The 102,600-nt window shown below is 45.4% G+C and carries 132 protein-coding genes, 1 tRNA gene, 3 rRNA genes, 1 pseudogene and 1 other annotated feature (1 of these 138 only partly in view); of the genes and pseudogenes, 8 read left to right on the top strand and 129 right to left on the bottom strand.

Features of this window, described 5'->3' with window-relative positions; all coding sequences use genetic code 11:
• Window positions 1-200: 200 nt before the first annotated feature.
• Window positions 201-431: a hypothetical protein gene (locus MHB46_RS18030; protein WP_013312131.1), complete on the bottom strand. Its 231-nt coding sequence runs from the start codon at window positions 429-431 to the stop codon at window positions 201-203.
• 192 nt (window positions 432-623) lie between these two features.
• The gene (locus MHB46_RS18025; RefSeq protein ID WP_165179907.1) at window positions 624-1,238 is read right to left on the bottom strand and encodes a stage II sporulation protein M; all 615 of its coding nucleotides are present in this window, start codon (window positions 1,236-1,238) and stop codon (window positions 624-626) included.
• Window positions 1,239-1,336: 98 nt separating this feature from the next.
• Between MHB46_RS18025 and pdaB the strand changes: the two genes are divergently transcribed.
• Both pdaB and gerD read left to right on the top strand, forming a co-directional pair.
• Window positions 1,337-2,116, top strand: a complete 780-nt coding sequence (gene pdaB, locus MHB46_RS18020; RefSeq protein ID WP_061831406.1) for a polysaccharide deacetylase family sporulation protein PdaB — start codon at window positions 1,337-1,339, stop codon at window positions 2,114-2,116.
• Window positions 2,117-2,222: 106 nt separating this feature from the next.
• A complete protein-coding gene (gene gerD, locus MHB46_RS18015; RefSeq protein WP_254327565.1) occupies window positions 2,223-2,969 on the top strand; it encodes a spore germination lipoprotein GerD in 747 nt (248 codons plus the stop codon).
• Between the two features lie 35 nt (window positions 2,970-3,004).
• Here gerD and MHB46_RS18010 read toward each other — a convergent pair whose 3' ends face one another.
• The 9 genes from MHB46_RS18010 to MHB46_RS17975 all read right to left on the bottom strand — a co-directional run bounded on the left by MHB46_RS18010 (window position 3,005) and on the right by MHB46_RS17975 (window position 10,811).
• Window positions 3,005-4,111 carry an Mrp/NBP35 family ATP-binding protein gene (locus MHB46_RS18010; RefSeq protein WP_341163020.1) on the bottom strand — a complete coding sequence of 369 codons (1,107 nt, stop codon included), beginning with the start codon at window positions 4,109-4,111 and terminating at the stop codon, window positions 3,005-3,007.
• Between the two features lie 68 nt (window positions 4,112-4,179).
• Complete coding sequence (gene cwlD / locus MHB46_RS18005) at window positions 4,180-4,947, bottom strand: N-acetylmuramoyl-L-alanine amidase CwlD (RefSeq protein WP_341163019.1); 768 nt, start codon at window positions 4,945-4,947, stop codon at window positions 4,180-4,182.
• A 68-nt stretch (window positions 4,948-5,015) separates the two neighbouring features.
• Window positions 5,016-6,185 carry a sulfate adenylyltransferase gene (gene sat, locus MHB46_RS18000; protein ID WP_341163018.1) on the bottom strand — a complete coding sequence of 390 codons (1,170 nt, stop codon included), beginning with the start codon at window positions 6,183-6,185 and terminating at the stop codon, window positions 5,016-5,018.
• Window positions 6,186-6,238: 53 nt separating this feature from the next.
• Window positions 6,239-6,931, bottom strand: coding sequence for a phosphoadenylyl-sulfate reductase (locus tag MHB46_RS17995; protein ID WP_013312138.1), 693 nt, complete (start codon window positions 6,929-6,931; stop codon window positions 6,239-6,241).
• A gap of 1,183 nt (window positions 6,932-8,114) precedes the next feature.
• A complete protein-coding gene (rpsI, locus tag MHB46_RS26250) occupies window positions 8,115-8,180 on the bottom strand; it encodes a 30S ribosomal protein S9 (protein WP_397376032.1) in 66 nt (21 codons plus the stop codon).
• 161 nt (window positions 8,181-8,341) lie between these two features.
• Window positions 8,342-9,043 (bottom strand): RES family NAD+ phosphorylase, encoded by a 702-nt coding sequence (locus tag MHB46_RS17990; RefSeq protein WP_341163017.1) that lies wholly within the window; start codon window positions 9,041-9,043, stop codon window positions 8,342-8,344.
• 118 nt (window positions 9,044-9,161) lie between these two features.
• Window positions 9,162-9,503, bottom strand: a complete 342-nt coding sequence (locus MHB46_RS17985; protein ID WP_341163016.1) for a phage holin — start codon at window positions 9,501-9,503, stop codon at window positions 9,162-9,164.
• Between the two features lie 2 nt (window positions 9,504-9,505).
• Window positions 9,506-10,336, bottom strand: coding sequence for a glycoside hydrolase family 25 protein (locus MHB46_RS17980; RefSeq protein WP_341163015.1), 831 nt, complete (start codon window positions 10,334-10,336; stop codon window positions 9,506-9,508).
• Window positions 10,337-10,349: 13 nt separating this feature from the next.
• A complete protein-coding gene (locus MHB46_RS17975; protein ID WP_341163014.1) occupies window positions 10,350-10,811 on the bottom strand; it encodes a phage holin family protein in 462 nt (153 codons plus the stop codon).
• A 250-nt stretch (window positions 10,812-11,061) separates the two neighbouring features.
• On the opposite strand from MHB46_RS17975, the gene MHB46_RS17970 reads away from it, so the two are divergent.
• On the top strand, window positions 11,062-11,598 hold the full coding sequence (locus tag MHB46_RS17970; protein WP_341163766.1) for a stalk domain-containing protein: 537 nt from the start codon (window positions 11,062-11,064) through the stop codon (window positions 11,596-11,598).
• Here the strand turns inward: MHB46_RS17970 and MHB46_RS17965 are convergent.
• The 22 genes from MHB46_RS17965 to MHB46_RS17860 form a co-directional block, all read right to left on the bottom strand.
• Window positions 11,592-13,505, bottom strand: coding sequence for a phage tail spike protein (locus tag MHB46_RS17965; protein ID WP_341163013.1), 1,914 nt, complete (start codon window positions 13,503-13,505; stop codon window positions 11,592-11,594). The two genes, MHB46_RS17970 and MHB46_RS17965, sit on opposite strands and share 7 nt — an antisense overlap.
• A 98-nt stretch (window positions 13,506-13,603) precedes the next feature.
• Window positions 13,604-14,140 (bottom strand): hypothetical protein, encoded by a 537-nt coding sequence (locus tag MHB46_RS17960; RefSeq protein WP_341163012.1) that lies wholly within the window; start codon window positions 14,138-14,140, stop codon window positions 13,604-13,606.
• A gap of 32 nt (window positions 14,141-14,172) precedes the next feature.
• Window positions 14,173-14,313, bottom strand: coding sequence for an XkdX family protein (locus tag MHB46_RS17955; RefSeq protein ID WP_019686685.1), 141 nt, complete (start codon window positions 14,311-14,313; stop codon window positions 14,173-14,175).
• Entirely contained in the window at window positions 14,310-14,690 is a 381-nt protein-coding gene (locus tag MHB46_RS17950) for a hypothetical protein (RefSeq protein ID WP_341163011.1), read from the bottom strand. Before MHB46_RS17950 ends, MHB46_RS17955 begins: the two co-directional genes overlap by 4 nt.
• Window positions 14,687-15,796, bottom strand: coding sequence for a pyocin knob domain-containing protein (locus tag MHB46_RS17945; RefSeq protein ID WP_430024903.1), 1,110 nt, complete (start codon window positions 15,794-15,796; stop codon window positions 14,687-14,689). Before MHB46_RS17945 ends, MHB46_RS17950 begins: the two co-directional genes overlap by 4 nt.
• 9 nt (window positions 15,797-15,805) lie before the next feature.
• Window positions 15,806-16,216 carry a phage tail fiber protein gene (locus MHB46_RS17940; RefSeq protein ID WP_341163010.1) on the bottom strand — a complete coding sequence of 137 codons (411 nt, stop codon included), beginning with the start codon at window positions 16,214-16,216 and terminating at the stop codon, window positions 15,806-15,808.
• 12 nt (window positions 16,217-16,228) lie between these two features.
• Window positions 16,229-16,795: a phage tail domain-containing protein gene (locus MHB46_RS17935; RefSeq protein ID WP_341163009.1), complete on the bottom strand. Its 567-nt coding sequence runs from the start codon at window positions 16,793-16,795 to the stop codon at window positions 16,229-16,231.
• Complete coding sequence (locus tag MHB46_RS17930; protein WP_341163008.1) at window positions 16,792-21,243, bottom strand: phage tail tape measure protein; 4,452 nt, start codon at window positions 21,241-21,243, stop codon at window positions 16,792-16,794. Before MHB46_RS17930 ends, MHB46_RS17935 begins: the two co-directional genes overlap by 4 nt.
• 17 nt (window positions 21,244-21,260) lie before the next feature.
• Window positions 21,261-21,428 (bottom strand): hypothetical protein, encoded by a 168-nt coding sequence (locus MHB46_RS17925; protein ID WP_330721600.1) that lies wholly within the window; start codon window positions 21,426-21,428, stop codon window positions 21,261-21,263.
• A 13-nt stretch (window positions 21,429-21,441) separates the two neighbouring features.
• Window positions 21,442-21,825 carry a hypothetical protein gene (locus tag MHB46_RS17920; RefSeq protein ID WP_113050419.1) on the bottom strand — a complete coding sequence of 128 codons (384 nt, stop codon included), beginning with the start codon at window positions 21,823-21,825 and terminating at the stop codon, window positions 21,442-21,444.
• A complete protein-coding gene (locus MHB46_RS17915) occupies window positions 21,822-22,424 on the bottom strand; it encodes a major tail protein (protein WP_341163007.1) in 603 nt (200 codons plus the stop codon). Before MHB46_RS17915 ends, MHB46_RS17920 begins: the two co-directional genes overlap by 4 nt.
• 4 nt (window positions 22,425-22,428) lie before the next feature.
• A complete protein-coding gene (locus tag MHB46_RS17910) occupies window positions 22,429-22,764 on the bottom strand; it encodes a hypothetical protein (protein ID WP_330721602.1) in 336 nt (111 codons plus the stop codon).
• Entirely contained in the window at window positions 22,764-23,150 is a 387-nt protein-coding gene (locus MHB46_RS17905; protein ID WP_341163006.1) for an HK97 gp10 family phage protein, read from the bottom strand. The genes MHB46_RS17910 and MHB46_RS17905 overlap by 1 nt, the downstream gene beginning before the upstream one ends.
• Window positions 23,143-23,454 (bottom strand): phage head closure protein, encoded by a 312-nt coding sequence (locus MHB46_RS17900; protein WP_069291506.1) that lies wholly within the window; start codon window positions 23,452-23,454, stop codon window positions 23,143-23,145. Before MHB46_RS17900 ends, MHB46_RS17905 begins: the two co-directional genes overlap by 8 nt.
• A complete protein-coding gene (locus MHB46_RS17895) occupies window positions 23,451-23,726 on the bottom strand; it encodes a hypothetical protein (protein WP_341163005.1) in 276 nt (91 codons plus the stop codon). The genes MHB46_RS17900 and MHB46_RS17895 overlap by 4 nt, the downstream gene beginning before the upstream one ends.
• 1 nt (window position 23,727) lies before the next feature.
• Window positions 23,728-24,294, bottom strand: a complete 567-nt coding sequence (locus tag MHB46_RS17890; protein ID WP_341163004.1) for a head fiber protein — start codon at window positions 24,292-24,294, stop codon at window positions 23,728-23,730.
• Window positions 24,291-25,601: a phage major capsid protein gene (locus MHB46_RS17885; protein WP_341163003.1), complete on the bottom strand. Its 1,311-nt coding sequence runs from the start codon at window positions 25,599-25,601 to the stop codon at window positions 24,291-24,293. Before MHB46_RS17885 ends, MHB46_RS17890 begins: the two co-directional genes overlap by 4 nt.
• Window positions 25,601-26,176, bottom strand: coding sequence for an HK97 family phage prohead protease (locus MHB46_RS17880; protein ID WP_341163002.1), 576 nt, complete (start codon window positions 26,174-26,176; stop codon window positions 25,601-25,603). The genes MHB46_RS17885 and MHB46_RS17880 overlap by 1 nt, the downstream gene beginning before the upstream one ends.
• Entirely contained in the window at window positions 26,169-27,371 is a 1,203-nt protein-coding gene (locus MHB46_RS17875) for a phage portal protein (RefSeq protein WP_445667595.1), read from the bottom strand. The genes MHB46_RS17880 and MHB46_RS17875 overlap by 8 nt, the downstream gene beginning before the upstream one ends.
• A gap of 1 nt (window position 27,372) precedes the next feature.
• Window positions 27,373-29,100 (bottom strand): terminase large subunit, encoded by a 1,728-nt coding sequence (locus MHB46_RS17870; RefSeq protein ID WP_341163001.1) that lies wholly within the window; start codon window positions 29,098-29,100, stop codon window positions 27,373-27,375.
• Window positions 29,097-29,447: a P27 family phage terminase small subunit gene (locus tag MHB46_RS17865; protein WP_069291499.1), complete on the bottom strand. Its 351-nt coding sequence runs from the start codon at window positions 29,445-29,447 to the stop codon at window positions 29,097-29,099. Before MHB46_RS17865 ends, MHB46_RS17870 begins: the two co-directional genes overlap by 4 nt.
• A 165-nt stretch (window positions 29,448-29,612) precedes the next feature.
• A complete protein-coding gene (locus MHB46_RS17860; RefSeq protein ID WP_341163000.1) occupies window positions 29,613-29,942 on the bottom strand; it encodes an HNH endonuclease in 330 nt (109 codons plus the stop codon).
• Window positions 29,943-30,042: 100 nt separating this feature from the next.
• Here MHB46_RS17860 and MHB46_RS17855 point away from each other — a divergent pair, with 100 nt between their 5' ends.
• Together MHB46_RS17855 and MHB46_RS17850 are read left to right on the top strand one after the other, a co-directional pair.
• Window positions 30,043-30,258, top strand: a complete 216-nt coding sequence (locus MHB46_RS17855; RefSeq protein ID WP_019686665.1) for a type II toxin-antitoxin system HicA family toxin — start codon at window positions 30,043-30,045, stop codon at window positions 30,256-30,258.
• Window positions 30,259-30,401: 143 nt separating this feature from the next.
• Window positions 30,402-30,809: a type II toxin-antitoxin system HicB family antitoxin gene (locus MHB46_RS17850; RefSeq protein WP_341162999.1), complete on the top strand. Its 408-nt coding sequence runs from the start codon at window positions 30,402-30,404 to the stop codon at window positions 30,807-30,809.
• A gap of 73 nt (window positions 30,810-30,882) precedes the next feature.
• Here MHB46_RS17850 and MHB46_RS17845 read toward each other — a convergent pair whose 3' ends face one another.
• The 24 genes from MHB46_RS17845 to MHB46_RS17730 all read right to left on the bottom strand — a co-directional run bounded on the left by MHB46_RS17845 (window position 30,883) and on the right by MHB46_RS17730 (window position 40,055).
• Window positions 30,883-31,140 carry a hypothetical protein gene (locus tag MHB46_RS17845; protein WP_023990526.1) on the bottom strand — a complete coding sequence of 86 codons (258 nt, stop codon included), beginning with the start codon at window positions 31,138-31,140 and terminating at the stop codon, window positions 30,883-30,885.
• A 149-nt stretch (window positions 31,141-31,289) separates the two neighbouring features.
• Window positions 31,290-31,766 (bottom strand): ArpU family phage packaging/lysis transcriptional regulator, encoded by a 477-nt coding sequence (locus MHB46_RS17840; RefSeq protein WP_113050427.1) that lies wholly within the window; start codon window positions 31,764-31,766, stop codon window positions 31,290-31,292.
• 95 nt (window positions 31,767-31,861) lie between these two features.
• Window positions 31,862-32,140, bottom strand: coding sequence for a hypothetical protein (locus tag MHB46_RS17835; RefSeq protein ID WP_341162998.1), 279 nt, complete (start codon window positions 32,138-32,140; stop codon window positions 31,862-31,864).
• Window positions 32,141-32,142: 2 nt separating this feature from the next.
• Window positions 32,143-32,301, bottom strand: a complete 159-nt coding sequence (locus MHB46_RS17830; protein WP_341162997.1) for a hypothetical protein — start codon at window positions 32,299-32,301, stop codon at window positions 32,143-32,145.
• A 54-nt stretch (window positions 32,302-32,355) separates the two neighbouring features.
• On the bottom strand, window positions 32,356-32,673 hold the full coding sequence (locus MHB46_RS17825; RefSeq protein ID WP_341162996.1) for a hypothetical protein: 318 nt from the start codon (window positions 32,671-32,673) through the stop codon (window positions 32,356-32,358).
• Window positions 32,666-33,013 carry an ASCH domain-containing protein gene (locus tag MHB46_RS17820; RefSeq protein WP_341162995.1) on the bottom strand — a complete coding sequence of 116 codons (348 nt, stop codon included), beginning with the start codon at window positions 33,011-33,013 and terminating at the stop codon, window positions 32,666-32,668. Before MHB46_RS17820 ends, MHB46_RS17825 begins: the two co-directional genes overlap by 8 nt.
• Before the next feature lies 1 nt (window position 33,014).
• Complete coding sequence (locus MHB46_RS17815; RefSeq protein ID WP_341162994.1) at window positions 33,015-33,374, bottom strand: hypothetical protein; 360 nt, start codon at window positions 33,372-33,374, stop codon at window positions 33,015-33,017.
• A gap of 54 nt (window positions 33,375-33,428) precedes the next feature.
• Window positions 33,429-33,551 carry a hypothetical protein gene (locus MHB46_RS17810; protein ID WP_256703281.1) on the bottom strand — a complete coding sequence of 41 codons (123 nt, stop codon included), beginning with the start codon at window positions 33,549-33,551 and terminating at the stop codon, window positions 33,429-33,431.
• Window positions 33,552-33,595: 44 nt separating this feature from the next.
• Window positions 33,596-33,796 carry a hypothetical protein gene (locus MHB46_RS17805; protein ID WP_341162993.1) on the bottom strand — a complete coding sequence of 67 codons (201 nt, stop codon included), beginning with the start codon at window positions 33,794-33,796 and terminating at the stop codon, window positions 33,596-33,598.
• A 78-nt stretch (window positions 33,797-33,874) separates the two neighbouring features.
• Window positions 33,875-34,210 (bottom strand): hypothetical protein, encoded by a 336-nt coding sequence (locus tag MHB46_RS17800; protein WP_341162992.1) that lies wholly within the window; start codon window positions 34,208-34,210, stop codon window positions 33,875-33,877.
• Between the two features lie 32 nt (window positions 34,211-34,242).
• Complete coding sequence (locus MHB46_RS17795; RefSeq protein WP_341162991.1) at window positions 34,243-34,464, bottom strand: hypothetical protein; 222 nt, start codon at window positions 34,462-34,464, stop codon at window positions 34,243-34,245.
• Between the two features lie 4 nt (window positions 34,465-34,468).
• Window positions 34,469-34,780 carry a hypothetical protein gene (locus tag MHB46_RS17790; RefSeq protein ID WP_341162990.1) on the bottom strand — a complete coding sequence of 104 codons (312 nt, stop codon included), beginning with the start codon at window positions 34,778-34,780 and terminating at the stop codon, window positions 34,469-34,471.
• A 51-nt stretch (window positions 34,781-34,831) separates the two neighbouring features.
• On the bottom strand, window positions 34,832-35,539 hold the full coding sequence (locus MHB46_RS17785) for a hypothetical protein (RefSeq protein ID WP_341162989.1): 708 nt from the start codon (window positions 35,537-35,539) through the stop codon (window positions 34,832-34,834).
• Between the two features lie 23 nt (window positions 35,540-35,562).
• On the bottom strand, window positions 35,563-35,970 hold the full coding sequence (locus MHB46_RS17780; protein WP_341162988.1) for a replication terminator protein: 408 nt from the start codon (window positions 35,968-35,970) through the stop codon (window positions 35,563-35,565).
• A gap of 88 nt (window positions 35,971-36,058) precedes the next feature.
• Entirely contained in the window at window positions 36,059-36,337 is a 279-nt protein-coding gene (locus tag MHB46_RS17775) for a helix-turn-helix domain containing protein (RefSeq protein ID WP_341162987.1), read from the bottom strand.
• Window positions 36,270-36,470 carry a hypothetical protein gene (locus tag MHB46_RS17770; protein WP_341162986.1) on the bottom strand — a complete coding sequence of 67 codons (201 nt, stop codon included), beginning with the start codon at window positions 36,468-36,470 and terminating at the stop codon, window positions 36,270-36,272. The genes MHB46_RS17775 and MHB46_RS17770 overlap by 68 nt, the downstream gene beginning before the upstream one ends.
• Complete coding sequence (locus tag MHB46_RS17765; RefSeq protein WP_341162985.1) at window positions 36,467-37,315, bottom strand: DnaD domain-containing protein; 849 nt, start codon at window positions 37,313-37,315, stop codon at window positions 36,467-36,469. Before MHB46_RS17765 ends, MHB46_RS17770 begins: the two co-directional genes overlap by 4 nt.
• Window positions 37,308-37,709: a hypothetical protein gene (locus MHB46_RS17760; protein WP_341162984.1), complete on the bottom strand. Its 402-nt coding sequence runs from the start codon at window positions 37,707-37,709 to the stop codon at window positions 37,308-37,310. Before MHB46_RS17760 ends, MHB46_RS17765 begins: the two co-directional genes overlap by 8 nt.
• Window positions 37,706-38,107, bottom strand: coding sequence for a hypothetical protein (locus tag MHB46_RS17755; protein WP_341162983.1), 402 nt, complete (start codon window positions 38,105-38,107; stop codon window positions 37,706-37,708). The genes MHB46_RS17760 and MHB46_RS17755 overlap by 4 nt, the downstream gene beginning before the upstream one ends.
• Before the next feature lie 99 nt (window positions 38,108-38,206).
• Window positions 38,207-38,548, bottom strand: a complete 342-nt coding sequence (locus MHB46_RS17750) for a hypothetical protein (protein WP_341162982.1) — start codon at window positions 38,546-38,548, stop codon at window positions 38,207-38,209.
• 15 nt (window positions 38,549-38,563) lie between these two features.
• Window positions 38,564-38,719, bottom strand: coding sequence for a hypothetical protein (locus tag MHB46_RS17745; protein WP_341162981.1), 156 nt, complete (start codon window positions 38,717-38,719; stop codon window positions 38,564-38,566).
• 15 nt (window positions 38,720-38,734) lie between these two features.
• On the bottom strand, window positions 38,735-39,490 hold the full coding sequence (locus MHB46_RS17740) for a Rha family transcriptional regulator (RefSeq protein WP_341162980.1): 756 nt from the start codon (window positions 39,488-39,490) through the stop codon (window positions 38,735-38,737).
• Complete coding sequence (locus tag MHB46_RS17735) at window positions 39,487-39,822, bottom strand: DUF771 domain-containing protein (RefSeq protein WP_341162979.1); 336 nt, start codon at window positions 39,820-39,822, stop codon at window positions 39,487-39,489. Before MHB46_RS17735 ends, MHB46_RS17740 begins: the two co-directional genes overlap by 4 nt.
• A complete protein-coding gene (locus MHB46_RS17730; protein WP_023990550.1) occupies window positions 39,798-40,055 on the bottom strand; it encodes a hypothetical protein in 258 nt (85 codons plus the stop codon). Before MHB46_RS17730 ends, MHB46_RS17735 begins: the two co-directional genes overlap by 25 nt.
• 204 nt (window positions 40,056-40,259) lie before the next feature.
• Between MHB46_RS17730 and MHB46_RS17725 the strand changes: the two are divergent.
• The 3 genes and pseudogenes from MHB46_RS17725 to MHB46_RS17715 all read left to right on the top strand — a co-directional run.
• Window positions 40,260-40,496 (top strand): annotated as a pseudogene (locus tag MHB46_RS17725) (helix-turn-helix domain-containing protein); the annotation flags it as partial.
• Window positions 40,497-40,751: 255 nt separating this feature from the next.
• Entirely contained in the window at window positions 40,752-41,630 is an 879-nt protein-coding gene (locus MHB46_RS17720) for an ImmA/IrrE family metallo-endopeptidase (RefSeq protein ID WP_341162978.1), read from the top strand.
• Window positions 41,631-41,649: 19 nt separating this feature from the next.
• Entirely contained in the window at window positions 41,650-42,846 is a 1,197-nt protein-coding gene (locus tag MHB46_RS17715) for a site-specific integrase (protein ID WP_341162977.1), read from the top strand.
• A gap of 100 nt (window positions 42,847-42,946) precedes the next feature.
• Here MHB46_RS17715 and rpsI (MHB46_RS17710) read toward each other — a convergent pair whose 3' ends face one another.
• The 72 genes from rpsI (MHB46_RS17710) to ligA all read right to left on the bottom strand — a co-directional run.
• Window positions 42,947-43,339 (bottom strand): 30S ribosomal protein S9, encoded by a 393-nt coding sequence (rpsI, locus tag MHB46_RS17710; protein ID WP_013312140.1) that lies wholly within the window; start codon window positions 43,337-43,339, stop codon window positions 42,947-42,949.
• Window positions 43,340-43,359: 20 nt separating this feature from the next.
• Window positions 43,360-43,797 (bottom strand): 50S ribosomal protein L13, encoded by a 438-nt coding sequence (rplM, locus tag MHB46_RS17705; protein WP_013312141.1) that lies wholly within the window; start codon window positions 43,795-43,797, stop codon window positions 43,360-43,362.
• 183 nt (window positions 43,798-43,980) lie between these two features.
• Entirely contained in the window at window positions 43,981-44,766 is a 786-nt protein-coding gene (truA, locus tag MHB46_RS17700) for a tRNA pseudouridine(38-40) synthase TruA (protein WP_061831400.1), read from the bottom strand.
• A 151-nt stretch (window positions 44,767-44,917) separates the two neighbouring features.
• Complete coding sequence (gene rplQ / locus MHB46_RS17695) at window positions 44,918-45,283, bottom strand: 50S ribosomal protein L17 (protein WP_013312143.1); 366 nt, start codon at window positions 45,281-45,283, stop codon at window positions 44,918-44,920.
• Between the two features lie 34 nt (window positions 45,284-45,317).
• Window positions 45,318-46,262 (bottom strand): DNA-directed RNA polymerase subunit alpha, encoded by a 945-nt coding sequence (locus MHB46_RS17690; protein ID WP_007432558.1) that lies wholly within the window; start codon window positions 46,260-46,262, stop codon window positions 45,318-45,320.
• A gap of 135 nt (window positions 46,263-46,397) precedes the next feature.
• On the bottom strand, window positions 46,398-46,793 hold the full coding sequence (gene rpsK / locus MHB46_RS17685; RefSeq protein ID WP_013312144.1) for a 30S ribosomal protein S11: 396 nt from the start codon (window positions 46,791-46,793) through the stop codon (window positions 46,398-46,400).
• A 19-nt stretch (window positions 46,794-46,812) separates the two neighbouring features.
• Window positions 46,813-47,181: a 30S ribosomal protein S13 gene (gene rpsM, locus MHB46_RS17680; RefSeq protein ID WP_007432560.1), complete on the bottom strand. Its 369-nt coding sequence runs from the start codon at window positions 47,179-47,181 to the stop codon at window positions 46,813-46,815.
• A 21-nt stretch (window positions 47,182-47,202) separates the two neighbouring features.
• Window positions 47,203-47,316 (bottom strand): 50S ribosomal protein L36, encoded by a 114-nt coding sequence (gene rpmJ / locus MHB46_RS17675; protein WP_003333770.1) that lies wholly within the window; start codon window positions 47,314-47,316, stop codon window positions 47,203-47,205.
• A 118-nt stretch (window positions 47,317-47,434) separates the two neighbouring features.
• Complete coding sequence (gene infA / locus MHB46_RS17670) at window positions 47,435-47,650, bottom strand: translation initiation factor IF-1 (RefSeq protein ID WP_006212898.1); 216 nt, start codon at window positions 47,648-47,650, stop codon at window positions 47,435-47,437.
• Window positions 47,651-47,652: 2 nt separating this feature from the next.
• Window positions 47,653-47,961 carry a KOW domain-containing RNA-binding protein gene (locus MHB46_RS17665; RefSeq protein ID WP_013312145.1) on the bottom strand — a complete coding sequence of 103 codons (309 nt, stop codon included), beginning with the start codon at window positions 47,959-47,961 and terminating at the stop codon, window positions 47,653-47,655.
• Window positions 47,962-47,970: 9 nt separating this feature from the next.
• Window positions 47,971-48,510 carry a M24 family metallopeptidase gene (locus MHB46_RS17660; protein ID WP_328800966.1) on the bottom strand — a complete coding sequence of 180 codons (540 nt, stop codon included), beginning with the start codon at window positions 48,508-48,510 and terminating at the stop codon, window positions 47,971-47,973.
• A 5-nt stretch (window positions 48,511-48,515) separates the two neighbouring features.
• Entirely contained in the window at window positions 48,516-49,160 is a 645-nt protein-coding gene (locus tag MHB46_RS17655) for an adenylate kinase (protein WP_061831398.1), read from the bottom strand.
• A 90-nt stretch (window positions 49,161-49,250) separates the two neighbouring features.
• Window positions 49,251-50,549, bottom strand: coding sequence for a preprotein translocase subunit SecY (gene secY, locus MHB46_RS17650; protein WP_061831397.1), 1,299 nt, complete (start codon window positions 50,547-50,549; stop codon window positions 49,251-49,253).
• Complete coding sequence (gene rplO, locus MHB46_RS17645) at window positions 50,549-50,989, bottom strand: 50S ribosomal protein L15 (protein ID WP_013312149.1); 441 nt, start codon at window positions 50,987-50,989, stop codon at window positions 50,549-50,551. Before rplO ends, secY begins: the two co-directional genes overlap by 1 nt.
• A gap of 43 nt (window positions 50,990-51,032) precedes the next feature.
• Window positions 51,033-51,218 carry a 50S ribosomal protein L30 gene (rpmD, locus tag MHB46_RS17640; protein WP_013312150.1) on the bottom strand — a complete coding sequence of 62 codons (186 nt, stop codon included), beginning with the start codon at window positions 51,216-51,218 and terminating at the stop codon, window positions 51,033-51,035.
• Between the two features lie 12 nt (window positions 51,219-51,230).
• A complete protein-coding gene (rpsE, locus tag MHB46_RS17635; RefSeq protein WP_013312151.1) occupies window positions 51,231-51,728 on the bottom strand; it encodes a 30S ribosomal protein S5 in 498 nt (165 codons plus the stop codon).
• Window positions 51,729-51,755: 27 nt separating this feature from the next.
• Window positions 51,756-52,124: a 50S ribosomal protein L18 gene (rplR, locus tag MHB46_RS17630; RefSeq protein ID WP_007432568.1), complete on the bottom strand. Its 369-nt coding sequence runs from the start codon at window positions 52,122-52,124 to the stop codon at window positions 51,756-51,758.
• Window positions 52,125-52,239: 115 nt separating this feature from the next.
• Window positions 52,240-52,782 carry a 50S ribosomal protein L6 gene (gene rplF / locus MHB46_RS17625; protein WP_013312152.1) on the bottom strand — a complete coding sequence of 181 codons (543 nt, stop codon included), beginning with the start codon at window positions 52,780-52,782 and terminating at the stop codon, window positions 52,240-52,242.
• Between the two features lie 33 nt (window positions 52,783-52,815).
• The gene (rpsH, locus tag MHB46_RS17620) at window positions 52,816-53,214 is read right to left on the bottom strand and encodes a 30S ribosomal protein S8 (RefSeq protein ID WP_007432570.1); all 399 of its coding nucleotides are present in this window, start codon (window positions 53,212-53,214) and stop codon (window positions 52,816-52,818) included.
• Window positions 53,215-53,246: 32 nt separating this feature from the next.
• Window positions 53,247-53,432, bottom strand: a complete 186-nt coding sequence (locus MHB46_RS17615; RefSeq protein WP_010348808.1) for a type Z 30S ribosomal protein S14 — start codon at window positions 53,430-53,432, stop codon at window positions 53,247-53,249.
• Between the two features lie 76 nt (window positions 53,433-53,508).
• A complete protein-coding gene (gene rplE / locus MHB46_RS17610; protein WP_007432571.1) occupies window positions 53,509-54,054 on the bottom strand; it encodes a 50S ribosomal protein L5 in 546 nt (181 codons plus the stop codon).
• 31 nt (window positions 54,055-54,085) lie between these two features.
• Window positions 54,086-54,439 (bottom strand): 50S ribosomal protein L24, encoded by a 354-nt coding sequence (gene rplX, locus MHB46_RS17605; RefSeq protein WP_013312155.1) that lies wholly within the window; start codon window positions 54,437-54,439, stop codon window positions 54,086-54,088.
• A gap of 36 nt (window positions 54,440-54,475) precedes the next feature.
• On the bottom strand, window positions 54,476-54,844 hold the full coding sequence (rplN, locus tag MHB46_RS17600; protein ID WP_007432573.1) for a 50S ribosomal protein L14: 369 nt from the start codon (window positions 54,842-54,844) through the stop codon (window positions 54,476-54,478).
• Window positions 54,845-54,878: 34 nt separating this feature from the next.
• On the bottom strand, window positions 54,879-55,142 hold the full coding sequence (rpsQ, locus tag MHB46_RS17595; protein WP_007432574.1) for a 30S ribosomal protein S17: 264 nt from the start codon (window positions 55,140-55,142) through the stop codon (window positions 54,879-54,881).
• 50 nt (window positions 55,143-55,192) lie between these two features.
• Entirely contained in the window at window positions 55,193-55,390 is a 198-nt protein-coding gene (gene rpmC / locus MHB46_RS17590; RefSeq protein ID WP_007432575.1) for a 50S ribosomal protein L29, read from the bottom strand.
• Window positions 55,380-55,814 carry a 50S ribosomal protein L16 gene (gene rplP, locus MHB46_RS17585; RefSeq protein WP_007432576.1) on the bottom strand — a complete coding sequence of 145 codons (435 nt, stop codon included), beginning with the start codon at window positions 55,812-55,814 and terminating at the stop codon, window positions 55,380-55,382. Before rplP ends, rpmC begins: the two co-directional genes overlap by 11 nt.
• A 2-nt stretch (window positions 55,815-55,816) precedes the next feature.
• Complete coding sequence (gene rpsC / locus MHB46_RS17580; RefSeq protein WP_013312156.1) at window positions 55,817-56,482, bottom strand: 30S ribosomal protein S3; 666 nt, start codon at window positions 56,480-56,482, stop codon at window positions 55,817-55,819.
• Window positions 56,483-56,495: 13 nt separating this feature from the next.
• Window positions 56,496-56,828, bottom strand: a complete 333-nt coding sequence (gene rplV / locus MHB46_RS17575; RefSeq protein WP_013312157.1) for a 50S ribosomal protein L22 — start codon at window positions 56,826-56,828, stop codon at window positions 56,496-56,498.
• A 36-nt stretch (window positions 56,829-56,864) separates the two neighbouring features.
• Window positions 56,865-57,143 carry a 30S ribosomal protein S19 gene (gene rpsS / locus MHB46_RS17570; protein ID WP_007432579.1) on the bottom strand — a complete coding sequence of 93 codons (279 nt, stop codon included), beginning with the start codon at window positions 57,141-57,143 and terminating at the stop codon, window positions 56,865-56,867.
• Between the two features lie 72 nt (window positions 57,144-57,215).
• Window positions 57,216-58,046, bottom strand: a complete 831-nt coding sequence (gene rplB / locus MHB46_RS17565; protein WP_013312158.1) for a 50S ribosomal protein L2 — start codon at window positions 58,044-58,046, stop codon at window positions 57,216-57,218.
• A gap of 30 nt (window positions 58,047-58,076) precedes the next feature.
• Window positions 58,077-58,367, bottom strand: coding sequence for a 50S ribosomal protein L23 (rplW, locus tag MHB46_RS17560; RefSeq protein ID WP_013312159.1), 291 nt, complete (start codon window positions 58,365-58,367; stop codon window positions 58,077-58,079).
• Entirely contained in the window at window positions 58,367-58,990 is a 624-nt protein-coding gene (gene rplD / locus MHB46_RS17555) for a 50S ribosomal protein L4 (RefSeq protein WP_013312160.1), read from the bottom strand. The genes rplW and rplD overlap by 1 nt, the downstream gene beginning before the upstream one ends.
• Before the next feature lie 26 nt (window positions 58,991-59,016).
• The gene (gene rplC, locus MHB46_RS17550) at window positions 59,017-59,640 is read right to left on the bottom strand and encodes a 50S ribosomal protein L3 (RefSeq protein ID WP_013312161.1); all 624 of its coding nucleotides are present in this window, start codon (window positions 59,638-59,640) and stop codon (window positions 59,017-59,019) included.
• Between the two features lie 32 nt (window positions 59,641-59,672).
• Entirely contained in the window at window positions 59,673-59,981 is a 309-nt protein-coding gene (rpsJ, locus tag MHB46_RS17545; protein ID WP_005544556.1) for a 30S ribosomal protein S10, read from the bottom strand.
• A 338-nt stretch (window positions 59,982-60,319) separates the two neighbouring features.
• Window positions 60,320-61,510 (bottom strand): elongation factor Tu, encoded by a 1,191-nt coding sequence (gene tuf, locus MHB46_RS17540; protein ID WP_023990558.1) that lies wholly within the window; start codon window positions 61,508-61,510, stop codon window positions 60,320-60,322.
• Between the two features lie 94 nt (window positions 61,511-61,604).
• Window positions 61,605-63,683, bottom strand: coding sequence for an elongation factor G (gene fusA / locus MHB46_RS17535; RefSeq protein WP_029514491.1), 2,079 nt, complete (start codon window positions 63,681-63,683; stop codon window positions 61,605-61,607).
• A 46-nt stretch (window positions 63,684-63,729) separates the two neighbouring features.
• Window positions 63,730-64,200, bottom strand: a complete 471-nt coding sequence (gene rpsG / locus MHB46_RS17530) for a 30S ribosomal protein S7 (RefSeq protein ID WP_007432586.1) — start codon at window positions 64,198-64,200, stop codon at window positions 63,730-63,732.
• 50 nt (window positions 64,201-64,250) lie between these two features.
• Entirely contained in the window at window positions 64,251-64,673 is a 423-nt protein-coding gene (gene rpsL / locus MHB46_RS17525) for a 30S ribosomal protein S12 (RefSeq protein ID WP_007432587.1), read from the bottom strand.
• Between the two features lie 144 nt (window positions 64,674-64,817).
• Entirely contained in the window at window positions 64,818-65,069 is a 252-nt protein-coding gene (locus tag MHB46_RS17520) for a ribosomal L7Ae/L30e/S12e/Gadd45 family protein (RefSeq protein ID WP_007432588.1), read from the bottom strand.
• Window positions 65,070-65,286: 217 nt separating this feature from the next.
• Window positions 65,287-68,901 (bottom strand): DNA-directed RNA polymerase subunit beta', encoded by a 3,615-nt coding sequence (rpoC, locus tag MHB46_RS17515; protein WP_029514492.1) that lies wholly within the window; start codon window positions 68,899-68,901, stop codon window positions 65,287-65,289.
• A 140-nt stretch (window positions 68,902-69,041) separates the two neighbouring features.
• A complete protein-coding gene (gene rpoB, locus MHB46_RS17510) occupies window positions 69,042-72,587 on the bottom strand; it encodes a DNA-directed RNA polymerase subunit beta (RefSeq protein ID WP_061831396.1) in 3,546 nt (1,181 codons plus the stop codon).
• 355 nt (window positions 72,588-72,942) lie between these two features.
• Window positions 72,943-73,545 carry a class I SAM-dependent methyltransferase gene (locus tag MHB46_RS17505; protein ID WP_061831395.1) on the bottom strand — a complete coding sequence of 201 codons (603 nt, stop codon included), beginning with the start codon at window positions 73,543-73,545 and terminating at the stop codon, window positions 72,943-72,945.
• Window positions 73,546-73,693: 148 nt separating this feature from the next.
• The gene (rplL, locus tag MHB46_RS17500; RefSeq protein ID WP_010348819.1) at window positions 73,694-74,059 is read right to left on the bottom strand and encodes a 50S ribosomal protein L7/L12; all 366 of its coding nucleotides are present in this window, start codon (window positions 74,057-74,059) and stop codon (window positions 73,694-73,696) included.
• Between the two features lie 68 nt (window positions 74,060-74,127).
• Window positions 74,128-74,631, bottom strand: a complete 504-nt coding sequence (rplJ, locus tag MHB46_RS17495) for a 50S ribosomal protein L10 (protein ID WP_013312168.1) — start codon at window positions 74,629-74,631, stop codon at window positions 74,128-74,130.
• A gap of 74 nt (window positions 74,632-74,705) precedes the next feature.
• Window positions 74,706-74,857 (bottom strand) — a sequence feature (ribosomal protein L10 leader region).
• A 68-nt stretch (window positions 74,858-74,925) separates the two neighbouring features.
• Window positions 74,926-75,618, bottom strand: a complete 693-nt coding sequence (rplA, locus tag MHB46_RS17490; RefSeq protein ID WP_013312169.1) for a 50S ribosomal protein L1 — start codon at window positions 75,616-75,618, stop codon at window positions 74,926-74,928.
• A gap of 87 nt (window positions 75,619-75,705) precedes the next feature.
• Entirely contained in the window at window positions 75,706-76,131 is a 426-nt protein-coding gene (gene rplK / locus MHB46_RS17485; RefSeq protein ID WP_007432595.1) for a 50S ribosomal protein L11, read from the bottom strand.
• Window positions 76,132-76,204: 73 nt separating this feature from the next.
• A complete protein-coding gene (nusG, locus tag MHB46_RS17480) occupies window positions 76,205-76,738 on the bottom strand; it encodes a transcription termination/antitermination protein NusG (protein ID WP_007432596.1) in 534 nt (177 codons plus the stop codon).
• A 22-nt stretch (window positions 76,739-76,760) separates the two neighbouring features.
• On the bottom strand, window positions 76,761-76,952 hold the full coding sequence (secE, locus tag MHB46_RS17475) for a preprotein translocase subunit SecE (protein WP_013312170.1): 192 nt from the start codon (window positions 76,950-76,952) through the stop codon (window positions 76,761-76,763).
• A gap of 20 nt (window positions 76,953-76,972) precedes the next feature.
• Complete coding sequence (rpmG, locus tag MHB46_RS17470) at window positions 76,973-77,122, bottom strand: 50S ribosomal protein L33 (RefSeq protein WP_023990562.1); 150 nt, start codon at window positions 77,120-77,122, stop codon at window positions 76,973-76,975.
• A gap of 334 nt (window positions 77,123-77,456) precedes the next feature.
• Window positions 77,457-78,101: an RNA polymerase sporulation sigma factor SigH gene (gene sigH / locus MHB46_RS17465; RefSeq protein ID WP_016324748.1), complete on the bottom strand. Its 645-nt coding sequence runs from the start codon at window positions 78,099-78,101 to the stop codon at window positions 77,457-77,459.
• 162 nt (window positions 78,102-78,263) lie between these two features.
• A complete protein-coding gene (locus tag MHB46_RS17460; RefSeq protein ID WP_007432599.1) occupies window positions 78,264-78,785 on the bottom strand; it encodes an NYN domain-containing protein in 522 nt (173 codons plus the stop codon).
• 4 nt (window positions 78,786-78,789) lie between these two features.
• Window positions 78,790-79,536: a 23S rRNA (guanosine(2251)-2'-O)-methyltransferase RlmB gene (rlmB, locus tag MHB46_RS17455; protein ID WP_013312173.1), complete on the bottom strand. Its 747-nt coding sequence runs from the start codon at window positions 79,534-79,536 to the stop codon at window positions 78,790-78,792.
• A 55-nt stretch (window positions 79,537-79,591) separates the two neighbouring features.
• A complete protein-coding gene (locus tag MHB46_RS17450) occupies window positions 79,592-80,050 on the bottom strand; it encodes a Mini-ribonuclease 3 (protein ID WP_341162976.1) in 459 nt (152 codons plus the stop codon).
• Entirely contained in the window at window positions 80,047-81,450 is a 1,404-nt protein-coding gene (gene cysS, locus MHB46_RS17445; protein WP_341162975.1) for a cysteine--tRNA ligase, read from the bottom strand. Before cysS ends, MHB46_RS17450 begins: the two co-directional genes overlap by 4 nt.
• 24 nt (window positions 81,451-81,474) lie before the next feature.
• Complete coding sequence (cysE, locus tag MHB46_RS17440; RefSeq protein WP_069290484.1) at window positions 81,475-82,155, bottom strand: serine O-acetyltransferase; 681 nt, start codon at window positions 82,153-82,155, stop codon at window positions 81,475-81,477.
• A gap of 486 nt (window positions 82,156-82,641) precedes the next feature.
• Entirely contained in the window at window positions 82,642-84,102 is a 1,461-nt protein-coding gene (gene gltX / locus MHB46_RS17435) for a glutamate--tRNA ligase (protein ID WP_341162974.1), read from the bottom strand.
• 39 nt (window positions 84,103-84,141) lie between these two features.
• A complete protein-coding gene (gene ispF / locus MHB46_RS17430) occupies window positions 84,142-84,618 on the bottom strand; it encodes a 2-C-methyl-D-erythritol 2,4-cyclodiphosphate synthase (protein WP_341162973.1) in 477 nt (158 codons plus the stop codon).
• Window positions 84,615-85,313 carry a 2-C-methyl-D-erythritol 4-phosphate cytidylyltransferase gene (gene ispD / locus MHB46_RS17425; RefSeq protein ID WP_061831389.1) on the bottom strand — a complete coding sequence of 233 codons (699 nt, stop codon included), beginning with the start codon at window positions 85,311-85,313 and terminating at the stop codon, window positions 84,615-84,617. The genes ispF and ispD overlap by 4 nt, the downstream gene beginning before the upstream one ends.
• Before the next feature lie 69 nt (window positions 85,314-85,382).
• Window positions 85,383-86,468, bottom strand: coding sequence for a PIN/TRAM domain-containing protein (locus tag MHB46_RS17420; protein ID WP_039274953.1), 1,086 nt, complete (start codon window positions 86,466-86,468; stop codon window positions 85,383-85,385).
• Between the two features lie 194 nt (window positions 86,469-86,662).
• On the bottom strand, window positions 86,663-87,409 hold the full coding sequence (pssA, locus tag MHB46_RS17415; protein WP_025723803.1) for a CDP-diacylglycerol--serine O-phosphatidyltransferase: 747 nt from the start codon (window positions 87,407-87,409) through the stop codon (window positions 86,663-86,665).
• Window positions 87,410-87,463: 54 nt separating this feature from the next.
• Window positions 87,464-88,540 (bottom strand): DNA integrity scanning diadenylate cyclase DisA, encoded by a 1,077-nt coding sequence (gene disA, locus MHB46_RS17410; protein WP_013312183.1) that lies wholly within the window; start codon window positions 88,538-88,540, stop codon window positions 87,464-87,466.
• A gap of 12 nt (window positions 88,541-88,552) precedes the next feature.
• A complete protein-coding gene (gene radA / locus MHB46_RS17405) occupies window positions 88,553-89,926 on the bottom strand; it encodes a DNA repair protein RadA (RefSeq protein ID WP_013312184.1) in 1,374 nt (457 codons plus the stop codon).
• A gap of 241 nt (window positions 89,927-90,167) precedes the next feature.
• The gene (clpC, locus tag MHB46_RS17400; RefSeq protein WP_023990572.1) at window positions 90,168-92,612 is read right to left on the bottom strand and encodes an ATP-dependent protease ATP-binding subunit ClpC; all 2,445 of its coding nucleotides are present in this window, start codon (window positions 92,610-92,612) and stop codon (window positions 90,168-90,170) included.
• Window positions 92,613-92,656: 44 nt separating this feature from the next.
• A complete protein-coding gene (locus tag MHB46_RS17395) occupies window positions 92,657-93,721 on the bottom strand; it encodes a protein arginine kinase (protein ID WP_341162972.1) in 1,065 nt (354 codons plus the stop codon).
• A gap of 28 nt (window positions 93,722-93,749) precedes the next feature.
• A complete protein-coding gene (locus tag MHB46_RS17390; protein ID WP_341162971.1) occupies window positions 93,750-94,274 on the bottom strand; it encodes a UvrB/UvrC motif-containing protein in 525 nt (174 codons plus the stop codon).
• Between the two features lie 69 nt (window positions 94,275-94,343).
• Complete coding sequence (locus MHB46_RS17385; RefSeq protein ID WP_013312188.1) at window positions 94,344-94,808, bottom strand: CtsR family transcriptional regulator; 465 nt, start codon at window positions 94,806-94,808, stop codon at window positions 94,344-94,346.
• Between the two features lie 537 nt (window positions 94,809-95,345).
• Entirely contained in the window at window positions 95,346-96,533 is a 1,188-nt protein-coding gene (locus MHB46_RS17380) for a GNAT family N-acetyltransferase (protein ID WP_341162970.1), read from the bottom strand.
• A 163-nt stretch (window positions 96,534-96,696) separates the two neighbouring features.
• A 5S ribosomal RNA gene (gene rrf / locus MHB46_RS17375) occupies window positions 96,697-96,813 on the bottom strand.
• 78 nt (window positions 96,814-96,891) lie between these two features.
• Window positions 96,892-99,820: ribosomal RNA gene (locus tag MHB46_RS17370) — 23S ribosomal RNA — on the bottom strand.
• A gap of 233 nt (window positions 99,821-100,053) precedes the next feature.
• Window positions 100,054-100,129, bottom strand: a tRNA-Ala gene (locus MHB46_RS17365).
• A 97-nt stretch (window positions 100,130-100,226) separates the two neighbouring features.
• Window positions 100,227-101,782 (bottom strand): 16S ribosomal RNA (locus MHB46_RS17360).
• Together the 16S, 23S and 5S rRNA genes with 1 tRNA gene alongside form the textbook arrangement of a ribosomal RNA operon.
• A gap of 379 nt (window positions 101,783-102,161) precedes the next feature.
• Window positions 102,162-102,600 carry the 3' portion of an NAD-dependent DNA ligase LigA gene (gene ligA, locus MHB46_RS17355; protein WP_165177555.1) on the bottom strand. 1,577 nt of this gene lie beyond the right edge of the window, so the window shows 439 of its 2,016 coding nt (coding positions 1,578-2,016); the start codon falls outside the window, past its right edge; it ends in the stop codon at window positions 102,162-102,164.

Below are 102,600 nucleotides of genomic sequence, written 5' to 3'. Positions count from 1 at the left end.
CCTTTATAATATATCATCTCTTTTTAGAATTTGCAAGAGTTTTTTTAATTTCTTTTTTCGAGCAAATCCTTCAAAAAGGAACGAAAGTTAATTTACCATGAATATTGAATAGAGTCAATACTTTTTTTGATATCAGAAAGTATAGCTTTTTAAAATAGTTTACTTCCTGATATCTCTGATATATTCTCCACCTTATCTTTTCATTGTTTGGTTTGTGGGACTCGCCCTCTGCGAGCATATTTTGATAGTTCCTTGGCGGGTGCAAAACGGGCATACATGCGGAAGACTGTTTTATATCGAAGTGCGATTGCGTAGCGAATATCTTGATCCAATCGAGTATCGCTCATATCAAGCAGCATTTCATCTAGCTCCTTACGAAGAACGTAGTCAAGTTCCTTGCATTCTTTTTCGTTAAACAGCATTCCCAACATATGACCATACTCCCTTATCAGCAGATTATATAGTACTTATATTTGCTCAACTATTGTTCCAATCTTTACCTGTTTTTAAACTCAACTGCTAAGGTTTCAAACTTCCCCCGATTAATCTTCAGCTTTTCTTTAGGCTCTCCCCTTTGTTATGTTCAATTTTCAGGAAATATATAAATAATTGGCCATAATATTTTATTGTGACAATAAACGATAAGTTATGCCACTCTCAATAGCAGCTGCTAAAAGCAGTAAGATGACAGACCATAGGGACACCCTCAACGTTTGTTTCATAAATACATTCCACGATGGGCCAGTTCCTTTGCGCTTTAGCCCTATGCTTGTACCTATAGTAGACATTATGTTAATTCCAAACTTCAATCCGAAGGCACAAGCGATAATCAAAACAGGCAATTCAATCACACCGTGAGGCAGTAACCCTTTTACAACAACTTCATACATACTTCTTCCCATATCTGTCTGCAAGTGTACTACAAACCCTAAAACCATACCGTTCACAATCAAAAATATAAACGGTACGATTCCAAATACAGCCCCCATAAATATGACCAGCACACATTTAATTGCATTATTGAAAAAGATAAATACAAAAAAACTCCATTGTGGATGCTCAGAATTCTGCAAGCGCTGCGCTACTTCTCCCAGTCCCTCCATTTGTTGCGCCAGCATGGATTGAATAGTGCCTGTACTTAACCACCCCACTATAATACTTGTGCAGAAAAGAAGTGCAGAGATTAAAATTAACCGTCTTGTCATTTGTAAATCGTGAAAAAATGCGTTTAGTCCCATTTGATAATTCCTCCTATTAGTCCAATGGAATAATTGACAACCCCTGGCATAGCTTTAAGTAAACAAGCACTTCTAGGATGAAAGGGGCGTTATTAACTATGAATTCTTTTTTTTATGTATTAAACGGTAAAAAAATCAAACGATTCTTAATCGTAATGGCTGCAGCCATCTTTACTGTCGGAGTCATTTATGTAGAAACCGATAATGTTACAGTTTTTTCCGAGGAAGCACCAACCGCTATTTATAGTGTGCCCACGGACAAAAAGTTGATCGCTCTCACCTTTGATATTAGTTGGGGCGATAAGCGCACTGCCCCCATCTTAAAAGTCCTTGAGGATAAGAAAGTGACCAAGTCCACCTTTTTTCTTTCTGCCCCTTGGAGTAAAACACATCCGGAACTTGTGAATCAGATTAAAGAAAGCGGATTTGAGATCGGCAGTCATGGCCATAAACACGAAAATTACAGCAGCTTAAGCGATGAAGATATTCGTAAGCAGATTTCAATTGCTCATACCACATTAACCGAACTGACAGGACAGTCCCCGAAGTTGATCCGTATGCCTAATGGCGACTTTGATAAAAGAGTCCTTCAGGTTGCCGGCACTTTAGGCTACAAAACCATTCAGTGGGATACAGATTCCCTGGACTGGAAAAACCCTGGTACTCAGGTCATAATCGACCGTGTTGTAAATAAAGCGCATCCTGGCGATATCGTCCTTCTGCATGCCAGTGATTCCTGTAAACAAACGCATGAAGCCCTGCCGGTCATTATCGACAAGTTGCGAGCACAAGGCTATGAATTCGTGACTGTATCTGAACTGCTTCAACAGGGTACAGTAAAAGGCAAAGAGGTACGCGATCAGGCACTGGGTCTTTAAGGAGTTATTTTACATCGTTCTCAGCTAAAAACCAAAAGCAAATCGACATATTTCTCCCCATTCATCCGCATACTATCCACATTCATGATGAAGGAGGAATACGGCCATGAATTGGACTCGTTTGCGATTTGTTAGCACGGTATGCGTACTGGGCGTTGCACTGAGTGGATGCGGCTCAGATCAGGGTTCTGCGCCCCCCCAGAACAGTTATAAAGAGATGAAAACGATGGTTGTCGATATCTTGAAAAGCGATGACGGAAAAAAAGCCGTAGAGGAGGCTTTAACCGGGGAAAACAGTTCATCCAAAGAAGGACAATCCGGTCAAAGCAGTGAAGAGGGTGGGTCTGGTGGTGGATCTGGTGGTAGCATGGGAATGAAAATGCTTATGCCCATGCAATCGGCTGAACAGATGAAGATCGCAGTCAAAGATACTTTGGTATCACCTGAATATAAAAAAGAAATCGAAAAGATTATGACCGATCCGCGTTTTGCCGGAGAATTTGCCAAAGCCATCAACAGCCAAAGCAAACAGCTTCATATGCAACTTATAAAAGACCCTTCTTATCAAAAATCAATTGAAGCAATGCTCAAGTCACCAGAATTAACCAAAATGTATATGGACTTAACTAAAACCCCTGAATATCGCAAACAATCTATGACAGTCATGCATGATGCCATGCAAAATCCAATTTTCCGACTTGAGGTTATGAATTTACTCAAAACCGTCGTACAAGAGGAGCTTCAACCCAAGGTTGAGAAAAAAAGTGGTGAGCAAAGCGGTGCAGGCGGCGATAAGCAAGGTGGTGGAGGCAGCGAAGGTGGGGGCGAAGGAGAACAAGGAGGAAGCCAATAATAAAAAGGCTGGTTTAATAAACCAGCCTTTTTTCTTTATTCAGATTCCGTGTGCAAAATCGTAATCTGAGCAGCAATATCATTGTAAATGGTCCCCGTGGCAGACTCAGATTTATATACAGATGGAGAAAAGTCGGCTTCTGACGGATGGTTATCTGGAATACCCAGCGGAATTTGAGCAAGAAGTTTTGTATGAAGAGTGTCTGCCAACATAGCCCCCCCTCCTCGCCCAAAAACATAGTCCTTTTCTCCAGTGGAGGACACATAATAAGACATGTTCTCCACAACGCCGATGACCTTATGATCCGTTTGAAGCGCCATTGCGCCTGCACGTGCAGCTACAAAAGCCGCCGTTGCATGTGGAGTAGTGACAATGATTTCTTCACTCTGCGGAATCATTTGATGTACGTCAAGCGCTACATCGCCAGTGCCTGGTGGTAAATCGAGAATCATATAGTCCAGTTTTCCCCATTCGACATCACTAAAAAACTGTCTGAGCATTCTCCCCAGCATGGGACCTCTCCAGATCACCGGGTTGTTTTCTCTAACAAAGAAGCCCATAGACATGATTTTGATACCAAATCGCTCCACTGGCTGAATGATACCATCTTCGACAGTAGGCACATCCTCTACTCCAATCATATCCGGCACACTGAATCCATAGATATCCGCATCAATCAAACCCACACGCTTCCCCTGTCTAGCTAAAGCAGCCGCCAAATTTACAGCTACTGTCGATTTTCCGACACCACCTTTTCCGCTTGCAATGGCAATAAATCGTACGCCAGATGCTGGGCTAAGTAGCTCATGTTCTTCCATGCCAACAGCATGTCCTTTGGTCAAAACCGGGTCAGCCGCTTCCTCGGTCTCCTCTCCATTTTGAAGGGCAGACTTTTCATGCTCAGATGCCTCACGAATACGAATATGAACGTGACTTAATCCCGCCTCTTCTAATGTCTGCCGTATTTCTCGTTCCAACTCTTTCAGCGTCTCTTCCTGGCTATTCAGGGTAATGGCAGTCAAGGATACCCGATCCTCTTTAACCACCACATCCCGAATAAAATGGAGATCGACTAGACGGCGTCCTGTATGAGGCTCCCGCACTTGTTGAAGTAGCTCTATAACTTGCTCTCTTGATTGCATGAATTATCAGCACCTCTGCTTTAATGAATTACGGAGTGGTAAACACTTACAGTATACCACTATCTGGCTTAAGGTGCTGGTGAGATCCCCTTTTCCCCGGCACTGTAACGCAAAATCCCCTTATATATGGACGCCGCCACCTGCCTTTGATAGTTCACGTCACTAAGTCGTCTAGCTTCCTCAGGATGGGACAAAAATCCTACTTCTACAAGGGCTGATGGCATTTTGAGAGCTTTCAATAAATAAACTGTGTTCACGGTCTTAGCCACTCTGTCCGTATTTTCCAAGTTGCGTTTGATCTCTTCCTGAATTAAAGACGCCAAATTCCCGTTATCTGCATGGTTAGGTACGTAAAAGGTTTGGGCTCCACTCCAACGGCTCGACGGAATACTGTTCATATGGATACTTAGAAAGAGGTCTGCTTTCTGCTCCTCAATTATACGCACACGCTGCTTCAAATCCTCCGTTTTTCTTCTGGAATAACCTTTCGTTTCTTGCTGCGCCAGGTCGCGATCATCCTCACGTGTCATGACAACAACAGCACCTGCTTGCTGTAAATAATCCCGCAAATAAAAAGCGATTGCCAGATTAATATCCTTTTCAATAATCCCTTCTTTGCTAACCGCCCCTCCATCAGGCCCTCCGTGTCCAGCATCTAGGGCAATTACTTTACCAGTAAGGGGTAAACTCCAATGGGTCCAAGCTCTGGAAGCAGGTATCTCATACAATGCCAGTGTAATAAATAGAACGGCGAGACAACAGCCCAACAGCATTTTTTGCAACGTCCGATAGCGAATCCACAGTGTAACCTCGTTTTTACGATTATTTTTTTGCATAACAAAACGCCTCCGTCCTATACAGATACTAATAATCTATATGGGACGAGGCGTGTAGATAGTACAACTCAGGCATGAACAAATTCTTTCATACCTTCAATCAGCACTTGAGCGACTTCCGGTCGTGTAAATTCAGGTGGCGGGCAAACCCCAGAGCGCAACAATTCCCGTACCTTGGTGCCCGAGAGCGTTAAATGATGCTCCTTGGGATGTGGGCATGTTTTACTTGAGGCCATATTTCCACATCGGGTGCAATAAAAGCTGTGTTCAAAGAACAATGGAGTAATCCCCAGCTCTTCAGGTGTAAAGTGCCTGAAAATTTCCTGTGCTTCGTAGGTACCATAATAGTCTCCTACACCAGCATGGTCCCTTCCAACAATAAAATGGGTACAGCCATAGTTTTTTCGCACAATAGCATGGAAAATGGCCTCTCTAGGACCCGCGTATCGCATGGCAGCAGGAAATACCCCCAGAAAAGTCCGATCAGCCGGATAATAATTATCCAACAACACCAGATAGCTCTTCATACGCACATCTGCCGGAACGTCATCTGACTTGGTTTCACCAACGAGTGGGTTTAGAAACAAAGCATCCACAATCTCCATCGCGCTTTTTTGAATGTACTCATGTGCCCGGTGTACCGGATTTCGTGTTTGAAATCCGACTACTGTTTTCCAGCCTTTTTCTGCAAAATAGTCGCGTGTCTGTGATGGTGTATAGTAAAACTCACTAAATTGTGTGGGCTCCGGCCGATTCAGCACTTGCACAGATCCACCAACATACGTAGCAGGTCGATCTAACAGTTTTTTTACGCCAGGATGAGCCGGGTCATCCGTCTTGAATACTCGTCTGGCTTCCTCAGCCTGATCTACCTGATAAATACTTTCAATATCAAGTACAGCATAAATAGTACCGTCTGTTTCACCCACCAAAGCCACCTGCTGACCTAATTTCAATTCACTGGCTACACTTTCTGCAACTGCAAGAGTAATGGGAATACTCCAGACTGTACCATCGGCAAGACGCATATCTGTTACCACTGACCGATAATCAGATTCATTCATAAACCCCGTCAAAGGAGAAAATGCCCCCACTCCAATTAAATCCAGATCAGAAATGGTCCATGAGTTTACACGGATTGGGAACAATTCCTCTGCGGCCTGCAAAAGTGCTTTTTGCTTCGGTCCTGTAATGATTTTATCAACAAGTGTTCCGCCATGCGAAAGAATTGCAGTCATAATGCACTTCCCTTCTCTTCATAAATATGACTCATAGCTACCTGAATACCATTTTATTGATGGAGCCCACACTCCGTTTTCTCATTGCCTGACCAGCGACCTGCACGAGGATCTTCACCTGGTAGGACCTCACGGGTACATTGCTCACAACCGATACTGGGATAATTGCGATCATGCAATGGATTATACAGCACTTCATGAGTACGGATATAGTTCCATACATCCTCGGATGTCCAGCTTGCCAAGGGGTTAAATTTAACGAGTCCAAACTTTTCGTCATACTCTACCTTTTTTGAATTCGCACGGGTAGGGGCCTGATCCCGGCGAATACCGGTAATCCATGCATCGTATTGTGACAAAATACGTGTCAGCGGCTCAACTTTGCGTATACCACAACATGTGTTTGGATCTGTTTTCCACAGTTCCTCTCCATGTTCAGCCGCTTGCTCTTCAGGAGTAATTAAGGGAGAGACCCTAACAAAATCCAAGTTATATCTGGCTTTCATCTGATCTCGCGTATCATAAGTTTCTTGAAAATGAAAGTCGGTGTCCAAGTAAAAAATGTCGGTGGAAGGGCTAATTTTTTGAAGCATATCTACTAGTACTACATCTTCTGCTCCGAAGCTACAAGCAAAGGTAAGATTGGGAAATGTAAGAACAGCATACTGGATAATTTCCTCTGGCGTAGCCTCTTCCAGTTCAATTGCCTTGACTCTAATCAACGCTTCTTTCTCCAATAAATTCATTATCAATGCGCCTCCATATGAAGATTCATAAATAAGTGTCACTCCAATACCGACTAAACTAATAAGATTAAATACAGTATAAAACTTTCACAATCGTTGTCAATCCACGGCAAAATGTCCTGATGCAAGCATTTATCCACCTAAATTTGCAGAAATGTTGCTCTGTCAGCATTCTTTAATGCTTTCTTGCGTATCCAATCAAGTTCAATGACTTTATATAAAATATTCTTATACCAAACATTTGAAAATGGCCCATAGGCCCAGTGCGCGGCAGCCATCGGTAATGCTGAACAGCTATGGGTTGCTTTGATCAAGCAAGAACCATCTGTAGAAGAAAGCACGTGAAACCCACTATACTATTCCGGAGCTCTGGGTCAGCGATGCCTTCATTCTGAAAATTATAAAAGGAATGACTGCGCACTAAACTCTTATTATACCTCTATTCAATCCCAAAGCGCTCGTAGCGGCAATTCCCGAGGAATTGATCACTGGACACAAGCAAGACTCTTATCGCTACTGGAAGCCTATTTAAAGCCTGTCATCAATGAAGGGCGATTTTATGAGGGTAGACAGTCGGACAATACACGGGCTCCCGGTATAGTTTGGAGCGATTGCTGTGTAGACTATTTCTATTACCAGTAACATGTACATCGCCGTTGCAATAGCAGTAGTCTAGGAAGCGGGCAACGCTAGGCCAAGGACCGTCCTTCTGCTCCGGCATACAAATAAAAAGAGGTATTTCTTGCCCTATCCCTTGCTACGCCCAAAACAGCAATACAAGAGGCATAGACAGTGCCAGCCAGAACATATCAAGGAGGACTTTACATAAACAAGCGAAAGCAAAGTATCCTCGTGAAACAGCACTTAGCAAAGAATATTAAGATGAGGCTATATTGAATAGCCGAACATTATATTTTTAGTCACAGGTTATAAACATTACAGAATAAACTGCGTTGAAATAGCAAACTGTATTTGTGTATAACAATATCTTCTTCAATTCCATGGTGGATAACTTTTCGTATTCCGTGCATTTGCATGCGGTTATTTATGTATTCGCTGAAACATGCTGAAGCTTGTAACTTTTAGAGTAGGTCTACTTATCCACATGTGGATATTGATCAGGAAATGACTAAATAAAAAAGAACCCTTTCCATAAGGAAAAGGTTCTTCTGTATTCGAAATATTAACGTTTCGAGAACTGTGGTGCACGACGAGCGGCTTTGAGGCCGTATTTTTTACGTTCGAAAATATAACATTCGGATGCGTTCAGTTTTCCGCAGTATAATAGGAAGAAAAAAAATTTTATTCCGATATTTTAAGGTCTGTTCTGGTTCAAATATGGTCAAAATATGGTCAAAAAAAGAAACTCCTGCTGACCATGAAGACGGCAGGAGTTTCTTTTATATTTTTCTATGGAACCAATCTGGATTGACTATATGAAACGTTAATAACAGAGTCATCAAAGAGAACTAAATTATATCCTCCGTCGTGAACAGCACTTTTATATTTAATACCGTCAAGTTTCATAAAATCCTTTACATAAAGTGCAATTGCCTGAGTAGGTAGATAATCAATTTCAGGCTTATTGTAATCTATAGGAGCCGCAAAGCTATCATTAATAATTTTTCGAAAGCTATTACTCTTGCTGTATTCCTCTATACCATGTGTTAAATCAAGCAACTTTAAGTCCTGGTTAGGCTTGCATTCTGCAATACTGACAGAAGTTCCTGACTTTTTGTGTACTTCTTGCAAAACAGTTTCTATTGAGTCCGCGATATAAAGAAAAGGTAAACCAGCTGGATTAACTCTACCTACCCCGCACCATTGTGCTGGAGGGGCTTTCAAATCCTTTGCTTTATAGTATGGCTTCTTGTCTTCTTCGGCTCTGCCTCTGAAAAAAGGTCCGTCATGGCTAGAAATATTTAATGTAGCTATGTATGGAAAAAATTCCTCTAACAATCTTTTCAAGTTACCAACGTAATCATTCCAAATTTGTGTAACTTCTTCATCATTTGTAATCCTCATCGTCATAGGTAAATCTGAATAACTCTGCTGTCCGTCTTGTGTGTTTGATGCCCCTTTATAAACAACATAATCATTTTTTTCAGTCAAAACTTATCTTCCTCCTAATAAAGTAGTGCCCTGTTAACTATCAGGTTAACAGGGCCTTTGTACCGATGCTTTCGGATACAATGTAAGTATAGTATCACTGGGTGATTCTGTAAATATATTAAGCAGATTTAATTTTATTCAGATTAAATTCTTCCCAGGCCTTTTGTATTGCAGCCTCGACTTCCTCCGGCTTGATAGATACGCCAATCTGATCCAGTTTGACGGTTAGGTACTTAACAGCCTCGTGAAACTTTTCCGCGCCAGCTCCAGCATAGTTTCGTTCTACCCATGCATAAGCGTCTTGGGCCAGTTGTCCAATTCTGTTGCGCTGCTCAATGCTAAAACGTGCTTCATAGATCGGTTTAACCTTGCGATACAAGGAGGTTGCCAGTATAAGCAGGCCAAGCGTACCAAGTCCAATCAGTGACAGCGTAATATTTGTGATGTATTGTTCGATCATGGTTATTTATCCCCCTTGAGAATGTTTTTACGTAGACGGCTTAGAGCTGCCGCAGCTTCTTCCCGTGTAATCGGTGCGCCGGGACGCGTTCCATCAAAGTAACCATTCTTGGTCATTTCCTCCCATACGTCCGCTGCCCACGGGCTGACCTTGTTAATGTCTCTTTGCTTTTCTACCACTGTACTTTCCCCCTTCTTATTGAACCGCGTCCGCAGTTCGTCCGCAGTTCCATCAAATTCGTTCAGATCTACGTTGCCAGCGATGCCCTTAATCTTACCGCTATCGCTGTATTGCCAGATATCCCAGCGTTTCCATGTCACTGTGTCGCTAGGGACGCGAGTATCACTGTACCGGGCTATCCATAATGGGTAACCGCCCAATGACGCGTTAAAATTAGCTGCAAATGCATTACCTGTATAGATAATGGGCTTACGTCCTGTAAGTCGCTCCAACTCCAGCAGAAAGGCCAACGCTACAGCACTAATAAGCGTTTTAGACAGGTTGCCGGGATTGTTTTCATAATCCATTACAGGCGGCAAGTCCAGAGATTTCCCACCACCTACCTGTTCCAATACCTCAGCAAAATGCCGCGCTTCCGCTTTGGCTGCCTCAACGCTGATTGCGTCTACAAAATGGTATGCTCCCAGCAATACCCCGGCTGCTCTGGCTCCTTTTGCATTCGTGGTGAATGTCGGATCAACGTAGCGCTGTCCCTGGCTGGCCTTGATAATGGCAAATGAAATACCGTCAGCCTTGACCGCCTTCCAATCGATGTTTCCTTGATAACGGGATACGTCGATCCCCTTTGCATTTCCCTTTTTCCTCGCTTGCATTCTTGTTCTCCCCTTATACAGCAGGCTTCTGCTGATCTTTGTTTTCTGGCTCCGGGTCTGGCATATTCGGATTTTTAGGAGCTTGGGAACGAGACTCGAAGATTTTCACGGCATTACGTAAAACATCGGGCATCGGAACCCCCATTCTCCCTACATTTTCAATGACTGATAGCAATTCGTTAGCCAAATAAAAGAAAATGACCGCATCTCGGAAATAGTGTGCATCCCCAAGAATACGATCAATCAAATGAGCAATTGTAACCATTAGAAATATTGCTACCTTACGAGCTATGCCATAGTACCCTTTCCTGCTTTTCAGCTCCCCATTAATCCAGGCCGCTGCCCATCCAGTGAAGAAGTCGATAACGACCATCCACCACAATAGCGTTAGCATCGTTGTCCACCCCCCGAAAAAATAACCGATCATGGCTCCTGCGGATAAGCTTTTAATTGCCTGATCGACTTTCTCATGCATAACTCTTCCCCCGTCTCTATAGGTCAGGACAATTTTCCTGCCCTTGTCAAAATTCATGTAAATTATTCCGTTAAATATTCTCTTAAATATTTCAGCACAAATAAGCCCCTGACCACTCCAGGGACTACGCAGATAGATATTTTGTTATTGCATAACTGATCACCTCCCCCAAATAACTAAAACTTTTAGCCTGAAATACCGTAATAAATGGTATAATCTATGAAAAAAGGAGCTGTACCCCTTGAAAAAAATGATAATCGGTTTAGTAGCTGGTATGTTGATCGGATCGGCAACGGCGGCTGTAGCTGCTACCTCCCCAACTGTCCAAGCTGTAGTAAGTAAATATGCTATTTCTGTAGATGGTCAGCAGCAAACACTTAAATCAGATCCACTCGTATATAAAGGCACTACATATTTACCAGTCAGAGAGGTTGCCGGGTTGACCGGATATGATTTGCAATTTGATGCAAAGAGCAAGAAGATTGATTTGCAATCCAAAGCGGAAGGAGGTTCAACAGTGAATCAAACTACAAACCAACCTACTGAGAAAAAAGTTTCATGGATTACCGCAAGAGAAGCGAATGAAAAATACGGAATCAAATACGTTGTAGATAAAGAAAGCACATTCTCTTATGGAGAAAACAGCGTAGTCTTTCCTGTATCCATGTACGAAAATCCAGATGGTAAGACTTTTACCAATGCTGAAAAAACAGCATCTCTTATGTTTAAAAACGGTGTGCCTTATTTAGGTAATGACACTTTGCAACTCTTAGGTGTAAATCAATAATTACCACCGCCACGGCTCTGCACGAACAATTGAGTAACCACGTTAGCCACCACGCGCCCTAAGCTATTGGGCGCTATTTGTATTTCATGCCAGTTCCCTCGTGAAACACGCCCATCCCCATCTTTGGACAAATACGGAATGATATTGATGTCATTCCCGCTAGTTCCACTTATCTGGACTGCATTCCCATCAACCGTAATAGAAACGTTGTTTGGCTGTGGTCCTTCATATATCCCGTACTCAATTTCATGTGTATGGTCAGGTAAATTGATGTCGTGTGAATGTTCCGGTATCTCAACCGTATGATTATGACCAGGTATCGTTACTCTGTGACTATGACCAGGGATTGTTACTCTATGACTATGATCCGAAGTCAGAGCATGACTATGACTACCAGACATGGAAAATGTGACGTTCTCTCCTGTGCTTGTAACGAGATTAGTCCCGTCCGGTATACCGTGATTATGTTCCCCTCCCATATCAACTGCTTGAGGGACAAAGGTGGAATACTGAGACCATTTATCAGATGTACTAGCAGATTCGACAGTTGCCGCTAGTGTAGTAGTTGTTGGCGTTTGAACTGCTGACGTGGATGTGGATGGTACAGAAGCCCCACCCGCTGCCGTTGTTGTACTGACACCCCCGCCGCCTTCAATGGCTTTACTGTATGCCCGGAAAGCTTCAGTTTGGAAAGACAGCATAACCTTATTAATTCGGACAGTTTCATCAGGTACATAGAATTTAAGTATGGCGGGATGATCCGGGTCGCAGTTATCAGAAAAATCCCGTGTATCTAGATTAGTTGCGCCCTGTGCGTATACCTCGCTTATATGCATCCGGTTACGTAAATCGGCTATACTGCTGGCGATATCCTGAGTTTTGTTGGCAATCTCCAGCTTCACTTCCCCTGGTCTGCCGAACAGATCGCCTTTGCTTACCTTGAGCACCCGCGCAACGATATCGACACCCATTTCCGCATCTTGCACCCGAACCATAGCCCCTACTTTAAAGCGGTCAATAGGGTCCTTTGTCAGCGCGTAAATTTCAGCAGCATCAACCGTATATTGCACGCTTGGAACTTTCAACTCGTTGAGCATGGCCCGGCATCGCGCAAGTAATGTGTCAGCAAATTCAAATCGTTTATCGGCAAAGATGGTTTGTACAAGACCAAAGCGCTGAATGTATTCCGGTTCTGCGTCAATATATGGCTTACCGCCATTAATATCAGCAAACGTGAGTTGGTTAACCCCTTCACCGTAACCCAAGCCATAAATACGTGTAGTAACCTGAGACGGGTCTACCTTTCGTTCTATGCCCTGCAAATTCACTCCGTATCGAATGTACGCTTCCTCTCGTGCGGAGGGCTGTACAAGGTTCAGAGTCCACGGGTAGGACGTAGTATCAAACGTCCACATGTATTCATCCGTGAATGGCTGCGGAACGGAAAATAGAGCACCTAGAAGGTTCTCATTTTCCCAATTATATTCATACTGGTGTGAGAACTGAATGTCACCCAGCCGCCAACGCTGTGTAGTCTGCCTATCTAGAATGTATTTAAGCACTTGCGGTGTGTAATAACCCAAATTACCAACCGTGTGATATTGAAACAGCACATCATCCAAAAGAGTAGCTAAAACGTGTTCGCACTGATATGTGATTGTTTCCCCGCCGCTGCCTCGTTTTGCCGCACTGGATAGGATGCGAAACAGCTCAAGCCGAACGTCACCGTCAAAGATTTCAACAAAGTACAACGGCTGGCACTCAGCGTTCTTTTCATCCCCCGCAGGCAAAGAAAATTGAGCTGTCCAAAGTGCGTTCATTGATGCGTCATACCCAATGTCGAATGCATTTTCCAGAAATGCTACTCGGCGCATTTGTAAATCATAAACTGTCACATGTTTTATCATGTTTCCTCCTTATACAAACCGATCCCGGTAGGTGACGCGGAACAAAATGTCTCGTCCGGTTTCCGGGTCCGTCCATGTCAGGACGTTATTTCCCAAGTTTAGGTCAAAAAATTACCCTGCATCTCATGCAGAGCATTCTGGCCATTCTTTGTAATTTTGAGGTTCTTTGAATCAATTATGACTTTATCCCCTGGAGCGAATAAGCCTATAAGCTCAATATAGTCCGTATGGAATCTGCTGGCATCCGCTGTTATGCGACCTTCACCGTGCATAGGTACGGCCTGCGCCAAGATTTCTCTAATGTATACAGCATCCGTTATACGTCCCTCGCCCGACATCGGTACAGCTTCCAAGGCATATTCACGGACAAAATCGGCCTGCGCCTGACCTTCACCGGATAGATTAGCCGCTGCTGTCATGTCCAAAACAAACTCCAAAATGTATTCCGTTATTGTACCGGGTTCATCCACATTAAAAGCCATAAGATTGAACGCATTATCGCTTTCGGTTCCATCCGTCTCCACCTTCCGTGAGTACATTTGCCCGGAACCAGAAAGAGATGCAGAAAGGTCAATAATGTTCCCTTCTACATCTCCTGTATTAAAACCAAGGCTATTAAATCCACCATTAAACATAGCGTCCTCCTATCAGGCAAGGAAAATTTTCCTTACTGGAAGTCCACGCCTGTTATGGTCTTGTATTCTTCCGGTGTTATTTCCCCGAAACGGTTTGTCTCCGTGATTACTGCGCCCTTCAATTTCTCTGCCGTTACCCAGTTCCACTTAAAAGCAAGAGTCCAAAATGTCATGATTGATTAGCCCCTTTCAGATTAATTAGTTCCAATTTTGTAGCCGCCAGTTCAGCGCCCATGCTCGCTAAAAGTTCGGTTTGCTGCATGGCCTGAATTTTTAACTCCGTAAGCTGCTGCCCAAGAAGTTCATCACCAGTCGGTTGTACTGAACCCTTTATAACCAGTCCGCCATCCGGTGCAACTTCAATTTCCCGTTCTTCGATAGTTGCCCCTTCAGGTAACGGGTTCGTGGTCTGTTCTTCGTACACAGCTTCTTTCGTGACTTTTCCCTCATCGTCATACTCTGCTGGTGACAACAGCACTTGCTGCCGATTATAATCCCAAGGTCCGATGTTGATTACTTCGTCATTTAATACTACACATTCTTTTATCATTTCGCTGCCCACCCCGTATTCCCGCTACCTGATTGTTTAACGTAAAGCGTGGTATTTGCTCCGCCATCCCACCTGCGGTATAGAGAGCCGACAGGCGCACTCACAACCCCTTCGGGGCTTCCATTTCCTGAGTACAAGTTAATGGATGCGGATTTTAAAGTGTTCAGGTCCCCACCTTGCCAAAACATGTTACCATCTGTGCCAATCCATACAAGACTACTTTCTGCTGCACCTGTATTGATGTTTGCCTTCTGAAAATAAAGTGAACCATCCGTTGCAACTTGAAGCCTCATAGCTTTTGAACCAGACGATTGTTTCATAACCAACGCTTTTTCAACCCCGGCTATGGTTACATCTCTAGGTATAACCCCACCCGTTACAGTGAACACCTCTGTCCAATCTCTCCAATCAAGACCAGCAAAAGCAATTCGTGTATAGACACGACCAGGATTATCATGTGAAAAGTACATTTGAACAATAGCACCGCTGTCGTAATTCACCACAAGTTTGCCGTAGGTATAGGCTCCGGGTGGAAAGTTCGAAAAACCTGTCCATGCGGAAAGAGCCACATTGTAGCTACCCGATAGGGTGGCATCATTCCAGTTTGCTGGTGCATTGCCTCGATTGCGATATGCGCTATTTGCCAGGCCATAAGCAGAACTTACCGCACTCTCTGTAGCCGCTATATCATCCCGTGTCCCGTTAACGGACTTGGAGAGTTGGGTAATGCCCTTTTTAGTTAAAGATGCAGCCTGTGTCTTCTCGGCTACCGTAGCGGACAAGTCTGTTACCTTTTCGTCCATCTCAGTAACATTGCCCTGTACTGCCCGGAAGTCCGCTGCCGTGAAATTGCGTGCAATCCGTGTACCGACAGGCCAAGCACGGGCAACACCCTCATAGCCACGTACACAGCCTTTCAGGATGTTTTCCTCTACGCTTGTATACGTAATGGTTTCCGCTACATCCCCATTGCCTAAAACAGCAATACCCTCGCCCTGTAAAAGCACAGCGGCGTTGGCGACTGTAATTTCGGTTTGCGTGTCTGTGATCAGTTCTGCAAGCTCAGTTTTAGGAGAGTTCACCACTGGTGGATACATTTTTTCCACGTTTCACACCTACCCTTCGTCTACTTTAATTTGCCCAGCCAGAAACCTGATCGTGTCATTTGTCTGGACCGTGCGCGGTGTTTTGACTGCACCGTGATAGACAAGATTGCCCCCGGTTGCTGCTGTCCGAATGCCTATGTGTGTTATCAATCCCCAATCTGCTCCAGCGATAGGAAAAGAGACATCCCCCACGCTGGAAGTAACGGCTCTACGATCCGTTATAACTGGTTCAGAAAACGTCACAGCACGGCGCGTATAGCCTCCACCGCTTACCTCCTGCCCTGTGTCCGCATCCGTAGGACTACTGGTGTATAGGGCAATGTAAAGCGTTTGAGGAGAAGCGAAGTTAACTCCACGCAAAGCCGCATTAATACAGGCTGTTTTCCACCAGTTCGACTTACTTAGTAATATGTCTGCCAATATAAAGACCTCCTATTCTACTTGATATTCATTAGCAATTCTGAAGCTACGCAATGTCGTGGTGCCAATGTTAGTAAGTACGATATATGGATAAGCACGGATATTACCGCCTGAGTATATCTGCACATTCTCAGGTGATTTTGTGATTATGGTTTCATAGATACGCTCCTGCCCAGAGGCAAACGGATCAAAGGCCACCAAAGGCAAGGAAAATTTTCCTACGCCCATAATTCTTTCTACGTCGAAGCTACCCGCATATTGCACTACGAAAGCCTGCCCTGGACGCTCCCGCTGTCGTAGCTCCAGTTCACGAGGCTTGCCATAACTGTCCACCAAATGTGCAGCTAAGGTCATGACACGCTGCTGCAGCTCCATATAATCTTTTGTGATAAAAGCACACTCATAAGTGAAATTTCTTGCCTCATGATCGGCTCCATAATTCCACAACCCGTTACGCCCTGGAATGGATAACGTCCGGTCTACCGTGTTCGGCAACCCCGGACGTTTGGACGTACCCAGCACAAAAAAGCCCAATTCAGCATTGGACTTCCCACCAAGCCATATCATTTCATCAATCAACGTGCTCCACCTGCCCCGCGTGCGGCTCCCTGAGTAAGCGCAAATAATTCATACGCCATCTCTTTAGCCAGCGATTTAATGTCTTCGTCCTGTCTGACGTTGAACACTGCTCCAGCAAACAAACCTTCCATGTTAATGGTGGTTGTCCCGCTTGCTGAGGTATCACCTGGTGTTGGTGACACAGAAGGCTGAACAGCTACAGCCATTTCATGCGCCTGCTGCCTAACACTGGACATCATGCCTGCCATACCTTGCACAAGCCCCTGACCAGCCATTTCACCAATCCAAGCCATTTCCCGGCTCGGTGAGTGGATATCCAACGCTTTTTGCATGGTAGTACGAACGGAATTGGCAATCTCTCGCGCTTTAGCTGTTACAGCCCCTTGCATAGAAGATAAACCATTCAACAACCCTTGCATGGCCTGTTTGCCGATGGTTGGCAGATCCGCTTTCATAGCATTAAACTGACCAACGGTACCGGACCGGATGGCTTTTACCTTTGCTTCAAAGTCCTTTTTCAGACCGTCCATTTCGGTGTTGGCCTTGGCGCGAAGCTGCTGAATCTGTAGGTCAGTGTCTTGCCGCATCCCCTGTAACTCCTGCACCGCAATAGCCCGTGATTCTGCGGACTTGGTACGCCAAAGCTCCGAATACTCTGCAAGTTGCGAATCAGTCAATTGATTCAGCGCTGCCAGCTCAGGCGCAGCCTTCGGACCCATCTGCCGCAATTCCTCCAGCAAACCTTTATCAATCCCCCGTGCCGCCAGCGTTTCAATGCTGGACGCCCATGTCGCAAGGTAGTCCACCTGCCCGCGCAGATTGTCCAAGAGCTGTTGTCCGGTTGTCTCTGACTTCATGACGACAGCATCAAATAAGCCAGCAAAATCATTAATAGATTTCGCCCGCTGCTCTACGGCCTGCTCATATACCTGGTTAAGCCGTAATTCTTCAGCCGCCACATTTTCATTGATAGCCTTAGTCTTGGCTAAAAAGTCATCTCCAGCTTGGTTCAACTGGTTATAAATCTCCAGCCTCACCTTTCCTGCTGCTTCCTCTGCCGCCTTTCGTTGCTCTGATCCAGCTTTATACCGTGCCTGTACCTTTTCCCAGGCTACAAGCTGCTGAGTCAACGAAAGCTGATTCGCTTGAGTCTGCTTATCTATCCACGCTTTAGAGTTGTCAAAAGACTGTTTTAGCGCCTGTTCCTGTTCCTTGGTTAAAGTCTTGTTTACCTTGGATATTTCTTCTGTTACTTTGCGGTATTGCGCTGAGGTTTTAGCATATTGCCCTTGCACACCTTGCAGAGCAGCGATGTACTGTGACGTGTCCAGCGTACCGACTTTGTATTTATGCTGTGCGCTGGCAAACGACTCTTTAAAAGCGTCATTCACCTTTTTCGCTGTATTTTTGGCGGATTTTTCAGCCGCCTTAGATTTATTATCAATCCCGTTCGCTAAACCCTGCGAGATGTATTCACCGTATTCTGTAGTTAATCGGGATGGTGAATGAATACCGAAAAATCTTTTTATTTGCTCAGCCATGCCCTCAGATATTTCCTTGGTCTTCTTCATAACAGCATCTTTCATATTTGCAATACCGTTGATTAAACCCTGGATAATATCCTTACCTATTTTAACCATCGTCTGGAATGAATTTTTGAACAAAGCTTTGATGCCGTTCCAGATTGTCGTAACAACTGACTTTGCATTTTCCCATGCTCCGGCCCAGTCACCTTTAAAAACAGCCAGCCATGTTTTGATAATGCCAGAGATAACCCCGATGACAGTTTCCACCACGATCTTAATCGTATTCCAAGCACCCTCAAAGACCGTTTTGACCACTGCGAAAACGGTTTTGAATAGCGTTGTAATCGTGGCTCCCCATGTATCCCAAAAAGCTTTAATTTGTGTAAAGATGGTTTTTATCACTACAAAAATAGCCGTGAAGGTTGCACCAAAGATGGTATTCAGGATTGTGAAAATCCCTTTAAAGGCTTCAACGATGGTGCTGCCCCATTTATCCCAAAAGGCTTTAATCTCATTGAATATAAATTTAATGGCTTCAAAGATCGCTGAAAAAATAGTGCCATAGAGAAGCTTTAAACCTTCCAGATACGCTTTGAAGAATGTGGTAATATCTTTGCCCCACTTATCCCAAAAAGCTTTAATACTATCAAACACAGACTTGACTACATCAGCAATAGCGTTAATAACGGTGTCAAATACAGACTTGACCAGCTCCCACATACTTTGAAACAGTTCAGTGATTTGCCCGCCCCATTGGTCCCAAAAGTCTTTAATCGCTCCAAAGATGGCCATAGCCGCCGCCTTGATAGCCTCCCAAGCGGCATTAAGCCCATTACGCACTGTTTCATTGTTATTGTATAGATAGGTCAGTCCCGCTACTAAAGCGGTTATTGCCGCTATTACTATGCCTATCGGTCCGGTCAGTGCAGCAACAACCGGACCAAAAGCGGCAAAGGCTCCAGATACCGCGCTAAAGGCTGTGATAATCGTACCTATAGAAGATATAATGGTGCCGAAGATTACAACCAACGGGCCAATGGCTGCTAAAATACCCGCTATAGCAAGAATAACCATTTGAGTGGATGGAGACATAGACGAAAACGCAGTCGCAAGGGTATCCACGGCCTGTGTGATCGGCGGCAGAGCTTTTTCAGCTAGGCTTACCAGTGTTTCGCCCAGTGGGGTCAAACTGCTTTGTAAGTTCCGAATTAAGATCGTGAAGCGGTCACCCAAGTTATCTTTAAGCGCAGCGCCTGCTTTATCCGTTGATCCTTTAAAATTCCCCAGGTCAGTATTAACCGTAGCAAAAAAATCACGGAACTGAGGCCCCAAGTCCTCCAACGGTGTACCCATGAGGGCTACCGCTGTTTGTGCTTGTTTGGCTGGGTCCTTCACGCCCGCAATGGCTGTGACAACCGCACCAAAAGCCCTCTGCGCACCTTGCCCACCAGCGTTTATGTCATTCTCTACCTTCTTAAAATCCAATCCTAAAGAGGTTAGGGCATCACGTGAGCTTTTACTTCCGTCTCCTACTCTCAGGAACGCTTCTTTAGCGCTGTCCCCAATTTTGTCCAGATTAAACGCGCCTTTTTCAGCGCCTGCAATCAGGATAGCTGTGAACTGTTCGGCACTGTAGCCTAAGCCTTTGAACTGTGGCGAATATTCCCGTAAGGTATCCAGCAATTCATCTGAGAAGTTACCCCCACGCTGAAAACCTACGGTGATAAGGTCCATAGCATCCGATCCAGAAATTTTGAAGTTTTTCATCAGTACGGAAGCGGTACGGGTTGTTTCATTCACTTCTGCATCAAATGTTTCTTTAAGGATCATTGCTTTTTGGGTTAAGTCGGTCAGTGTTGAATCGTCCAAACCCCGGATATTTGTTTTAGTGGTAATAAGAGCTTGATTAACTTCACCAAGGCTTTCCCCGAATCCGTTCTTCCAGATACCCTGAGCTGCGACAGCCAGCTTTTCCGCTTCCTCTGCCGTGATTCCCAAGGAGGCTTCCATTTTCCCCGCTGCTGCGTCTAGATCCATCGCCGTTTTCCCAGCTACCGCACCGATAGCCACAAGTGGCGCAGTAACACCCGCCGTAAGTCCTACGCCGACACCTTTAATTTTATCGCCTGCCGCCTTAAACTTTTCCCCGACTTCCCCTATCTTGTTTCCTGCATCGCCTGCTTCATCGCTTAAATCGTCCAGTTCTCCACGGGCTTCACGTAAGCCGTTTTCAAACCGTTGAAGTTCCTGTTCTGTGCGAACCAGTTCACGTTGAAAAGCTCGATACTGTTCTTCCGATATCTCGCCACGCTGAAACTGCTCTGTGACCTGTTGTTGAGCGCTACGAAGCGTGTTCAGCTTATCGGATGTATTGGAAATGGCATCGGAAAGAAGCTTTTGTTTTTGGGCTAAAAGTTCGGTGTTCCCAGGATCAAATTTCAAAAGCTGGTCCACTTGTCGCAGTTCTGTTTGTAGCTCCTTGCTACGCTTGTTCACACCGTCCAACGATGCGTATAAATCCTTGGTGTCTCCATTAATGACAACGTTAATGGTCGGCACGTTCAAACTGTTCAGGCTGTTTTGCAGCCTTTTCAATTCCTGTTCGGTCTGGACCAGCTCGCGTTGAAAAGCGCGATACTGACCTTCTGTGATATCGCCCCGTGCGAATTGGTCAGCTACTTGCTGCTGCGCTGCCTTTAGGGTTTGAAGCTTGTCCGAAGTATTGGAAATGGCATCCGTTAAAATCTTCTGCTTTTGAGCAAGCAATTCCGTGTTACCTGGGTCGAATTTAAGCAGCTTATCAATCTGTTTTAACTCACCCTGTAAATCCTTGCTACGTTTATTCACATCTGATAAAGCAGCCGATAGCCCTTTTGTCTCTGCCCCAATAACGACATTAATACCCTTGATCGTTTCAGCCAAAATCTACACCTCCCCTCTTATCTGCCATAGAATGCGTCTATATCAGCCTGTGTCGCCTCTTTGGTTTCTTCCTCGTTGTCGCTACCTGTGAAGCTACGGGCTAAGTCTATAAGGTCCTGACATCTCAGGTCATTAATCTCTGCAAAGCTCAGGCCGATCCGTTTACCGATAGCTAACAGGTCCATTTCAAGATGGGAATCATTGGTTGGCTGGGACGCCGCCTTTGATCCCGTTGGACTGCTGACGAAAAAAGCCTTCCGTAGCTTCCTCCAATGCCCCGACAAAGAATGTGGTATCCGAAAAATCCAGATCATCATCTAAAGCGGCAAGCCATGTCGAAAAGCCGTCATATGGTTTTGGGTATTCGGCTGATTTAGCCATAGCCCAGACCATTTGCAAGTTGGCAAGAAAATCAATAGAGCTTGGATCAATTTCAACGTTTGGTCCTCCCCCCACATTACCGCCTACCATTTTCAACATATCGCCCAGCAAATCCGACTTAAATTCCTGCTTATAAAATAAAAGAGCCAAGGCACCCGCCTTGACTCGAATTTGCTTGCTACCAATGGTTAAATCTCTCATGCTTCTGCTCCCCCTGTAGTTACATTTGTGAATTTAGGCGTATACACAGAATCAAAAAACGCATTATAAGCAGCAGTGTTGGTCTCATTTAGCTCCAGATCACCTTTTACTACTGTGCGCCCACCAAGCTCAATCGGGGAAACAGTCAGGTTCAATACATCTGTTGCAACTTCGACGGACTCACCTTTGGTTTGCCGTTCCTTAGCTGGGCGGTCAGCTTGGCAATCGTAATAAACAAAGCGGCGGTTCTTCTGATCGCCCTGTACCTGTCCAAGCAGCGCAAACTTTTTAGGCGTTGCGTCCGACACTTCGACCAACATTCCGTTTTCATCAATCACCCAGCCAAGCATTTTGGCCAGAATTTCATCGGGAACCAATGCTAATTCCAATTCACCTGTATAGCCATTGTTCGAAGTCGCTACATAATATTTGGTATTATCGGCGTAAAACTCCGATTGTTCGCCCTGCGCCTCCGGTGTCCATCTAACCGCGCCCGGAATAGGGATTGGTGCACCCCAAGCGGGTTGGGTTGTGCTGTCCTCATCGTAAAAAGCAATATGCACCTTGTCCAAACCAAATGTAACTTTGTTTTTAGGCATTTCGTCACGCTCCTATAAGTTGAATTTCATATAAAATCTGATACATTTTTTCATCATCCAGCCAGCTTTCCAGCTTTGAATAAGGTAAGCCCAATTCCTTCAGCTTATCTTGGACTTTCTTTTCAGTAGCCAAATCCTTTTTAGTGGTGTACAACTCCACTTGGAAATTACTGATTTCTAAATAGTTTTTGTTGTCCGCTATCATGTCAGAACTGTATGCGAACTGAAATGTTATGAACGGCGGGGCCGGGGCAGGATTTTTTTCCGTCACTGTAAAATGACTATAAGTTACTGGGATTCCTAGTGATTTAAGTTCCACAAACAGCTCTGATTGTTCCATTACCTACCTCCGTTACGAATGATGCGCTTTATATCATCCGCGAGATGTGCCGCATGGTGATCATATGCAGGCCGCAAGTGAGGATAAGCCCTTACCCGTCCACCTCCACGCTTGGCGTGTCCAAACTCCAGCAAATGCACACGGCGGGAATGCTTTTTGTTCCAGACCACCAGCCGTTTTAGTGTCCCTTTGCTTTGGTCCGATACTTTGAAGCCCTTGGCGTACTTCCCTGTATGCTTAGGTGCGCTTGTCTCTGCTTCCTGTCGTACCTTTTCGGCTACTTCATCCAAATGCTGGTCAATTCCTTTTTCCACATCATCGGTGTATTCCTGTACGGCGCGGGTGATTTCGGAAACAAGCTGGTCAATCTCAATGTCACTAGCCATCTGCCGCCACCCTCTCACAAGTCAATTCCAATTCTTCAAATCCGGTTGCATAGGTACGAATCACCCTGTACAGCACGCCATCAAAACGGACAGACTGTTCATAGTTGTACTCATAGCCATGAATAACAAACACCATTTCAGGCCTTAGCCCTGCAACCGCTGCATTGTAAAACTCAGTACGTCCCACAGATTGGAGTTTACACAATACGACCGTCTCTACTGGATCACCGGGAATCTGATTTCCTATATCGTCCTGTATAATTTCACCGGGCCTGATTAGCGTAAGTTCATAATCCCAGCTCATGGTAACCTCCGGTTATGAAGAATTAGATTGTGTAATCTGAATTGGAGATGACGCGGCAAAGCCCCGGATTCATCCCGGGACTGATACCGCCATGTAGCATAATCAGCACAAAAAAGAAGATGATTGAAGTTCTCCGCATCAAGCGTAAGCCCTTTTTCATCTTCCAGTTCGGTAATGACTGATTTTACAATAGACTCCAGATAACTGTCACGCACAGTTGTACGAATGCCCAGCCGTTCTTTTACAAGGTTAACGATTGTAGATGCATCCATATCAGCCCTTGGCTTCTAGAGCTGTTACGCGGGCCGCTAGAGCGTCATACTGGGCCTTTGTAACCTCGCCCGGATCGCCTTTATCTCCCTTGTCGCCCTTGTCACCTTTTGCCCCGGCTGCGCCCGTTGCCCCAGTATCGCCTTTATCGCCCTTTGGTCCTGCTGGCCCGGTTGGTCCCGCTGGGCCTGTTTCTCCTTTATCACCTTTTGGCCCTGGTTGCCCTGCGCCGCCTCCGGTAGTAGAGCGAACCACGGAAGCCAATTCGCCAGCCTTAACCGCCTTAACGATGTATCCGAATCCAGTTGCTGACGCTACAACAACGCCACCCGTCCCGGCTGCCACCGTTGCACCTGCCGTGATATCCTCACCAGCTTCCACCAACCAAGATGGACTGTTGTTAATGGTCACGGTGATTTCCTCGTCCTTTTTCAGTTTTCCTGTGGAGCGGAAGTCAGGCGTACCACCTGCTGTAGTTGCCGCCAACGTGATGCCCTCTGCTCCTACCGTTTTAGATAGGAGTCGGTTTGCTGCCACATCCTCAGTTACTACCGCTGTAAACTTGCTCATCCCTGAGCACCCCCCACTGTAATTTTGATAACGGCAAAATACTCTGTGTAAACTGGTTTACCATCGTATCTCCCCGTTCCCTTGAAAACAGTTTGATCCTGAATGAAACGGACTTCCTTCGAGCTTTCAATTTTGACGCCTGCACGTTCCGCCAAAAGGTACTTTTTGAAGTCACCCAGGATGATCGTGTCAGCAGGTGCATATTGTGACCAGACAATACGTGTGCCATCGGGCAACATTGGATTGGTGACAGTTTGGACAACCACTCTACCGTCCGCCGTTTTCACAAGAGTTTGCGGCACAATGTGCTTGTAATAAGTGGAACGGCGCATAACGGCAATAACTTCCTCAATCGGTGCGCCATCTTCTCCATCATCAATCAAAGCCATTTTGGTAACGATGCTTTCTATGGAACCGTCAACCTCAACGTTTCGGTCAGCCTCAGATGCCAAAGCTGTAACCACACCAAGCGGCTGTTTTGCTGTCGGGCCTGCACCGATCAAAATAGCCTTGTCCAAAGCTTTACCGATAGCCATCGCTAAACGACGTTCGACAAAATTCGCCAAATCAATCATGCTGTCCTCTAAAATGGCGTTGCACAGAGGAATAAAGCCACCTACTTTAAAGCCATCCAGTTCGGTTTGTGTAAAGGCATCTGTCAGCTCTTGAACCGGATCACACATTTCAATCCAAATTGCTTCAGGAATTGCACCGTCCAAAATAACACGTGCATCACCATTCAGCGGGACAACCTCAACTTCTTTGTACAACCGACTAAAATCGCCAATTCGTGTGCGGATCATGTCAATAACAACGGTAGGAATCGTTGCATCTGCTCCAGTGAGTGCGCGATTTTCTTTCACAGCCGTAGCCAGTGCGGAATAAAAATCACGTACCTCCGGTTGGTTCAATCTTTCAAGTGTTTGCGCCCGTGTTTCGTATTTGTTGCCTCTCATTCTTGTTTCGCCTCCTGTTTGTGTATGGTTTCTTTCGGATGGTGCTGGAGCTGGTACAGGGTTCGGGGTATTATCAGGCGCTTGGCTATTGAGTTGTTCCAGCTCTCCTTCAAGTGCTGCAATCTCGCCTTCCAATACGCCTTTCTGTTCAGCAACCCCCGTTTTCTCCTGCTCCAGCTCCGTAACACTTTCTTCTACAGCTGCAATTTCTTCGTCTGTGGTGGCTTCCTCAATTGCAGATTCCAACTCATCGGATCTCGTTTGCAAGCTGCGTTCTTGCCCCAGTAGTTCTTCAAGAGCAGCTTTACGCTGCTGAATCTTTTTTGCCAGCATAATTTGTCTAAGTGCCATTATTTTTTCAGCCTCTCTTTCAATTGGTGTTTTCGTTGCTGGAGCTGCCGCTCCCGGTGCTGCTCAACCTCAGACTTTCGTGCTTGAACGCCCGTATCTGCATAAGCAGGAAAGGTACAAACGGACACTTCGTGAAGATCAACTTCTCGAATGGTCCATTTAACAGTTCCATCGTCTCGCCAATCCGTGTCCTCTTTCAAAATGTTGAAGCCAAAGGAACACTGGTCCACGTCTCCGCGCTTGACACGTTCATACATGTTCACTGCGTCACTATCGTTCGGATTCACCTTCACACGTCCCCACAAGCCGTGAGAATCGGCTTTAAGCTCCAGTGTGCCAGATTTATTCCTACCAAGTACCAGCGTTGTATCATGGTTAATTAAGGCGCGTACGTCATTCCCTAGCGTGTTACTGAACGCTTCAGGAGCTAATTCTTCAAATGCCCCGGACCATAATTCCGTTGGACGGTTGAAAACAGCAAAATAGCCTTCAATGAACATGTCCTGTCCATCCTGCTCTGATCGGGTTTTCAGCTCTGTATGCAGGCTACGTACAACCTTCTGACTCCTATCCATCCTCCTCACCTCCCCCCTGGTTTAATTTTTTCTGATCGCCAATCATGCCAGCAGGGATATAATTTTCTAAGATGATGCGTTCGTTCAACCCTTCAAGCGGCGATAAACCGATCCAATCCCGCACCTCGTTCCCCAGCATGAGGCTGCGAACAAAAAGATTGCTTCCGACATCTGCCAGCTCCTTGAGGTCATAAGCGTAGAGGCTACGGGGATTAAACTTGAAATATAAATCCGGGCTGTAAAGCAGCTTGCGGGTCAATTCTTGGACAAGTCCGGTAGCCATCGGCAGAATCGTCGTATTGATGAAGCTGTTATATTCATCCTTCCGGAAGTCACCCACGCCAACAAAAAAAGCCGGCACTCCGAAGAGGCCCGCCACTGTCCGTTTATCCAGTTGTACCGAATCGTTTATTGCCAAATCGTTCAGGCTCAGGGGCTTGACCTGCTCCACGTCAATCATTTCCGCTGGAATGATCCACGGTTGCCCTGCCTCAGATCGTTTCAAATACATATCAAATACTTTTTCGCGGCCCTCTTCGCTGCTCAGTTCCGCCGTATTCGCGTCAACCTTAATAATGAGTGAGGGCATATACTTACCGGACATAAACCCCTTCTTGGTCGCCGTAGCCTGCTTGAGATTATGAATAATATCCTTGAGTACAGCCCGGTACCCCTGCCCTTTCCATGGTCGGTCAGGATCAGGGTTTATGATAAAGTGAAGTACCTCATCATGCTGATAGGTCTTTCCCTTATATAAAATTTGATATGCGTCCAATGTCTCCATAAAGCTGACGCTGGACGGCTTGAGTGGGATTAAATCGGCTATCAAACCATTTGATATTTTGGGATATACCACACTATTCCCCTCGCCCGAAAGCAGTAGGTTTTGAACGATGTTGTATATCCATGCTTTACGCGTCATGAGGCTGTAAGGATTAACGTCCAGCTTGCGAGAAAGCTCATTCTTAACGCGAATATCCCCATCACTCGTGTTCTGCATCAGGTGAATTGTCATGCTGCTGATCAAGTCAGCAATCTTATGAACAGCCATCTTCACTTCAGGATTATCGGAAAGCCTTGTATAACCAGGTACACAAAGCGTGTCATATGCATCCTGTGTCAGGAAATAACCAATACTACTTTCCGGTGCAGCCCGTGTGTCACGTTTCTTGCGCATCCAGTCTCTTAGCCCCAAATCACCCACCTCCATTAAGCCACTTTGAAGCACTCGTGGACTTTTCCATATTTTCAAGCTTTCTTACACATGCAAAAACAGACGCATCGAATATATCTATGCGCTGCTGAGGGTTCACCTTTTCGTATTGAATCATGTCATCCGTCTTCTCTATGGCACTAACGTTCTGCACACAATATTCATATGCCTGCGAATGAAGGTAATAAAATTTTCCTTCCTTCGTTTTTTGTTCAATACGTCTAAACCCTTGAGATTTACGCCAGAAATATTGAGGCTCGTCAATCATGGAAAAACCAGACCGCTTCATGTTCAAATAAAACTCTCGACTGAATTTCCGGTCAAAACCTACCTGTTTGATCTTGAAGCCCATCCTCTTCATTTTGACAAACCAGTTCACAATATCTGCGTAATTGACTACAGGACTATTGCACATATCCAGCCAGCCATCTTCCTTCCAGCCAAATAGCGGAATGTTGTCTTCCTCCGCTTTCTTGGCTGCGGCTACCACTGGGAACCAAGCATGTGAGACCACAATATCTATTTCCCCATAGCTACCATACAGTGCCGATGCTGTCAGGTCATGCAGCTTAGACAAATCAGCCCCGCCATACCAGTCAATAGGAAGCTTCGCCAATTCCTCAAGTGTCCATTTATATTTACGGTCAGACGCTTTAAATTCATCCAAATTGAAGTAAGCCCGCATTGCGGCGGTGTACACGTTCAATGACTTGGAAAAGAAGTCTTTACGTTGCTGTGGATCATTTTGGGCTTGCAGAGCATCATTAAGGATGTCATCTGGACGAATGGTTATGCCATAATTCGGATTCGCTTTTTCATGTTGCACCGGGTCAGTGTAATCAACTTCACCTGTATCCGGGTCCTCGTCCGCCTTAGCAATAAATACAAAGTAAGTTTCATCCTGTACCGTTTGATCCAGTATTTTTTTGCAAAGCTGCAACCGCTGATAACAGAAGGTTGTCATGTTATCGCCCGCAGTAGTAATACCAATCATTAACTTGTTGGAATACGGCTTCATGGCTTCTTTGATGATGTTATATTGCTTCGGCTTGGTGTAAGCGTGTAGCTCGTCAGCAATGGCGATATTACAGATTAAAGAATCCTGCTTATCCGGGTTAGCGGCTAATGCCTTAATGTACAGAGTACCATCGCCTAAATCGCCGCTTATGCTATGCTCTTGGTTATTGTCCAGAACGCGGAAATTTTCTTTTTCGCCCATTTTGTCTAGGTTGTAATTGATAAAATTGAAACTTTGTAACGACTGCTCAAGCGCAGCGCCGACAATGTAAATCTTTGAACCGGAACGTCGATTCAGTAATGCCAGTGCCCAAGACAATGCAGCCACAAACCGCGTCTTTCCGTTTTTACGAGGAATGAAAATAAAGGCTTCTTTGTACCTTCGCAGGATGCTGCCCTTATGATAGAACCCCAGCAGATTGTAAATGATAAACTTTTGCCACGGTTCCAATAAAAAAGGCTCCCCACTTAATGGAGTGCCGTCTAATCGTTCCCCCACATCATGAACGAACGTTTTTTCTATGATCCCAATGACAAATTCAGCGTCTTTAGGGTCAAATGTGTATTCCGGGTTTTCCAGATCGCGCATGAATCGTTCACAGCCCTGGACAATCTCTTTCCCCGCAATCTTTCTACCCTCAATGATACTGTTGGCATACTCCATAACCAAATCATAATTCTTAAATTTGTTCATGAAAGCTCACTTAATGCAGCCGCAAGAGCGGATTTCCCTTTCGTTTCAACCGTCACAGTCTCAAGGGACTTCGGATTCAGACAGAGGCGGTCGGAGTATGCCAAAATGTCCTTACGCAACGTTTCAAGAGATGCAAGAATTGGGCTTTTTTTTGCGCCTCCCTGATCGGTACTTACCTCATATTGGTAACCACCTTCCTCAAACTCTTTGGTCAGCGTGTTGTACTGAAAAACCAGTTCCGCGTATATGTCAATTATCCTATTGTACTGCGGTTTATGAATACCAAGTGCTTTCATATCCGCAACAGTTGCCCGCTTGATCGTCTCCTTTGTTGGTGACTTCGCCACATGCCTTCACCTCCCATTTACTGTATATTTTTAGGCCAAAAAAAGTTTTTGGGACCCCGCTCTATTGGAAAAGGCTCCCCTGCCCGGTCCCCAGATAAAATTTTTTAAAAAAATAAAAAGGGGGGGGCTTTCAAAATAATATTTTTCAAAAAAATAATTTCAAATTTATTCGGTCAGTTCGCTTAGAGAAAATTTATTTCCTTGCTCTCTGTCGAAGTGTTCTCTTACCCTGGCCTGCCATGCTTTGCCCAACTCTGTAAGCTCATGCGATTGTCTATCATGCATTGCGTTGTGTTGCTTGTCTGATAGTGATACTAAGTTCCAATCCTTTAGCGCAAGCTCTGGGTAATGCTCCAGCGGATAGATGTGATGTACCGTGACAGCCGATTCAGATTTTCCAAACCTTTTGCTTTCTTGGCACATGTATTTGTCACGCCGCAGGATAGCAGCACGCTTTCGCTTCCAACGTTTTGATTTATAGAATGGGTTGGTCATGCTTCTATCTCCTTCAAATTAATACGCATAATAATGCGCATAATATATTGACGCGCATGATAACACGTGTTATAATAAGAGTATAGAAAGGAGGTAAGCGATGCCGAAACAAATAACAGTAAGAGAGTTAGTCAAACGGTTGAGAAGAGAAGGGTTTAGGCCTTCACCTTCACACACTGGCGGCGGTAGTCATAAGCGGTGGAAACATAAAGATGATCCAACACGATATGCGGATATCAGTTTCCACAATGAAGGAGCCACCATACCGATTGGTACACTCAAAAGCATCGAGAAGACAACAGGGGTTATCTTTTAACCCCTGCGCTTCTCCCTAAACGCTTACCTCCAGTAAGGCTCATAAGCAGGTGAATTTTTCACCCCAAATATTGAAGCATATGCTTCAAAAAATTTAGTCTATACTTGAACCATATGGTTCAAAAACAAAAGGAGTGAGATAAATTGAAAAACACCTATGTTTATCCTGCTGTCATTGAAAAAGCAGATGATGGTATAGGGCTGTACTTCCCGGATATTCCCGGAACGGCCGTTCTTGCCCCTGATATTCCAACGGCTGTTGTTGATGCTAAAAACATGTTAGTTGATCGTATACTGGAACTTGAAGATAATAATATGGCAATTCCATCACCGTCTGATCCGGCCAGCATTGAGTTAAACGATGCCAGTGACCGGATTGTATACGTTGAAGTTTTCTTGCCTCCTTACCGGGATGCAGCAATGAATAAAGCTGTGACTATCAATTGCACTGCACCTCAGTGGTTACGTGATGCCGGGAAGGATGCTGGTTTGAATTTCTCCCAGCTACTTCAAAGCTCCGTAAAAGATGCTTTGGGCATTAAGCAAAAGTAACTAAAGAGTGAAATAAAATGAATTAAGGCGTCCATTGTGGGCGCCTTTTTCTGCATCCTAAGCCAGCGAGTTACTACAATAGCTCTGCTGCAAGCTGTTTCAGCACTGGTGGTGTGGAAATAAGTTTACCGTCCGACTTGTTGCCGTTAATGTAGGCTTTGTCTTCTTGGGCATAATAGACAACACCCTGACCTTCTACGATAGGAAAGCCGCTTTCATCGTCCGTCAAAGATGTTTGTACGTGCTTACCATGTTGGGCAGCATGTTCTTCGTCATGCAAATGCAAGATACCGTCAGAGCTGAGAAATGCGAAACGTGGTTTTAAAGACATAATTGTTTCCCCCTGATATTGAGTTAGAAAAAAGGCAACAAAAAAGGACTGGCGCATTTGCCAGCCCTTTACTTGTTCCCTTCATTTCCACGTTACAAATATATCATGCCTGTTTTAAAACGGCGTGCCATTAATCGGCCAAAAATGTTTCACTTAGCGGCCACTTTTTCAGAAGGCGGATCAACCAGCACTTCCAACCTCAAGCCGAATGCCAGTTTATACAAAGCACGGGCCTTTACTCGGCGGAATGTTCTCTCTCCCATGTGCATTTTCTGACACACGTTATAATCGTATACATCCTCGTCGTCAAGGTACCGCAGTGTCAGCAATTCTCGTTCTCGATGACTTAGGCGGCGCATAGCCTTATCCAGTAGTTCAGACTTTTGTTCAAGTTCATTTTCTTTATCTGCGTTCCACACAGCCGCATCTTCTGCTGGCTTGCTAATTGCATTCGTATTTCCATGAAATCTAGGTTCATAACTAGGGGTGTTACTGACTTCACGCCGGATCAATCCCATTTGCCGATAAATACGGACAGTTTCCAAATGTTCCTCCACTTGGCGGCGGGTTTGTTCACTGTCCATAACTGGCAACCCTAGTGTTAATTGTGTAGCTCTTTGTCTCATATATACTTCCCCTCACCTATGGTATAATTTATAGGTGATGTGTTGAAACATATGCCCCCGTGCTCCCTGCCAAGGTTGCGGGGGCTTTGTTGTGTTCATCCTTCATATTTTTGTAGCAGCTCCATGTATTTATCATGCCACATACGTGCTGTGGCCTTGTGATCCTCTATAATCTCGTCAGATTTCCTAATTGTGTCGGTTAAAGCAGAGGAAGATTCTTGCATTATAATTTTCATCCGGTCTATTTCATCAAGAAGCTGTTTAGCTATGCCTTGCCAATATGAATTACCGCCCAAAGTTAGCTCAAACCGTATTCTATTGAGATTCACTTTTGGAGGACCGGGTAATCTAACTTTCCGCTTGAATTTAGGCAATATCATCCCTCCATCCGCTTCATGAAATAAAGATGCAACATTCTGTTTAAGCCCCTCTCTGTTATTTCAAACTCAATCATTTGTCCCGGAAGCTGTATGACCGCTGGAACATTGTCATTTTTGTTTAGCTTCAACTCATACATAAAGGTTCCTTTTGCCATATCTATCATCCTTCCAACGCTCCGTCAGAGTGCAGGAGCGTATTGTATTGGTGGTTACTCCCCTAACTCGTTAGTAAGCCAGGCTATTTTGCGGTCCCTCTCTGCCAACTGGTCCACTAACTCGACAACCTTGGCATAATGCTGATTGCTGGTTATACATGTCTCGCGTGCTTTTCTAACCGCAATCTCACGAGACTCAACCGCCGTCCTGTTGCCTTCTTGCAATTCCTTTACCTGCTGCTGGAGTGAGTCTACCAAATCCAATAGGTATGGAATGTCTTTGTATTCAGCGCCCGTTGCACCTCCTGTTGATTCTGCTAATTTTAAATTGAATGCGAATCTTTCTTTGATTTCTCTAATCCGTTCACTCACCTTTACCGCCTCCTAATTTAACCCATATCACTGCCCCTTGTGGATGCTTATAAGGTATAGGCTCCGGGTAAATGATTGGATTTCCCATTACCCATGCATAGGGTGTTTTGTAATCTATATCTGCATATGAAACATGATGCTTATCCTTGTTTATCTCCCAGTTGTACATAGTCAGTGGAACGCAACTCATAAGCTCCACTGTGCCATATACAAGTCCGCTGCCACTCTTGATAATGCCGATGGTACCGCGCTTATGAGTCTTGCTGCCACGAATCTCCCACGTTTTGACTCCCGATAGGATCATATCTGCCCATTTAGGCTTAATAACGAGTCCATCCAAATCAGTTCCCTCCTTGGGGATGTAGCAGCTCCGGGTTATCGTGTATGTTTCCGATAGGTTTTCCATGCTCATATATACCTGTCAACATCCATGCATTTACGGCCCATTCTGCATGTTCTGTACATTTCACAACTCCACGTTCCAGCGCACCGTTTGACCACGGTCTTGTAAATTCGTAAATATCGCCTTCCCAGACACCGTAGTTTGGTAAGTCTATGAACTGACCTACTGTTTCATGGTCTACCGGATGTGATTGCGCTCTATGATCTACAATGTCCACCCTGCCGTTATGCTGCCAGATATCTCCGAATACCCATTCGCCGTTATCCAGTCGTTTACCACGGAATTTAATATCTCTCATGCTTATCGCTCCTTATATATAGGGGTACAGGGTAAGAGGCCAGAAGGCCCCTGTTTAGGCGTTGTATGGCAACTCCGTAACCTCTGCCTCGCAATCTTCATCTGTCATGGTAGCAAGCAGGCTTTCTTCGTATCCGATCTCGCGCAATAACTTCCGATCATTCGTTTCTGTAAACATGTTCATTCGCTCCTTTTAATTTGATTGGGTAGGGTAAGAGGCTGTTATGCCTCAATTCGTTCCAAGACATCTGCTAGCTTTTGAAGATCACAATCCTCAGCATATTTTCGAATATCTTCAACTTCAAAATTGGATTCCCGGACAATATCGTAAGCATCGGCGCCCCAATCAGCTTGTAATGCGGCAGCGTAAACTATCCCTTGGATGAATCCTATCTCTCGCTGAGTTATCCGCTTCTTTGCCATGTTATCTCTCCTTTATAGGTAGTAGGGGGTGTATCCCCCTTATGGAGGGCTAAGCCTCCTTCTTATCCCCTATGGGGCTTAATCGTTAATGCCAGGTACCTTAATACCTGCTATTTCAAGAGCCTTTGCCATACCTTTTCGATATATTACGTTCTCCGTGTCATATTCAGCTAAATAACCTTTTGGTTCTTTGAAATGTGCAAGCATCCGTTCTTCCATCGTTAATTCCACTTCATAACCGTTATAAAGAGCGCGTATAAGCAAATCCAATTCCATGCCGTTTGCACCTTCAAAGTCTTGCGACCATTTTTCAGGATACTCAACATGCATTCTTACAATGGACGACTCAGAATGTACTTTCCTAAGCAGATCAACAGCCTGCGCCTGAGCCTTCGTAATCTTCGCTTTATTCATGTGTGTTTGTCCTCTCTGCCCTTGGGGGCGGTCTATTCTATCCAGCGTTCGCGCTTGGTCTTTTCCATCCAATCATTTTTAAGAACCTCTGTATTAAACACATGGTGTCTACGGCCCAGTACATAAGATACAAAACTGCCTGTGCTGCGTTCGTAATAACAGCCGTTAAGAAGTTGCCCGTCCTGTCCCTTGCGTAAATCCGGTGTTTCTGGCATAACCTCCGCTTGGTCAAAGTTAAATTCCATCTGCGGCATGTCGTCACACTCCCAGCACTTGGGATTCTTTCGGTAACAACGCCGCCCGATTAATCTGCTCCGTTGTCCTGAAATAAAACGGAGCGTATCTGAACTCGGAACGGTGCTTTGGACTATACATAAAGGCTGCTGGAGATTCGTCGGGCGCCACTGGACAAAGAAGGGCTGCGCAACGTGTACGGGATAATAGGATTCCTCCCCCTGGTGGATTGCCATTGTGCCACCTACCGCGCTGCGTCTCCTTATCCGGTACCAGCACAGGAACATTGATTTGTTTTACCTCGTCTCTCGAAAGCCAACCATTTGCATTCGGCATATATTCTCACTCCCTTGGTAGAGGGGCAGCCTTAGCCGCCCCAAGGATGTATTAAGCAATAATGGTTACAAAACCGGATTCAATTTCATTTTTCAGTTCTTTTTCTAGAAACTCCTTAATACTTGCCATGGCCTGTAGCTTCCATGCTCCACCGTCCGCCTCAAACAGGGCTGCTTTCGGACCATTTTGCAAACGGAACACAAAGCTACATTCTGGTTGTGGGATATCAATAAACGTTCTGTACGGTTTCAATTTAACGGGATTAGGAACCGTTACCTTTTCAAGACTGGCGACCCCGCTTTTGGCTGTTACCTGTTGCGTTACCCCATCATCTGCGTAAGTATTTCCTGTTTCTTCCTTGACGTTTCCTACTAGCTTCAATACAGCGTCCCGGTCATCGTTTTTTACAAAGCAGGCTTGCAATTGGATGTTGAAGTTCTCTACATCCATGAAGCGTTCAAAATTAATATCTGGAAGCACAGCGGATGCATTTACCAACACGTTGCGGCGTTTGTCTCGGTTGAAGGTGCTGATAACTCGCACGTCAGTTTCACTAAGTACATGGACCAACACGGGGTCTACCTTGTCGTAGTTTTCTTTCAGATACGTGACCATTGCGGAAAGAGTGTTAACTTTCAGCGTGGTAGTAGTTGGTTCTTCAATCGTGTTCAATGCACCAGTAGAAAACACTTGTCCGCCAACCTCTTTAATTTCCTTGCTTGCCAAACCTACGATATATTGCATTGCTTCTTTAATCATTTATAATTCCTCCCAATTTTTAGTTATCTGAAATTGACTACATTTCCATCCCCGGACTTTATTTCCCCGGTATCCTTGTCAACGGGTTCCCCAGTTCCAGTACGAACAGTGCCTTCGTTGTCAAAAAACGTCTGGTCCTCGTCACCGAACATCAATTCCTTCGAGACTACATTTCCAGCGCTGTCAGCGCCCATAACAAATGTGGTATCTAATGGGTTATCTGGCGCGATGGTCGATTTAGTAGCAATTGTAGAATTAATGGTCTTCCGCTTTTTATCCGGTTTGAGAGTTATCGTAATTGTGATGCTACGCGCCGCCGTTGCAGACGTATTAGGATCGTCAATATTTCTAATGACACGATCCCACTCTTTGTTGAATTGCTCTTGCACGCCACCCTGTACCAACCCGCTCAATTTCACATGATCATCCATTACATAAACCTCCAAATAATTAATTTATAAGTACATATGTTTGGTTTAACGGCTGTGGAGGGCTGCGACCTCTGTCCATAACAGAGTCCTATTCCACGATCAAAACGTCAGGGCGTATTTTGATGTAGCCCCATCGTATCTGGTCCAAAGCGATAATGATTACTTCCTGCCAACTATCCCGCTTAAAGTGCTTCCGAATCTGTTCTACGCTTTTGCCTTCTCTCCACATATCACGAAACTTTTTCAAATCGTCTGCGGACCAAATAAAGTTCAATTCCTCGCACGCAACATAAATTTTCCTAGTCTGTTTCCCCTGTTGCTCCAGACGCTTGTCCCAATCTTCTGGCGTGTATATCCTTTTGCCCAAGCCCGGCACCTCCGATCCTCCTTAATAACTCCACTTCGGCATATGCCCGAATGTCATAATCCAATCGTTCGTCATGAATCATTTCACGCAGCCGGGTAACAGACTGCTTTGACATATATGCTGTTGGTGTCACCGCTGCTCCCCCTTGCCTGATTCCATAAGTTCAGCCAGCCGTAGCAATTCCTCGTATTCTTCTTGCGAAACCTCCGGGGCTGGCTCTTGGTCCTGAACAATATCTATACTCGGCTTTTGTCCGCCACGACCATTGCCTTTGTTCGGTGACTTCTCCTTGGTCCAAGGTTCGTCTATACCCTCAGCCTTCCAATTTTTTAAAATGCCGTTGACATATGACATACTGCGTTTTCCGGCAACTACGGCTTTTTTCATAGCCTCACATAGCCAGCGGTTACCGTAGTCCTTTTCTAAGATTGCTATTTCATCGGCTATAAGAGGGCTGATTGTTCCGAAGCCTTCATTTTCAAATAGTCTAAAAGGGTTATTCTCAATTTCAGGAAGACTACTACCAGAAATCTGTTCTGTTCCGTTCTCTTCCCTTCCCTTCTGTTCAGTTCTGTTCTCTTCTCTTCTGTTCTCTTCTAGAGGAATATTAGGGAAATTCCCGGAAGTTCCGGGAAAGTCCAAAGGAGGGTCGGGAAATTTTGAGCGTGTCCGTTTATGCAATCCTTGTTGATGTGCTTCAAAATTGACCACTTGAACCACCTTTTGACCATCAGCTTCATACCATTCAATAAGGCCAGCAGACTGCAAACGGTGCAAAGATTCTTTCACATCAGAAACCAGCTTGTCCAACATAGGAACCACCAGCGCTTTAACTTTAGCTGGCGATCCTGCTAAACGTCCAAAATCATCTGTATGTGGAATCATCCATGTGAACAGCAACATATCAAATATGTCCGGCAGTTCATTAACTTTTTCTGAAATGGATATAACCTTAGATATCATCCTTTTTTCAGCCATCCCTAACGCTTCCCTTCGATTCTGAATTATTCCTAGAAGTTCCGGGAAGTTCCGGGAAGTTCCTGACATAATGGTCCAACACTGCGTTAATAGCTGCCGCCATAAAACGCCTTGATCGTATACCATCTTGCGTACCGTCCAACCAACGATGGCAGGGAATGCAGACATGTATAAGGTCAGTGACCTTTGTTTTTTCATCAATATGACCTCGCCCGGTCAAATGCGCCCTTTCCTCTGCCCAAGCTTTACCACAAAGCTCACATAATCCAGCAGAACGTTCTTTTAACTGCTGATCTACTGCATTGCTTATATCGCCTTTCTGGCGTTGCGTATGCCTGATACGTTTACTGCTGGTTTGCTGCTTTTTACTGTACGGTTGAAAAGGTAAAGTCACGAACCACCACCCCCTATGTGCATATCTACACGGAGCCTCAAGCGCAGTTCATACAGGTATTCAGCCAACGATTTAAATTCGTTCTTCCATAAATGCATCCGCTCGAAGTCTTCCGCTTCGGTATCCCGTATATCCAACACAGCCAGTTCTGCCGCAACCTTCTTGTTCCTCTCGGATGTATCTCGCATGGTTTCGGCATAAACTCGCTTTCGCAAATTATAGGTCTGCATATGCCTTCCGCTCATATAGGCGGATACTCGACCCATTAATGTATGAGCCTGCGTCAGCAATTCAACCTTTCGCACCAATGCACCCGGAGAATCGTCAGTGAACGACTCTGCCGCATCTCGAAGACGCTGTATGTCATGGATGTACTGTTTGATTTCCTTTATGTCCATGCATGAGACTCCTGTTTCTATTAATTTAAAAGTGTGCTATAATTCCGGTAATTGTTTGTTTAAGCAATCGTGTTGGTAGCACGATTATGGGTCTGTCCATTATGGACAGGCTTTTTTTATTTCCCTCTCAAGCCGAAACAATCGAAAACTTAGTTCATTTTGTTCATTCAAAAACTTACGAGGGCTGCGATTGTTCGCGAGAGCGTCAATTTTTTTGTAGCTTACTTCATGTAACTGTTCTCGAATTAGTTTGCATTCGTTTTGTTTATGCAGTACGTCAAGCTCCTGTTCAGTTAAATCAAGCAAATCCATGTCTAATGTAACTGCCCCACTAAGCAGACTGTTTGCGTTGTATGCGGCCTCGAAATATGTGCTTCCCGGTATTTCCAGATAGCTCCGCAAGCCGGAAGCGTCCAAAACTGGTATTAAGCGTGTTTCCAATGTGTACACCCTCTCTCAGACGATACCTAGTACGGCACGTAAGTCCAAAATCTCTTTAAGCATCCATCCAAAAGATGCTTGCGATACTTCGGGATGCACCCAACTCGGATTATTTGCCAGTGTATCGTACATATTTTCAAGTTCGTTTAACCGTTGTTGTACGCAGTCCATTCACATTCACTCCTTTTAGGAAAGTGTCCCAATAGACAATTCCTTAATAATTGTGGTGTAAATCTCTTTTAACTTCGGATCGGCCTCTATTACGTCCAATCTGTTTGTCTCTGCTATCTTGGTTTTTGTGGCCCCAGTCTCTTGAAGCCTATCCCTCAGATTACGCAAACGGCGGTTAAGGTCGCATTTAGCCCGACTTTCCAACATTTCATAACTCCTGCTTCGTAAATCTCGGAACAATCCACCTGACCGCCTAGCTGCTCCATTAAGCATCCCGTTTAGCTTGTCTCTCCAATCGTCGTCACGCTGCAAGATTGTTTCCTGTATTACAGCAACACGTTTGTCTGTCGCGTCCTGACGCTTAATGATGGCCTGTTGCTGTTGCTCCTGTTGAATTAATAGCTGGAGAATAGGACTTAGTTGGGATGTGTCTACGGCTGCTGCCTGTAGCTGCTGTCGCATACGCTTAAACTCTGCCAGAAACTTAACTTTCATCTTCATGGCTTCTGGAGTCGTATATGACATTGCCACAATAGCAAAAGCATCTTCTGTCATATCGAATTTCGGGTACCATTGTCTGTTTTGATGATGTTGATACTGGGTTTCCCCAAAGTTGGAGACACCCCATTCAGCTTCCCCAGCCTCTTGAAGCTTGTTAAGCTGCTGGCGAATATCTCTCATTACATGGTCATGGTCTTTACCGAACACCTTAGCAACGGTCAAACTATCTGTCACGGCTTGTCCTTCGTGTATAAATACCAACTGAGTCATGCTATTCCCCCTTTATTGCTGACACCTCTATGAGAAGGACAATTCAAATAATGAAAGTGCTTATCTAAGAAAGCACTCATTTCTGGCCCTCGAATCATCCAACGTCCACCATCACAGCCATTGGTGATAACTGACATTTCACTTTTATAATTAGGATTAAGTAAGATGTTTTCCAACAGCCAGTCACGTTTGCGACAGGTTTCTAATTCTAATCGCTTCATATCCCACCAAGATCCATTCCCAAACCCCTCAAGCGTTTTTTTTATCTCTTTTTCTGCTAGATCCCGAATAAAATCAGGATCAATGACTATTTTGAAATTTGGGGATACCATTCTACCTCCTCCTTTACTACTTTAGATTTGAAATCAATTTCTGTTGAAAACAGATATTCAATTTCGCATTCTGGGAAAAACTTATTTTTAATCATTTGAGCCTCATCATAGTAAAATCTGAATCTGCCATGTACTTTATCGCTCACTGTTCCTCGTCTCATTTTTAGATCGCGAGAGATATCTGAAATTGTTACTCCTTTTTTTTTCATTTCAGAGCGAAGATTTCTGTACAGCATCGCCTGCCCCCCTTCCTCATGAACGATATTTCGTTCGTCTTGTTTTGAACTATAAACGATATTTCGTTCATGGTCAAGTGGGCAAAATGAATTTCATACTAAATTTCGTACAAAATTCATTTACAACATTATTGTCTTAATGTAATATATAGTCATGTACGAAATATCGTACAATAAAGAAACGTGGGGGTTAGGGTTAACGTGGAAAGAGCCAAAGTGATATCACGATTGATCGAAGAAAAAGGATACAGTAGACGAGCTTTCGCAGAGTCAGTAGGGATTCCATCAACCACGCTTCAGTCAATGTTAACTCGTGGTGTAGGTGGAGCTGCAATTGATAATGTTTTAAAGGTTACGAAGGGACTCGGAATTACAATAGATGAACTTGAGAGACTTGCGTCAGGTAAGGAAGAAATTTCAGCCTTGGAAGCAGCTGAAATAGCTGAATTTGAGGCATTTATTAAGAATCCTGAACACGGGATATTTTTCAAGGATTATTTAGAAGCGCCAGAGGAACGAAAACGGGAGTTAATGCAATTTTGGAAATTCATTCAGGAAACAGAAAAAAACCGTAAGCCCAAAGATCGCCAAGGAGAATAATTATTTCATACCATTAATCGCGGTTTCAGCCAGCGGGCTGTCTCCTCCTACCCATACATACGAACATATATTCTTGTTTACAGGAGAATTGCCATGATATCTCATTATGAAGCTACATACTTGGAACACTCTATAGAAAATATGTATTTAAAGAATGGTATTACTGAACCTCAACATATAACCATCGAAAAAATTACTGCTGCTTTGAATATATGGATTTATCCATCTTCACAAAAAAGCAAGGCGTATGAATCAGCAGCGGGATTACGCAGCGTACTTTTGGATAATCGCTTGCCCTTGAAGGAACAACGTATTGAGTTTCTTCACGAAGTCAGCCATTTGCTTAGGCACTCAGGCAATCAAATGATTATGCCTAAAGCATTTGTAGAACTCCAAGAAGCCGATGCCGATCAATTCGTCCTTTATGCTTCAATGCCTTTTTTTATGCTGTCTAGATTCAAGCTCCCGGCCTTATACAACGATGCCCTTTTATATCTATCTGATATATTCGAGGTCCCTATTTATCTGGCTAGAAAAAGATTGAATCAAATCATGCGAAGGAATTATGAAGGGCAAATACGGACAAATATTGAACAGCAAACCAATACTGCGAAAGGGGTGATGTCTAAAAAAATACCACAGATTTGTGAACCAACAATTTATGCCTATTACGATCCATCTTTTACTTATGAGGGTCCGTCCCAATTGGTATTCCATCTAGATGAAATTACGTTAACTCAAAAAAGAGAACTTCCAATACCTTTGGATGGTCCTTTTAAGCAGATCGAAATTGATGAATTATTGCACTTTGAAGGGGTGGAAATTCTTCAGCATGACATTGTTTATTTTGAACCTGGAAATATAAAGCTCATGCTAGGCCGAATAGTCCGCAGATACGGCACAGGCGCTAAAACTTTACTATTGCAAATGAAGGACCTAGAAGAAGTTATAAATCGGGGCAGAATTTATTGAATCACGGAGGGAAAGTGTTATGGCTAGCTTTCAGAAGTACACAACAAAGAAAGACGGAAATATGTGGCTGTATAAGTATTACACTGGTGAAATCGATCCAGTAACAGGGAAGAAAAAATCATCTACCAAACGCGGTTTTAAAACCAAAGCAGAAGCAAAATTGGACGCAGCCCAAACTGAAAAGGAGGTAAAAGACGGGAAGTTTATCATACAAGATAAGTCAATTACTTTTGAAGAGGTTTATGAGAAGTGGTATGAAACCAATTATAAAAGATTTAAGCTTCCAACAAGAAAAACGGTTCGTTCATGTTTCAACAGTCAAATTCTTCCGCACTTCGGTAATATAAAAATAAAAGATATAACCCGTTCGTATTGCCAAGATGTGATTAACAAAATAGCTGAAGATATTAAATCAGTAGAAAACATGAAGATGTATGCCAATCAAGTTTTCGAGTTTGCAGTCCTTATGGAAATAAGTAAGAGCAATCCAATGGAAGGCGTTATCATTCCAAAAAAAGAAAGTGATTATTTAGCGGAGGAACAGAATACGAGAAATTACTGGGAAAAGCACGAAATCAAAAAATTCCTTGGAATAACCAAGCAAGCATATAGCTATCGTGATCAATTGATGTTTCACCTATTAATTTATACTGGCGCGAGAAAAGGGGAAGTTCTGGCCTTACGTTGGAACGATATAGATTTTAGAGAAAAAACAATTAATCTTGATAAGACATTGTTTTTTGATAAAAAAGCTTTCACGCCTTTGACCTCCAAAACGCCTGCTTCCAGACGTGTTCTTAGTTTAGACGATACAACCCTTACCTTACTAAAAAAGCACCGTACAGAGCAAAGCAGAGGCATTGTGCAACCAATAGGTTCTAACGATGACAGAATGGTTTTTACACGTGAGGATGGAACACCAATTCGCTTGGCCTATCCAAACGACAAACTGAATGAAATCATTCGTTCTAACAACTTACACAAAATAACCGTACATGGGTTAAGACATACCCATGCATCCCTTTTATTTGAAGCTGGGGCCAGCATTAAAGAAGTTCAGGAACGTCTTGGACATTCAGATATTAAAATGACTATGAACATTTACACGCATGTAACAAAAGCAGTAAAAGAAAAAACTGCTGATCGGTTTGAAAAATTCATGGAGTTTGAACCTCCTATCGCTGGTTCAGATGTGGTCACGAATGATCAAGAATAATAAAAATGGTCAAAATATGGTCACGGCACTTTCTAGTTCAAAATTAAAGCCCCTGACCAGTGAAGGCCAAGGGCTGAAATTCCTTGATACACAAGGGATATTAACGTTTCGAGAACTGTGGTGCACGACGAGCGGCTTTGAGACCGTATTTTTTACGTTCTTTCATACGTGGGTCACGAGTCAAGAAGCCTGCTTTTTTCAAAGCTGGACGGAATTCCGGATCTGCTTTCAACAGAGCACGGGAAATACCGTGGCGAATTGCGCCGGCTTGACCAGAGATACCACCACCATGAGCGATAACGAGTACGTCATAGCTGCCAACTGTTTCTGTCAGGTTCAGTGGTTGTTTTACGATCAGTTTGAGAGTTTCCAAACCAAAATATTCATTAATATCACGCTTATTGATGACAATGCGTCCTTCACCCGGTACGAGACGAACACGAGCTACCGAATGTTTACGACGACCTGTCCCATAGTATTGTACTTGTGCCATGAAACTGTCCTCCCTTTTAATTATCCGCGAAGTTCGTAAACTTCAGGTTTTTGTGCTGCATGTGGATGCTCAGTGCCTCTGTAAGCTTTAAGTCTCAGCTTCATTTTCTCGCCTTGACGAGTTTTAGGAAGCATACCGTGAACAGCCAATTCCAACATGCGCTCAGGCTTGTTCTTAACCATTTCTTGTGCAACCGTTACTTTCAGACCACCCGGATGCAGGGAGTGACGGTAGTATTTCTTGTTCTCCATTTTTTTACCGGTCAATACGATTTTTTCCGCATTGATTACAACAACAAAATCACCTGTGTCCACATGTGGTGTAAATTGTGGCTTGTGTTTGCCGCGAATCAACGCAGCCGCTTCGCTTGCCAGACGGCCGAGCGTTTTGCCTTCGGCATCAATGATGTGCCAGTTGCGCTCAACTTCATTTGGCTTCGCCATATACGTAGTACGCATGAAAAGTATCCTCCTTAAGTTCGTTAACAGAAATCATCATTTATCTTCGTTCGTTAAGTTGCTGCATTATTGATGGATTAGATGTTAATTTAAAGTGATCATCTTAATTGGGGCTGTGGGAAAGCCATTAAGAAAACACAACTTTTATATTACAGGATAACCATCAATTCCGCAAGGGTAAAATCAATGTTTTTTGATGTTTTCGTCGTACTCTACATTCCAGAGCGTTAAAGCGTGTCCAACGGCCGTAGGTCCAGCCTTTGAACGATTTTTCGCCTCCAAAATGGAAGGAATATCATCCGACGATTTTTTGCCTTCTCCCACTTCCAGCAAAGTACCCATAATAATCCGAACCATGTGCTGTAAAAATCCGCTACCTGTAATATAAGTATGGATAATTCCCTGATCATCCGAGCCCGGACGTGAAAAGGAATGGTCTACTGTCATATAGGCTTCGTAAATAGTGCGAACATGATTCGTCTTTTGGGAACGTCGAGATGCGAACGAAGTATAGTCAAAGGTGCCCACTAAATGAGCCAACCCTTCCTCCATCGCTCTTACATCCAGTCTCGTTGGATGATGGGCCTGTGTACGACGGTGAAAGATGTCCGGAAATCGGTTCGCATTAATGCTGTACCGATATGTCTTCCGCTTCGCCATGCGGCGTGCATGAAAGGACAGTGGCACCTCTCTCGCATCCGTAACGATGATATCACGAGGCAACCAGGCATTAAGTGCCAGACACCAGCGCTGTAACGGAATCGGCGATTCAGTGTGAAAATTGAATACCTGCCCGTATGCATGTACACCTGCATCTGTACGGCCTGAGCCTGTAATTTTAAGACGCTCGCCCGTCAATGAGTAAATAGCATGTTCAAGGCAGTCCTGAATGGTGTTACCGTCAGGCTGCGTCTGAAAGCCATCATAGTGGGTTCCGTCATAGTTCACCTTCATGCACAAGTTCCGCATGTTTCTCACACCTTTATAGGGGTAGTCTCTGGCCTTACAAGGAATAACCGAACATAACAAAGGAGAAGCCCCTCAAGGACTCCTCCAAGAGAAAAAAAGGGTTGTTCAGAATCAAGCCGATTCTGTCCACCCTTCCCTCATCTTCGCCTGTCTACGCGCGGTCAACCAATTCCAGATATACCATTGGAGCGGCGTCGCCACGACGAGGTCCCAATTTCAAGATACGAGTGTATCCACCTGGACGCTCAGTGTAACGTGTAGCCAATTCGCTAAACAGCTTTTGGATTGCATCCTGCTCACCATCCAAAGTTTCACGGCGAACGAACGCAGCCACTTGACGACGTGCGTGCAGATCTCCTTTTTTCGCTTTGGTGATCAGTTTTTCAGCAATAGAACGAACTTCTTTCGCTTTAGCCTCAGTAGTTTGGATACGCTCATACAAGAACAGATCGGTTACCAAATCACGAAACAAAGCTTTACGGGCACTGGAGTTACGGCCCAATTTTTGGTATGCCATGTAATTTCCCCTCCTTCACAAAAACGTTGCTGTACTATTCTTCCGTACGAAGTCCTAAACCAAGTTCCTCAAGCTTCTCTTGTACTTCTTCCAAAGATTTGCGACCCAAGTTACGGACCTTCATCATATCTTCTTCAGATTTAGTCGTGAGTTCTTGTACCGTATTGATACCAGCGCGCTTAAGGCAGTTATAGGAACGGACGGAGAGATCCAGCTCTTCGATCGTCATTTCAAGAACTTTTTCTTTTTTGTCTTCTTCTTTTTCAACCATAATTTCAGCATCTTTTGCCTCGTCCGTGAGACCCACGAACAACATCACATGCTCAGTCAAAATTTTGGCTCCAAGGCTCACTGCTTCCTCGGGACGAATACTTCCGTCAGTCCAAACCTCAAGTGTCAGCTTGTCGTAATTCGTAACCTGGCCGACACGCGTATTTTCTACGCCGTAGTTCACGCGTGCAATCGGAGTGTAGATGGAGTCGACGGGAATGACGCCGATCGGCTGGTCATCACGTTTGTTCCGATCCTGCTTAACGTAACCGCGACCGCGATTGGCAAAAATACGCATGTGAAGTCTCGAACCCGGTCCGAGCGTAGCAATGTGAAGATCCGGATTAAGAATTTCCACATCACTATCCGCACGGATATCTCCTGCCGTTACAACTCCTTCGCCTTCCGCATCGATTTCGAGTACTTTCTCTTCATCCGAGTGGATTTTAAGCGATAAAGCTTTCAAGTTCAGAATGATCTCCGTTACGTCTTCCTTCACACCGGGAACCGTTGCAAACTCGTGCAGAACCCCATCGATCTGAACCGATGTGACTGCTGCCCCCGGTAACGAGGATAACAGAATACGGCGAAGCGAGTTACCCAGCGTCGTACCGTATCCGCGTTCCAGCGGTTCTACTACGAATTTTCCATAGGTGCCATCATCATTGACGTCAACCGTCTCAATTTTCGGCTTTTCGATTTCTATCACTGCAATATCCCTCCTTCAAAACGTCGCTCCTATATGAAACATTCACCTTATCCATAGTCTATCATGCAGTATACCTAAACATCCATTCTTGGCAGTTTGTGCCGGATCTATACTACACGCAGAGGAGAAATCTCATTAGACGCGACGACGTTTTGGAGGACGGCATCCGTTATGAGGTACCGGAGTTACGTCTTTAATCAGGTTAACTTCCAAACCAGCAGCTTGCAAAGAGCGAATTGCTGCTTCGCGACCTGCACCAGGTCCTTTAACCATGACTTCGACAGTTTTCATGCCGTGTTCCATAGCAGCTTTAGCAGCAGTTTCTGCGGCCATTTGTGCTGCGAATGGAGTAGATTTACGGGAACCACGGAATCCCATGCCGCCTGAGCTGGCCCAAGAGATTGCGTTACCGTGTGGATCTGTGATCGTAACGATCGTGTTGTTGAACGTGGAACGGATGTGTGCCACGCCAGTCTCGATATTTTTACGGTCACGGCGTTTTGTACGTACAACTTTTTTCGGTTTAGCCATTGAATGTTATCCTCCCTTCTTATTTCTTTTTGTTCGCTACAGTCCGACGAGGACCTTTACGGGTACGAGCATTAGTTTTAGTACGTTGTCCGCGAACAGGCAATCCACGACGGTGACGAACACCACGGTAGCAGCCAATCTCAGTCAGACGTTTAATATTCAAGGAAATTTCACGACGCAGATCGCCTTCTACTTTAACTTCTTTGTCGATCGTTTCACGTAATTTGCTCACTTCATCTTCAGTCAAATCACGAACACGCGTGTTTGCACTGATGCCTGTTTCCTTCAAGATTTTCTGAGAAGTCGTTTTACCGATTCCGAAAATGTAAGTCAAGGCGATCTCAACGCGTTTGTCACGTGGCAAATCCACACCAGCTATACGAGCCATTTTACGCTACACCCCCTTCTATTAACCTTGTTTTTGTTTGTGTTTCGGATTTTCGCAAATAACCATTACATTCCCTTTGCGGCGAATGACTTTGCATTTTTCGCAAATAGGTTTTACAGAAGGTCTTACCTTCATGTTGATTACCTCCTCCAAGCTTTACCCTGGTAAAACTCGCTTCGTGAACATTCACATCGTTTTGCCGAGCAAAACAAGTTTTTTTAAATGACATACGTTTAATAAAAACCTGCATGAATTACTTGCGGTACGTTATACGGCCTTTGGTTAAATCGTAAGGCGATAACTGTACAACCACCTTGTCGCCTGTCAAAATACGGATAAAGTGCATCCGCAGCTTTCCGGAAACATGAGCAAGAATTTGATGACCGTTCTCCAGCTCTACCTTGAACGTAGCGTTCGGTAGTGGCTCGATTACCGTACCTTCAACCTCAATGACATCTTCTTTGGCCAAAGTCAGTCTCCTTTCTCTTCAGCTTGGTATTCGGACGAGTCCAGGAAAGTTTTCACTGCATGTCGCAGCTTTCCGTTCGTCACCCGACCGCTTTCGTTTAAACTGTTTACAATCTCGCTACTAATCTTTGGCTGAGGCACCAAATGAAGAACATTTTTCTTCTTCGCTTGATCAAACTTTCGTTTATCCCCATCCGCAATATATACAAACCTGCTATCTGCTACTGAAACGACAACCGCAATCTGTCCGGCACCTCTGCCCTTCAGAATCTTCACCAGCTGACCGATTTGCAGGTTTCCTTGCTGAATCATTCCAATCACCTACGCACTCAGTTTCGTGAAAATATCCATGCCGCCCGTTTCGTACGTCACCGCTTGCTCGTTATGAGCACATGAGGTTACGTTCATCGTAACGACCGTCCAGTTGTCTTCCAGCGTCCCTACATGGTGAGAACCTATCTGAATCATAGATTCAATAGCCAGCCCAATGCCGGTTTTCAGCCTCGGCCCCTGCTCAGGAATACCACGGTTTGGATTCTCAATATATTGCCGAATGGCATGCGACATTGTAAACTGGCGAGTTTTCGCGATGATATCGCCTTTGTTTAACTTGCGTTTGCCGGGAAATCCGTGCACCAGTTGTTCGTTGACTGAAGCGCAAATGCTAGCAGGAAAACCGTTATAACCTTTAAAAGACGGCACAGCTCCCTGACTGCGAATATACCGATCAGCTAAATGATCAAGTTCACCGGTCGTAATACCGGGCTCGATGTGTCCTGCCAAGAGATGATCCGTCTCCGTATCTATTCTCTTAGCTTTCCTCATTAAGCTTGATTCCGTCCCCGACTTGCAAATGATCATTACAGCTAACCCCGCAACAAGGACACGATATTTTGGGAAACCACATCAATATCCTGTTCTCCGTCAATATGACGCAGAAGATTCTGGTTCTCATAAAACGTGAGGAGTGGTGCTGTTTTATTACTATATTCTTCAAGTCGTGTTCTTACGCTATCTTCATTATCGTCAGGACGCTGATAGAGTTCCCCACCGTCTTTATCGCAAATGCCTTCAACCTTAGGAGGATTAAAGACAATATGATAGCTAGTTCCGCAGCTTTTACAAACCCGCCGTCCTGTGATTCGTGCCAACAAGTTGTCACTATCCACTTTCAAGTTGATGACGTCATCTAGCTTCGTATTCAAACGACCCAAAATTTGATCCAAGGCTTCAGCTTGAGCCAAAGTTCTTGGAAAACCGTCCAGCAAGAACCCTTTCTTGCAATCTGGCTGTTGTAGCCGTTCTTCAACGATACCGATTGTTACGTCATCCGGAACAAGTTCACCCTTGTCGATATATTCTTTAGCTTTAATGCCAATAGGTGTTCCCTGTTTCATCGCTAGGCGAAAAGCATCACCTGTCGAGATATGAGGAATGCCGAATTCCTTCACAATGACATCTGCTTGTGTACCTTTACCAGCCCCCGGAGGGCCCATGATCAAAATATTCACAATCTGTCACTCCTCAAGACGACCCCTACACAAGAAACAGCACAAAAGGTGCCGGTAAGCATGCGAACATCCTAAGCCGGTACCTATTGCCTATTTGTTGATGAAGCCTTTGTAATGGCGTTTGATCAGTTGGCTTTCGATTTGCTTCATTGTATCCAATGCTACACCAATGATGATGAGCAATGAAGTACCGCCAATTTGCACGGAACGAGGCAAGCCCGAAAGCGAACCGAAGAATACCGGCAAAACGGATATGACTGCCAGAAACAAAGCTCCTGTCATTGTCAAACGTGACATTACTCGTGTCAAGTATTTCTCCGTGGCCTTACCCGGGCGAATTCCCGGAATATAACCGCCGTTCTTCTTCATATTGTCGGCCATTTGCTGCGGATTCATCTGTACAAAGGTATAGAAGAATGTGAAACCGATAATCATTACGACATACAAAACCATGCCCAGCGGCTTGTCATAGTACAAGTAAGTGGTAATCCACTTAGCCCAAGCATGATCTGCCCAGAAACTCGCAATAATTGTCGGGAATTGCAGCAATGATACCGCAAAGATTACCGGAATAACGCCTGCCGCATTAATTTTCATCGGAATATGCGTATTCTGGCCACCGTACATTTTGTTGCCAACTACACGTTTCGCGTATTGTACTGGGATTTTCCGAATACCTTGCTGGATGTAGATAACACCAACAATAATCAGAACAATCACCAGGGCAATTATAATTGCCTTCAGAATATTCATAAACAGCTGATCTGCTTGAATAAACTGAGATTCTACAACCGTCCGAATATGTCTTGGAATACCCGCCGCAATCCCTGCGAAGATAACAATAGAGATACCGTTGCCGATTCCCTTTTCAGTAATTTGCTCACCGAGCCACATAAGGAACGTAGTTCCTGCTGTAAGCACAATGGCAATAACCAGATAATCTGCAAAAGTGGCTCCTGGAATCATCGCTGCACCGTACAGTCGATTAAAGCCAATTGACGTTCCGAATGCTTGAATCAGGCCAAGTATTACCGTACCATAACGCGTAATTTGAGCCAACTTCTTTTTACCATGCTCTCCTTGTTTAGCCCATTCCGCAAGTTTCGGAATCACGTCCATTGACAGCAACTGTACAATGATGGACGCTGTAATATATGGCATAATCCCGAGGGCGAAGATCGAAAACTGATACAATGCGCCCCCTGAGAAGGTGTTAAGGAGTCCAAACAACTCGCTTCCTGCCTGATCCTGAGAAGTAAAGACTTGCTTGTTCACGCCGGGAACCGGCACGAAGGAGCCAATACGATATACAAAGAGTATAAACAGGGTAAACAGGATTCGGGTTCTAAGATCCTCAACCCGCCATATATTTTTCAGGGTCTTGAACATTAGATCACCTCGGTTTTACCGCCGGCAGCTTCAATTTTCTCTACCGCAGATTGAGAGAACTTGTTCGCTTTAACTGTCAATTTCACAGTGATTTCACCGTTACCCAGAATTTTAATTCCGGATTTGGCGTTTTTCACAATGCCATTGTTCAGCAAAAACTCAGGGCTTACTTCTGTACCCGCTGCAAAACTGTTCAAATCTTCGATATTCAAAACCGCATACTCTTTACGAGTAGGATTTACGAAACCGCGTTTAGGCAAGCGACGATACAGTGGGTTTTGACCACCCTCGAAGCCCGGACGTACACCACCGCCGGAACGAGCGTTTTGACCTTTATGACCACGACCAGAAGTTTTACCCGTACCGCTACTAGGACCACGACCCAAACGTTTACGTTCTTTGCGAGAGCCTGGAGCTGGGGAAAGCTCATGTAACTTCATCGTTCGTTGCACCTCCTTGATTATTGTTAAAATACTTTATTTCTTAAGCCTCAATTTCTTTAACAGAAACCAAATGGCTAACTTGATTAATCATCCCGCGAATAGCTGCATTGTCGGGTTGAACTACTTTATGGTTGATTTTACGCAAGCCGAGCGTTTTAACAGTCGTTCTCTGATTACCAGGACGGCCGATCAACGAACGAACGAGGGTAATTTCTAATTTCGCCATGATATTCCCTCCTTAGCCCAGCAGCTCTTCGATGGATTTGCCGCGCAATTTTGCAACTTCTTCAGCGCGTTTCAAGCGGGACAAACCTTCCAAAGTCGCATTGACCATATTCATGGAATTCGAAGAACCCAAAGATTTTGTCAAGATATCACCTACACCAGCAAGTTCCAGTACAGCACGAACCGGACCACCAGCGATAACTCCAGTACCTTCCGATGCCGGTTTCAACAGAACCCGGCCAGCACCGAACTTACCTGTAACAAGGTGAGGAATTGTTGTTCCTACGAGTGGAACGTGAACCAGGTTTTTCTTAGCATCTTCAATACCTTTGCGAATTGCATCAGGTACTTCGCCAGCTTTACCGATTCCAGCGCCTACCCAGCCGTTGCCGTCGCCCACTACTACCAGAGCACTGAAGCTGAAACGGCGTCCGCCTTTGACAACTTTAGCTACACGATTAATATTTACTACTCTTTCAGTCAGTTCCAAAGTATTCGGATCTACACGCAAGTCGTTAACCTCCTTTTGAGAAATGTCTTAGAATTCAAGGCCTGCTTCGCGAGCTGCATCAGCCAAAGCTTGAATCCGTCCATGATACAAGTATCCACCACGGTCAAATACGATGTTAGCATGACCTTTTTCTTTCGCACGTTTAGCAACGAGTTCGCCAACTTTACGAGCTGCTTCTACACTACCGCCGTTTTTGATTTCGCTGCTCAGTTCTTTATCCATAGTGGATGCAGATACCAATGTTACACCAGCTACATCATCAATCAGTTGTGCGTAGATATGCTTGGAAGAACGGAACACGTTCAAACGAGGACGTACAGCCGTACCTTCGATTTTCTTACGTACACGCAGATGTCTTCTGACACGTGCTTTATTTTTATCTTGTTTTGTAATCATCTCAAGTTTTCACTCCCTTCAGTTTGCCTTTTAAAACTTTATACTAAGACGCACTGGGTAAAAAAGAAGTACGAAGTCTTTCCAGCAGAAAGACCGCACAAAGTCGGTAAGAAACTTATTTCTTCTTACCGGCTTTACCTTCTTTACGAATGATGCGCTCGCCTTCGTATTTAATCCCTTTACCTTTGTACGGTTCAGGTTCACGAACGGAACGAATTTTAGCAGCGTAGGCACCTACACGCTCTTTATCAATTCCGCGAACGATGATTTTAGTGTTCGAAGGAACTTCGAATTCGATGCCCGCTTCCGGTGTGATTTCAACCGGGTGAGAGTATCCAACGTTCAGAACGATTTTATCTCCGGATTTGCTTGCACGATATCCGACCCCAACCAGCTCCAGAGATTTTGAAAACCCTTCAGTTACACCACTTACCATGTTGTTGACAACGCTGCGGGTTGTTCCATGCAAAGAGCGGTGAAGTTTGTTGTCCGAAGGACGAACTACATTAATTTCATTGTTTTCCACAGTAACGGACATGTCTTTATGAAGCTCACGAGTCAATGTTCCTTTAGGACCTTTAACTGTGATTGCTGTGTTGTTCAAAGTCACGTCAACACCACTTGGTACTGTGATTGGTTTACGACCAATACGGGACATATCTGTTGCACCTCCTATCTTTTAAACGTTATCTTACCAAACGTAGCAAACAACTTCTCCGCCGGCTTTGGACTGACGCGCTTCTTTGTCAGTCATGATACCTTTGGATGTTGAAATGATTGCGATCCCGAGTCCACCCAGTACGCGTGGAATCTCATTGCTCTTCGTGTAAACGCGAAGACCTGGTTTACTGATTCTTTTCAAACCTGTAATAACACGCTCGTTGTTTGCACCGTATTTCAAGAAAATACGGATGATCCCTTGTTTGCTATCTTCAACAAATTCCGCATCACGAATGAATCCTTCACGTTTCAGGATGTCGGCGATTTGTTTTTTCATTGTAGATGCAGGCATTTCTACTGTTTCGTGACGAACTGTGTTCGCGTTACGAATACGAGTAAGCATATCTGCAATTGGATCAGACATAGTCATTGTGTATAAACCTCCTTCCCAAACAGGACTTTTTACCAGCTTGCTTTTTTCACGCCAGGAATCTGGCCTTTATAAGCTAATTCACGGAAGCAAATTCTGCAGATCTTAAACTTTTGCAGTACCGAATGTGGACGACCACAACGCTCGCAACGAGTGTAAGCACGAACTTTAAACTTTGGTGCGCGTTGTTGTTTGACTTTCATTGAAGTTTTTGCCACTTAGCCTGACACCTCCTAAATAGTTTCGGAGAACAGGGTGTCTTTAAAATTAGACGCCCGAAACGTTATGCCAACATTATTTTGCGAAAGGCATGCCCAGCTGAGTCAGAAGCTCACGGGACTCTTCGTCAGTTTTGGCAGTCGTTACGATAACGATGTCCATACCACGAACTTTATCAACTTGATCATACTCGATTTCCGGGAAGATCAACTGTTCTTTCAGACCAAGCGTGTAGTTACCACGTCCGTCAAAAGCTTTTGTCGATACACCATGGAAGTCACGTACGCGAGGAAGAGTAATGTTGAACAATTTGTCCAAGAAATAATACATACGCTCGCCACGAAGTGTTACCTTTACACCGATCGGCATGTTTTCACGCAATTTAAAACCTGCAATAGATTTTTTTGCGCGAGTGATTACTGGTTTTTGACCAGCGATCAGCTGCATGTCGTTGAGAGCTGAATCAAGTACTTTGGAGTTTTGGACTGCGTCGCCAACACCCATGTTGATTACAACTTTCTCGATTTTAGGCACTTGCATCACTGTTGTATAGTTGAACTTCTGCATCAAAGCAGGAGTGATTTCTTTCAAGAAACGTTCTTTCATTCTTGTTGTAGCCATGAATCATATACCTCCTTTCTTCAAAAAATAATTAGTCGATCACTTCGCCAGAACGTTTTGCAATGCGCACTTTTTTTCCGTTGTCCAAAACTTTATAACCAACACGGGTTACTTTTCCGCTCTTCGGATCAATGTGCATAACGTTGGAAACGTGAATCGGAGCTTCTTTCTCGATGATGCCGCCTTGTGGATTCAGCTGATTAGGCTTTTGGTGTTTTTTAATCATGTTAACACCTTCCACAAGCACACGGTTTTGACGAGGGTAAGCAGCGATAACGCGACCTTTTTTACCTTTATCTTTACCTGTAATCACCAGAACAGTGTCGTCTTTTTTGACGTGCAGCTTGTTGTTATGGGATTCCAGAACTTTTTTCACTTTTGGCATTTCGTACACCTCCTACGGGCACATTTTAAGGTGAGTTTAGATCACTTCCGGAGCCAAGGAAACGATTTTCATGAAGTCCTTGTCACGAAGTTCGCGAGCAACTGGTCCGAAAATACGAGTACCACGTGGGCTCTTGTCTTCTTTAACGACCACTGCTGCGTTTTCGTCAAATCCGATGTAGGAACCGTCTTTACGGCGGATAGAACGTTTAGTACGAACAACAACCGCTCTTACTACATCACCCTTTTTGACAACGCCGCCTGGTGTTGCTTGTTTTACGGAACAAACGATCAGGTCACCAATTTGAGCTGTACGACGTCCCGTACCACCGAGCACACGGATACACATCAGTTCCTTCGCGCCGGAATTGTCAGCTACAGTCAAACGTGTAAATGGTTGAATCATTTATTTATCCTCCTTTCGGAAAAACTACACTACATTAGATTATAACAGCTTTTTCAACGATTTCGACCAGTCTCCAGTTTTTGTCTTTGGACAAAGGGCGAGTTTCCATGATTTTAACAGTATCACCAATTTGTGCGGTGTTGTTTTCATCATGAGCTTTGAATTTCTTAGTTACTTTAATGCGTTTATGGTAGAGATCATGTTTTTTGTAAGTTTCTACAGCAATCACAATCGTTTTATCCATTTTGTCGCTGACTACTTTACCGACTAATACTTTACGGGCATTACGTTCGCTCATTGTTGGCCTCCTTCCTAATTACAGGCGGATTTTCCACCCGGTCTGATATCTTAGCTAATCCCAAGTTCTCTTTCACGGATCACAGTTTTAGCACGAGCAATTTCCTTACGCACAGCGCCGATCCGAGTCGGGTTATCAAGCTGACCGGTAGCGAGTTGAAAACGAAGGTTGAAAAGTTCTTCTTTAAAACCGGAGATCTTTTGTTCGATTTCAGCAGTGGTTAGGTTGCGGAATTCACTAGCCTTCATTTGCTTCACCACCCAATTCTTCACGTTTCACAAACTTAGTTTTGATTGGCAGTTTGTGAGCGGCAAGACGCATTGCTTCACGAGCAATCTCTTCCGGAACACCAGCAAGTTCGAACATAATCTTGCCTGGTTTCACTACTGCAACCCATTTTTCTACGTTACCTTTACCACTACCCATACGAACCTCAAGAGGCTTCTGAGTAATTGGTTTGTCAGGGAAAATTTTAATCCAAACCTTACCACCACGTTTGATGTAACGAGTCATCGCAATACGTGCAGCTTCGATTTGACGGTTAGTAATCCATGCAGGTTCAGTAGCTTGCAAACCGTACTCACCAAAGTTCAGTGTAGTACCGCCTTTTGCACGACCCTTCATATGACCACGTTGTTGTTTACGATGTTTTACGCGTTTTGGTACCAACATGATTAGTTGCCTCCTTCCTGAGGAGCTTGTTTCTTAGCTGGAGGAAGAACCTCTCCACGATAGATCCATACTTTTACGCCAAGACGACCGTAAGTAGTATGAGCTTCCGCTGTACCATAGTCAATGTCGGCACGAAGCGTATGCAGTGGAACAGTTCCTTCGCTGTACCCTTCGGAACGAGCGATTTCGGCACCGCCAAGACGTCCGCCTACTTGAGTTTTAATTCCTTTTGCTCCGGAACGCATAGTTCTTTGAATTGCTTGTTTCAAAGCACGACGGAAAGAAACACGACGTTCCAATTGTTGTGCAATGCTTTCAGCAACCAGAATTGCATCCAGTTCAGGATTTTTAATTTCAGAAATATTGATGTGTACCTTTTTACCGCCTGCGATTTTAGTAATTTCATTACGCAGATTTTCAACTTCGGAACCACCCTTACCGATAACCATACCTGGCTTCGCAGTGTGAATCGTTACGTTGACACGGTTAGCTGCTCTCTCGATTTCAACACGGGATACAGCGGAGTCTTTCAATCTTTTTTTCAGATGTTCACGAATTCTAACGTCTTCCAGCAAAAGATCACCGAAATCTTTGCCTGCATACCATTTGGATTCCCAATCACGGATAATACCGATTCGGAGTCCGACGGGATTTACCTTTTGGCCCACACGTTTTCCCTCCTTATTTTTCAGATACCACCAGAGTAATATGACTGGTGCGTTTGTTGATGCGACTTGCACGACCCATTGCACGCGGGCGGAATCGTTTCATTGTAGGACCTTGGTTTACAAAAACCTGAGATACTACCAATTTATTTACGTCCAAAGAGTAGTTGTGATCTGCATTTGCAATCGCAGAATTCAACAATTTCTCAACGACTGGAGAAGCGGACTTTGGAGTGTGACGAAGAATTGCGATCGCCTCACCAACCTGCTTACCGCGAATCAAATCGATAACAAGTTTCACTTTGCGAGCAGAAATCCGTACGGACTTAGCATGTGCTTTTGCTTCCATTGAGTTTACCTCCTCTCAAACACTACGCTGTGTTGATTATCTTCTTGTTTTCTTATCGTCATCCGTATGGCCTTTGTACGTACGTGTTGGAGCAAATTCGCCCAATTTGTGTCCGACCATATCTTCCGTTACGTATACTGGCACGTGTTTACGACCATCGTATACACCAAACGTATGTCCGATAAATTGTGGGAAAATCGTAGAGCGACGGGACCAAGTTTTGATTACCACTTTTTTGTCCGACTCGTTCAAAACCTCTACTTTTTTCAACAGGTAACCATCAATGAATGGTCCTTTTTTGAGACTGCGACCCATTTATGAATCCTCCCTTCGTTAAAACGTAGTCGTTCCTTAATATGTTAACGTGCGACTTAAGCGCACGTTTTATTACTTAGTACGACGACGAACGATGTACTTATCAGATGCTTTACCTTTTTTACGCGTCTTGTAACCAAGGGTTGGTTTACCCCATGGAGACATTGGAGATTTACGTCCGATTGGAGCGCGACCTTCACCACCACCGTGTGGGTGATCGTTAGGGTTCATTACAACACCGCGAACTTCAGGACGTTGTCCCAACCAGCGACTACGACCAGCTTTACCGATTTTCACCAGTTCGTGGTCTTCGTTACCTACAGAACCAATTGTAGCGCGGCAAACTTTCAGAATGCGGCGAACTTCACCAGAAGTCAAACGAATTGTAACATACTTTTCTTCTTTACCAAGAAGTTGGGCTTCCGTACCAGCGGCGCGAACGAGTTGGCCACCTTTACCCGGTTTCAATTCGATGTTGTGGATAACCGTACCTACTGGAATGTTTTCCAACGGCAAGGAGTTACCGATTTTGATATCGGAACCTGCACCGGATACCACTTCGTCTCCTACTTTCAGACCTTTAGGAGCGATGATGTAACGTTTTTCACCATCCACATAGTGGATAAGTGCGATGTTGGACGTACGGTTTGGATCATATTCGATCGTAGCAACGCGGCCCGGTATTCCATCTTTGTTACGTTTGAAGTCAATAATACGGTATTTACGTTTGTGTCCGCCGCCTTGATGACGAACTGTAATTTTACCTTGGTTATTGCGTCCAGCTTGCTTGCTCAGAGGTGCCAGCAACGATTTCTCGGGCTGATTAGTTGTAATCTCCTCGAAAGTAGATACAGACATAGCACGTCTGGCCGGGGACGTTGGTTTATACTTTTTAATTGGCACTGAGTTTCCCTCCTTACTTTACAGTTTCAATTATACCGTTTCAAAAAACTCAAGCGGCTTACTGTCTTTGCTCAGCGTTACGAACGCTTTTTTCCACTCGCTCGTATAGCCGGAATGACGTCCGTAGCGTTTTGGTTTTGCAGGAACACGAAGCGTATTTACGTTACTTACTTTCACGTTAAAAATGGCTTCGATTGCTTTTTTAACTTCGACTTTGTTAGAACGAATGTCAACCTCGAAAACGTATTTCAAGTCATTCATCATACCAGCCGTACGTTCGGTGATAACCGGACGTTTGATAATATCACGAGGATCCTTCATTACGCGAGCACCTCCTCTACCTTCTGAACTGCTTCCTTCGTAATGATCAGTTTGTCGTGTCCGAGCACATCAAGAACATTAATGCCGTCTGCGGCTACAAACTTCACACCAGGAATATTACGAGCGGACAGTGCTACATTATCATCATAGCTAGGAGCTACGATCAATGCTTTACGATCAGCTTTAAGGTTATTCAAAATGGCTGCGAATTCTTTCGTTTTAGGTCCGTTCAGTGTAAGAGCGTCCAATACGATAATTTCATTCTCAATCACTTTGGATGACAACGCCGATTTGATCGCCAGACGACGAACTTTTTTAGGCAATTTGTAAGCATAGCTGCGTGGAGTCGGACCGAATACAGTACCGCCACCAACCCATTGCGGTGCACGAATCGAACCTTGACGAGCGCGGCCAGTACCTTTTTGTTTCCAAGGTTTACGTCCGCCACCACGTACTTCAGAACGTCCTTTTACTTTGTGAGTACCTTGACGCAGGGAAGCCAATTGCATAACAACAGCGTCATGAAGAACGTGCTTATTCGGCTCGATACCGAACACTGCGTCGTTCAATTCAATTTCACCAACTTGGCTGCCGCTAATATTAAATAGTGCTACTTTTGGCATTTCGTGTTCCTCCTTTCTTCAGTTGTTTATTTTTTCACCGTTTCTAATACTTTAACGAAGCTATTTTTAGGTCCTGGAATGGAACCTTTCACGAGCAATACATTACGTTCTGTATCGATCTTAACAACTTCAAGACGTTGGATCGTTACCGTTTCATGCCCCATGTGTCCTGGAAGGTGTTTACCTTTAGGAACGCGGTTAGCTTGAATGGAACCCATAGAACCTGGACCTCTGTGGTAACGCGATCCGTGTGCCATTGGTCCGCGGCTTTGTCCCCAACGTTTGATAACGCCGGCAAAACCTTTACCTTTAGAAATACCTGTTACGTCAACGAACTCGCCTTCTGTGAAGACATCAGCCTTCAGTTCTTGGCCAACCTCGTACGCAGCAAGGTCGATGCCACGAAGTTCACGAACGTAGCGCTTAGGTGCAGTATTTGCTTTTTTCGCATGTCCTGCTTCAGGTTTGTTGGATCTTTTTTCTTTCTTATCAGAGAAACCGAGTTGGATAGCTTCGTATCCATCGTTTTCCAGATCTTTCTTTTGCAGAACAACACAAGGACCTGCTTCGATAACCGTAACAGCAAGTACGTTACCTTCAGGGGTAAACACTTGAGTCATTCCGAGTTTTTTTCCTAAGATACCTTTCATGTTGACACCTCATTTCTTTTCCTAATTACATATTACAATTTAATTTCGATATCTACACCGGACGGCAGGTCCAAGCGCATCAAGGCATCCACAGTTTGTGGAGTCGGGTTAACAATGTCGATCAAACGCTTGTGTGTGCGCATTTCGAACTGCTCCCGAGAATCCTTGTACTTGTGTACCGCACGGAGAATAGTAATGATTTGTTTTTCAGTTGGCAGCGGAATTGGCCCGGATACACCTGCGCCCGAACGTTTAGCTGTTTCAACAATTTTCTCAGCGGATTGATCAAGAATTCTATGATCGTAAGCTTTCAAACGAATACGAATTTTTTGCTTTGCCATTTTAGTCCCTCCTTCTATCGCCCAATTTGGTATCGGACATACTCCGTGAAAATTTTCCGACAGCCCTCCCATGGCAAAGGGGCCGGGTGTGTCAGTAACCTCTCACATCATCGCACAGTCACAAACAACATTAGTTATTATATCGAATAGTTCTGCCTATTGCAAGCAAAAACGAAAAAACAATGCATCTTATTTTCAAAAGATGCAGTTGTGCTCGCACTCGCGATTTTCCCCAAGAGAAAAGCCCCCGCACCAGGGCAGGGGCTCGTTTAGCTTCGTTCCAATACAACGTTACTCGTTCCAGTACACTGTTACTCTATTTAAAGGCTAAAGCCTTCTTATTTGGAGATTGTTGCTACGGCACCAGCGCCAACTGTACGTCCACCTTCACGAATAGAGAACTTAGTTCCTTCTTCGATAGCGATCGGGTTGATCAGTTGAACAGTAACCGTGATGTTATCACCAGGCATTACCATTTCAGAACCTTCTGGCAAAGTAATGATACCAGTTACGTCAGTTGTACGGAAGTAGAACTGTGGACGGTAACCAGTGAAGAAAGGTTTGTGACGTCCGCCTTCTTCTTTAGTCAAAACGTAGATTTGAGCAGAAAATTCTGTATGTGGGTTAACAGAACCTGGCTTAGCCAATACTTGGCCACGCTCGATTTGTGCACGATCTACACCGCGAAGCAGTGCGCCAATGTTGTCACCAGCTTGAGCGGAATCAAGCAATTTGCGGAACATTTCTACGCCTGTTACTACGGATTTACGGGATTCTTCTTGAATACCGATGATTTCGATTTCGTCGCCCACTTTAACTGTACCACGCTCTACACGGCCTGTAGCAACTGTACCACGACCAGTGATGGAGAATACGTCCTCGACAGGCATAAGGAAAGGCTTGTCAGTGTCGCGTTCTGGAGTTGGGATGTAAGTGTCGATTGTTTCGAACATTTCAACAATTTTCTTAGCCCAGTCGCCATCTGGGTTTTGCAGTGCTTCACGAGCGGAACCGCGAGTGATTGGAGTGTCGTCGCCTGGGAAGTCATACTCGCTCAGCAAGTCGCGAACTTCCATTTCAACCAATTCCAGCAACTCTTCGTCTTCAACCATGTCGCATTTGTTCAGGAATACAACGATGTAAGGAACACCCACTTGGCGGGACAACAGGATGTGCTCACGAGTTTGCGGCATTGGGCCGTCAGCTGCGGATACAACCAGGATCGCTCCGTCCATTTGTGCAGCGCCAGTGATCATGTTTTTAACATAGTCGGCGTGACCTGGGCAGTCAACGTGTGCATAGTGACGGTTAGGTGTTTCATATTCCACGTGTGCAGTGGAGATTGTGATACCGCGTTCGCGCTCTTCTGGAGCTTTATCGATTTGATCGAATGCTACAGCAGCACCACCGTAAGTTTTGGACAATACAGTTGTGATTGCAGCAGTCAAAGTAGTTTTACCATGATCGACGTGACCAATAGTACCGATATTAACGTGCGGTTTGTTACGTTCAAACTTAGCCTTTGCCATTTGAACAATTCCTCCTCAATAACTTGTTTTATTTTAGGCTGCCGGATGCCTTTTTGGTAAAACCTTAAGCATACCGGTCAGCTGATACATTGTATTACTCGCCGCCTTTGGTTTTGGCAACGATCTCTTCAGCAATGCTCTTCGGTACTTCTTCATAATGAGAGAGTTCCATAGAGAACACGCCGCGTCCTTGTGTACCGGAGCGAAGTGTAGTCGAGTATCCGAACATTTCGGACAAAGGCACCTTCGCACGAATGATTTGAGCTCCACTGCGGGAATCCATACCTTCAATCCGACCACGACGGGAGTTCAACATACCCATTACGTCACCCATATATTCCTCAGGAACCGTTACTTCAACTTTCATAATCGGCTCGAGCAATACTGGTTTACATTTGTCTTTCGCTGCTTTCAGCGCCATTGATCCGGCAATTTTAAATGCCATTTCATTGGAATCGACATCATGGTATGATCCGTCCACGATTGTAGCTTTAACGTCCACAAGCGGGAAGCCTGCGATAACGCCGTTTTTCATTTGTTCCTCAATACCAGCAAGAGCAGGAGCGATGTACTCTCTAGGAACAGAGCCGCCGACTACCTTACTTTCGAATTGACTACCAGTACCTGGCTCGAGCGGTTCGAACTCAACCCATACGTGACCATATTGACCACGACCACCGGACTGACGAACGAATTTACCTTCGACACGTGCTGGAGCACGGAACGTTTCACGGTAAGCAACCTGTGGTTTACCCACGTTTGTTTCTACCTTGAACTCACGACGCATACGGTCAATGATGATGTCCAAGTGAAGCTCACCCATACCCGCTAAGATGGTTTGACCTGTTTCTTCGTTAGTATGAGCACGAAGAGTTGGATCCTCTTCAGTCAACTTACCGAGAGCTACAGACATTTTATCTTGGTCAGCTTTGGTTTTAGGCTCAACCGCGATTTCGATAACCGGATCAGGGAAGTTCATGGACTCGAGAATAACAGGACTCTTCTCATCACACAGTGTATCACCTGTACCTGTATCTTTCAAACCTACGGCAGCCGCAATATCACCAGAGTAAACTACAGTGATTTCTTGACGACTGTTCGCATGCATTTGAAGAATACGTCCGATACGTTCGCGTTTACCTTTTGTTGCATTCAATACGTAAGAACCGGATTGAAGAACACCGGAGTATACGCGGAAGAATGTCAACTTACCAACGTAAGGATCCGTCATGATTTTGAATGCCAATGCGGAGAATGGCTCTTCATCGGAAGAGTGACGTTCAACTTCCGTACCGTCTTCCAAATGCCCTTGAATACTTGGCACATCAATAGGAGCCGGCAAATAGTCGAGAACAGCATCCAACATCAGCTGAACACCTTTATTGCGGTAAGAAGATCCACAGATAACTGGGAAGATTTTAACTTCTACAACACCTTTACGGAGAGCGGCTTTAATTTCGGCAACCGAAATTTCTTCGCCTTCCAGGTATTTCATTGTCAATTCTTCGTCCAGTTCAGCAACCTTCTCGATCAATTCATTACGAAGTTCTTCAACTTGATCTTTGAATTCCGCAGGAACTTCTACTTCTTCGATATCTTGACCAAGATCATCTTTGTACATATGAGCTTTTTGTTCAACGATATCGATAATACCAGTAAAATCATTTTCTGCGCCGATTGGCAATTGAATCGCAACTGCGTTCGCTTGAAGGCGATCACGCATGTCAGAGACAACATTCAGGAAGTCGGCACCAATGATATCCATTTTGTTTACATATGCGATCCGTGGAACGCCGTAGCGATCAGCCTGTCTCCATACGGTTTCGGACTGAGGCTCAACGCCTTCTTTCGCACTGAAAACACCAACTGCTCCGTCCAATACACGAAGGGAACGTTCAACTTCAACAGTGAAGTCAACATGCCCCGGGGTGTCGATGATATTGACGCGGTGACCTTTCCAGGCAGCGGTCGTCGCAGCGGAAGTAATCGTGATTCCGCGCTCTTGTTCTTGTTCCATCCAGTCCATTGTCGCAGCGCCTTCGTGAACTTCACCGATTTTGTGCGTACGGCCTGTGTAGAACAAGATCCGCTCTGTTGTTGTGGTTTTACCCGCGTCAATATGAGCCATGATCCCGATATTACGTGTATTTTTCAAGGAGAACTCTCTTGCCATGAAATGGGTCTCCCTTCAAAATTGAAGTTTTTTTTTGAGCTGAATCCTACCAACGATAGTGAGCAAACGCTTTGTTCGCTTCAGCCATTTTGTGCGTGTCTTCACGTTTTTTCACGGAAGCGCCTGTGTTGTTGGAAGCATCAATAATTTCAGCCGCCAAACGCTCTTCCATGGTTTTCTCACCGCGGTTGCGGGAGTAGTTTACGAGCCAACGTAATCCCAGGGACGTACGTCTTTCTGGTTTTACCTCGATTGGTACTTGGTAGTTGGCACCGCCGACACGGCGTGCTTTAACTTCCAGGACTGGCATGATATTCTTGATAGCTGCTTCAAAAACTTCCATCGGGTCATTCCCCGTACGTTCTTGGATAAGCTTGAACGCATTGTACAGAATGCTTTGAGCAACGCCTCGTTTTCCGTCGAGCATGATGCGGTTGATCAAGCGGGTAACCAACTTGCTGTTGTATACCGGATCTGGCAACACGTCTCTTTTGGTAACTGGACCTTTGCGTGGCATGGATATCCCCCTTTCTTACATGTTAAACCGACATACGCGGTTTATATTCATTAGGATTTTTTAGCTTTAGGGCGTTTTGCGCCGTATTTGGAACGAGCTTGCATGCGGTTGTTTACGCCTGCAGTGTCCAAAGCACCGCGAACGATGTGGTAACGCACACCCGGAAGGTCTTTTACACGACCGCCGCGAATCAGCACTACGCTGTGTTCTTGAAGGTTATGTCCAATACCTGGAATGTAAGCAGTCACCTCTACACGGTTCGTCAAGCGAACACGAGCATATTTACGAAGTGCGGAGTTTGGTTTTTTCGGAGTCATAGTACCTACACGAGTGCACACTCCGCGTTTTTGCGGGGCACTGATGTCGGTAGCTTCACGTTTCAAGGCATTAAAACCTTTTTGCAAAGCCGGTGATTTCGATTTCTCGATTTTGGCTTGACGTCCTTTACGAACCAGTTGGTTAATAGTTGGCATGTTGGTTGCCACCCCCTTCCTCAATTTTTGCTGTTACTTTACAAACCTTATCTAAGCCCACAGACCCAGGCGGTTCATAAAAGAACAAATGAAAAGTCTTTGCCGCCAAGAATAACAATTCCTTAGACAAAAACGTTCCTTACCCTATTGTTTTACGATAGCAGCCATTGCGGCTCCCACTTCAATCCCACATGCAGCTCCGAGATTTTTCATTGTGTCTACGAGAGTCACTTTGACTCCTTGCTTGTTGCACAAAGCAATGATGTTGGAAGTGAGACGCTGATCTGCGTCTTCTGCCACATATACTTCTGAGGCAAAGCCCAATTCTACCATACGAATGGTTTGTTTGGTACCGATTTTGACATGAGCATCTTGCAGTCCTTGTTCTTTAGACATATCTCATTCCTCCGAAAAGACCCAATAGCATATAGGCTGCTCACGCACCTTTGCTATATTAGCATTGACTATAAGTAATGTCAAGACAATTATAAACTATAATTCATTTAAACAGAATAGAACGTTTCATTTTTGATAAAGCACCGGAGCACCGTCTGCTGTAGCTTTTATGCAAAGCCTATGTCTACGGTGTTCCGGCAATCATACTATTTTTATATTACTCGGCCGAAATTGGTTCAAGCTCCTCAGATGGAGACTGCCCCTCTTCCGGTTGGGCAAATTTCACGCTACGGTAACGGTTCATACCTGTTCCCGCAGGAATCAATTTACCAATAATTACGTTCTCTTTCAGTCCAAGCAACTGATCGACCTTGCCTTTAATAGCTGCATCAGTCAGGACACGAGTAGTTTCCTGGAAGGAGGCTGCTGACAAGAAGGAGTCAGTTTCCAGAGATGCCTTGGTAATACCGAGCAGTACCGGCTTGGCTACCGCTGGTTCTTGGCCGCTGAGAATCGCTATCTTGTTTGCATTTTCATACTCATGGACATCAACAAAGGAGCCTGGAAGTAAGATCGTGTCGCCCGCATCAATGATACGGATTTTACGCAACATTTGACGAATCATAACTTCTACGTGCTTGTCGTTGATTTCTACGCCCTGGTTCCGGTATACGCGTTGAACTTCCTGAAGGATATAGTTCTGTACCCCGCGAATACCTTTAATACGTAGCATTTCTTTAGGATCAATCGAACCATCTGTCAGTTCGTCCCCAGCTTCAACAGTCATACCTTCGCTTACGCGCAGGCGGGAACCATACGTTACTGAGTATGTTTTCGTTTCGGCTTCACCCTGAATGTCGATCTCACGGCGGTCTTTACCTTCACGAACTTCTTTAACTGTACCGTCAATTTCACTAATAGTTGCCTGACCTTTAGGATTACGTGCTTCAAAAAGCTCCTGGATACGAGGCAAACCTTGTGTAATATCGTCACCCGCTACGCCGCCTGTGTGGAACGTACGCATAGTAAGCTGTGTTCCTGGCTCACCGATGGATTGTGCAGCGATGATACCAACTGCTTCACCAATCTCAACGTGTTTACCAGTAGCCAGATTGCGACCGTAACATTTCTTGCAGACGCCATGTTTAGCACGGCAACTTAGTACAGAACGAATCTGAACTTTGTGTACACCAGCTTTAACAATCGCTTCGGCTTTATCGGAGTCAATCAATTCGTTACGTCTAGCCAAAATCTCGCCAGTCTCAGGATGACGTACTGTTTCAAAGCAATAGCGACCTTCCAGACGGTCATATAGATCCTCAATTACTTCTTTACCATCCTGGATACGACTTACTGTGAAGCCTTTATCCGTTCCGCAGTCTTCTTCGCGCACGATAACATCCTGTGCCACATCTACGAGACGACGAGTCAGGTAACCGGAGTCAGCCGTACGAAGGGCTGTATCCGCCAAACCTTTACGCGCTCCGTGAGTGGAGATGAAGTACTCGAGTACTGTCAGACCTTCACGGAAGTTTGATTTGATTGGGAGTTCGATAATACGTCCGGATGGATTGGCCATCAGACCACGCATACCGCCGAGCTGAGTAATCTGTGATTTGTTACCCCGCGCTTTGGAGTCCACCATCATCATGATGGAGTTGTAGCGATCCATGGACTTCATCAATACTTCGGTAATATCATCTTTCGCTTTAGACCAAATGTCGATAATCCGGTCATAGCGTTCTTCATTCGTAATCAGACCACGACGGTACTGATTCGTTACAACTTGCGCTTTGTCTTCGGATCCCTTAAGAATCTCTTGTTTTTCCACCGGCACGATTACGTCCGATACAGCAACGGTTACCCCTGCACGAGTGGAATACGTAAAGCCAAGCTGCTTGATTTTATCCAGAATTACAGCTGTTTCTGTTGTATGGTAAGTCTCAAAACAACGGGCAATGATATTACCAAGGTAATCCTTGCCTACCCCACTAGCTTGCGGAGCGTTTTGAATGGCTTCTGTAAGATTTACACCCTTCTCGTAAACAAAGAACTCCTCCGCAGTACCATAAAGCAGGTTCGCACGGGTAGCATCATTGATGTACGGGAAGCTTGCCGGGAAAATTTCATTAAAGATAATTTTACCAACCGTTGTGATCAACATCGCTTCCTGTTGTTTTTCCGTAAAGCTCGTTTTATTCAAAGCTTTAACCGGAATAGCTACACGAGCATGAAGTCCAGCTGTACCACGTTGGTAAGCCGATATAGCTTCATTCATGTTGCGAAGGATCATATTGCTTCCTTCTTCTTCTTTGTTATCCATAGTCAGATAGAAAGAACCAAGAACCATATCCTGGGAAGGTGTAACAACTGGCTTGCCGTCTTTCGGATTCAAAATGTTCCCGGATGCTAGCATAAGCAAACGAGCTTCAGCTTGGGCTTCCGCAGACAACGGAACGTGAACAGCCATTTGGTCACCGTCAAAGTCGGCATTATATGCAGTACATACGAGCGGATGCAGACGAATCGCACGGCCTTCAACCAAAATCGGTTCGAACGCCTGGATACCGAGTCTATGCAGCGTAGGGGCACGGTTCAGAAGAACTGGATGCTCCTTGATTACTTCTTCCAGCACATCCCATACTTCTGCACTCACACGCTCTACTTTACGCTTCGCGCTCTTGATATTGTGCGCCAAACCTTTGTTCACCAGTTCCTTCATAACAAAAGGTTTGAACAGTTCCAGTGCCATTTCTTTTGGCAAACCGCATTGATACATTTTCAAGTACGGGCCTACAACGATAACGGAACGACCAGAGTAGTCAACACGTTTTCCGAGCAAGTTCTGACGGAAACGTCCTTGTTTACCTTTCAGCATGTGGCTGAGGGATTTCAAAGGACGGTTACCTGGACCTGTAACAGGACGACCACGACGACCATTATCAATCAAGGCGTCAACAGCTTCCTGCAACATCCGTTTTTCATTTTGCACGATAATATCTGGCGCACCTAGATCTAACAACCGTTTCAGACGGTTATTACGGTTAATAACACGACGATACAAGTCGTTAAGGTCAGAGGTAGCGAAACGACCACCATCCAACTGTACCATCGGACGAAGCTCAGGAGGAATAACAGGAAGTACGTCCATGATCATCCAATCCGGTTGGTTGCCGGAGTTACGGAATGCCTCAATAACTTCAAGGCGTTTGATCGCACGGTTACGACGTTGTCCTTGAGCTGTACGCAGCTCTTCTTTCAAGAATTCTAACTCTTTATCTATATCCAAATCTTGAAGAAGCTTTTTAACCGCTTCAGCACCCATACCTGCCTGGAAGCCATAGCCGTATTTCTCACGGTAGCTACGGTATTCTTTCTCAGACAGGAGTTGCTTTTTCTCCAAAGGCGTATCTCCTGGATCGGTTACAACATAAGATGCGAAGTAAATGATCTCTTCCAGAGATCTTGGAGACATATCAAGAGCAAGACCCATACGACTTGGAATGCCTTTAAAGTACCAAATGTGCGATACAGGAGCAGCCAACTCAATATGGCCCATACGCTCACGGCGAACCTTAGCGCGAGTAACTTCTACTCCACAACGGTCACAGACAACACCTTTATAGCGTACACGTTTGTACTTACCGCAATGACATTCCCAGTCTTTCGTAGGTCCGAAAATTTTCTCGCAAAATAGTCCTTCTTTTTCCGGTTTAAGCGTACGATAGTTAATCGTCTCCGGTTTTTTGACTTCTCCGCGGGACCAAGAACGAATCTTTTCGGGGGAAGCAAGCCCGATTTTCATATATTCGAAATTGTTAACGTCCAACAAGGAGCAACCCTCCTTAACCAAATCCTGAGTTTTTAGGTTTGATACCGCCCAGCAGCACCGGGCGGTATCAAGAAACCTGATCCATCCTAGAATGGATCAAGGTATATAACAAAGCTGATATGAGTCAGTCAGCAGGCAAACTACTCTACGCCAACCTCAGAGCCTTCCAGATTCAAACTCAGCTTATCGCCGGTTGTGTCATCCTCATCATCAAGCTCTCTCATTTCGATCTCTTGTTCGTCTTCAGACAGAATCTTCACGTCCATACCCAAGCTTTGCAGCTCTTTGATCAAGACCTTAAATGATTCTGGAACACCCGGTTCAGGTACATTTTCACCTTTGACAATGGATTCGTAAGTTTTAACACGTCCAACCACATCATCAGATTTCACAGTCAAAATTTCCTGAAGCGTGTACGCTGCGCCGTAGGCTTCCAATGCCCATACTTCCATCTCCCCGAAGCGCTGTCCACCGAATTGAGCTTTACCACCCAATGGTTGTTGCGTAACGAGAGAGTAAGGACCTGTAGAACGAGCATGGATTTTATCATCGACCATGTGCGCCAGTTTGATCATGTGCATGACACCGACAGTAACTTCACGTTCAAAACGATCACCCGTACGTCCGTCATACAACACAGTCTTACCATTACGCTGCATGCCTGCCTCTTCCATTGTATCGAATACGTCATATTCCTTGGCACCATCGAATACTGGAGTTGCCACATGAATACCAAGACGCATTGCAGCCATACCCAGATGGACTTCAAGCACCTGTCCGATGTTCATCCGTGAAGGTACGCCCAGCGGGTTCAGAACGACCTGTACTGGTGTGCCATCCGGCAGGAACGGCATATCTTCTTCAGGCAAAATACGAGCAACGACACCCTTGTTACCGTGACGTCCAGCCATTTTATCGCCTTCGGAGATTTTACGTTTTTGAGCAATATATACACGAACCAACTGATTTACACCTGGTGGCAGTTCATCGCCATTTTCACGTGTAAATACCTTTACATCTACAACAATCCCGTCTGTTCCGTGAGGAACTCTCAAAGAAGTATCGCGAACCTCGCGTGCCTTCTCACCAAAGATTGCGTGTAAGAGACGTTCTTCAGCTGTCAATTCAGTCACACCTTTAGGTGTTACTTTACCAACGAGAATGTCACCTGCGCCAATTTCAGCACCAATACGTATGATTCCACGCTCATCCAAGTTGCGAAGCGCTTCTTCACCGACATTTGGAATGTCGCGAGTGATTTCTTCAGGTCCAAGCTTCGTGTCACGAGCCTCGGATTCGTATTCCTCAATATGGATTGAGGTGTATACATCTTCCTTAACCAGTTTCTCACTCAGCAAGATCGCATCCTCGTAGTTGTAACCTTCCCAAGTCATGAAGGCAACGACAACGTTACGTCCCAACGCCAACTCACCCATCTCTGTAGATGGACCATCCGCAAGAATATCGCCAACTTTGACAATATCTCCTCTGTTCACAATCGGACGTTGGTTGATGCAAGTTCCTTGGTTAGATCGCATAAATTTGTGTAATTTATACTTAACAATGTCGCCCTTCACTTCAGCGCCATCTACAGTTTCGATACGACGCAACCAAATTTCGTTAGCCGAAGAACGTTCGATAACTCCGTTGTATTTAGATACAACGCAAACACCGGAATCTTTTGCAGACTTGTGCTCCATTCCTGTTCCGACCAATGGAGACTTCGGAATCAGAAGCGGGACAGCCTGACGCTGCATGTTGGAACCCATCAATGCGCGGTTAGAGTCATCATTCTCCAAGAACGGAATCAGTGCAGTCGCGACCGATACGACCTGTTTAGGCGATACGTCCATGTAATCGACACGGCTACTAGCCATCGGAATAATGTTATCAGACTGTTTGTTATAACGGACAATGACAACCTCATCCTTAAAGGTGTTTTCCTCCGTCAATTCCGCATTCGCCTGAGCTACAATGTAGTTATCTTCTTCATCAGCAGTCAGGTAATCAATCTGGTCTGTAACTTTTCCGGTTTTTGGATCTACCCAACGATAAGGAGCTTCGATAAATCCATACTCGTTAATGCGTGCAAAAGTGGACAAAGAGTTGATCAAACCAATGTTTGGTCCCTCTGGTGTCTCGATAGGACACATACGGCCGTAGTGACTCGGATGGACGTCACGCACTTCCATGCCCGCGCGTTCGCGCGTCAAACCGCCGGGTCCGAGTGCGGACAGACGACGTTTGTGCGTTAATTCAGCAAGCGGATTCGTCTGATCCATAAACTGAGACAGCTGCGAGCTACCAAAGAACTCTTTAATCGAAGCAATTACTGGACGTATGTTAATCAATGCCTGTGGCGTAATTACATTAGCATCCTGAATCGACATTCTTTCGCGCACTACGCGTTCCATACGGGACAAACCGATACGGAACTGGTTTTGGAGCAACTCACCTACAGAACGCAAACGACGGTTACCCAAATGGTCAATATCGTCCGTACTTCCGATTCCGTGAAGCAAGTTAATAAAATAACTGATGGAGGAAATAATATCGGCAGGCGTAATATTCTTAACCGATTTATCAATATTTCCGTTAGCAATCAGTTTGACTACTTTACCGTCCTCAATTGGTGAGAATACATCGATCGTCTGAAGTGGAATATCATTACTTTCTAACACACCACTAGCAACATGATACGTACGATGTCCTACTGATTCCTCGAGCTGGGCCAAAATCTCGTCCAACAGGCGGCGATCCACCATTTGACCAGCTTCAGCGATGATTTCACCAGTTGTTGTATCAATCAAAGTCTCAGCAAGTCGTTGATTGAACAAACGGTTTTTGATGTGAAGCTTTTTATTGATTTTGTAACGGCCTACGTTGGCCAGATCATAACGTTTAGGATCAAAGAAGCGCGCAACTAGCAAGCTCTTTGCGTTATCCAGTGTAGGCGGCTCACCCGGACGAAGACGCTCATAAATTTCAATCAGCGCTTTCTCGGTGGAATCCGTGTTGTCTTTATCAAGTGTGTTGCGGATATATTCGTCATTGCCGAGCAAATCCAGAATCTCAGCATCAGTGCCAAAGCCCAGCGCACGCAGCAACACCGTAACCGGAATTTTACGGGTACGGTCAATCCGGACATAGATAATATCCTTCGCATCCATCTCCAGTTCGAGCCAAGCCCCCCGGTTAGGAATTACCGTTGCGGTGTATGTTGTTTTCGCATTCTTGTCGACTTTTGTGCTGAAATAGACGCTGGGAGAGCGAACCAACTGGCTGACAATAACCCGTTCCGCACCGTTAATAATAAACGTACCCGTTTCAGTCATCAGCGGGAAGTCTCCCATGAATACTTCCTGCTCTTTCACTTCCCCGGTTTCTTTATTAATAAGCCGGACTTTTACCCGAAGCGGTGCTGCATACGTAACGTCGCGTTCCTTTGCGTCGTCAACGGTATATTTGGGTTCTCCGAGAGAATAGTCGATAAACTCCAGAATCAAATTTCCAGTGAAATCCTGAATTGGAGAAATATCCCGAAACATTTCCCGTAATCCTTCCTCCAAAAACCAATCATAGGATTTTTGTTGGATCTCAATCAGGTTCGGAACCTCGAGTACCTCATTAATACGTGCATAACTGCGCCGAGTGCGTCGACCATATTGAACAAGATGTCCTGCCAACTTAAACTCACCCCTCATGTCTACTCACTTTAAAAATACATTGCGAACCTCTGTTTGTGACCTTATAATAAGACACATACAGAAGATTCAATCTTACAAATACAGAAAAGCCCTTACTCGAATGCATTCGAAAAAAGAGCACCGTATCTGCAGAATCCTCTTACCGGAAGATCTTCATCACTTGTAGATTTGCCCAAAATGGTTGTATTATACGTAATAGAGATAAATACTATACCTACTACGCATAAATCTATTGACATTTCAACAAACTAAAGCCATGGAGGGCATCCTAATACTGACATTTTATAATAATATCACAGACCAGGATTCATGTCAATGGTCCTATTGCATTTTCTTAAAAACTTTTTTCAGCCTTCAAAATTCGATAACCTTTATCCTTTGTAACTTCCTCTACATGACCGAAAAGGCTCTCTATCTTAGCACTCGCCGAAGGGGCCCCCTGCTTTTTCTGAATAACTACCCACAAAGCTCCACCTTCGTTTAAATGCTCATAAGCAAGCTCAAAAATGGTATGCACTGTTTCTTTTCCTGCACGTATAGGAGGATTCGTCAAGATCACGTCAAAGCGTTCATCCTTCACTTCCGCAAACAAATCGCTTTGCTTAATGGTGACATTCTTAACCCCATTACGTTCCGCATTCTCTATCGCAAGTTGAACGGCTCGCTCATTAATATCAACCATTGTAACGTGTCCCTCTGGGACAAGCGCGGCTGCCGCCAGACCAATCGGGCCGTAACCGCATCCTACATCCAATACCGAGGCTTGTGCAGGAAGCTGCATCGCTTCAATTAGCACACGACTCCCGTAATCAATTCCCTGCTTCGAAAAAACGCCTGAATCGCTGGCAAAACGGTATGACCGCCCCCGCAGCACTGTTTCCAGGCTCCGTCGTTCATGCGCCGTCTCTGGCCGCTTGGAGTAATAATGATCAGCCATTCATGCCCACCTCTTTCGGTTGTACTACCATCATAGCCTTTACAATAACCTTTCAGACATGCTGGTACTACCGTTTTACAGCAACAAACCCCTTGAAGATCACCTCAAGGGGTTTGTTTTAGTCCATTGTCTGCTAGAAAGCAGTCAATTATTTTACTTCTACAGAAGCGCCTGCTTCTTCCAATTTTGCTTTAATGGATTCAGCTTCTTCTTTAGCGATTTTTTCTTTCAGTGGTTTTGGAGCGTTGTCAACCAGTTCTTTTGCTTCTTTCAGGCCAAGACCTGTGATTTCGCGAACTGCTTTGATAACGTTGATTTTGGAAGCGCCAGCGCTTGTCAAGATTACGTCGAACTCGGATTGCTCAGCTTCAGCTGCGCCACCTGCTGCGCCACCTGCTACAGCTACTGGAGCTGCTGCAGTTACGCCGAATTCTTCTTCGATTGCTTTCACGAGATCGTTCAGTTCCAATACGGACATACCTTTAATTGCTTCCAAGATTTGCTCTTTACTCATGGTTGAACCTCCATTTAAATTCGTATTTTTTTGTTCTCAACTGCTATACAGCAGGTTTAATCCCTAACTTATGCGCTTTGCTCTTCTTTTTCTGCAACAGCTTTAACTGCAAGCGCGAAGTTGCGCACAGGAGCTTGAAGCACGCTGAGGAGCATGGAAAGGAGACCTTCGCGGGATGGCAGTTCTGCCAGTGCTTTGATTTCCTCAACACCGATAACGCGACCTTCTACAACTGCACCTTTCAGTTCCAGTGCATTGTTCTTCTTAGCGAAATCGTTCAAGATTTTAGCTGCAGACACTGCATCATCTTTGCCGAACGCGATTGCAGTAGGACCTGTCAATACTGCGTCCAGTTCAGTCAATTCTGCTGCCGCAGTTGCACGGCGGAGCAGTGTGTTTTTCAGCACTTGAAATTCGATTCCGGCTTCGCGAAGCTGCTTACGCAGCTCAGTTACTTGGGCAACATTCAGACCGCGATAGTCTGCAACCACAGTCGTTACGCTCTCGCGCAATTTTGCAGCTACAACTTCAACAGCTTCTTGTTTTGCTTGAATCACCTTTGCATTTGCCAAACTGTACACCTCCTGATCAATTTATCCGCTTTGTTCGAAGCACCCAATCTGGTGATCTTACAAAGCTTGCTTTCATAAGCATGAAAAAAGCCTCCGTAGAGTACGAAGGCTTGATAAATCTACATGGACGGGACAAGCCCGTCACATGAAACGTTCTATCATAACACCTCGGTAGGAAATTAAGCCCAAAGGCACCTACTGTCTACGGTAAGCATATTCAACTTTAATGGCCAGTCACAAGGACTCACAACTTTTATAGAATAACAAATTTGATTGAACATGTCAATCAAAATATTATCTGTAAACAGATGCGTTCACACGTGCACTTGGTCCCATAGTCGAAGAAATAGCGATGTTTTTCAGGTATACACCTTTAGCAGCCGCTGGCTTCGCACGATTCAAGGCTTCAACCAAGGCTTTAAGATTCTCGTTCAGCTGTTCAGCACTGAAGGAAGCTTTGCCGATTGGCGCGTGAATTTGACCGGCTTTGTCGAGACGGTATTCGATTTTACCGGCTTTAATTTCTTGAACAGCCTTGGCAACGTCGAAAGTAACTGTGCCTGCTTTAGGGTTAGGCATCAAACCTTTACCACCGAGCAAACGACCCAGTTTACCAACCTCACTCATCATATCAGGTGTCGCAACGCAGACGTCGAATTCGAACCAGCCTTGTTGGATTTTGTTGATCATATCTTGATCGCCAACAAAATCAGCGCCAGCCGCTTCCGCTTCTTTCACTTTGTCACCTTTTGCAAATACCAGAACGCGTTGTGTTTTACCCGTACCGTGCGGCAGGACAACAACACCACGAACAGCCTGGTCTTGTTTACGGGAATCTACGCCCAGACGAACTGCTGCTTCAACGGTTTCGTCGAATTTCGCAGTCGCAGCCTTTTTCACCAGTTCAACGGCTTCTAAAGGCTCGTAAGTTGCTTCGCTGTCAATCAGCTTAGCAGCTTCCAGGTACTTCTTACCATGTTTAGCCATAATGTTTTCCTCCTTATGTGGTATTAGCGGATATTCCTCCCACACTTGCCGGACAGTCAAACTGCCGGCACACGTAGATTAATAAAATTAATCTACGATGGTGATACCCATGCTGCGAGCAGTACCTTCAACCATACGCATTGCCGATTCTACGGAAGCTGCGTTAAGGTCAGGCATTTTTTGCTCTGCAATTTGACGAACAGCAGCGCGATTTACAGTTGCAACTTTCGTTTTATTCGGTTCACCGGAACCTTTTTCGATTTTAGCAGCAACTTTCAACAGAACAGCAGCCGGTGGAGTTTTGGTGATGAACGTAAAAGAACGATCCTCAAATACCGAAATTTCAACCGGAATAATCAGGCCTGCTTGATCAGCAGTACGAGCATTGAACTCTTTACAGAATGCCATGATGTTGACACCTGCTTGACCCAAAGCTGGACCTACTGGAGGCGCTGGATTAGCTTTCCCTGCAGGAATCTGCAGTTTTACCATTTTAATTACCTTTTTTGCCATGGATGACACCTCCTTGACTCAATAGTGGTAGACGGACCTATCGATCCTCCCACAAGAAACCTGTAAGAAAAATCTATATTTTCTCCACTTGAGTATAATCCAACTCAAGCGGGGTTTCCCGTCCAAACATGTTGACGTGAACTTTAAGCTTGCTCTTCTCAACCAAAATTTCTTCCACGGAGCCCACAAAATTCGCAAAAGGACCAACTTTAATTCGCACGGATTCCTTAACATCGAATTCAATCTTCGGTTTCGGCTCTACCATGCCCATATGCTTCAGAATCTGTTCAACTTCTTCTGGAAGCAATGGCGTCGGTTTGGAACCCGAGCCTGTCGACCCTACAAATCCCGTAACACCTGGTGTATTGCGTACAACATACCAAGAGTCGTCGGTTTGGACCATTTCGACTAAGACATAACCAGGGTAGACTTTACGCATAACGGTTTTTTTCTTACCGTCCTTGGTTACCAGTTCTTCTTCCATAGGAACAAGAACACGGAATATCTTGTCTTCCATGCCCATGGACTCAACGCGTTTTTCCAAATTGGCTTTGACTTTGTTCTCATACCCTGAATAGGTATGAACGACGTACCATCTTTTTTCCATATCAAGCCACCTGGAACCCTTCCTAGATAATCGCTTCGATCACAGCGGAAATGCCGATATCGAGAACCCAAAAATAAATCGTGACGAACGCAATTGTCCCTATGACAATCAACGTATAGTTGGTCAGTTCTTTACGATTGGGCCAGCGAACCTTCTTGAGTTCAGCCCAGCTTTCAGAGAAAAAGGAAAACAGAGACTTGAAACTGCGTTTCACGCCGACTACACCTCCAAAAACTATCTGGTTTCCCGATGAGAAGTCTGTTCGTTACAGGACTTACAGAATTTCTTCATCTCCATGCGGTCGGGGTGATTACGCTTGTTTTTCGTCGTTGTGTAATTTCTTTGTTTGCATGTTGTACAAGCCAAAGTAATAATTACCCGCATGATGTGCACCTCCCGAAGACATCCAACACCGGAAGTCTCATAATTGATCCTAAAAAAAACCGCGAATTTAGGCCTACCTAAAACACTTTATCACACGGGGTTTTCCATGTCAACGAATGTTTGCATACAATTCGCAGTCCCGGCTGTGGTGCATTTTAACATCTGTGCATCCTTTAAAACTGTTCTCCGAAAAGCTGCTTCAAAAATCAAGGCGATATCTATTATTCATCTTTTTTAGTATAAATCATTTGTAACACTTATAAACCTGCATAGCCTACCCATAACGAATAAAAAAAGACTCGGACTCGAGCCTTTTCCCTGTCAGCCTCTACTTTCAACTATCTCTTACTTCCAGATACTTTTCAAGTTTACGCTTGACCCGTTGCAGCGCGTTATCAATGGATTTCACATGGCGGTCAAGATCCTCTGCAATCTCCTGATACGAACGTCCGTCCAGATACAACATAAGTACCTTGCGTTCCAGCTCGCTCAGAATCTCGGACATCTTGTCCTCAAGGCCCACAAACTCTTCCTGATTGATTATCAGCTCTTCAGGGTCACTTACTTGTGTTCCGCAAATCACATCGAGCAACGTGCGGTCTGACTCTTCATCATAGATGGGTTTGTCCAGAGATACGTAAGAGTTCAGAGGAATGTGCTTTTGTCGTGTAGCCGTCTTAATTGCCGTAATAATCTGTCGTGTAATGCACAACTCGGCGAAAGCCTTGAACGAAGCAAGCTTGTCTCCCTTAAAATCACGAATGGATTTGTAGAGACCAATCATGCCCTCCTGAATAATATCCTCGCGATCAGCACCAATCAAGAAGTAGGATCTGGCCTTGGCCCGCACAAAGTTCCGGTATTTGTTAATCAGAAACTCCAGTGCTTCCCCATCACCTTCATGGACTGCTCCGACAATGTCTTCATCATTTTTGTAATCAAACTTTGACAACATGATATCCTTGAGGTCCACACTCACTAACAATCCCTCCGGCTGCAACGCAAGGTACCCGTTACTCTCTCAAATATAGGACAAGTATACGCGATGTAACCTGATACCGTCAACCACAACAACCTAAAAAAGAAGAGCGCTAACAAAATTGTCAATGGTTTCAAAATGGAGGAGTGCCCAATTATTGGTTTATTCTCTTCTCCATCGTTCAAACAACTTTCGAAGCTCCGGACTCAGTTTGGCATCTAGCGAGTTACGGGACAATTTGGCACTATCCTGCTGGATTCGCTTCTGCACTTCCCTTTCGGATTCCTCAATCTCGATCAGTAATTCCCGCGCCGACACCCTGAGTGCACCTTGTCCAAATGCGACATGTTGCTCTACCTGATCGCTTGTCGCTACGTAAATACTTCTTCTCTTACTGCTCAGCTCCCGAACCAATCGCTCGATGCACTCATCAGCAGTTTCTTTTTCTCTGGTAAAATAAATCTGGACTTTGCTCTGAGCAAAAGTTTTACCTAATCCTGGCACCCTGTAAGCATCAAATACGACGATGACTCTTCTGCCGGAATACGCCTGATGATCCGCCAGTCGTTCAAGAAGTCTGTCCCTCGCTTCCTGCATACCAGATTGTACCAGTGCGGAAAGTTCGGGCCAGGCTCCAATCATGTTGTAACCGTCCACAAGCAGAACATCCCGCGTGTCAGCCATATCGTTAGCCCCGTGCCTGTCGTCCGCGCAATACTTCGTACATGACAACACCCGCAGCTACAGAAGCATTAAGGGAATTAATTTGCCCCGCCATTGGCAGCTTGACGAGTACATCGCATTTTTCACGGATCAAACGGCCCATTCCTTTATTCTCGTTACCAATGACAATGGCTACTGGCCCCGTGAATACTCCATTCCCAAAGACAGGATCTGTCGCTGTAACATCCGTGCCAACTACCCATACACCTTCTTCTTTAAGACGATCAATGGTTTGTCCCAGATTGTTTACACGCGCCACCGGGACGTACTCCACAGCACCTGCCGATGTTTTGGACACTGTTACAGTTACAGCTGCAGAGCGCCTTTTCGGCACAATAACACCATGTGCTCCAGTGCAGTCCGCTGTACGAAGGATGGAGCCCAAATTATGAGGATCTTCAATCTCATCCAGCAAAATTAAAAACGGCTCTTCTCCCTTATCACGAGCAGTGGCGAGCAATTCTTCCACTTCAACATAGGCAAAAGGCGCAGCTTGCGCGACCACTCCCTGATGCTGAATGCCCGGAACCATTTGATCCAGCTTACGCTTGTCTACCTGCAAGACAATAATTCCTGCTTTTTTGGCCTCAGCTGTAATCGGCAGCGTCAAATGTTTTTGTGCATTATCCGCAATCCATATTTTATTTATCGTTCTACCTGAACGCAATGCCTCCGTTACCGAATGCTTACCGGCAATCCATTCTTCTTCCATCTCTAGCTTCCTCCCGGGAAACGGCCGATGCTTGTTCCATCCAGTCCGTTCCCATTTATGATTTTTCTGTATTTTCCATCTGTGCAATTCCGTACGTAATCAACTCTCTTAATCTGTCCAAATGTCCATCACAATAAAGAGATCCAATCAACCCTTCCAGTGCAGTGGCGTGCCGATACTCAAGCACATCAGCATTTTTGGGCAAACTTCCTGATTTAGCATTTCTTCCTTGTCGCACAATATCGCGTTCTTCTTCCGTCAGTACCTTTTCCAATAGCCCCAACATGCGACTCTGCGCCTTGGCGGAGACTAGCCCTGTGGCTCGGCGGTGCAGATGATTTGGACGCAGGTTGGGCTGTGCCAACAAATATTGCCGGACAGCTACCTCATACACTGCATCACCAATATAAGCTAGTGCAATGGGGGGCATCAAACGAGCTGGCTTGGACGCAGGGTACGGGAACCAGTTCCCCGTACCTGCCGATGCTCCTGATTTCAGTGGCTTATCACTCATTTTCGCCGCCACCGCATACCCTGCGCCGTATCTTCAAGCACAATGCCTTTTGCAGCCAACAGATCGCGAATTTCGTCAGCTCTACCCCAGTTTTTGGTCTTACGAGCTTCGACACGTTCTGCAATTAACTGCTCAATTTCGTCATCCAGCAACTCTTCACTCGGTTCCGAATAAATGCGAAGAACGTTATTCATCGATTGAAAGGTATGCAATACAGCTTGTAGTTCCGCCTGACGTACGACATCTCGCTGCAACAAATGGTTTGCTTCGCTAACCCAATCAAATACAGCAGTAATCGCATCAGGTGTATTGAAATCATCATTCATTTTTTCGCCAAACTGCTGCAAAATCCCGTCGAGCTTCGTTTGCAGTTCCGTCGATACTCCCCCATTACCTTCCAGCGCATTAGCTAAACGATGCTTCACATTGGCAACTGCATTGGCGATCCGCTCGACACTGTTCTCTGCCTGACTCATAGTCTCTTGGTTGTAGTTCAACGGATTCCGGTAATGCGTCGACAACATAAAATAACGTAAAGCCTCCGGCTTGTGATGAGCGCGCAAATCTTTAACCAAAATACCATTACCGAGTGATTTCGACATTTTTTCATTATCTATGCGAATATAGCCGTTATGCATCCAGTAGCGAGATAATGGCTTACCCGTGATCACTTCGGATTGTGCGCATTCACATTCATGATGCGGAAATTGCAGATCCTGTCCGCCCCCATGAATATCCAGTGTATCCCCCAAAAAATGGCGAGCCATAGCAGAGCATTCGATATGCCAGCCTGGTCGCCCATCTCCCCAAGGGCTCGACCAATAAATTTCGCCCGGTTTCGCTGCCTTCCAGAGTACAAAGTCCTCAGCATTTTCCTTGCGCTCATCCACATTGATGCGAATACCGAACTGAAGCTCTTCCAGATTTTGACCTGACAGTTGTCCGTAATCTTTGAACTTTTTGGTTCGATAGAACACATCGCCATCATTCTCATAGGCATAGTCCTTGTCTACCAATTCCTTAATAAAATCAATAATCAGGTCCATGCTCTCTGTTACACGAGGGTTCATACTGGCAGCAGGAACATTCAATCCTGCCAGATCCTCATGGTAGGCAGCAATAAATTTCTCAGCAACTGCCGAAACATCCATATCAAGTTCCCGAGCTTTGCGGATTAATTTATCATCGACATCCGTAAAATTCACCACATAGTTTACATCATAGCCCAAGTACTCCAGGTAGCTGCGCACCACGTCAAATACAATTACAGGTCGTGCATTGCCAATATGAATGTAATCATACACGGTAGGTCCGCATACATACATTTTAACCTTTCCAGGCTCCAGTGGCACAAAAGGCTCCCGACTCCTCGTCATTGTATTATAAATTTGAAGCGGCATTGTTATGTTCCTCCCTCATGAAAATCATTTTTCTAATTTATTCTCTTGGGTCACCTGATGTTTCTGAGCAGATGCCCCATCCTTCAAATCAGACATTTCTGCACGCAAACGTTCTATTTCCCGTTGAAGTTCTCGCATAGAGTCCACAACCGGATCAGGCAATTGATGACTAAGTCGGTCTGGACGCCTACCATCCTGTCTGACAACTCGCCCCGGGATGCCCACCACCGTACTGTTTGGTGGAACTTCTTTGAGCACAACCGAGTTAGAGCCAATGTTGGATTGTGCCCCAATCGTGAAAGAACCTAATATCTTTGCACCGGAGCCGATAACAACATTATTCCCAATGGTCGGATGGCGCTTCCCTTTCTCTTTCCCAGTCCCGCCGAGTGTGACCCCCTGATACAATATGACATCGTCGCCAATCTCACAGGTTTCACCGATGACAACTCCCATGCCATGATCAATGAACAGCCGATCTCCGATACGAGCGCCAGGATGAATTTCAATGCCTGTCATAAACCTTGATACCTGGGATATAACACGGGCTAGAGTACACCAGTTTCGCAAATAAAACCAATGTGCGATTCGATGTGCCCAAAGGGCATGAACGCCGGAATACGTAAAAATGACCTCCAGCTTACTCCGGGCGGCCGGATCATTATCCAAAACAGTCTGAATGTCGGATTTGAAATGTCTGAACATGTCGCCCTCCTATTCCCTTCATATCCTTGCCGCATCATCACTACACTTCACGTTCCGCCAATTTTCGCATCCACCAGCACTCTTCGACATTTTTCAATCTATAATGAGTCTGAGTCTGGTAAAAAAGAAAAAGCGTCTCCGCAGCCTAAGCTGCAGAGACGCATGAACGTGGTCCCACTCTGCTTCGAACATATCTGCTGCATAAAAAGCAGACAGTCCGTCTTTGGCGTCCTGTAACGGGAACGACTCGGCACGCCCTTGTCACATCAGCATTTGACGCTAATGAAAGTTCGGGCGCACGGCTCCCAGGCGCATTTCCTCCGCAGGTCATCTGGACGGCTCTCAGCCTGGAGTTTCCCCTCGACCGTCCTCTCTGGCAGATGCCCATATGCAGTGTACTTCTCCTGTTCGCAGCCTTTACACGTAAATATCAATCCGTATCAATGGAGTCATTATAGCGAAAAGACAACAAATTGACAAGAAATATCAGCCTTTAATTTGTGCCTTGAGACGATCCAGTACCTTGTCACGTCCGAGCAAAAAGATGGTTTCATTCAGATCTCGTCCATGCGTTTGGCCTGTAAGAGCCACACGAATCGGCATGAATAGTTGTTTTCCCTTAAAACCCGTTTCCTTTTGAACTTCCTTGATCAGCTTAGCCATTTGTGGAGCTGTAAATTCCTCACTCATTTCAACTTTACCTGCAAAAGCTCTAAGTACCTCAGGAACCTGCTCTTCGGCCAATACAGCTGCTGCTTCAGCATCCAGTTCCAGATGTGAACGGAAAAACAACTCAGACAACGCTACAATATCGGATGCAGAAGTCATCTGTTCCTGGTATAAACGAACAAGGGCCTTAGCCCAATCCAGTTGTTCCGCAGACAGTTCAGTCGGCAACAACCCCGCTGTCTGGAGATGGGGAATCGCCATGCTGGCAATTCGCTCAGGATCAGCCTTTTTAATATAGTGATTGTTCAGGTAAGCAAGCTTATTGGTATCAAACACAGCTGGACTTTTGGACAAACGATTAGGATCGAAAATCGAAATCAGTTGTTCCCGATCATAGATCTCTTCTTCGCCTTCCGGGGACCAGCCCAGTAGTGCAATGAAGTTGAATATAGCTTCTGGCAAATAGCCCAACTTGTCATACTGCTCCATGAACTGAATAATGGATTCGTTACGCTTACTGAGCTTTTTGTGATCCTCGCCTACAATCAGCGTCATATGACCGAAGCGTGGCGGTTCCCAGCCGAGAGCTTCAAAGATCATCAACTGCCGCGGTGTATTGGAAACATGGTCTTCGCCCCGTAGTACATGCGATATTTTCATCAAATAATCGTCAACCGCTACAGCGAAGTTATATGTCGGAATACCATCCTTTTTGACGATAACAAAATCGCCGCTTTCCTTGGAATTAAACGTAATTTGACCTTTAACGATATCGTCAAACGTATATTCACGATCTTCCGGTACGCGAAAACGAATACTTGGTACACGGCCCTCTGCTTCGAATGCCTGGCACTGTTCTTCTGTTAGATCACGATGTTTTCCAGAATAGCGTGGTGTCTCCCCACGTTCCGTCTGTTCTTCACGCTCGCGCTCCAGCTCTTCTTCAGTGCAGTAACAGCGATAAGCCAAACCACGATCCAGCAAATCCTGCCAGTACGTTTTATATATGTCCAAGCGTTCCGTCTGACGATAAGGTCCAAACTCGCCTCCCACGTCTACGCTCTCATCCCAGTCCATACCCAACCATTTCAAATATTTAAGTTGGCTTTCTTCTCCGCCCTCAATATTGCGCTTCACATCTGTGTCTTCAATACGAATAATAAATTTTCCACCTTGATTGCGAGCAAACAAATAATTAAATAATGCCGTTCTGGCATTTCCAATGTGCAGATGCCCTGTAGGGCTTGGTGCATAGCGTACACGAACTTCCGTGCTCATATAATCTCCTCCAAATTGAATTACTCAAGATGATAGCATTTACTTGATAAGACAGACAACCGATTGAGCCGCGATTCCTTCACCCCGTCCGGGAAACCCGAGTTGCTCTGTCGTGGTCGCCTTGACGTTCACCTGGGATAGCTCCTCTGCTTCCAAAGCCCGTGCAATGACTTCATTCATCTGCGGGATATACGATGCCATTTTGGGCTTTTGTGCGATAATCGTAGAATCAATATTCCCCAAGCGATATCCTCGCTCTTTAGCTAGCCCCCACACATGCTCCAGTAGCTTAAGACTGTCGGCATCCTTAAATTCTGGGTCATTATCCGGAAAATGCTTCCCGATGTCTCCCAAGCCAAGCGCGCCTAGGATAGCATCACTAATGGCATGCAGCAGCACGTCTGCATCGGAATGGCCCAACAAACCTTTTCCATACGGAATATTCACACCTCCGATGATGCATGGCCTTCCTTCCACCAGCTGGTGGACGTCAAATCCTTGTCCCACTCTGATCATTTGATATCCTCTCCCTCTGTTTTTACCCATAACGCCGCCATATCCAAATCCTCAGGCGTAGTAATTTTGATGTTCTTGTAGCTACCTTGAACGACAGTAACCGGAATTCCTAGCCGCTCTATCAGCATAGAATCATCTGTTCCCAAGAATCCCGACTGCTCCGCTTCCTCATAGGCTCGCAGCAGATCGGAAAGACGAAAAGTCTGTGGCGTTTGAATACTCCACAGACTTCGGCGATCCGGCGTTGCTGTAATGATACCATCCCCGTTCACTTGCTTGACCGTATCCTTTACAGGTACTGCCGCTACAGAAGCACCAGTACGCTGGGCTGCCTCAAGGCATGAACGTACAAGCTCAGGTTGAATGAGTGGACGCACACCATCATGCACCATCACCCAATCCGCTTGTAAGTGGCGCAGACCGCGATAAACCGAATGCTGGCGTTCATTGCCACCAGCCACCACCCGTACATTTTTACCGATTTTGTATTGATGAATCCAATCACGGCAGCGTTCCACATCTCCTGTCCCAGTCACCATCACCATTTCATCCACTTCGGGCATAGCTGCGAATATTTCAAGTGTATGTATGAAGATGGGCTTGTCCCGCAAAAGCAGAAATTGCTTGCTCTCCTGCGTCCCCATACGGGAGCCGCGCCCTGCTGCCACAATGACAACTCCTACCCGATTGTTCATTCAAATAACTCCTGCCCTGATCGCTTTGGACGATCCGTATGATAACACATCTACTTCATCATACCGCGTTTATTGAGCTTTTTCCAATAATTTTGGTTTAGCAAAGATCATACGGCCGGCAGAGGTCTGAAGTACACTCGTGACCAGTACCTCCATCAGAGAGCCAATATAGTCACGTCCGCCTTCTACAACAATCATCGTGCCATCATCCAGATAGGCTACACCCTGCCCATGCTCCTTGCCGTCTTTAATAATCTGCACCATAATTTCCTCGCCGGGCAATACGACAGGCTTCACTGCATTCGCCAAATCGTTAATATTTAGCACCGATACACCTTGCAGTTCGCATACTTTATTCAGGTTAAAATCATTAGTTACAACTTTACCCTGCAACACCTTTGCCAGCTTGACCAGCTTACTGTCGACCTCTGAAATTTCCTCAAAATCACCTTCGTAAATGAGCACATTCACATCCAGCTCTTTTTGGATTTTATTCAAAATATCCAGACCCCGGCGTCCACGATTACGCTTAAGTAAATCTGATGAATCTGCAATATGCTGAAGCTCCTCCAGCACAAATTCAGGAATCACAATCGTTCCTTCAATAAAACCTGTCTTGCAAATATCTGCAATACGCCCATCTATAATGACGCTGGTGTCCAATATTTTATGCTCCTCCAGCTTGCGTTCTTCTACACCCGTTCCCCGACCAAAAAAACCAGAACTCCAAAAGGATGACAGCTCATCCCGCTTTTCTAGTCCAACCATCAATCCTACATATCCGCATATCACGGTAACAGCGGTCTGGATAAGTTGACCTGGGGCCCCCAACCATGAAAAAAGCGGATAAACTGCTAAGGAAAGCGTCAATCCCACCGCTAAACCAATCACACCTGCCATCATCTCGTTCATCGGAATTCGTACCAAGCCTTCAATGCCCTGCTGCAATCGATTTGCCACGGATGCCCCTGCGAATGAACACCCAGCCATAAATAGCACTGCTCCCGCCATCATCCAAACAATCATTCCCGGTAAAGACCCATCACTCAACCATTGTGGCATCCACGATACAATGCCTCCTACCCGCTGGTATAACGTATAGCCAAACCATGCTCCGCACAATCCTGTAAAAGTTAAAATAGCCTTTCTCCACATTGAGTCTCTATACCTCCTTTATTTTCTTTGCATATAGTCTGCTGCTTATTGGATACATAGCATTTCTCTTACCAGTATGATCCATTTCCCACATAACTAACCCTGTGTTTTCACTTTTTATGCATAAAAAAAAAGCATTTATCTCCCTAAAATGATTCAAGGAAATAAATGCTTATTCTTGTTCTTGCTTGATACTAGCGCTGTGAATGACGATATTGATCGTCCTGTTCTTCCTGACTGGAACGCTCCCGATCACGTCCACGTCTGCGTGACAGCTTACGAATGTTCAGCTTCATACCATACAATGCATACAGCACCAGCGGTACAAAAATCAGCTTCGACAGCTGGTCAGGGAATTTAACAGCCAACACCACCGCTGCAATTACGACCCATGGAGCAACCCAGATCGCCTTTTTCGGAAGGCCGACCTTTTTAAAATTCGGATATCTCATGGAGCTGACCATCAAATAAGAAACCAGCAACATGGCAATCGACATGTATAACAATGAAATATCGTTATGAAATAAGGACAAAGTGGCTAATACGCCACCTGCTGCCGGAATTGGCAAACCCGTAAAATAACCTGGTACACCAGGACGTACGTTAAATCGAGCCAAACGCAACGCTCCGCACATCGGGAAAATGGCAGTAACCGTCCAAGCGAGAGCCGAATTCGCATCATGAAAAGCAACCATGTACATAATAACTGCGGGAGCAACACCAAAAGATATCATATCTGATAAGGAGTCCAGTTCTTTACCGAATTCGCTTTGGGCATTCAGGACCCGGGCCATTCTTCCATCCAGTCCGTCCAACAACATGGCGACAATAACCATAATAGCGGCAAGACTGTATTTTCCGTCTACAGCCAATAAAATGGCGATCATTCCGAGAAACAAGTTACCTAAGGTACACATGTTCGGAATTGATTTGGTAATCATCTCTTCACCTCAATGTATGAATTGTTCCATTATAATCCTTTCACTGTATTACATTTACATTTGCCTGTCAATGAAAACTTGTTCCTGCAAACGTTTAAGACCTTCTTTAATCGTACGCGCACGAACCTCTCCAATACCATCCACTTCATCCAGTTCTTCTATCGTTGCTGTGATGACATGTGGAAAACGTCCAAACCGCTCCACCAGATTATGAATAATCACATTCGGCAAACGCGGTATCTTGTTCAGTACCCGATAGCCACGTGCAGCAATATACTCCTCTGATGTCGCAGCTGAAGAAGGGTAGCCTAGTAAACGTACAATATGATTCACATCCAACAATTCGTCGTCCGTAGAACGTTTGAGTCCCAATATAATTTCACGAATCTTCTCGTCGCTATCGTCTTTGGCATAATCCTTATACAGCAACCAAGCTTCTTCCTCAATGTTGCTGACGAGCTCTTCCATCTGCATACTAATCAGACGGCCCTCATTTCCGAGCTCGTTAATAAATCGTTTGATTTCCATTTTGATGCGCAGCACCATTTCGATCCGCTGGATGACATTAACGACCTCCGGCATGGTAACCAGCTCTTCAAATTCAGATGCTGTCAAATTGGTAGAGGCTTGCCCCAACACGGATCTATATTTTTCTAACGTCTGAATAGCCTGATTAGCTTTCGTTAAAATAACTCCGATTTCCTTGAGCGCATACCGTAATGTCCCCTGATACAAGGTAATAATATTACGCCGCTGGGAAATAGACACAACTAATTTGCCAGTTTGCTTTGCAACTCGTTCTGCTGTCCGGTGCCGAATTCCTGTTTCAATTGAAGAAATGGAGGAGTCCGGAATCAGTTGTGTATTGGCATATAAAATTCGTTTTAAATCCTCGCTCAATATGATTGCGCCGTCCATTTTAGCCAATTCATACAAATAGTTCGGCGAAAAATCACAATTGATGGAGAAACCGCCATCCACGACTTCCATAACTTCTGGGCTATAGCCAACGACCAGAAGAGCACCCGTTTTGGCACGCAAAACGTTTTCCAACCCGTCGCGAAAGGGAGTTCCCGGTGCCACAAGCCGCAGCAAATCGTTCATTTTATCCAGTTGGCTCGCTTCTTTCATTCTCAATGCCCCCTAATCTAATGCGGCTGCCAGTGCATCTGCCACCGTTCCTACTCCTATAATTTGTATCCCTTTCGGATGTGTCCAGCCCTTCAAGCTTTTCTCCGGCATGATCACCCGTTTGAAACCTAGTTTCTCCGCCTCTCGTACTCGCTGTTCCGCTCGGGATACCGCACGCACCTCACCTGTCAGTCCCACCTCGCCAAAAATCACATCATACGGCTTTGTAGGAGCATCCCTAAAGCTGGAAGCAATACTCACAGCTATAGCCAAATCCACCGCCGGTTCATCCAACTTCACGCCTCCGGCTACGTTGAGATAAGCGTCCTGGTTTTGCAAAAACATGCCCATCCGCTTTTCTAGCACGGCTATGATTAATCCCATTCGATGATGGTCGACTCCTGTGCCCATTCGGCGTGGAGAGGGAAAATGTGTAGCTGCAATCAATGCTTGCAGTTCAACCAATACAGGTCGGGTTCCTTCCATACTGGCTACAACAGTAGAACCTGCCACACCCAGTGGTCGTTCAGACAGGAAAAGTTCAGAAGGATTCGAAACCTCACGCAAACCGCTTTCAGCCATTTCAAAAATACCAATTTCATTTGTAGAACCGAAACGATTTTTAACTGCACGCAAAAGCCGATACGTATGGTGACGCTCTCCTTCAAAATAAAGTACACAATCAACCATATGCTCCAACAAACGCGGACCTGCAATGGCCCCTTCCTTGGTCACATGTCCTACCAATACCGTAGCAATACCTAGCCCCTTGGCAATTCGCATAAAGCGTGAAGTACACTCCCGCACCTGAGCCACACTACCTGGTGCACTCGTCACCTCAGGCAAATATACAGTCTGTATCGAGTCGATGACCAAAAACTCCGGCTTCAAGCTGTCCACCGCTTCTTCAATCGTCTCCAAATTCGTCTCACATAATACGTATAGGCTGGGGGACAAGGCACCGAGCCGATCTGCACGGAGTTTCGTTTGACGGACAGATTCCTCACCAGACACGTACAGCACCTTTAAACCAGTTAAAGCCAGTTCATTAGATGTTTGCAGCATGAGCGTAGATTTACCGATTCCCGGATCACCGCCCACCAAAACGAGTGAACCCGGCACCACACCTCCACCGAGTACTCGATTCAATTCGCCAATTCCCGTCAAAATTCGTGTTTCTTTGCCACTCTCCACCTCTATAATAGGGAGTGGCTTGTCTTTTGTGCTATGAGTAAGAAGGGAAGACCCCATTCCTTGAGTTTTTACAACGCTTTCCGTTTCTTCGACCATGGAATTCCATGCCTGGCATCCAGGACATTTTCCGTACCATTTGGGCGATTCATAACCACATTCCGTACAGGAAAATTTAGTTTTCACTTTAGCCATACTTTGTTCCCTGGCTCCTTATTGACGACGATGATGTCAAATTTATGTTCATACAGCCCAGAAAGAGCTGTAACAATAAAAGTTTACCATTGAAGCTTGGCGGACGTAAAGCAATATCACAAACTTTCCCAAAGCATTTACCCAACCTTTTCACCGTGTTTTATACACAAAAAGGGTGTCTTCGCAATAGCTTTCCAGCTTGCGAGACACCCTTTTCTGCTATCTTATTTAGTAAACTGCTTTAGGACTTGGCAGATACATTATCCTTTTTGGTTACAGTCAATGCACCGTTCTCCTCATCAATGAAGAGTGAGTCACCTTTAGTAATGTTGCCAGTCAACAGTTCCTCGGACAGGCGATCTTCAATATGCTTCTGGATTGCACGACGCAATGGACGCGCACCATACGCTGGATCAAAGCCTTCCTTGGCAAGGAATTTTTTAGCGTTGTCTGTCAACTCGAAGTCCACCTCATACTCATTCAGGCGCTTACGCAGCTCCTCAGACATGAGTGATACAATTTCGGCAATATGTTTTTCTTCGAGAGAATGGAAAACGATAATTTCATCAATCCGGTTCAAGAACTCAGGACGGAAGCTTTTCTTCAGTTCATCCATCACTTTGCCCTTCATATTATCGTAATCCGCTCCAGCGTCCACTACAGCTGTAAAACCAAGCGTGGAGTTACGTTTAATCGCCTGTGCACCAACATTCGATGTTAGGATGATGAGTGTATTACGGAAATCAACGACACGACCTTTGGAATCTGTCAGACGACCATCTTCCAGCACTTGCAGAAGAATATTGAATACTTCTGGGTGTGCTTTTTCAATTTCATCCAGCAACACAACAGAGTATGGCTTACGACGTACCTTCTCAGTCAGTTGACCGCCTTCTTCATATCCAACGTACCCTGGAGGCGCCCCTACCAGACGGGACGTGGAGTGTTTCTCCATATATTCGGACATATCGATACGGATAACCGCATTTTCATCTCCAAACATGGATTCAGCCAAGGCGCGTGCCAACTCTGTTTTACCAACCCCAGTTGGACCGAGGAAAATAAAGGAACCAATTGGACGCTTCGGATCTTTCAGTCCGGCACGTGCCCGGCGAATCGCCCGGCTTACTGCCTTAACTGCTTCATCCTGTCCAATTACCCGCTCATGCAACAACTCTTCCATATTCAACAAGCGGTGTGTTTCTTCCTCTTTCAGCTTGCTGACTGGAACACCTGTCCAGATTGCAACGACTTGAGCGATATCCTCTGGGGTAACTTCGGAATCTGTACGACCCTGTTGTTCTTTCCATTGGTTTTTCGTCACGTCTAACTCTTCACGGATTTTTTGCTCTGTATCACGCAGCGCTGCCGCTTTTTCAAACTCCTGACTTTGTACCGCTGAATCCTTTTCCTTACGGATATCTTCCAGACGGTTTTCCAGCTGTTTCAGGTTTGGCGGTACAGTGTAAGAATTCAGCCTTACTTTGGAGCCCGCCTCATCAATAAGGTCAATAGCCTTATCTGGCAGGAAGCGGTCGGTGATATAACGATCTGACAATTTTACGGCCGCTTCAATAGCCTCATCTGTGATCTTTACACGGTGATGCGCTTCGTAACGGTCACGCAGACCATACAAGATTTGAATCGCCTCTTCTGGAGAAGGTTGATCCACTGTAATGGGTTGAAAACGACGCTCCAAAGCAGCATCTTTCTCAATATATTTGCGGTATTCATCCAGCGTGGTCGCACCGATGCATTGCAGCTCGCCACGTGCCAGAGCAGGTTTCAGGATGTTGGACGCATCAATTGCGCCTTCCGCTCCACCAGCACCAATCAGCGTATGCAGCTCATCAATGAACAACACGATATTACCCGCTTGACGAATCTCGTCCATAATTTTTTTCAAACGATCCTCGAATTCACCACGATACTTGGTGCCTGCTACCACAGAACCCATATCCAGTGTCATTACGCGCTTGTCACGCAACGTTTCGGGAATCTCATTCGCTATGATTTTTTGGGCCAATCCTTCGGCAATCGCCGTTTTACCTACCCCAGGCTCACCAATCAGAACCGGATTGTTCTTTGTACGGCGGCTGAGTACCTGAATTACGCGTTCAATTTCCTTGCTACGCCCAATAACAGGGTCCAGGTTGTTTTCCTTCGCAGATGCCGTCAGATCGCGTGCCAGACTGTCCAGAGTTGGCGTGCTGACATTAGCTGGAGCACCGTGATGGCTGGAAACAGCCTCGCTGCTACCGAGTAATTGAAGCACTTGCTGACGCGCTTTGTTCAGACTAATGCCCAGGTTATTCAGTACACGTGCTGCTACGCCTTCGCCTTCACGAATAAGACCAAGCAAAATATGTTCTGTACCTACGTAGGTATGGCCCAGTTTGCGGGCTTCATCCATAGACAGTTCGATGACTTTTTTGGCGCGTGGAGTATAGGCAATGTTCGTCGGTTGCTCTTGACCGCGTCCAATCAGCGTTTCCACTTCATCCTGGATTTTTTCCAGTCCCAGTCCTAAACCGATTAAGGCTTTCGCTGCTATTCCTTCACCTTCACGAATGAGGCCTAGCAATATGTGCTCTGTGCCAATGTTGTTGTGTCCCAATCGAACAGCTTCTTCCTGAGCCAAAGCAAGCACTTTCTGTGCACGTTCCGTAAATCTTCCAAACATCATATATCCTGCACCTCCACAGTGTGTATTTCAGATCATTCTATATCTTAAAGGGTTGTGCCTAATTTTTGCCGGATCAGCTTCGCCCGGTACATATCGCGCTCTTCGGTATTCATTTTATCCCCAAAGCTTTTTTGCAGGAACCCGGGTTGTGTCATCACATTCAGCTCATTCATCGCTGCGGTGGAAGGACGCTCCAAAATTCCTAAATCTACGCCAAGACGCACATCGGACAGCCGCTGTGCAGCCTCCTTGGAATCCAATACTGCTGCATATGACAAAATACCGAACGAACGCATCACCCGATCTGTAATTCGCAGCATGGATTCATTCATTAGCCGTTCTCTGGCAGAACGCTCGTGCTCAATAATTTGTAGCACCACGCCATGTAGATTCTCTATAATTTCCGCTTCGGTTTGTCCTAGTGTAATCTGATTAGATACCTGAAACAAATTTCCGACAGCTTCGCTACCTTCACCGTAAATGCCGCGAACCGTAAGACCTACCTGTGAAACAGCAGACAATATACGATTGATTTGATGAGTCATGACTAATGCAGGCAAATGCAACATCACCGAAGCTCTCATACCTGTGCCGACATTTGTCGGACAACTGGTCAGAAAACCTCTCCGATCATCAAATGCATAATCAACATGCGCTTCAAATGCATCATCAATAATCATAGCGCGTTCCCAAGCTTCCCTAACCTGACATCCCGGATATAAGCACTGGATTCGCAGATGATCCTCTTCGTTTATCATAACACTAACCGATTCATCATCGCTAATTAAAACAGCACCGTTACGAGATTCGTTCGCCAAATTAGGACTAATCAAATGCTTCTCAACCAGCACCCGCTTGTCGATCTCATCCAACTCGGATATTTTCAACGTATGAAAAGTACCAAAACCACCTAAATCATCATACTGAAGGATATCCGTTAAGCGTTGAAGTGCTTCTTCCGACTGCTGATTGGTAGCAAGCATGGGAAAAGGCAGATGCTGCAAGTTACGCGCAATTCTCACCCGGCTGCTAATGACAATCTCCGAATCCGCAGCATCACCACGCATCCAGTCACTTAGCGGCTTCTCCGTAAACCGAATATTGGGCATTACGCATCCCTCCTACTCTTCACAAACTTTACTCTTCAGTCATTTCTTTTTCAAGCTCTCTGATTTGATCCCTAAGCTCAGCAGCTGATTCAAATTCTTCCTGTACAATATGCTGTTGCATCTCTTTTTTCAAATCGTCAATTTGCCGTCTAACCTTCAGGCGACCTCCAGTGCGAACCGGAACTTTACCAACATGATTCGTACTGCCATGCACACGCTTGAACAGAGGGTCCAGACGACTATCAAAGTATTGATAGCACGACGGGCATCCGAAACGTCCCAGCTTACTAAACTGTGCATAGGTCATGCCACAATCCTTGCATTGCAGGTTTTGCGGACCACTGTGGCCTGGAGACTGGCTCTTTGTACTGGAGTCAAAATCCAGCATCCCCGACAACAAGCTATGAATCGAAAAGCCGTTAGGTGTTCCAGGGATCATCTCCCCTTTTTCCTTGGCACACGTCTCACAAATATGAAACTCTGTCTTTTCGCCATTCACAATTTTGGTGAAATGCAAAGTTGCCGGCCGCATATTACATTCTTGGCACAGCATAAAAGCACCTCCTTTAATGTCAGGATTTATACCAATCCCTACATCCAAACGTTAGTCTCTATTCACACACTATTTGGTCGCCAGCAACGAGATCAGCATAGCCTTAAGCAATCTTGCTCGCAGTTGATCACGATAGGGAAGCTTCAGTAATAATGTATCCCTAGATAAAGCAGCCTTCATTAGATTAGCTTCCCTTTTGCTTAAAAAATGGGCCTCCTCTAACTGATAAATCAGTCCTTCTGCTGCCGATTGGCTTATTTCCTCCCCGATGCTCTGATGAAGATGTGTATGGATGGCATGCTGTGCAGGCAGCTGAATTCGCTGAATACGAATGTAGCCCCCGCCACCGCGTTTACTTTCCACCACATAGCCTTTTTCCAGCGTAAACCGGGTGCTAATTACATAATTAATTTGCGACGGCACGCAGGAAAAGCGGTCAGCCAGATCATTGCGCTGAATCTCCACTAAACCTTGGGGACTTTCCAGCAATATACTCTTTAAATATTGTTCAATAATATCGGAAACATTGCGCATTTCATCATCCTCCACTAACGGAAACGCAAGTATTCAAGTACATTTCACGCTCCACAGAGTCCGCCGTATATTGAACTTAACCAAACGGTAAAGTCACGAATCTAAGCTGTATTCAGGCTGTTGCCTATTCTACACTCATTGGAATTGTACCGTTTTGTCTCTAGTGTGGCCTTTATTTGCGATTAGTCATACACTTCTCTTATTTTCATAAAAGGCAGTTCCTAACTATACGCAAATCATTTCGATCCTCGTTTGCTTCTTTGCTATTAAAATTACTTTATACGGCCAATCCACCAAAATACTTCTACAGAACCTCACGAGGTTTGATTGACTTTGACTTTCTTTGACTATATTCATATTATAGCACATTATTCATTTTTGCCAAGGGGTCAATACCATTTTTCGCAATCTAATTATGTTTTATACAATACCATAAAAAAACTCTTCCCAATTACAGAAAGAGTTTTGAAAATTATAATAATCACACAAGTTATATTCCTGAAAAACGAAGCATAAGAAGACCTAAATGGGCCTTTATCAGAAAAAATCCAATAAGAACGTTTGTTTTACTGGTATTACACGTTTAAGTGCAGACACAGATTCACTGTCCCCTTCAATACGCCCCCACTTATACAGATCATCAGCCTGCTGGTAGCCAAGCATCAGAGTCGTCAATGACTGAATCCCAAGTTTCAAGTCAGCTACCATAGCGTTTTCAGATGAATTGCTTGTATCCACTCTCTCCAGATGTCCTTGCCCTTCCGTAGTAATTGTTAATCTCCATACTCCTTCATTCCATGGTGCATATCGATCTGTCAGATTTAAGGTTAAACGTGTTTCCTCTCCAACCTGCTCAAAAGGGTATCTTTCTACAAAAGCAGCTGCATCCACAATACGGCCCATAAAATAAGGCACGGTCTCCTGTTGAATTCGCGGATCATCAAGTAAAAATGGCAGATTGTCATCTGCTGGAACGTAAATAAATTTACCATGGGTTATCATGGAGTCATGATTTGCAAAATAAGTCCATAAAGCCTGACGGGCCGCCTCATTTTCATAAACCAACTCATCACAATTCAACTGTTTATCTTCAATTTTGTATAGTGCATATCCCTGAGGTTCGCCTGTTTCTGAGTAATATACCGCAGTTCGATAGTTCTCCTTTAAAATCCGCTCTTGCCACCATTCCTTATCTCGTACCAGCGTGCCATTATAACGAGATGCATACGCTTGATACACTTGGTCCATTTCTAAAATATCTTTGACATCGCGTTTGACTGTACCTTCTGTTTTAAGTTTTGCAGGGAATTTTTCAATGGGAATGACATACTTCTTGTATTCAATATACGTTTCCCATCCAAATTTACGATAGAAGGCAAAGGAGAAGGGATGCAGAAAAGAAAGGCTTTGTCCCGCAGACTTCATCTCTTCAAGCGCATGCGTCAACAAACGTGAAACCATGCCTCCGCGACGCCTTTCTGGCCATGTTGCCACACCAGCAATGCCTCCCATATCAAAAACCTGACCGTTTATGTATACCTGTAGCGGTAACAAAGTCAGTTTAGCATTCAATTCATGTCCGTCGAATATTCCCCATGTTTGCTCTGGTTTGAACTTCTTCCTAGCTTTCTCCAGATCCTCCAGGGACATTGTAAACTGAAAAGCATATTGAGATAATTCAATAGCCGCTTCAAATTCCTTACGTTGTAATTGTCTGATCTCCATAACTTCGTCACCTCGCTTGTATACTTGGGCATCCATAAAAAGATTACACACTTAGAGTGTGGCAAACCCCATTCTCTCTGTCAACCTTAGAAACAGGTGGTCATCTAAAAACGCATAAAAAAAGGATGATAATCTCATTGAGATTATCATCCTTTTCACTTTTGCTTGGCGACGTCCTACTCTCCCAGGACCCTGCGGTCCAAGTACCATCGGCGCTGGAGGGCTTAACGGTCGTGTTCGGGATGGGTACGTGTGGAACCCCTCCGCTATCGCCACCAAACATGAATTTACATCGTAAATTCTACCTTCAAGGTTACACCCTGAAAACTGGATCCGAAACTCATTTGCGTTTTATTTTTAGGATAAGCCCTCGACCGATTAGTATTGGTCAGCTCCATGCATTACTGCACTTCCACCCCCAACCTATCTACCTCGTCGTCTTCAAGGGGTCTTACTAATTGGGAAATCTCATCTTGAGGGGGGCTTCACGCTTAGATGCTTTCAGCGCTTATCCCTTCCGTACATAGCTACCCAGCGGTGCTCCTGGCGGAACAACTGGTACACCAGCGGTACGTCCATCCCGGTCCTCTCGTACTAAGGACAGCTCCTCTCAAATTTCCTACGCCCACGACAGATAGGGACCGAACTGTCTCACGACGTTCTGAACCCAGCTCGCGTACCGCTTTAATGGGCGAACAGCCCAACCCTTGGGACCTACTTCAGCCCCAGGATGCGATGAGCCGACATCGAGGTGCCAAACCTCCCCGTCGATGTGGACTCTTGGGGGAGATAAGCCTGTTATCCCCAGGGTAGCTTTTATCCGTTGAGCGATGGCCCTTCCATGCGGTACCACCGGATCACTAAGCCCGACTTTCGTCCCTGCTCGACTTGTAGGTCTCGCAGTCAAGCTCCCTTCTGCCTTTGCACTCTTCGAATGATTTCCAACCATTCTGAGGGAACCTTGGGGCGCCTCCGTTACTCTTTAGGAGGCGACCGCCCCAGTCAAACTGCCCACCTGACACTGTCCTCGCACCGGGTCACGGTACCAAGTTAGAATCTAGATACGATCAGGGTGGTATCCCAAGGATGCCTCCTCTCAAGCTGGCGCTCAAGATTCTACGGCTCCCACCTATCCTGTACAGATCGTACCCAAATTCAATATCAAGCTGCAGTAAAGCTCCATGGGGTCTTTCCGTCTTGTCGCGGGTAACCTGCATCTTCACAGGTATTAAAATTTCACCGGATCTCTCGTTGAGACAGCGCCCAAGTCGTTACGCCATTCGTGCGGGTCAGAATTTACCTGACAAGGAATTTCGCTACCTTAGGACCGTTATAGTTACGGCCGCCGTTTACTGGGGCTTCGGTTCATAGCTTCGCCCCGAAGGGCTTACCACTCCCCTTAACCTTCCAGCACCGGGCAGGCGTCAGCCCGTATACTTCGCCTTGCGGCTTCGCACAGACCTGTGTTTTTGCTAAACAGTCGCTTGGGCCTTTTCACTGCGGCCCCCTCGGGCTATTCACCCTACCGAGGCACCCCTTCTCCCGAAGTTACGGGGTCATTTTGCCGAGTTCCTTAACGAGAGTTCTTCCGCGCGCCTTAGAATTCTCTTCTCGCCTACCTGTGTCGGTTTGCGGTACGGGCACCTTCTCCTGGCTAGAGGCTTTTCTTGGCAGTCTGAGATCATGACCTTCGCTACTACAATTTTCGCTCCCCATCACAGCCCAGCCTTAACGATGTGCGGATTTGCCTACACATCAGCCTCACTGCTTAGACGGACATCCATCAGTCCGCGTCACTACCCTACTGCGTCACCCCATTGCTCATAACGGATTACGGTGGTACAGGAATTTCGACCTGTTGTCCTTCGACTACGCCTATCGGCCTCGCCTTAGGTCCCGACTTACCCTGAGCGGACGAACCTTCCTCAGGAACCCTTAGGCTTTCGGCGGATCTGATTCTCACAGATCTTTTCGTTACTCATACCGGCATTCTCACTTGAATGCAGTCCAGCGCTCCTTACGGTACACCTTCAACCCGCATTCAACGCTCCCCTACCCCTGATGCAAGCATCAAGCCATAGCTTCGGTGGTGTGTTTAGCCCCGTTACATTTTCGGCGCAGAGTCACTCGACCAGTGAGCTATTACGCACTCTTTCAATGGTGGCTGCTTCTAAGCCAACATCCTGGTTGTCTGTGCAACTCCACATCCTTTCCCACTTAACACACACTTGGGGACCTTAGCTGATGGTCTGGGCTGTTTCCCTTTCGACAATGGATCTTAGCACTCACTGTCTGACTCCCGGAACTAAATCTATGGCATTCGGAGTTTGACTGAGCTTGGTAACCCTTGCGGGCCCCGCACCCAATCAGTGCTCTACCTCCACGATTCTTTTTTCCGAGGCTAGCCCTAAAGCTATTTCGGGGAGAACCAGCTATCTCCGGGTTCGATTGGAATTTCTCCGCTACCCCCACCTCATCCCCGCATTTTTCAACATGCGTGGGTTCGGGCCTCCAGTGCGTGTTACCGCACCTTCACCCTGGACAGGGGTAGATCACCCGGTTTCGGGTCTACGTCCACGTACTCAAGTCGCCCTATTCAGACTCGCTTTCGCTGCGGCTTCAGCTCTTCACCTTAACCTTGCACGGGAACGTAACTCGCCGGTTCATTCTACAAAAGGCACGCCATCACCCATAGATCGGGCTCTGACTTCTTGTAAGCACACGGTTTCAGGATCTATTTCACTCCCCTTCCGGGGTGCTTTTCACCTTTCCCTCACGGTACTGCTTCACTATCGGTCGCCAGGGAGTATTTAGCCTTGGCAGATGGTCCTGCCGGATTCATACGGGGTTTCACGTGCCCCGCACTACTCGGGATCCGTCTCGGAGAGAACAAGTTTTGAATTACAGGGCTTTTACCTTCTCTGGCGGGCCTTTCCAGACCTCTTCATCTAACCGGTTCCTTTGTAACTCCATGTGAGACGTCCCACAACCCCAAGGAGCAAGCTCCTTGGTTTGGGCTAATCCGCGTTCGCTCGCCGCTACTGACGGAATCACTATTGTTTTCTCTTCCTCAGGGTACTTAGATGTTTCAGTTCCCCTGGTCTGCCTCTATTCTGCCTATGTATTCAGCAGAAAGTGACTGTCGATGAAGACAGCCGGGTTTCCCCATTCGGACATCCCCGGATCAAAGCTTGCTTACAGCTCCCCGAGGCTTTATCGTTGTTCGCCACGTCCTTCGTCGGCTCCTGGCGCCTAGGCATCCTCCGTGTGCTCTTTGTAGCTTAACCTAGTATTTACATCGTAAATACGATTTGCTTTGAATTTTGGTTCAACACGAATGTGTGAATGAAATTCAAGGCAGCTACCTTTATTTCACTTGTTTACACAAGATCAGCTTAAAGGAATATTCTAAAACGCAATTTCGTTTCGGTATCCAGTTTTCAAGGTGCAAAGCTGTTTGATTATCAGTCAATCTCCAAAGAGTTAACGATTCTCATACAGTTTTAGATGAAATTGTAATTGGTGGAGCCAAGCGGGATCGAACCGCTGACCTCCTGCGTGCAAGGCAGGCGCTCTCCCAGCTGAGCTATGGCCCCTCACAAGTTCCATCAAAACTGAACAAATGGAATGATGATTATTGAAGCTAATGCTTCATATTTGAATGTTTCCGTTGCAGGAAACGATTCTCCATAGAAAGGAGGTGATCCAGCCGCACCTTCCGATACGGCTACCTTGTTACGACTTCACCCCAATCATCTACCCCACCTTCGGCGGCTGGCTCCCTTGCGGGTTACCCCACCGACTTCGGGTGTTGTAAACTCTCGTGGTGTGACGGGCGGTGTGTACAAGACCCGGGAACGTATTCACCGCGGCATGCTGATCCGCGATTACTAGCAATTCCGACTTCATGTAGGCGAGTTGCAGCCTACAATCCGAACTGAGACCGGCTTTTCTAGGATTGGCTCCACCTCGCGATTTCGCTTCCCGTTGTACCGGCCATTGTAGTACGTGTGTAGCCCAGGTCATAAGGGGCATGATGATTTGACGTCATCCCCACCTTCCTCCGGTTTGTCACCGGCAGTCTGCTTAGAGTGCCCAGCTTGACCTGCTGGCAACTAAGCATAAGGGTTGCGCTCGTTGCGGGACTTAACCCAACATCTCACGACACGAGCTGACGACAACCATGCACCACCTGTCTCCTCTGTCCCGAAGGAAAGGTCTATCTCTAGACCGGTCAGAGGGATGTCAAGACCTGGTAAGGTTCTTCGCGTTGCTTCGAATTAAACCACATACTCCACTGCTTGTGCGGGTCCCCGTCAATTCCTTTGAGTTTCAGTCTTGCGACCGTACTCCCCAGGCGGAATGCTTAATGTGTTAACTTCGGCACCAAGGGTATCGAAACCCCTAACACCTAGCATTCATCGTTTACGGCGTGGACTACCAGGGTATCTAATCCTGTTTGCTCCCCACGCTTTCGCGCCTCAGCGTCAGTTACAGCCCAGAGAGTCGCCTTCGCCACTGGTGTTCCTCCACATCTCTACGCATTTCACCGCTACACGTGGAATTCCACTCTCCTCTTCTGCACTCAAGCTCCCCAGTTTCCAGTGCGACCCGAAGTTGAGCCTCGGGATTAAACACCAGACTTAAAGAGCCGCCTGCGCGCGCTTTACGCCCAATAATTCCGGACAACGCTTGCCCCCTACGTATTACCGCGGCTGCTGGCACGTAGTTAGCCGGGGCTTTCTTCTCAGGTACCGTCACTCTTGTAGCAGTTACTCTACAAGACGTTCTTCCCTGGCAACAGAGCTTTACGATCCGAAAACCTTCATCACTCACGCGGCGTTGCTCCGTCAGGCTTTCGCCCATTGCGGAAGATTCCCTACTGCTGCCTCCCGTAGGAGTCTGGGCCGTGTCTCAGTCCCAGTGTGGCCGATCACCCTCTCAGGTCGGCTACGCATCGTCGCCTTGGTAGGCCTTTACCCCACCAACTAGCTAATGCGCCGCAGGCCCATCCACAAGTGACAGATTGCTCCGTCTTTCCTCCTTCTCCCATGCAGGAAAAGGATGTATCGGGTATTAGCTACCGTTTCCGGTAGTTATCCCTGTCTTGTGGGCAGGTTGCCTACGTGTTACTCACCCGTCCGCCGCTAGGTTGTGTAGAAGCAAGCTTCTACACAACCCCGCTCGACTTGCATGTATTAGGCACGCCGCCAGCGTTCGTCCTGAGCCAGGATCAAACTCTCCATTAAAGACCAACCGAAGTTGGTTTATAGAAAGAGCGATAAGCTCATTTTTAATGCTAGCGATTCTTCTTTATAAAAGAAGAAATCTTTGTTTCATCATCCATTTGTTCAGTTTTCAAAGAACTTGTCTGTTCTCGTTCGTTCAACGAGCCAGGAATTAGATCATATCATGTTAGTTGCTTTCTTGTCAAATCTTTTTTTCGATTATCTTTTCAGCAACCTCACTTCAAGAAATGATACTCTCAAAGCAACGTCTAATAATATATCATGCTTAAAGTTATTTAGCAAGCATTTATTTGTATCTATTTTATTTCCTACTATACAACAGATAATAAGGCAGCCACCCCGCCCCAGAGCGGAATGACTGCACTCATTGCAAAACTGTTTATTCTTGTTCCAGCAGTCTGATAAATTCATCCTCATCTTCTATGGTGTCAATTCCGAGCTGTTGGGCCTTAGCCAGCTTACTCCCAGCCTTTTCACCAGCTATGACTAGATCCGTCTTTTTCGATACAGACCCCGCAACTTTGGCTCCAAGCGCCTCCAGCTTGGATGCAGCTTCGTCACGCGTAAGCTGATGCAAGGTACCTGTAAGCACGACCGTTTTGCCACTGAAAAAGCTGTCTGTCTTCTTCTCCTGTGGAGCTTCAGGGGCCTGAGCTTTCACCCCTAGAGACAGCATCTTTTCAATTCCCGCCTGAGTAAATGGATCTGCAAAGAAAGCAACAATGCTTTCGGCTACAATCCCGCCCACATCCGGTAGTTCTATTAGTTCTTCCACCGTAGCGGACATCGTCTTGTGCAAATCACGGTAGTGTTCAGCC

It is taken from the genome of Paenibacillus sp. FSL H7-0703 (genome assembly GCF_038003485.1).
Taxonomy (GTDB): Bacteria; Bacillota; Bacilli; order Paenibacillales; family Paenibacillaceae; genus Paenibacillus; species Paenibacillus polymyxa_B.
Note: the sequence above shows the minus strand (reverse complement) of the source record. Positions and strands in the feature narration are given on the sequence as shown.

Bases quoted from the DNA above. Each gene is read 5' to 3' on its own strand.
- MHB46_RS17900 (WP_069291506.1), bottom strand. From the start codon at position 23,454: ATGAGCTGGGATTATGAACTTACGCTAATCAGGCCCGGTGAAATTATA.
- rpsQ (WP_007432574.1), bottom strand. From the start codon at position 55,142: ATGAGCGAACGTAATGCCCGTAAAGTATTAGTCGGTAAAGTAGTCAGC.
- MHB46_RS17995 (WP_013312138.1), bottom strand. From the start codon at position 6,931: ATGAATTTATTGGAGAAAGAAGCGTTGATTAGAGTCAAGGCAATTGAA.
- ispD (WP_061831389.1), bottom strand. From the start codon at position 85,313: ATGAACAATCGGGTAGGAGTTGTCATTGTGGCAGCAGGGCGCGGCTCC.
- MHB46_RS17980 (WP_341163015.1), bottom strand. From the start codon at position 10,336: ATGCAAGCGAGGAAAAAGGGAAATGCAAAGGGGATCGACGTATCCCGT.
- MHB46_RS18030 (WP_013312131.1), bottom strand. From the start codon at position 431: ATGTTGGGAATGCTGTTTAACGAAAAAGAATGCAAGGAACTTGACTAC.
- rplN (WP_007432573.1), bottom strand. From the start codon at position 54,844: ATGATTCAACCATTTACACGTTTGACTGTAGCTGACAATTCCGGCGCG.
- MHB46_RS17830 (WP_341162997.1), bottom strand. From the start codon at position 32,301: ATGGCAAAAGGAACCTTTATGTATGAGTTGAAGCTAAACAAAAATGAC.
- gerD (WP_254327565.1), top strand. From the start codon at position 2,223: ATGAATTGGACTCGTTTGCGATTTGTTAGCACGGTATGCGTACTGGGC.
- cwlD (WP_341163019.1), bottom strand. From the start codon at position 4,947: ATGCAAAAAAATAATCGTAAAAACGAGGTTACACTGTGGATTCGCTAT.
- gltX (WP_341162974.1), bottom strand. From the start codon at position 84,102: ATGAGCACGGAAGTTCGTGTACGCTATGCACCAAGCCCTACAGGGCAT.
- rplQ (WP_013312143.1), bottom strand. From the start codon at position 45,283: ATGGCATACCAAAAATTGGGCCGTAACTCCAGTGCCCGTAAAGCTTTG.
- rplA (WP_013312169.1), bottom strand. From the start codon at position 75,618: ATGGCTAAACATGGTAAGAAGTACCTGGAAGCTGCTAAGCTGATTGAC.
- MHB46_RS17785 (WP_341162989.1), bottom strand. From the start codon at position 35,539: ATGATTAAAGAAGCAATGCAATATATCGTAGGTTTGGCAAGCAAGGAA.
- MHB46_RS17950 (WP_341163011.1), bottom strand. From the start codon at position 14,690: ATGATAAAAGAATGTGTAGTATTAAATGACGAAGTAATCAACATCGGA.
- rplD (WP_013312160.1), bottom strand. From the start codon at position 58,990: ATGCCAAAAGTAGCACTATTTAATATTAGCGGCAGCCAAGTTGGTGAA.
- MHB46_RS17960 (WP_341163012.1), bottom strand. From the start codon at position 14,140: ATGTTTAATGGTGGATTTAATAGCCTTGGTTTTAATACAGGAGATGTA.
- cysS (WP_341162975.1), bottom strand. From the start codon at position 81,450: ATGCCGCTTCAAATTTATAATACAATGACGAGGAGTCGGGAGCCTTTT.
- rpsK (WP_013312144.1), bottom strand. From the start codon at position 46,793: ATGGCTAAACCGAAAAAAGTTGTACGTACAAAACGCCGTGACCGTAAA.
- rpmJ (WP_003333770.1), bottom strand. From the start codon at position 47,316: ATGAAGGTAAGACCTTCTGTAAAACCTATTTGCGAAAAATGCAAAGTC.
- MHB46_RS17815 (WP_341162994.1), bottom strand. From the start codon at position 33,374: ATGAGAGATATTAAATTCCGTGGTAAACGACTGGATAACGGCGAATGG.
- sat (WP_341163018.1), bottom strand. From the start codon at position 6,185: ATGACTGCAATTCTTTCGCATGGCGGAACACTTGTTGATAAAATCATT.
- MHB46_RS17385 (WP_013312188.1), bottom strand. From the start codon at position 94,808: ATGCGCAATGTTTCCGATATTATTGAACAATATTTAAAGAGTATATTG.
- rpmD (WP_013312150.1), bottom strand. From the start codon at position 51,218: ATGGCGAAATTAGAAATTACCCTCGTTCGTTCGTTGATCGGCCGTCCT.
- rplE (WP_007432571.1), bottom strand. From the start codon at position 54,054: ATGGCTACAACAAGAATGAAAGAACGTTTCTTGAAAGAAATCACTCCT.
- MHB46_RS17790 (WP_341162990.1), bottom strand. From the start codon at position 34,780: ATGCCGAATGCAAATGGTTGGCTTTCGAGAGACGAGGTAAAACAAATC.
- MHB46_RS17985 (WP_341163016.1), bottom strand. From the start codon at position 9,503: ATGATCGAACAATACATCACAAATATTACGCTGTCACTGATTGGACTT.
- nusG (WP_007432596.1), bottom strand. From the start codon at position 76,738: ATGGAAAAAAGATGGTACGTCGTTCATACCTATTCAGGGTATGAGAAC.
- MHB46_RS17660 (WP_328800966.1), bottom strand. From the start codon at position 48,510: ATGATCATTTGCAAGTCGGGGACGGAATCAAGCTTAATGAGGAAAGCT.
- MHB46_RS17520 (WP_007432588.1), bottom strand. From the start codon at position 65,069: ATGTCTAAAGAACAAGGACTGCAAGATGCTCATGTCAAAATCGGTACC.
- MHB46_RS17780 (WP_341162988.1), bottom strand. From the start codon at position 35,970: ATGGATGATCATGTGAAATTGAGCGGGTTGGTACAGGGTGGCGTGCAA.
- rplL (WP_010348819.1), bottom strand. From the start codon at position 74,059: ATGAGTAAAGAGCAAATCTTGGAAGCAATTAAAGGTATGTCCGTATTG.
- rplW (WP_013312159.1), bottom strand. From the start codon at position 58,367: ATGAAGGATCCTCGTGATATTATCAAACGTCCGGTTATCACCGAACGT.
- rpsJ (WP_005544556.1), bottom strand. From the start codon at position 59,981: ATGGCAAAGCAAAAAATTCGTATTCGTTTGAAAGCTTACGATCATAGA.
- MHB46_RS17450 (WP_341162976.1), bottom strand. From the start codon at position 80,050: ATGAGTGATAAGCCACTGAAATCAGGAGCATCGGCAGGTACGGGGAAC.
- MHB46_RS17395 (WP_341162972.1), bottom strand. From the start codon at position 93,721: ATGCCCAATATTCGGTTTACGGAGAAGCCGCTAAGTGACTGGATGCGT.
- MHB46_RS17965 (WP_341163013.1), bottom strand. From the start codon at position 13,505: ATGATAAAACATGTGACAGTTTATGATTTACAAATGCGCCGAGTAGCA.
- MHB46_RS17845 (WP_023990526.1), bottom strand. From the start codon at position 31,140: ATGTCTTTAAAACCACGTTTCGCATTTCTCAGCTCTGACGGTATCTTG.
- MHB46_RS17420 (WP_039274953.1), bottom strand. From the start codon at position 86,468: ATGTGGAGAAAGGCTATTTTAACTTTTACAGGATTGTGCGGAGCATGG.
- MHB46_RS17955 (WP_019686685.1), bottom strand. From the start codon at position 14,313: ATGACATTTTGGACTCTTGCTTTTAAGTGGAACTGGGTAACGGCAGAG.
- MHB46_RS17735 (WP_341162979.1), bottom strand. From the start codon at position 39,822: ATGGTATCCCCAAATTTCAAAATAGTCATTGATCCTGATTTTATTCGG.
- cysE (WP_069290484.1), bottom strand. From the start codon at position 82,155: ATGTTCAGACATTTCAAATCCGACATTCAGACTGTTTTGGATAATGAT.
- MHB46_RS17885 (WP_341163003.1), bottom strand. From the start codon at position 25,601: ATGGCACTTAGACAAATTATGCTGGCAAAAAAGATTCAGCAGCGTAAA.
- MHB46_RS17860 (WP_341163000.1), bottom strand. From the start codon at position 29,942: ATGACCAACCCATTCTATAAATCAAAACGTTGGAAGCGAAAGCGTGCT.
- MHB46_RS18025 (WP_165179907.1), bottom strand. From the start codon at position 1,238: ATGGGACTAAACGCATTTTTTCACGATTTACAAATGACAAGACGGTTA.
- rpsL (WP_007432587.1), bottom strand. From the start codon at position 64,673: ATGCCAACTATTAACCAACTGGTTCGTAAAGGACGTCAAGCCAAAATC.
- MHB46_RS17720 (WP_341162978.1), top strand. From the start codon at position 40,752: ATGATATCTCATTATGAAGCTACATACTTGGAACACTCTATAGAAAAT.
- MHB46_RS17460 (WP_007432599.1), bottom strand. From the start codon at position 78,785: ATGGCTGACACGCGGGATGTTCTGCTTGTGGACGGTTACAACATGATT.
- rpsS (WP_007432579.1), bottom strand. From the start codon at position 57,143: ATGGGTCGCAGTCTCAAAAAAGGACCATTCATTGATGGTTACCTGTTG.
- MHB46_RS17910 (WP_330721602.1), bottom strand. From the start codon at position 22,764: ATGGAACAATCAGAGCTGTTTGTGGAACTTAAATCACTAGGAATCCCA.
- MHB46_RS17800 (WP_341162992.1), bottom strand. From the start codon at position 34,210: ATGAATAAAGCGAAGATTACGAAGGCTCAGGCGCAGGCTGTTGATCTG.
- pssA (WP_025723803.1), bottom strand. From the start codon at position 87,409: ATGATTACCAAATCAATTCCGAACATGTGTACCTTAGGTAACTTGTTT.
- MHB46_RS17890 (WP_341163004.1), bottom strand. From the start codon at position 24,294: ATGAGCAAGTTTACAGCGGTAGTAACTGAGGATGTGGCAGCAAACCGA.
- MHB46_RS17380 (WP_341162970.1), bottom strand. From the start codon at position 96,533: ATGGAGATCAGACAATTACAACGTAAGGAATTTGAAGCGGCTATTGAA.
- MHB46_RS17390 (WP_341162971.1), bottom strand. From the start codon at position 94,274: ATGCTGTGCCAAGAATGTAATATGCGGCCGGCAACTTTGCATTTCACC.
- MHB46_RS17855 (WP_019686665.1), top strand. From the start codon at position 30,043: ATGCCGAAACAAATAACAGTAAGAGAGTTAGTCAAACGGTTGAGAAGA.
- rpsH (WP_007432570.1), bottom strand. From the start codon at position 53,214: ATGACTATGTCTGATCCAATTGCAGATATGCTTACTCGTATTCGTAAC.
- rplK (WP_007432595.1), bottom strand. From the start codon at position 76,131: ATGGCAAAAAAGGTAATTAAAATGGTAAAACTGCAGATTCCTGCAGGG.
- rpsG (WP_007432586.1), bottom strand. From the start codon at position 64,200: ATGCCACGCAAAGGTCCAGTTACCAAAAGAGACGTGTTGCCAGATCCG.
- rpmC (WP_007432575.1), bottom strand. From the start codon at position 55,390: ATGAAGGCTAGTGAATTCCGCAACCTAACCACTGCTGAAATCGAACAA.
- MHB46_RS17905 (WP_341163006.1), bottom strand. From the start codon at position 23,150: ATGGCTAGTGACATTGAGATTGACCAGCTTGTTTCCGAAATCACCCGC.
- MHB46_RS17505 (WP_061831395.1), bottom strand. From the start codon at position 73,545: ATGGCTGATCATTATTACTCCAAGCGGCCAGAGACGGCGCATGAACGA.
- MHB46_RS17755 (WP_341162983.1), bottom strand. From the start codon at position 38,107: ATGGACATAAAGGAAATCAAACAGTACATCCATGACATACAGCGTCTT.
- rplV (WP_013312157.1), bottom strand. From the start codon at position 56,828: ATGGAAGCAAAAGCACATGCTAAGTCCGTACGGATTTCTGCTCGCAAA.
- MHB46_RS17795 (WP_341162991.1), bottom strand. From the start codon at position 34,464: ATGCCGCAGATGGAATTTAACTTTGACCAAGCGGAGGTTATGCCAGAA.
- MHB46_RS17895 (WP_341163005.1), bottom strand. From the start codon at position 23,726: ATGGATGCATCTACAATCGTTAACCTTGTAAAAGAACGGCTGGGCATT.
- tuf (WP_023990558.1), bottom strand. From the start codon at position 61,510: ATGGCAAAGGCTAAGTTTGAACGTAACAAACCGCACGTTAATATCGGT.
- rplO (WP_013312149.1), bottom strand. From the start codon at position 50,989: ATGAAGTTACATGAGCTTTCCCCAGCTCCAGGCTCTCGCAAAGAACGT.
- MHB46_RS17765 (WP_341162985.1), bottom strand. From the start codon at position 37,315: ATGGCTGAAAAAAGGATGATATCTAAGGTTATATCCATTTCAGAAAAA.
- clpC (WP_023990572.1), bottom strand. From the start codon at position 92,612: ATGATGTTTGGAAGATTTACGGAACGTGCACAGAAAGTGCTTGCTTTG.
- MHB46_RS17870 (WP_341163001.1), bottom strand. From the start codon at position 29,100: ATGAACAAATTTAAGAATTATGATTTGGTTATGGAGTATGCCAACAGT.
- truA (WP_061831400.1), bottom strand. From the start codon at position 44,766: ATGCGGAACTTGTGCATGAAGGTGAACTATGACGGAACCCACTATGAT.
- MHB46_RS17915 (WP_341163007.1), bottom strand. From the start codon at position 22,424: ATGCCTAAAAACAAAGTTACATTTGGTTTGGACAAGGTGCATATTGCT.
- rplF (WP_013312152.1), bottom strand. From the start codon at position 52,782: ATGTCCCGTATTGGTCGTAAACCAATCACAGTACCAAGTGGTGTTGAC.
- ispF (WP_341162973.1), bottom strand. From the start codon at position 84,618: ATGATCAGAGTGGGACAAGGATTTGACGTCCACCAGCTGGTGGAAGGA.
- rlmB (WP_013312173.1), bottom strand. From the start codon at position 79,536: ATGGAAGAAGAATGGATTGCCGGTAAGCATTCGGTAACGGAGGCATTG.
- rpsI (WP_013312140.1), bottom strand. From the start codon at position 43,339: ATGGCACAAGTACAATACTATGGGACAGGTCGTCGTAAACATTCGGTA.
- MHB46_RS17880 (WP_341163002.1), bottom strand. From the start codon at position 26,176: ATGGATAGGAGTCAGAAGGTTGTACGTAGCCTGCATACAGAGCTGAAA.
- MHB46_RS17840 (WP_113050427.1), bottom strand. From the start codon at position 31,766: ATGAGACAAAGAGCTACACAATTAACACTAGGGTTGCCAGTTATGGAC.
- fusA (WP_029514491.1), bottom strand. From the start codon at position 63,683: ATGGCAAGAGAGTTCTCCTTGAAAAATACACGTAATATCGGGATCATG.
- radA (WP_013312184.1), bottom strand. From the start codon at position 89,926: ATGGCTAAAGTGAAAACTAAATTTTCCTGTACGGAATGTGGTTATGAA.
- rplX (WP_013312155.1), bottom strand. From the start codon at position 54,439: ATGCCAAAAGTGAAAAAAGTTCTGGAATCCCATAACAACAAGCTGCAC.
- MHB46_RS17715 (WP_341162977.1), top strand. From the start codon at position 41,650: ATGGCTAGCTTTCAGAAGTACACAACAAAGAAAGACGGAAATATGTGG.
- rplC (WP_013312161.1), bottom strand. From the start codon at position 59,640: ATGAAAGGTATCTTAGGAAAAAAACTCGGAATGACTCAAGTGTTTACC.
- secY (WP_061831397.1), bottom strand. From the start codon at position 50,549: ATGTTCAAGACCCTGAAAAATATATGGCGGGTTGAGGATCTTAGAACC.
- MHB46_RS17740 (WP_341162980.1), bottom strand. From the start codon at position 39,490: ATGACTCAGTTGGTATTTATACACGAAGGACAAGCCGTGACAGATAGT.
- MHB46_RS17975 (WP_341163014.1), bottom strand. From the start codon at position 10,811: ATGCATGAGAAAGTCGATCAGGCAATTAAAAGCTTATCCGCAGGAGCC.
- MHB46_RS17925 (WP_330721600.1), bottom strand. From the start codon at position 21,428: ATGGACCTGTTAGCTATCGGTAAACGGATCGGCCTGAGCTTTGCAGAG.
- MHB46_RS17810 (WP_256703281.1), bottom strand. From the start codon at position 33,551: ATGTTTACAGAAACGAATGATCGGAAGTTATTGCGCGAGATCGGATAC.
- MHB46_RS17920 (WP_113050419.1), bottom strand. From the start codon at position 21,825: ATGAGAGATTTAACCATTGGTAGCAAGCAAATTCGAGTCAAGGCGGGT.
- disA (WP_013312183.1), bottom strand. From the start codon at position 88,540: ATGAAAGAAGCGAGCCAACTGGATAAAATGAACGATTTGCTGCGGCTT.
- rpmG (WP_023990562.1), bottom strand. From the start codon at position 77,122: ATGCGGGTAATTATTACTTTGGCTTGTACAACATGCAAACAAAGAAAT.
- MHB46_RS17745 (WP_341162981.1), bottom strand. From the start codon at position 38,719: ATGGACTGCGTACAACAACGGTTAAACGAACTTGAAAATATGTACGAT.
- MHB46_RS18010 (WP_341163020.1), bottom strand. From the start codon at position 4,111: ATGCAATCAAGAGAGCAAGTTATAGAGCTACTTCAACAAGTGCGGGAG.
- MHB46_RS17665 (WP_013312145.1), bottom strand. From the start codon at position 47,961: ATGATTCAGCAAGGAAACCTGCAAATCGGTCAGCTGGTGAAGATTCTG.
- rplP (WP_007432576.1), bottom strand. From the start codon at position 55,814: ATGTTGGTACCAAAACGCGTAAAACATCGTAAACAACAACGTGGTCAT.
- pdaB (WP_061831406.1), top strand. From the start codon at position 1,337: ATGAATTCTTTTTTTTATGTATTAAACGGTAAAAAAATCAAACGATTC.
- rpsM (WP_007432560.1), bottom strand. From the start codon at position 47,181: ATGGCTCGTATAGCTGGTGTGGATTTGCCACGTGACAAACGCGTTGAG.
- rplM (WP_013312141.1), bottom strand. From the start codon at position 43,797: ATGCGTACTACGTATATGGCGAAGCCAAATGAAGTTGAGCGCAACTGG.
- MHB46_RS17805 (WP_341162993.1), bottom strand. From the start codon at position 33,796: ATGGCAAAGAAGCGGATAACTCAGCGAGAGATAGGATTCATCCAAGGG.
- rplR (WP_007432568.1), bottom strand. From the start codon at position 52,124: ATGATTACAAAACAAGATAAAAATAAAGCACGTGTCAGAAGACATCTG.
- MHB46_RS17970 (WP_341163766.1), top strand. From the start codon at position 11,062: ATGATAATCGGTTTAGTAGCTGGTATGTTGATCGGATCGGCAACGGCG.